Source organism: Xanthomonas sp. D-109, assembly GCF_017746095.1.
GTDB lineage: Bacteria > Pseudomonadota > Gammaproteobacteria > Xanthomonadales > Xanthomonadaceae > Xanthomonas_A > Xanthomonas_A sacchari.
The window spans coordinates 57,672-173,014 of record NZ_JAGHWV010000026.1 but is presented as its reverse complement, the minus strand read 5'-3'; the positions used below and the strand labels follow the sequence as shown (position 1 = coordinate 173,014).

Here is a 115,343-nt window from a genome sequence, read left to right as displayed (position 1 = left end):
AGCCTCAATGGCTGCCAAGGTCTCCTGCGCGCGTTCCAGCGAGGGCTGGCGCATCTGATTGGTGAGTTCCAGCTCCACCGCCAAGTTGCCGGTGGCCACTCCATCCTTCCCAAGCCACTGTCCGGCCTCATTGCGCTGGTAGGTCTGACCATCGTGGCCTTGCACCCGGTCCTGTTTGGCCCGAGCACTTTCTACGGCGGCTGGAACGCCGACCCCGTAGTCCTGCCCGCGCTGAGCGGCATGGCTCTCCAGGTAGGCCTGGGCGATGGCCTCGCGCCCGTTGGAGAGGTTACTTTCGATCCGTGCCAAGGCCTCCTGATTCAAGCGCTGCGTCTGTTCCGCGTTTGCAATCTGCCGCTCGTAGACACCCCGGTCGTTGGCACCGTCCACGCCGGTCTTAATCTGACGCTCCCATTTCTCCGTATCTGGATTGCGATGCCAGTTCTGGTTATCCAAAGCAATCCGATCGCCAGGCTGGGCAGGCAGGTCGAACGGGTCCTGTGGCCGAGGCGCCTTGCCCAAGGCGAATTCGGCAGCCTTGGCATTCGCCATCGCGCCCAGTTCCTGGGATTTGGCGTAGCTGGCGCCGACGGATACTTGGGCAGGGGCTTCGCGCCCATCAGCCGCGCGATCGAACGCGCCTTGGCGTTCCCAATCCCGTCCGTTGAACTGCCAGTCCACGCCAGCCCGATCGGTCTGGTGGAAGATGTCGCGGTTTTCTTTCAGATCCACGGCCTTATCGAAGGCCTTGCTCATCAAGACCGCGTCACCGACCACCAACGCAGCAGGCACAAAGCCACTGCTACTGCCCAGCGCGGCTGCCGTAGACGCGCCGCCGGCCCAGCCGCCTAAGTTGCGAGCAACGGCGTGATTGACTTCGGACTGCGCAGCGGTGAGGTTGCCCTGCTCCATTAGCGTCGCCGCCGTGCGAGCGGTCATCACCGCATCCGCGCCCGTTGCCAAAAGTCCGCCGGCACGGGTGAGCCCACGCGCGGAGGCCTCGCCCATCAGCAGCTGCATGGAGACTTCGCCACGCTGTCCGCGCGGCACGCGGAGACTGTTTGCGGCCTCTTCTCCCAGTGTGTTTTCGACCACTGCCACCCCACCTGGCGACATGGTCAAGCGGCCGTCGTGGTAAGCGTCGGCTATAGCCTGGGATAGACTATTGCGTTGGAAGTCTAGATCGCCGCCCCTTAGCAGCGACCTTCCCGAACTCTGAAAGTGCTGCAAGGTCGAGACAATGCGACCCTCATTATGCGTCACCGGGCTCCATTGGCGCGCATTGGCACTGGCCTTGCCATGCGCATCTAACTGCGTTTGGTTCTGAAAAGCATAACCGTTTGGGTCACGATAGAACGCTTGCGTGATAGCTCGCGTTTGGTCCATCGTTTCCCCTAGCGCATTGTTGGTTCGCAAGTCGCCATTGATGAGCGCCACTTGCACGGTGTCGCTCAATCGCTGCACCTTAAGGGCGACTCGATCTAGGGCATCCGGATCCCCAAGCAATGCTGCCTGCCCATCTTTCGTGGCAGCCATGCGCTGAAGAACATAGTTCACACCTAAATTATATTCCTTGATGGGACCGCCCGAGTGCGGCGTAACACCGATGGCGTGAGCAAGCGCTTTGTCGTTGGGCAAATTGATCAGATTCGTGGGCCAATCCTTATGGAATCGGCCATTGTCCACAAGCACCTTCAACAAAGGATCGCTCTCAAACGACTTCTGGTCGAGGCCATGGTGCTTTTGGAAGAGGGCGGCCATGATCTAGGATTCGTCCTTGTCAATCGTCGGATCAGAGATCCGACGCGTCAATGAAAGAGATGCCGCTGACTTCTGCGTCTTCAGATATGCCAGCGTTGTGAAGTGCCTCTTTGAACTGTCGATCGCAGAACACCGACGGATTGAACGGCAATCGGAACACGTGCGAATCCCCCAGAACTTCATGCCGGAATGCAAGGCTAGCTCCCCCGCCGAAGTAATAGAACTTCCCGCGCACAAACTCCTCATCGACCTCGATCTTCAGTCGCGATGATGCTTCGTCCAAGGCATCCAGTTCTCGAACAACGTCGCATAAGAAGCGACGCGCCCCCTTGATACCATCGGCTAGGCGGTAATCCACTTCAACGAAGGCGAAGGCGTTTGGATCGACCGAGCACATGACATTGTGAAGTCGTTCGGAGACCAACCAATAGCCACCAAACCCTGGCTCCAGATCGCGAGGCTCGGGACCCGCGCTGGGGTCATAAGTCATCTGCGGTTGCTCAAGCAGTGAAGGAAAACCACCTTCTTGCGGACGCAGGATCACGCGGGGTGGCAAATGCAGCCGGCGGAGGTTGTCGAACCTAACCCCGCAAGGCGGCCTATTACTCTCCATGTCGGATATGAACATGTAGAAGGCACCTGGCTGGGGCTGATTGGTCATCGTTGTTTCCATGCGTTGCATCCCGTCCACTTGGGTATGGCCTCCACGTCACCAGGGCCAGAGTCTACCGCTCCGATCGCCGACATGGGCAGACAAAAGGGGGCATGCGCAAGCCCTCTAAGCACGCCCACCTCGACGAAAACTTTCAGCGCTTTGCCGGCTGCCACCCTGCCTGCACCGCCTCCTCAGGGCTACAGAACATGCGCTCGCCACGGCTCAGATCAATGCTGGTGCGCTCGTAGTCCCGTTGGCCAGGCGCGTGGTAGATCTTCTTGCCCTGCCGGGAGATGTTGCCCTTGATGCGGCATCCGCTGGACATGGGTGGCGTGGTCACCTGGGCCTGGCGGGCCGCCTGGTCCCGCTTGCTACGCCGATAGTCGGCAGGCATCTGGAAAGGCCCTTGCCAGAGGTTGCGCCGATGCTGCTTCGCGTTGGCCTCGTCTGCGATGAACGCTGTGGCGTATTGCCGATACGCCACCGCCAAACCCGAGTGCACCATCCAGCGGTTGACCGACTGCCCCTGGACGAAGCACTCCGCGACCACTCGGCCATAGCGATCCGTGTCTTTGGGTTGGCAGCGAACGGTCTTGTCCAGCAGAAAGCCGTCTAGCGAGGCGGCTGACCGGCGACCACAGGGCCAAGAATGCCCATCCTGGGTGCTGCACTGCTGCGCGCTCTCCGGGGCGTCGATGCCCCACAGACGGATGCGCTTTTTCGCTACGGTGAGCGTGTCGCCATCTGTGACGGTCGCGCGCCCAACCAGCTCTGCGGCTCCCACTGACGATGTAGCGAGCACGAAAACCAAAAACACCAAAGCTCTGAACACCTAAACCACTTCCCTTCGAGACTGCCCTGGACTTGGTGCCAGGTTGCAACAGATCGGGCACTTTAGCGGGAAGGGGCCAAGAGAGGGAGGGCTATGCCCACAACATTCAAGTTCACGCCTCTGGTGCGCATCTCAGCGTTGGATTGCAAAGCTGTGGGACACTCAGGCCATCTTCGGAGCCGCCCAGCCATGCAAATCGAACAACGAAACGCTCCCCTGACCTTTTGGATGAGGGTGGAAGCACTTGCAGCACTGATGGCCCTATCACTTGCCGGGTGCGCGGCAGGTGGCCCAGTCGCAAGCCGCCCCATTGAAGGCCCTGTGCGGTTGGGAGAGATAGCGGCGGTTGATGGCCCCAGGGTGCGTCCTGATCGCGTCATCGAAGACAGCCGTTGCCCGGCAGACGTTCAATGCATCCAGGCCGGCCGGCTGGTGGTTAGGGCGACCGTGCTTGGTGGCGGCTGGTCCAAGGAGATGGACCTCACGCTGGGTGCCCCGGTCCCAGTTGCCGATGGGATGTTGACGCTGACCGATGCTACGCCCGTGCCCATCAGTGGGGAGAATGCCGCATCCGCCGCTCGCTTCACCTTCAAATTTCAGGGCGGCCGTTAAGTCTCACCTCGGATACGCGCCCTAGGTGGGCCGAACTCCTCCATTGCTCGGCTGGATTTCGGCAAGCACCTCCATCCCAAGGCCACAGATCAGTTCGCAATCTATGGGGTAGTGCACCTGCCCAGGCGCCGCTAGCATGCAGATGTCATCCACGGCCGCCAAGGAGCTACCTGCCCCACCGCGATCCCATCCACGAACAATACGCTCCGCATGGACCACGCCATCTTCCAAGGATTTGCGTTATGGCCAAAAAAGGCAGTAAGGACGTCTCCTCGCCGGAAAAGACGAAAAAGCAGCCCAAGAAGCAAAACGACACCAAACAGCTGGAGAAAGAACTCGCAGCCCCGTCACCCGGCAGGCTCACAGGCGCTACTACCACGGTTGGCCGGGTCACCCAGGCAGTGCAGGCCGGCGTGGACGTGACCAACTCGGTGGTCGAACTGAAGAACACCGTGATGAACCTGTACAGCGCGTTCGAAGGAGCCGCCGAGTTTTGCGATCGGCACAGGACGCTTGAGCTGCTAGTCGTCAACGGCACCCAACAACGCCTGATCTGGGAAGAGAGCTTCTTCGACTCGGGCACAACGTTCGCCGGCCCGACCCCGATGAATATCATGCCGATCTCAGAACAGTCGCTCACCGGCGCATCGCTCTGGGCTGTCGCAAACAGCAAGAAGTCGATCTTGACGGGCGTGTCGGGCGCGGGCAAGTGGCGCATCGAAGGCAGCGATTTAGCTCTGGCGATCGGCTTCACCAACCCTCAGATAGGTGCAACAAAGAGCGCGATCGGCATCGTCGGACGCAATGCGCCAGTGCGGGTGGCCTACGATGCCTGCGAGGATGCGGACGCCAAGCAATACAGCGCCCTGGGCTACGTAGTGGGGGTATACGCTGACCATGAGAAGGCAGGCGGCCAGCGGCGCTTCGTCTACTGCATTGCCGAGGCTGCCAATGCGCAGCAGTCAAACCTAGGCGAGCGCCTGCAATGCGGCGAAAGCATGCCCCCTGGCGGGTTCTTACTCTCACGCAATGGTCGCTACGTAGCAATCCACGAGATCAATGGAGGGTTGGCCGTCTACGATCTTCATGGACTTCACAAAGCCATCTGGCGCAGCCCTACGGGCCAAACCAAAAACACACGGTGTGCACTGAGCGGAGAGGGGCTTTTTTCGGTCCGTAATGCGGAAGGACGCATCTTATGGGTGGCGCCATGGAATGCTCCCGCCGGCAGCGTGGGAGTGACAGACGAGGGAGCGCTCGTGCTGCGAGACGCCAACCACCAAGCGCTGTGGTCGTCGAGGTGAACGATGGCAACGGCGAAAGCCATCGCCACCTAGAAGCCTCAGACGCACACGCTTCGAGGCAATTCCTAACACTGCAGCCGACCAAGCAAGCAGGAGCACGCGCTTGCTCCATGCCCCAATCAGCCGGCCCTAAAACCCAAAGCGCCAAAGCCTCCCTCCTTTTGCACAAGCTTGTTCGAGGGCGTTTTGCATCGCACCTCACAAAGCGCCAGCATCGCAGATGACTCTCTGATCTAACTCAAAAGCGCACGCTACGAGATGAGTTCATCATCACCAGCTCTGACGCACCGCTTTGCGCAGATCTCTTGCGCTCGTTGCTTTGAAGCTCTCTGTGCTGCTTCGCTGCATCAACTCTTGCAATCGCCTCATCAAGCTTGGCTTCAAGCTCTTCATCTGCGAATAGGTCCCGCACATGATCTAAGTTCACTCGGCGAACCAGCACATCCGCCACTTCATCGTGCCCGTTTCGAAGTGCTGCAACCAAGCCGCCTTCCGGATAGCAGGCCTTGTTCGCGAACTCTAAGATCGACTTGACGATTGATGCATTGCCAGCGCTTGCCGCAGTCAGCATTGCTCTCCGACCAAAGTCGCGTGGTGCACGCCCTGTTCTAACGATTGCCCAAAGTAGTGTCCGAACGAGTTGTTCATGACCTTTCGCAGCGGCAACATTCAGCCCCAACGAGAAGGTGTCTTCGGGGTCAGGAAGGCCAGCTTCGATTAGGAACTCAACGACTTCGGCACGATTGTTCTTCGCCGCCTCCTCAACGCCATATTGCGCGCAAAGAATTTTGGACGAGAACGGCAGCAGATGCTTGACCACATCCAAGTGGCCTTCACTGCAAGCAGCAAGGATCGCGCGGCTGCCGGCTGCTTTGGCATCCGAGCACAACAGCAACTGGAAAACGACATCGGCGTGGCCGTTGAGCGCTGCTACAAACAAGGCTTGGGAGTCTCCTTGCAGCGGATTACAATCTTTGAGCAGGAGCTTGACGCACTCCACGTGGCCGTGTCTTGCCGCCGAGCAGAGTGCTTCGTCATCCTCTGCATCGCAAAACGGGATGAGCGTTCGGACAAGCTCGGTGTTCCCAAATTTGGCGGCGGTCACCAAGGGCTCGCTCTGCCATGAGGGCTTCAATAGCGGCAACAGATGTTCGACGACAGCCTCCTGATCAAGTCCAATCGCCTCCACGATGGACGCGCGAGCAGCTTCATCGACATCGGGTTGCGCTCGACAAAGCTTGGCAGCTTCTGCTGTGCTATTGGACTGGATGGCTTTCTTAATCTTCTGCCTGAATGATCTTTTCATATCTACCCCTGTTGTCAACATAGGGCAGCTAGACATTTCGTCAAGGCACTTTCCCTCCAAAGCCTTGCTAGCGCCAGAGCTTGTCCTACACTGCATGGGTAGCCCGCAGACCTGAGCCCACGGATGAGCCGCCCGCATCTATCTAAATCCATCGACCAGCTCGAAGAGCTTTACGCTGCATCCCTTTCCGACGAGGCCACGCTTACCGAACTCGCGGAGGAACTTGGCTTTCGTCGAACTCCGCGTGCCAAGGAGCTTGCTACTGAGGTGGTCAACGCCTTGGATCGCTACCGGGCACAGGCCCGGGCTGACAACGCGCACAAGCAGGCGCCGCCTGGTCCACCGGGCGCACCAACCGAGCCAACGCGCCCCCGTCCTCGTCCTGAGACGAGCAATACGACGGAACATCCACCTGGGACCACCATCCCCGAGCCTGAATTCAAACCGGTGAACTACATCAATCGCGCTCCGGACATCCTCGATGCTTGGTCAGCTCTGGAAGTGCTCTCACCCACGACCTTCAAGCGCCGAGCAGAGCTTGCGAGCAACATTGCGCAGAATATCGTTTCGATTGGACCAGGGCTGCCTTGGGATGGCGGCTCCGCGCGCTCCAAGCCAAACTTCAAGGTCTACTTTCACATCGTCCTCGGAACGCTTGCCGCTGAACCTGCTTTCGGCAAGCTTCTGACGCGCTTTCAAGACGCACGCCCCAATCCGCCCAACGTCAAGGGCGAAGTCGTTCTGGCGTCGATCCTGGTCGACAAAGACGGACTGCTGGCTGGCGACATGCCAGTGTCCCTCTCGGCTTTTGGCTGGGGGTTACCCGTTGCGCTCGAAGGCTCGTTGCACGATTTGGCTTCCTGGACTAGGGAAGAAGGCCGCCTGATTGAGGGCCTGACCAAACAGCTTCGCCCCGATCCAAGTGGGACAGATACTCCGATTGCTTACGCCACGCTCCAAAAGGCGTTCTCTTGGCTTGTGCAAACCCTAAGACTCCCTGCCGATCTGGTGCAAGGCCCACAATTTGCTGTCGCTGCCTATATGGGCTTCCGAAGCAGCCTTGTTCCGGATCCGCTTCTGCTCAATAGCTTCTTCTTGCGCGACTTAGCCCAAGCTAAGGATCGCGCGATGCGCCAAAAGCTTCCGCCCGCGTTGGCGCGCTTTTTGGGGCAGACCAAGCCATCGGAGCGGCATGATCTTTTGCATGACCCCCATGCGCTTGACCAAGCGTTGTCGCCTGCCATTGCGCCCCTTGGGCGCTGGGTCACTCCACCCAACCAGCGTCCAGCGCTTTTACAGCAGGTGGCGGTGAACCTAGCCTCGCAACTGCCTAAGACGAGCCCGCTGCTTGGCGTCAATGGCCCGCCTGGCACCGGCAAGAGCACGCTACTGCGCGATGTCGTGGCCGATCAGCTGACGCGTCGGGCTGAGGCCATGTGCGCCTTCGATGATCCCAAGAAGGCCTTCAAATCCTCATGGAGCAAACGCATCAAGGGCGAGACCCAAGAACTTTTCGCGCCGGATCCATCGCTTCGTGGCTTTGAAATGGTCGTGGCAAGCTCGAACAACAAGGCGGTCGAGAATGTCAGCGAAGAGATCCCGGCGCTCAAATCGATTGCCTCCGAGAGCACGCTTCGCTACTTCGAGCCGTTAGCAACCCAGATGCTTGGAAAAAACGCCTGGGGCCTTTCCGCAGCTGTCTTAGGCAATGCAACCAATCGCTCGCGCTTTCGGAAAGCGTTTTGGACTGAGTCGCATCTTTCGTTCAAGACCTACCTAGAACGCGTCAGTGGCGTCACGCCACGCCAAGAATCCGACCCCGAAGGTCTGGCTGAGCTTTGCCAAGCCCCCTCAAATCCAGCTGAGGCACTGACGCGTTGGCAGCAAGCGAGGCAGCAGTTCCAGACTTGCTCAGCGCGAGTGCGCGTGCGCCTGACAGAGTTGGAGTCGCTTCGACATGCGCTTGGCGCGCTGCCTTCTCTGCGGGAGCGCGAGCAACACGCCTCGCGGCAAAGGACCGATGCTGAGCGAAGTGCTGCCGTAGCTATGGAGTCTTCGCAGACAGCGCAGTCGGTATCGAGCGATAGTAGGAGACAGCTTGAAAGCAGCCGGGAAGCACTGAGCCAACACGAGCGAGGACGTCCGAGTCTGTTCGCCCTGAAACGCCTGTTTGGTTCAAGCGGCGCTAAACAGTGGGAAGCTGCACATACCCCTCTTGCTCGCGCGCATGATCAAGCACAAGGTGCCTACCGGAAAGCAAAGTCCAAAGAAGATGCGGCGCTCGAAGCATCTGAGCAAGCGCACAAAGCTGCCCGTAATGCCGCCGCATCTCACGCCACAGCAAAGGCGGCACTGGACAAGGCCCTTGCTCAATGCGGAAGCATTCAAGTGGGGGACGGTGCTTGCGTGCTTGATGCGAGCTTCCACCATCTTGAGCACGGCGCGAAGAATTTGGCGTTGCCTTGGCTGGATCGCCAGCTTCAAGCCGAGCGATCCGAGCTGTTTGAAGCCGCAGTGGCTGTCCACCGCTCGTTCATCGATGCGGCAGCCTTGCCGCTCCTTCGCAACTTGAATGGCCTTGTCGGCGGCAACTTCAAGCTAGGCGCTGATCGCAAGCACCTGGCAGCAGATCTTTGGGCAAGCCTATTTCTTGTGGTGCCGGTTATTTCAACTGCCTTCGCGTCAGTCGAGCGTATGTTCAACCAGCTTCCTGACGAGAGCCTAGGTTGGCTGCTCGTCGATGAAGCTGGCCAAGCAACGCCTCAGTCGGTTGTTGGCGCGTTGCTTCGCACCAAGCACGCGCTCATTGTGGGCGACCCATTACAGGTAGAGCCTGTGGTGCCGCTGCCACCCGTGCTCACGCAAGCTGTGATGCGCGAGTTCAAGGTTGACCCGGATCGCTTTGCTGCTCCCAACGCTTCTGCTCAAACGCTTGCTGACGACGGAAGCTTGCATTGCGCGCGCTTTGAAACCACCTCAGGTTCTCGCGCGGTTGGCGCGCCGCTTCTGGTCCACAGGCGCTGCGCCTCGCCGATGTTCGACGTCTCCAACCGAGTTGCTTACAACAACCTGATGGTTCAAGCCAAGGTGCCTGAGACTTCGGTCATCCGGGATGTCTTGGGTCCATCGCGCTGGATTGATGTTCGCGGAAGTGGACGCGATAAGTATTCGCCTGAGGAAGGCGAGCAAGTGGTCGCGCTCCTGCGAGCGTTGCACGCAGCCAGCATCGATCCTGATCTCTATATCGTCACGCCATTTGTCGTGGTGCAGGACGAACTTCGAGATTTAGCCCGTCGCTCGGGCTTGCTCAACGGCTGGGTGGACAACCCTTACGAGTGGACTAAAGAGCGCATTGGCACCGTGCACACAGTCCAAGGCCGGGAAGCGCAAGCCGTGATCTTCGTATTGGGTGCTCCGCAGTCTTCCCAGCACGGTGCGAGAGGATGGGCTGGATCGACGCCAAACCTCCTCAATGTTGCAGTCACGCGCGCCAAGGAGGCGGTGTATGTCATTGGCAATCGATCGCTTTGGTCAGGAGCCGGGCACTTCGCGATGCTGGACCAGATGCTTTGACAAGAACGATCTGCCTCAAGCGAAATTTTGAACGAAGCCTTTCTTTCAGAAACACGCCATGAGCATCTCCAAGAAAAGGTCAGCCAAGCGATCTATGCATTCCGAGCTTACACAACCGACTGGGATCGGATAGTCCGAGCTAAAGTGGCCCTAACAAGAATGGAGGCTCCGCAACATGGTAGTTCTCATCAAGGATCAAACGGATCTAGTCGAGTGGATCAAAGGCCAGGATGCTGACCTTGATCTTGCAGTTGCGTTTTGGGGAAAGAGCGCGTCAACAGTTTTGCAACTGAACAAGCCTGGCCGAATCGTTCGCGTCATCTTGGAGCTAAGCCAGGGAGCTACAAACATCGCAGAAGTCAGGATCCTGATGACGCTGAGCGGCGTCCAGATCAAGACACTGGATCGCCTCCATGCCAAGGTTTACATCGGCACAGATGAGATGGTGATCGGGAGTGCGAATGCATCATCTGGCGGACTTGGTGTCGCCGGATTTGAACACTTGCACTGGAAAGAGCTTGGCTTGCGCACCAGTGACCAAGCATCATTGGCTGAGGCGAAGGCTTGGTTCGAAGTGTTGTGGAGTGACGCCAGGACGATCGAACCGACTGAGCTTGATCGTCTAGAGAAGCTCCAAGAGATCAGAAAGAAGCAAGCCGTTCCGATGGTCTCCAACGGTTCAACGCTGGACGCTTTGAAGAAGCATCCTGAGTTCTTCGCTGATCAAGCGATTTGGGTGACTGTGGTGACCAGCAAGCTGAGCGATGCACAAGAGAAGAAGCGGCAGGAGCGGCAGCTTGAAAATCCTGACATCGAGGTCTACGCGTATGCCCAATGGCGCAAGATGCCTCAGAACGCAACCATCATTAGCTTCACTTGGTATCCGGGGGAGAAGTTCAAAGCCGACAAGCCGCTCATCTATCAAACGCCCGATGGACGTCAACGTGGTGAGATGCAATACATCCAGCCAGGAAAGCTTCCTTGGTTTGAACTCGGCGATCTCAAGCAGTGGGAGAGTGCCGTCATCAAGTTCCGCGATAGCAACCTTGCGAAGTGGAAGCGCGAACATGGCATCTACATGCGGCTAAGAGATTTTAGGGAATACATCCTCTAATCAACCCTCCATCGACCTGAAACGGAGCGGCACACGTGACCGAGTTAAATGATGTTCAGCGCTTCAAGCTTCGTAACCGCGTCCTTCTGGATGTTGAGGCTGAACTCACGGATGACGACAAATATCAGGTGGGTCGCTACAAACTCTATCGCGCCATCAAAAATCATATCCCTAGCCTGCCCTCAGCCCCTTACCATGATCCGCTCCGAGATTTGGCGAGCATCCCAGGGGCTGCCATGGTTTTCAGTGAGTGCTTAGCCCGCGCTCTTCGTGAACTTGCGAACCATATCAACACCTTTGGGTCCATGATCAAAAAGTTGGAGGCTTGGGATCTGCTAATCGAACGCCTTGATGACGAACAGATCTTTTCCCTGTCACTTGAGCACATTGAGCCTTTGGCCAATCTTGCGATATCCGCGCCCCAGTCTCTACGAGGCCAATTGATCTTCGCAGCGGTTGAGTGCGGAGCATTGGCCAACCCATTTGTAGGAAAGGAGCATGGATGGAATGGAAAGAGCAATGTCGACATGCGCGTTGCCAAGAAAGTTGCAGGTCACTGGTCAGCATGGCCCGCACTGGCCGCAGCTCTCTCAGCTCTTCAAGTTGAAGAACTAAACGAAGCCAGTAGTAATTTCAGGAATGACTATCAGCATGGGGCTCCGCGATCATTGATCATCGGGATTACAACGCGCACGACCTGGATAGATCAAGGAGAAGGAAAGCTTGGATGGGGCATAAGCAACGAGGATCCGATCAAGCTTAGAGAGATCATCCCTCATCTTAAGAGTGCGCATTCTAAAGCCCTGAAAGCTTTAGATGCCTTCCACGAACTCTCCAAAGAATGGGCTGCTGCTATGCCGCCCCTTCCCCAATGATGATCAAATTTTGGGACTCACCGTGGCACAGTAGGGGTCAAGGGTCACCATGACGACTACAGCTCACTAATGTTAGGAACCCCATCCTCGTAGTCGCACGCAATGAGCGTGCCGGTTTTATCTTCGATGCGATGGATCTCGGGAGCGCTGAACCACTCTTCGAAATCGAAGTCCCTGTTTGCAATTGTATTGACATCGCATTGAGCAAGCGCATCCTGTGGCGAGCTTGCTTCGACTGTCATGTAGTGGGCGACTTGAACAATCGCATTGATCTCGATGACGTATTTCATGCTGCTCTCCGTGCTTGGCGACCCACCAAGCTTCGGAACGCAATTTATGCATCAGGCCCGGATAGCTACAGGACTAGGTCGTCCCGGATCGCTGAACAGTCATTCATTCATCCGTCGCCGGCAATCCTTGCGGCGAGATGCATCAGGCAGTCAATGCGTCTTAGGGCGACCGACCGCGCGGAGTAGGCCTCGTCTCTTCTTCAAGATCTTGGCGATCCAGCAAGGCCATCTGGGCTGCATGGACCGCCATCAGATGCGAGCGGTAGGCGTTTCGCCAGCGCCTCTTCTCAGGGCTTGATTGCCATGGCAGCTCCAAGGCCTGATCGATGGTCAGGGCCAAGATCGTTGCGCCTTGCTGGAAAGCGTCTTCAATCGCACTCATGTCGAGCCCCGTGATTCCTGCATGCGAGATCACGCTCTTGATCTTGTCGGGCGACTCTCGGATCACGATGAAGGGAATGCCCTTCCCTGTTCTGCCGAACTTGCCCGAAATCGGCTCTTGGATCTGCTCTCGAGCTTTGGTGACCTGGGCATACCACGTCAGCAAGTCCACCTTGGTGATGGATCTTGGTGTGCTTTTGCTCACTGCAAAGGGATTGCCATGCTCTCGTTTGAGCTTGTCGAACTGACGCCTTGGGATGCTAAGGTAAAACTCGGCCATCGGCTGCGTGAAGCGCGTTGTGCTCGGTGAGCGATCAAGTCGCTGCTTCAGGCCATCAAAGTCTCGACTGGCAATGGTAGCTAAACGCTCATGGCGCTTGGCGATAACTTCAAGCGCTGCACGGAGAAATCCCTCTTCGAAGCTTTCCGCCTTGCTGATGTTCGTCATCGCCTCTCCCAGCATTCGCACGCGTGATGGCCACACAAGACATGGCGAATTGATGGCTGCATGTTGACAATTTTCATCTTCGCGAGCTAGTTCACACCTTAGCCAATCGGCGGTTGACCCGCTTAGCGTGCTGTTAGATACATGTCTCAACCGCGTGCCACTCCGTGGCAAAGGGGCGCGGTTGTTGTATCTCCCATCACACCGGCACCGAGCCGGTTTCGGCTGTCTGCTTTACCTCCGTCAATTTGCGCGTTGCTCAACAGGCACGGCCTTGTCCGTGCGTGTTGGGTTCATGCGCCCTGCCCAACCACATGGAGAAGTGCACTATGCGATTCCGGATCTTCCTCGCCGTCTTCTTGTTCACCACTGCCAGCGCTGCAGCGCAGGCCCAGGTTGTCACCCTCAACAAGGGTGGCTTCATCCTGACTTACGACTGCACCGAGCACACGGCCACACGATACGAATACTCGCTCAACGCCGACACCGGGTCAGCCGCGCGTCCGTCTGACTTCAAGCTCGATACGACGCTTCCGAACGGTTGTGGTGGTCAGACGTCGACCAAGTCTTATGCGAGCGTGCGCTCGGGCTACGATCGCGGCCACTTGGTCACGTCCAACCACATGGACTACAACTCGACTTACATCGTGCGCGCCAACCTGATGTCGAACATCGTGCCGCAGGTTTCGGGTTTCAACCAGGGCATTTGGGTGCAGGCGGAGAACGTCGCCGAGTGCTACCGCGACATCAAACCGGTGAAGGTCTACGGCGGCGTGGTCTTTGGCGACACGTCGAACGACTACTTCCTGTCGAGCCATGGCATCCGCACGCCGGAATACTTCTGGAAGACCATCATCACGACCGATCCGAGCACGGGCGCTGAGAAGGCCATCAGCTGGATCATCCCGAACCAGACTGGCCTGGGCAGCCTGGACGACTACATCGTGTCAATCGCTGATCTCGAAGACCTCATTGGCGCGAGCAATGTCGGCATCACTGCATCGTCTGCGGTCAAGAACATGCTGCCGGCGACGACTTGGAAGCTGCCGAGCAATTGCGATCTGAGCTGAGCACACGCCGGCTTCGCAACGCGTTCCCTCGAAGGCCCTGGGTCACCACCTGGGGCTTTCTCTTCACTGGGCAAGGGATAGCTACGAGGGGAGTCCCGCTCAATCGGTAGCATCCGCTCAACTGGTGGCGTCGCCTTGCAGCACAGGCAGCGGCTGGCCTGCAGCAGAACCAATCGGCAGGCGGGATTCGGCCCCAGGGGTCACAACGATGACGGTAATGACATCGTCTTGCAGCGAGTTGATCTGGACAAACTTCAACCCCGCCTTCTCGAACACATAGGCCTTGAACAGCGGCGAGAGACTTACGTTTGGCTTGCCAAGTGGCACGCGCTCTCCCATGCCCTCGATGACATCGGCAGGGTTAAATGTCGGCTCCACCGCCTTGCACAGCGGTGATAGCCCAGCACCGACCATCGCCAGTCCGAGCGCTACTCCGTAATGGACTCTCATCGATCGTTCCTTGAGGTAGGGAGCTAGGTAGACGCTACTGCTGGGCAGAAGGGGCCGCAAGCGCCGCCCGTAGGCACTGAAAAACCGTCTACAAGATTGGACAAATGCACTCTTCAATCGATGGCCTCGGTGCCCTACCGGCCCTCGAAGACCGCGAAAAGCAAGAGTGTCAGCCAGAGCATCCTAGATCGACCGGATGACCAACGGAACCAGCACGGCAAAATCTTCTATGCACCCACAAAAAAGCCCCGATCAACTCGGGGCTTTTCGCCTGCTACCTATCAAGTAGATCAGTCAGGATACTTGGGAAACCTCAATCCTTCTTGGGCGGGCCACCGAAAAATCCCAGTTCGATCCACAACGCCAAGGCGCGCACAGCAATTTCTAGCGAGTGACTGTCTTCATATCTTCCTAGACGCAGCGCCGCCAATGACTGGACCTCAGGCGGCATCATGAATGCCGCTTTCTTCTCGCCTTTAGCTCTCTTCTTGACGACGAAGCTAAACGGCATCAAAGGCCAATATCGAATGGTCGGCCATGTATGAGTCGCATATACCCTAGTGAGGGATGAAGGCTCCATCTGCGCCGAGATCTTGGCACCATCGCTTCCTACCCCAGAGAAATGAAGCAGCCCATCTTTTTCGCCGGCAACAGATAGCCCAACTTTCGCAAAGGCGTCTCTTGCTACCTCGTTGAATATTTGCTTCCGCGCAACGATCGCTTCGCCTCCTTTCAAATCGATGGCCGGTCCACGTGTGACGACGCAGAGATTCTCAACCTCTTGTTCGACGCTTTCTTGATAGGCCGGCAGATGCGCTGAGAGCATCTGTCCGAGTTGCTCAGGAAAGAACCGCACGAGCAAATTGCGCTTTCGCAAGAAATCCAGAATAGGATCATCCAAGATAAGCCCAACAGCCTTATTCACCTCATCCCGAGAGGTGGCACTCCACTCATCAAGTTGGACACCAAGCTCACTCTCCCTTTCCTTAGCGGCAACAAAAAGTTCCGGAGACGACTGATTTTCAACAAATTTATGGTAGCTGTCGGGCCCAAAAATAGTCGTCGCGAGAGCCGTCTCACCTTGGATGCTGGAAAATCCCCGATCGGCGAAAATCTCGTCAATCGGGGCCAGGCCTAGCTTTTCGTTCGAAATTTGCAAAATGAAGATCGCCCTTACTTTTCCGGATACAACCGGTTTTCGAATGTGGGCAAGACATACCAAGGCGAGACGTTTTTCATGTCCCTCAAGGTGCGATCAATCTCTCGACCCACTGGGTAATCCACCAAGTCCGCCCTATAAAAAACCAAGCCCGTGTTACCCGGGTGTGTATCGTGATAGAGCGTTAGTTCATAGACTTGACGCAAAAAGCCCCTGCCAACCTGGACGGTTCCAAGATAATCGCCGTCTTTGAAAAGATTACCAGTTGACTGACCGGCAGTCCAGCCTGTGCACATCTTACTCTTCTCGTCTGTGACAGGCCTGTTCGCAGACTTCAAGTAGCGAGCTATCTGAGGCTTTGCTATCCGGCGGTAAAGCTCTTCGTTATCACGATTTGAGATTGGCTTCAACTCAAAGACAGTCTTGTTGACTGGATCATAAGCGTCAGGGCGACCGCTTTCAAAGGTTCCGAAATACGTGTCGTTGGCTCCGTATCCCATGCCGGTGACTTTTGCGCTGAAATAGTAATGCGCGCCTATGCCCACCATCAGCTTATTCCACCAGCCAGGGACCTCAGCACCCGCAGGCTCCCACTCCAACCCGAGCGGATCGGCAGCCGAAAACGGCTGAGAACCCGCATAGCTGAAAGTAGAAACGCCTCCATTTAATCCTATGGGATCGGATTGAATATAGCGACCACTAACCGGATCATAATCCCGAAATGCGTTCTGGTTAAGGCCGCTGGCGGGGTCATATAGCTGGCCCGGATAGCGCATATCCAGAGAAAATCCAGACCCGTCCATGTCCGGATCTTCGTTTGGAGGACTCGCTCCAAAAGACTCGCCCATCAAATCCCATTTCCACACTGCCTTGTCTTGGGAGGGGTCAATGACGACACGTGGAGTGCCAAGATGATCTGCCTCCACATACTTCAAACGATTGTTTGAACTACTGGCACCTTGCAGCAGGCCAACTGGCTGGTCGTCAAGCCAGATCGCTTGCTGGACGGCTTGCCCGGCACCATCGAAGTCACCCAACCAATGACCCGCAGGGTCGTAAAGCCTGTGAATTGCGCCATTTGCGGTGGTGCGCTTCGCCTGCTGACCATGGCCGTTATAGACGTATGTTCCAAGCACGGCACCGCTGGCTTTGGCTTCGGACATCCGACCAGCGTCGTTGTAGATGAACTCTTTCGAAGCTCCCCCAATCGACGTCGTGTTGCCAGAGCTATCGTAGGAACGCGCCTGCCCAGCGATGCTCGACAGCCGATTGGTGTTTGCCTGATACGAGTAGGCCTGGTTACCGGAGGCTGTTGACAACCCGGAGCGATTTCCAACCGCGTCATAAGAATAGGACTCGATCGAAACCCCAGTCGCGCCGTCTCGGAAGTGCGTGAGTCGTCCTACACCATCGTAGTCCAGCGTAGCGCGCTGCGTCGTTCCAGCAGCATAGCCAAGCCCAACCAAGCGCCCCGATGCGTCATAGCTTAGGCCTACATCAATGCCACCGTTCCCAGCGTCCTTGATCGATTTGGCCCGATAACTGCCATCAAAAGTCCGCGACAAGGTTCTGCCGTTGCCGTAGGACCAAGCGATAGCAGGCCCGAAGGGCGCATAAGTCACCCCCTCAAGCAGCGTCTCCACACCGGTGCTTGGCGTATCGACACGCAGAGCAGAGACACGCCCCTGCGCACCGTAGGCATAGTTGACGATTGAGCCGTCCGGATAGGTTCTTGAAGAAATCCTTCCTGCGGCGTCATAGGTGTCTACAAAACTCAGAAGCGTGCCGTCACTTGCGGTGAAAGACGTCCGCACCAAGTCTCCGAAACTGTTGTAGCAGTATTTCGTCTCGCCACTCTGATCCAGCATGCGAGTCAATCTTCCCACGGCGAATGCCTCCGCCTGAGCACAGCTATTTTGCACCTCGTCATACACATACTGGATTAAGGCGTCGCTACCGGACTTTACTGAGGTCAGACGGTTGAGCGCATCAAAAGTTCGGGTTGTGACCACACCACGCGCGTCCGTCGTCTCAATCCTATTGCCAGCAGCATCTACGCCATGTGTGCTGATCCCCGTGTCCGGGCTCTCAATTCCGACAGAATCGCCAAGCGTATTGAACGAGTAAGTTGTGGTCAGTCCATTGGGATCCTTCACCGAGTCCAGGTTGCCCAACGGATCATAATGGTAGTCAGTTTTCTGATTAAGTCCCGTCGCGTCCCTTACAGCCTGCGTCAGTCGTCCTAACTCATCGTAGTGCCGTTCATCAACGATGTTCAACGCCGACGTGGTCGAGGTCAGGCGGCCCTCGGCGTCATACCCCAACTCGGTCGCGTTGCCATCATGATCGGCCTGGGTCACAGCCTGGCCCAACGAGTTGTAGATCGTGGAATTCTGACGACGCACCACGTTGTTGCTATCGGTTACAGTCTCCTGGATACGATTTCCATCGTTGTCCAATGTGTAGGCAAGCTGTGCCCCGGAATTGTCGGTGACCTTTATCAGGCGCCAAGCGGCATCGTAGTCGAACTTCCTCCAAGTGCCGTCCGGGCTTGTGATTTGCTTAACTTTCCCGGTTGGCCAATACTCATATAGCGTGACCCGATCATACGATGACGGCGCGCCTTGGGCTCGAATGGTGACGGAAGATACATCGCCTCTCGGTGTATACGTAGTAGACGTCACAACCCCGTTTCTATCTTTGGCCGAGGTCAAGCGCCCCATTGGGTCATAGGAAAGCATCTCGGTGCTTTGCCCCAGAGCATTAACCACCTTCCATAGATCGCCCTTGCGATAAGCGCAAGCACCACCGGTTGTGCAAGAAGGATCGTCAGAGGCGTAGTAGAGATACTGCGTGACATCGTTCACGTCGAGGCGCGGACCATCAATTGCCTTGAGCAGCCCTAAAAGCGGACAGTTGCCACCCGCTGCAACATCCGCAGCCTCACAGTAGGAGTAGGTGGTGGTTCTTTCTCCAACCCCGCCTGCACCTATCTGGCTTGCCGCTGCCAGTTGGAGCCTCCCATTTCTGATGAATTCGGTGGACCCACCAGCATCCTGCACGCTTGCCACGCGGTTTGACTGGTCCATGATGCGTTCGACAACGACACGCTCTGATGGTGTTCCCGCCGCTTCGGTTCTGCTTTGCAAACGATAGCTCGTCCCATTTACGGACTCTGACGAATACGCATAGTTGGTCACAATCCCCGATCGACTAGTCGATGAGGATAGGCGCCCTGCGTTCGGGCTATTGGGACCATAATATGAATATGTCCGCGTTCCCGCCGAATCAGCGATCGAGGTTATCTGCCGAGAGCCTCCTACCGTGGTAATTGCATAGGTCTCAACTTCGCCCAACGCATTGGTGACCTGAGCACCACTTGGCGTGTAGGTGATGGAGGTCGCCCCGACACCGCCAGCCAGGTTGCTGCTTATTGCGCGCCCCTTTGCATCGTAGGTGAAGGTGCTTTGTCTTGATCCAGACTCGTCGGTAATTCCAGTCAAATGCCCCCGGAAGCGACTGTCTTCATAATGGTAGATGCGCGAGTTTCCATCGGGGTATATCACCGACTGGAGGATACGATCCGCATAGGCGAAGGACGCTAGGACCACGCCTGAGGATTCGATCGATGTGATCAATGCGCCACTCGAATCGTCGCTATACTTATATTCTATATACCTGCCCTGCCCGGAGTGGACCTTCCAAAGCCTCGAGTATTGGTCATACTCGTAGTTGAGTGTCCGTCCATTTTCTTGGACAAACGACTGCAAGCGTCCACTCTGGTCAAACTGATAAATTCCTGAGGCTCTTCTCAGATCCCAGCCCGTGCTCGACGAGACCAAGACATCTCCGCTTCCGTCAGTGGCAGAGTAGCTTGTGCTGTCTACTGGGGCGAAGGTGGTTGTGTAGCCCGCGCCATTGATCAGGATGGCGCTCGCTGTGGTTACGTTTAGTCTTAATCTATGACTGTCCGACCAACCGTGACCGTAGGCACCAGCCTGGGTTGAATAGCCCGAGTGGTAGGATCGAGTTAGGTCGATCCAGGCCAAACTTGCGTCACTCTCCTGCTCTACTTGCTCTCCTGTCTTGATATCGCAGGGGTCACCAACCTGGGCACTCGGCGCGCCTTCGTCAGCTTGACATTCGGATTTCTGCGTGACGATTGATGCGATAGCCCATTCGTTGACGCAGCCGCCGAACGCGTTCTTCCAGTTGGTAAAATATTGCTGTGGCGGACAGTCGTAATATCTAGTCCGCACGAGCTGCATATGATCTTGACGCAAGTCGCAATCGTCTGAAGAGTAGCGCGTCAGCGTGTAATCCTTGTTCTGCGCTTGACCACCATACGTCCCATCAGAATCGGTCGCATACCAGTCGCTGGTTAACTCGATACTCGGATATGGGCACGTCGGCTCGTTGGAGTATGTTATATCCAGCTGCTCTTGCAGCGCTTCTTGTTCAGTTGGCCAGGAGTTAGCCATCTGATATGCCCACTCTTTATCGTTGGGCTGCTTTATCCCTATCCAATAATTGATCTTAATGAGCCCTTGCCCTATATCCTCAACATCCCTTATCTCTTTAACATAAGAGAATATTCCATCATAAAATGATGCAGGCGCTGGGATAGTCGAGATAGCTGCTTCAGCTTCTTGCTGAGTTTGGTATATGCCAACCTGCTGTCCGTTCAAATCATAAAGAGTGAAAGTCTGATCACTCTCTTGCGCAAGGCCCGTCTGAGCGACAAGCAAAAGCAGTAATGAAATGACAGCCAGTGCCGCATTCTTGATCTTGTTCATCGCAACTCCTTTTTGCGAAGCGCGCCGTTCGATCTATTGAGATCGATAGAACAGCACTCCTAGCAATCCATGCCATTTGGCGGGCTAAACCGCCGACATTGTTAGCACGGCCGCATGCGAGGATCAAGTGACCGCCGTCGCATTATGAGCGCGCTATACAGTCCACTTGCAAAAAAGCCCCGATCAGCTCGGGGCTTTTTTGCCTACTGTTTATTGCAAGATCAGCCCGGATATTTGGGGAATTTTTCGTCCGGGTGGTTCTTTTTCCACTCTTGATAAGCCGAGGTTCCTTCCCAAGCCTTGAACGCCAAGGGCGTGCGTCCGCGACCAGACCAAGTCTCTTGAGTGTGCGGAAGCCAGTATTTTGGAGCCACTTCCTTTTTAGAGGTAGCTGCCTTCTTGGGCCTTGCCGCACCATTGATCACAAAGCCGGCAATTTCGGAGCGCTGCTTGGCATTGAAATACTCAGCAAACTCGCCGAGCAGCTTCACCACTTCGGTGAAAGCCTCGGTAGCCTGATCTTGCCGCAGTTGGGCTTCTTGCTCTTCCAGCTTGCGAAGCTCTTCCTCCAGCTTGGCTTTGGCGGAGGTGATCGATTCCAAAGATTTTTTACTCACAGACGCCCTTTAATAAGATAGAACCAACGGCTTGACATGCTCCGTTATTCGATTAAAAAAAGCAAGCCACCCTCATCGACGACACTAACATGAAAGTTGAAGAATTTTGGAATAAAGCCTTTCTTGCAGCGCTCACCCGCCTACCTGCTGACGATGCAAAGACGGAAGCTGACAAGGCAACCGAGTTATGCATTATGCGGTGGCAGAGAAATACTCAATCCTGGATTCCGTCTCATATTCATCGGTGGCAGAATGTGGAAATATCAGCCATGCCCCCTACAACCCGAGGCGAGGAACGAAAAAGACCATCTAAAATATCGTTTGTGCCCTCAAAAAATTTGCTACTTGCTCTTTTAAAACTTCGAGGCTTGAACTTACGCTCACGACACTTCCGGTAGCTGGATGCAAAACCCACAAATTCTCGTCAGGCTGGAACTTGCTTTCAGCCACTCCTGCAGCGCCCCATGCAATAACCAAAGCTATTTTAACGGGCACTCCTGGGTTCCAATTTCGAACCAAATTACTTCCTGTCGGCCAAGCTGACTTCGGTGTAGAAGCGGCCCAATTTTTTTCGCTCTGCAGTCCATTTTCGCGCACAAATGATTGCAGGCCTTCTGTACCAGAGATAGAACTGCACATACCAGCGAGAGGTGTATTGACGTCTTTGAAGTAACTAAACCATGATAATCTTTCACTATTAAGCGAAAGATCTACAAGCTGCACAATCGCCATGAGCCATCTCCTTAAATGTTAGTTTAGTTATTTATTTACCATGTTCAATTCATTTAAATTAAACACACCCTCAAGATAGCTGGGCAGCGTGATGCCAAGTGTAAATCGACTCAATGTCGCTACACGATCGGGCAAAGTCCGTCGATCGATGTAGAACTTCTCCAACACCCCCTGTCCTCGCGCGTGACCTGTGATTGCCGCAATGGCTGATGCTGATACGCCCGCCTCATCCAAACGCGACGCAATGGTGTGGCGAAAGCCATGAAATCCTTGCCCCTTCGCCGTGATCCCTTGACGTTTAATGTAGACGGAAAACTGTCGACTCAACTGTCGACCAAAGCCCAGTCCGGTGCTGTTGGGCAGATGAGGAAAGATCTGCGTGTGTCCTGCTTGGCGCACCTCATCGATATAGATCAGAAAACCCGCATCGATCACCGGCTTGGCCAACGGCACGAAACGGCGGCTGTTCTTGTTCTTGACGCTTTGGCCCTTTCCACCTTGTCGCACGAAGAACCCTGGCACCCCATCGATCGTGTCGATGTCCTCCACCCGAAGCTGCGCGATCTCATTCACGCGTGCACCTGAGTAAAGCCCGAGCATCGGACCAAACCATCTGTGCGGATACTTTTTAGCCCATGCCGGGAAGGCGACAGGGTCGAAGATGGCCTTCAACTCGGCATCCGTGAAGGGCTCACCTGTGTCATCTGCGTCAGGCGTGGCAATCGCGCGGATGCCTGCCAATGGATTGCTTGGCAAAAGGCCTGCTGACACGAGCGACACGAAGAACACCGACAAGCGCTGACGGTGCTTGGCAACCGTCCAGGCGGCAGGCTCGGGAACTTGATTGGCTTGGGCAAGCGCCACGACCTCCATGACCGCAAGGCCCTTGTAGGGTGCGCGCTTGGTCGCATTCGACGGCCACCACCGCACGACATCAAAGAAGGCGCGCACATGGTCTGCTGTTAGCTCGGACACCGCTATGTCTTGCCCCACGGCGCCCGCGAACAAACGCAGCGAGTGACGGCTTTCAAGCACGGTCTTGCTGTGGAGCTTGGCGCGACCCAAGTCCCCCAAGTGATCGGCAATCGCTTTGGACAACAGCGGGCCAGACGCTTTGGTCTTTCCGGTGCGCCAGCCACTTGGCTTGTTGGTCGCGGCATTTCCGCTGGCTGGCTCACGCAACAACTCAGCGAACAATGCTGCGTCTTCGGGGGTATCGATCTGGGCTCTACCCAAATGCGTGCCATTAGGCAGCGTCACATCGGTCAATGTGAGTTCGCGCAGTCCTTGCTCTCGAATGCGGCGCAGCACTTCGTCCAGATCCACCGGGTTCCCCTGCCTCAATGCTTGGAACGCGTTCGATAGTGCCATCCCCATGTAGGCAGACACCAGACGCGCAGCATCGCCGGGGCGAAGATGGAGAGGACGAACGAGATATCGCGAGCCGACTTGCCCCCGCAAATCAGCAGGAACCAAGAAGCGCACATAAAGGCCTGATGGCCGATGCAGCAAGAAGGGCTTGGGCAAAAACGATACCTCAAACGATACCTTGGGAGGTCGTTCGAGGCGGTCTTCAGTCGGGAGAAATAGTCAGCGCGGTCAAGAACTTAGCGCTAGCATTCGCGAGACTGGAGCGGGCGATGGGAATCGAACCCACGTCAGTAGCTTGGGAAGCTACAGCTCTACCATTGAGCTACGCCCGCGTTGCCGGTGCAGTCTATGCGCTGGGCCGGGGGTTGCGCAAGAAATCGGGGGGATGCGGCTGCAGCGCGCCGTGTTCCCGAAGCGGCCGGCGATCATGCCCCGGCAAATGCGAAAGGGGCTTCAGTCCCGACGGCTCGCACTCCGAGGCGTCGGGGCTGAAGCCCCTCCCACAACAGGCATGGCTGCCCTTGTACGGCACGTCGCTCGCCCTACCCTGCCCGGCGCGTAGCCGGGCAAGGCGGGCGAACTCGGCGTTGCTTAGAAGCTGCCGCCGAAGTTCACGAACAGCGAGGTGTCGTGCGCGCGCGACTGGCCGGTGGTGGCGGCGATGCCGACGTTGCTCTCCAGGCCCCACATCTTGGTCCGCGCGCCCAGCACCACCGAGGCGTAGTTGCGGTCGAAGTTGATGCCCGGCACCGCGTACTCGCCCAGGTCGGACATGGTCTGCAGGTACGCAGTGGCTTCCTGGTTCTTCTTGAACTCGTGGTCGTAGGTGGCCTGCAGGTACGGCTTCACCATGCCGGCGTCGATGCTGGCCTTCCAGCCGATGCGGCCGACCATCGACTCGACGTCGCGGTCGCTGTAGCCCAGCGCGCTGGAGTTCGGGTTGCTCTCGGCGTAGCCGTCGAGCTTGACCTTCTGCCAGATCGCCGCAGCCACCGGGCCGTGCCTGAAGCTGCCTTCGCCGAACTCGTAGCCGCCCTGCAGCGCCGCGGTCAGGTTGCTGCCGTCCGGCGAGCCCTTGTGCTCGATGGTGGCCGGGCCGAGGTTGACCTTGCGGGTGACGTCGTAGCTCAGCCAGGTGTAGCTGACCTGGGCGTTGACCCAGGCATGCTCGCCGTACCAGCCGGCGAAGCCGCCGAGGGTGCTGTCGTCCTGGGTGTAGTCGCCGCCGCGGTTGCCGAAGTCGGCATCGGTGCGACCGAAGCCGCCGAAGCCGCCGAACACCCACTCGCCACGCGACCAGTCCACGCCGAACAGGCCGGCCGGCGCCAGGCCGTCGTACAGGTCGCCGTGCTGGTAGCGCTGCATGTCGCCGCGCAGGTTGCCCCACCAGCGCACGCCGTCCGCTTCCGGGCGGCCATCGACGTGCCAGGCGACCTGGTCGGCGCGCGAGCGGCCGACCATCTGCGCCGAGTGCGTCAGGATCTGCTGGGTACGCGGGCCTTCCAGGATCGACAGCGCGTACTGCGCCAGCAGTTCGTGGGTGCGGCCGGTCGGGTGCACGCCGTCGGCGAACACGTAGGTATCGGCGGCATCGGCGCTGACGTAGCTGGTCGGGTTGCAGGTCAGCGACTGCGCGGTGATCTGCGGCTGGCAGGCGGTGCCGGTGACGTTGGTGAAGCCGTAGGTGCCCGGATTGGCCACCACTTCCTGCAGCAGGTGGAAGGTGTCGACCGGGATCACCCGCAGCCCGGCGCTCTTGAGGCCGGAGAACAGGGCGGTGTTGTACGCGGTGGCCAGGGCGGTGCCCTGCGCCATCGCCGCGGCGCCGCCGGCGCGGAAGCGCGGGGTGATGCCGACGTCGGGCAGGTTGTTGACCATGACATAGCGCGCGCCGGCGTTCTGCAGGCTGGCGACGATGCCGACTTCGGCGGTCACGGCGTTGCCGATGGTGGTCTGCACCGGCGCCCCGCCGGCGATGGCGAACAGGTCGTTGGCGCCGCCCCACACCGAGTACAGCGCATTCGGGTCGGCCTTGCCGCCGTTGGCGGCCAGGTAGTTGCTGGCCTGGGTGGCCAGCGACGGCGCCACGCCCAGCGCGCTGGCGTTGGCCACGCCGACGCGCGCGTTGCCCGCGGCATAGTCGTCGCCGATCTGGCCATTGCCGTTGGCGGCGGCGTTGGTGCCGTAGTACTCGGCCACGTACTGCGCCCAGACGAAGTCCGGGTTGGTGGTGAACTGGCCGGTCACCGCACGCACCGAGGCCGGCAGCAGCGGTCGGTAGTAGCCGGCGTCGGTCAGGCTGTCGCCGAAGAACACGGTGCGGCTGTAGGTGGTGGACTGCGCGAACGCAGGCGCGGCGGCGAGCACGATCGCGGCGGCAAGCAGCGAGCGGAGCGGACGGATAGACGACGTCATGGAAGCCCTCCCGGGCACAGATGGAACACGAGAAATGAAGCCAAACTAGGGAGCGGCCGCACCATACGTCGCCGCATGGCCGACATCATTCCACCTATGCCGGACATGCTCACGTTGCACTGCCGCAAATGACACGACTCGCGCGCCAGTGGCACGCATTGCACAATGATGGCATGAACATCGAATTGAACGGCAGACAATGCACGCTGGCGCCGGCCACCACGGTGGCCGCGCTGCTGCAGGCCGAAGGACTGGGGCAGCGTCGGGTCGCGGTCGAGGTCAACGGCGAGATCGTGCCGCGCGGCGCGCACGCCACGCACGAACTGCACGCCGGCGACCGGGTCGAGATCGTGCACGCGCTCGGCGGGGGCTGAATCGGGCGGCTGCGCGCCGCGGCGCGGGCTCGGCAGGGCCGGTGCGATGGGCGATAATCCGCCGATGAACGCTCCCGCCCCCCACGATGCGCTGGTGATCGCCGGCAAACCCTATCGTTCGCGCCTGCTCACCGGCACCGGCAAGTTCGCCGATCTCGAACAGACCCGCCTGGCCACCGAGGCCGCCGCCGCGCAGATCGTCACCGTGGCGATCCGCCGCAGCAACATCGGCCAGAACCCGGGCGAGCCCAACCTGCTCGACGTGCTGCCGCCGGAGCAGTACACCATCCTGCCCAACACCGCCGGCTGCTACACCGCCGAGGACGCGGTGCGCACCTGCCGGCTGGCGCGCGAACTGCTCGACGGCCACAACCTGACCAAGCTGGAAGTGCTGGGCGACCAGCGCACCCTGTTCCCGGACGTGGTGCAAACGCTCAAGGCCGCGGAAATCCTGGTCGCCGATGGCTTCGAGGTGATGGTCTATACCAGCGACGACCCGATCCTGGCCAAGCGCCTGGAGGAGATCGGCTGCGTGGCGGTGATGCCGCTGGCCGCGCCGATCGGCTCCGGCCTGGGCATCCAGAATCGCTACAACCTGCTGGAGATCATCGACAACGCCAAGGTACCGATCATCGTCGACGCCGGCGTCGGCACCGCCTCGGACGCGGCGATCGCGATGGAACTTGGCTGCGACGGCGTGCTGATGAATACCGCCATCGCCGGCGCGCGCAATCCGGTGCTGATGGCCAGTGCCATGCGCAAGGCGGTGGAGGCCGGCCGCGAGGCGTTCCTGGCCGGGCGCATCCCGCGCAAGCGCTACGCCAGCGCCTCCTCGCCGGTCGACGGGCTGATCGGGTGAGGCTGCAGGCATGACCGATCCGTTCTCCAGCGCCGGCGCCAAGACCCCGCCGAAACCCTTCACCGTCGAGGAAGGCCATCGCCAGGTGCGCAGCTTCGTGCTGCGCCAGGGCCGCTTCACCCCGGCACAGCAGCGCGCGTTCGACGCGCTGTGGCCGCGCTTCGGCCTGGACTACCACGGCCAGCCGCGCGATCTGGACGCCACCTTCGGCCGCAGCGCGCCCAAGGTGCTGGAGATCGGCTTCGGCAACGGCGCCGCGCTGCGCCATGCCGCGCAGCACGACCCCAGCCGCGACTACATCGGCATCGAGGTGCACGCGCCAGGCGTGGGCCGCCTGCTCAACGCCCTGGCCGAGGACAGCGCCGACCACGTGCGCCTGTACCACCACGATGCGGTGGAGGTGCTGCAGCACGAGATCGCCGACGGCAGCCTGGACGAGGTGCGCATCTACTTCCCCGACCCCTGGCACAAGAAGCGCCACAACAAGCGGCGCCTGCTGCAGCCGACCTTCGCCGCGCTGCTGGTGCGCAAGCTGCGCGCCGGCGGCCGCCTGCACTGCGCCACCGACTGGGCCGACTACGCCGAACAGATGTGGGACGTGCTCGACGCCACCCCCGGCCTGGTCAACCGCGCCGGCCCGCGCGGCCACGTGCCGCGCCCGGACTGGCGCCCGCAGACCCACTTCGAGACCCGTGGCCAGAATCTGGGGCATGGGGTGTGGGATTTGTTGTATGACCGGGAATCGGGAACGGGGAATCGGGAATCGGAAGCGGGTTCGCCTGCCGCTCCCCGATAGCGACGACCTGCGACGACCGGCCGCTTCTGCCATTCTCCATTCCCGATTCCCCATTCCCGGCCTCGCATGGATACCGCGCTGACGCTGACCACCGATATGAAGCTCGTGCTCGGGCTGGTCGGCTTCACCATGGCGATGTTCGTGTTCGAGCGGATCCGCGCCGACGTGGTGGCGCTGGTGGTGCTGGTGGTGCTCGGGGTGACCGGCCTGATCGCGCCGGAGGAGCTGTTCAGCGGCTTCTCCGGTAACGCGGTGATGAGCATCATCGCCACCACCATCCTCGGCGCCGGGCTGGAGCGCACCGGCGCGCTGAACCGGCTGGCGTCGTGGCTGCTGCGCCGGGCGCGCGGGGTCGAGGAACGGTTGATGCTGCTGACCACCGCCATCGCCGGGCTCAATTCCTCGTTCATGCAGAACCCCTCGGTGATGGCGCTGTACCTGCCGGTGGCCTCGCGCCTGGCCGGACGCACCGGGCTGACCCTGCAGCGGCTGCTGCTGCCGATCGCCGCGGCCATCGTGATGGGCGGTGCGCTGACCATGGTCGGCAACTCGCCGCTGATCCTGCTCAACGACCTGCTGCAGTCGGCCAACAACAACCTGCCCTCGGGCATGGCCACCATCGAGCCGCTGCGCATGTTCGCGCCGCTGCCGATCGGCGTGGCGCTGCTGGCGGCGTCGCTGATCTATTTCCGCGTGCGTGGCGACAAGGCACTGGCCGAAGAGGAGCGGCTGATCAACGACGGCGTCACCCCGGCGCGCACCGAGAGCTATTTCGCCCGCACCTACGGCATCGAAGGCGACGTGTTCGAGCTGATCGTCAGTGCCGACAGCCCGCTGGTCGGCATGACCCTGGGCGAGGCCGAGACCGTGCACAACGCGCCGCTGCTGCTAGCCCTGAAGACCGGCAACGACACCCGCCTGGCGCCGCCGGTGGACATGCGCATCTGGGTCGGCAGCGTGCTCGGGGTGATGGGCGCGCGCCAGCAGGTCGCCGATTTCGCGCAGAACCAGTTCCTGCGCCTGTCCTCGCGCCTGCGCAACCTCGGCGACCTGTTCAACCCCAGCCGCGCCGGCATCTCCGAGGCGGTGATCCCGCCGACCTCGCGCTTCATCGGCAAGAGCGCGGCCGAGCTGCGCCTGCGCAAGCAGGCCGGGATCAGCCTGCTGGCGATCAACCGCGACAAGCAGGTGATCCGCGAGGACGTGCGCAAGGTAGCGCTGCGCGCCGGCGACATGCTGGTGTTTCACAGCATCTGGCAGGACCTGGCGCAGGCCTCGGAAAGCCGCGATTTCGTGGTGGTCACCGACTACCCCAAGGGCGAGCACCGCCCGCACAAGTTCAAGATCGCGATGACGATCTTCGCCCTGACCATCCTGATCGCGCTGACCTCCAGGCTGCCGGTGGCGCTGACCCTGATGACCGGCGTGGCCGGCATGCTGCTGACCGGCGTGCTGCGCATGGACGAGGCCTACGCGGCGATCAACTGGAAGACCGTGTTCCTGATGGCCGGGCTGATCCCGCTGGGCTGGGCGATGGACAGCAGCGGCGCCGCCGCCTGGGTCGCCGGCCATACCATCGCGCGCTTGCCCGAGGGCATGCCGGTGTGGGCGCTGGAGATCGCCCTGGGCCTGCTGACCACCGCGTTCTCGCTGGTGATCAGCCATGTCGGCGCGACCATCGTGATGGTGCCGATCGCGGTCAACCTGGCGCTTGCGGCCGGCGGCAATCCCACCGCGTTCGCGCTGATCGTGGCGCTGTCGGCATCCAACAACCTGATGACCGCGTCCAATCCGGTGATCTCGATGATCACCGGCCCGGCCAACTACCAGCCGCGCGAACTGTGGCGCGTCGGCGGCCCGCTGTCGCTGGTCTACACCCTGGTGGTGGTGCTGATGGTCAACCTGATGTCGATGGGCTGGTGGCACGCGCTGTAGCCGCGCGCCGCCTCGCAAGCGCGCCTGCTTACGCCCTAGACCAGCACCACCTGCCCTGCCCGCACGTCCACCGGCACCGCGTGCAGGCTCTGGCCGCGGCAGGGGCCGGACACGCACTCACCGCCCTGCAGTTCGAACGCAGCGCCATGCGCGGCGCACACCACATGGCCCTCGCGGCTTTTCAGGAACTGCCCCGGCGCCCAGTCCAGGCGGCGCCCGGCGTGCGGGCATACGTTCAACCACGCGCGCACGGTGTCGCCATCGCGGTACAGCAGCAGCGACTCGGATTCGCCGCCGATCAGCACCTCGGCCTCGGCCAGTTCGCCGGAAACGAGGGCGTGCAGCGACGCCAGCACGGCGGAAGATTCGGTCATGGCTCACAGGCACGCACAGCATTGGGGCCGCAATTCTGGCACGGACGCGCGTGGCCCGCGCCGGCGTGCGACTTCACTCGGCAAGGACATGCAAGCGGTTGAACGCAAAGTGTTAATTTTTCGCTTAACGAAGTTTTCACTCCGTCACATAAAACAGCGTCGATACTGCGCGCCTTCGGTTCAAACTGAAACAGAGTTCTGCCATGCGCGCTCGCCTCTTCAATTTCGACCAATTCCGGCACGTTTTCGCGCCGCGCAAGCCGCGCCATCCGCTGGTGAAGCTGGCCGTGGGCCTGCTCGGCCTGGCGATCCTGGCCGGGCTGGTGTTCGTCAGCGTGTTCGTGGGCGCGGCGATGATCCTGGGCGGCATCGCCATGAAGCTGCTGAGCCAGCGCGGCAAGCGCCCGGCCACCGCGCGCCGGCATGTCGTCGATGGCGAGTACCGGGTGGTGCGCAAGCCGGCCTTGCCGCTTTAGAGCTGGGAATGGGGAATCGGGATTGGGGAATCGCGAGAGCGACATCCGCTTCCCTGTTGGAATCGGGTTGAACCCGACCCGCTAAACTGCGGCATCCCCTCTCGTTGGATGCATGCTCATGAAAGATCTGTTTGCCGCTGCTGAGGCTCCGCGCGTTCCTGTGCGCGGCCAGGGGCTTTTCCCGGTGCATCGCATCTATTGCGTGGGCCGCAACTTCGCCGACCATGCGCGGGAGATGGGCGCCAGTGCGCCGGCGTCGAAGGCCGAGCGCGGCCAGCCGACCTTCTTCATGAAACCGGCCGATGCGCTGGTGATCGGCGACGAGGCCATCCCCTACCCGTCCGCGACCCAGGACCTGCACCACGAGGTGGAACTGGTGGTGGCGCTGGGCCAGGACGCGCCGGCCGGCGTGCTGCCGGTGGAAAGCGCCGAGGCGCTGATCCTGGCCTATGGCGTGGGCCTGGACCTGACCCGACGCGACCTGCAGGCCGCGGCCAAGGCCAAGGGCCTGCCGTGGGATATCGCCAAGGGCTTCGACGCGTCCGCGCCGATCAGCGAGCTGATCCCGGCCGGCGAGGTCGGTGCGCTGGAAGCGCTGAACCTGTCGCTGGAGGTCAACGGCGAAGTCCGTCAGCAGTCGCTGCTGGAGCAGATGATCTGGAACGTGCCGGAGATCCTGCACGAATTGTCCAAGCTGTTCGCGCTGCGCGCTGGCGACCTGGTGTTCATGGGCACGCCGGCCGGCGTGGCCGCGCTGCGTCCGGGCGACCGCTTCAGCGCGCGCCTGGAGAACGTGGCCGAGCGGCATGGGCGCATCGTCGGCTGAGTTGGTCGGCCGAGGACGCGCGCAGTCGCGCGGCGCGGACGCAGGCCTGTGACCCGACGACCACAATCGCTGCGCTAGGCTAGCGCCGCGGCGACAGGCCCGCACTGACAAGAAGAGGAGTTCCGATGAGCATGATCCGCGAATTCAAGGAATTCGCCATGCGCGGCAACGTGCTGGACCTGGCGGTCGGCGTGGTGCTCGGCGCCGCGTTCGGCAAGATCGTCACCGCGCTGGTGGAGAAGATCATCATGCCGCCGATCGGGTTGCTCGTCGGCGGCGTGGACTTCTCGCGCTGGGCGTGGACGCTGAAGGCGGCCACGGTGGACGCGGCGGGCAAGCCGGTGCCGGCGGTGGTGATCGGCATCGGCGATTTCCTCAACACCATCATCCAGTTCGTGATCGTGGCCTTCGCCATCTTCATGCTGGTCAAGGCGATCAACCGCATCGCGCGCAAGGAGCCGCCGGCGCCGAAGGCTCCGACCGAGGAAGTGCTGCTGCTGCGCGAGATCCGCGATTCGCTCAAGCACGAGCCGCGCGCGGAGTAAGCGCGACGGTGCGCGCGGCCTCTTCCATGGAGGCCGCGCCGTGCACGGCGGCGAGGCACTGTTAAGCTCCCTGTTCCTGTGTCCGCGGAGTTTTCCATGCGCCGTCTCGCCGTCGTCATCGCTGCCGTCCTGAGCCTGTCCTCCACCGCCAACGCGGCCGAGGCCACGCGCATTCCAGAGGCGGCGCTGCGCGATGCAGCGACGCTGCGCGAGCGGGCGCTGGCCGACGACACCGGCTGGAAGGTGGTCGAATCGCTGACCACCGAAATCGGTCCGCGCATGGCCGGCAGCGAGGCCGATGCACGCGCGGTGGCCTGGGCCACCGCGAAATTCAAGGCGCTGGGCTTCGACAAGGTCTGGACCGAGCCGGTGACGTTCCCGAAGTGGGAGCGGCGCAGCGAACACGCACAGGTGCTCGGCGCGCACGCGCAACCGCTGACCGTCACCGCGCTGGGCGGCAGCCCCGGCGGCACGGTCGAGGGCGAGGTGGTGCGTTTCGCCGACCTGGCCGCGTTGCAGGCGGCGCCCGCCGACGCGCTGCGCGGCAAGATCGCCTTCGTCGACTACCAGATGCTGCGCACCCGCGACGGCAAGGACTACGGCAATGGCGGCGCGGTGCGCAGCAAGGGGCCGTCCGAAGCGATCCGCAAGGGCGCCGTCGGTTTCGTGATGCGCTCGGCCGGCACCGATTCGCACCGCGTGCCGCATACCGGCATCACCCGCTTCGACGACGGCCTGACGCCGGTGCCGTCGGCGGCGCTGTCGGTGCCCGATGCCAACCAACTGGCGCGCCTGCTCGCGCGCGGCCCGGTGCGCCTGCGCCTGGCGCTGGACTGCGGCTGGGACGGCACCGCCACTTCCTACAACGTGATCGGGCAGATCACCGGGCGCACGCTGCCCAACGAGGTGGTGCTGATCGGCGGGCACCTGGATTCGTGGGACCTGGGCACCGGCGCGATCGACGACGGCGCCGGCGTGGCGATCAGCATGGCCGCCGGGCATTTGATCGGCCAGCTCAAGCAGGCGCCCAAGCGCAGCATCCGCGTGGTCGCCTTCGCCAACGAGGAGCAGGGCCTGTACGGCGGCAAGGCCTACGCGCAGGCGCATGCCAAGGACGTGGCGCGGCACCAGATCGCCGCCGAGAGCGATTTCGGCGCCGGCCGCATCTACGCCTTCAACACCGGCTCCGGCGACGCCGCCGGCTCGCGCGAAGCAACCCGGCAGATCGCCGAGGCGCTGGCACCGCTCGGCATCGCCTACGCGCCGGACGCCGGCGGCCCCGGCCCGGATGTCGGCCCGCTGGCGGCCAAAGGCGGCGCCTGGGCCTGGCTGGCGCAGGACGGCAGCGATTACTTCGATCTGCATCACACCGCCGACGACACCCTGGACAAGATCGACCCGAAGGCGCTGGCGCAGAACGTCGCCGCGTATGCGGTGTTCGCGTATCTGGCGGCGCAGGCCGACGGCGGGTTCGGCAGCCAGGCCAAGACAGTGGAACCGCCCAGGGAGTAAAGTGCACCGGACCTGCGCAGGACGCGCGCAGGGGCTTCCCTTCCGCAGCTGCGCCAGGACCTTTGATGGGCATACGGCAACGTCGCGCGGGCTCAGCGGTGACGTTGCTGGATGTGGCCCGCCATGCGGGCGTGTCGCCGATGACTGCTTCGCGCGTGATCAACCGCCACCCGCGCGTGAGCGCGACCATGCGCGAGCGCGTCGAGGCGTCGATCCAGGCGCTCGGCTACCGCCCCAACCTCGCCGGCCGCTCGCTGCGCACCGCAGGACTGGCCCGCATCGGCGTGCTGTACAGCAACCCCAGCGCGGCCTACCTCAACCAGTTCATGCTCGGCGTGCTCGAACGCAGCAGCCTGGAAGGCTGCCAGGTGCTGGTGGAGAAGAGCGAGGACAGCGACAGCCAGCGCGCCGCCACCGAACGCCTGCTCGATGCCGGCGCCGATGGCCTGATCCTGCCGCCGCCGCTGTGCGATGCGCGGCAGACCATCGCCGAACTGGAAGCGCGCGGCATCCCGCTGGTGGCGGTGGCCACCGGCGCGCCATTGCCCGGGGTCAGCTCGGTGCGCATCGACGACTACGCGGCCGCATGCGCGCTCACCCAGCACCTGCTCGATCTGGGCCACCGCGACATCGGCTTCGTGAGCGGCGATCCCGGCCACACGCCCAGCGCGCTGCGCAGCCGCGGTTTCTTCGACACCATGGCGCGGGCCGGGCTGACGGTGGCGGCGGAACGCGTGGCCGAAGGCCTGTTCACCTACCGCTCCGGCCTGCTCGCGGCCACCGCGCTGCTGCAGGCCGCGCCGCGCCCCAGCGCGATCCTGTGCAGCAACGACGACATGGCCGCCGCGGCGCTGGCGATCGCCCACGGGCTGCGCCTGCGCGTGCCCGAGGATCTGTCGATCGCCGGCTTCGACGACACGCCGGTGGCAACGACGATCTGGCCGGAGCTGACCACCATCCACCAGCCGGTCACGGCGATGGGCGGGGCGGCGGTGACGCTGCTACTCGGCGAGATCCGCCAGCGCCGCGACGGCCTGCCCAGCCGCGGCACCCATCAGGTGCTGGACTACACCCTGGTCACGCGCGCCTCCACCGCACCGCCTGCAGCGGGCTGATCGCCGCGGCGACGCGTGCGCTGCCGCTCAGTCGCGCGCGTGCCGGACCACGTCGACCTGGGCGACGCCCAGCAGGCCGGTCAACGGCACCTCGGCGCGACGTTGCCGCGGGTCGGCCACCAACCCCTGGTTGCGCAGCAGGTCCAGCAACCGTTCCGCCAGTGGCATCACCATGTGCCGCCCCCAGCAGCGCTCGGAGGCATGGCCGAACGGCAGGTAGCCGGGCAACGCATCCGGGTCCAGGCCATCCCAGCGCTCGGGTCGGAACGCCTCCGGTTCGTCCCACAGCGCCGGATCGCGATGGCTGAGCAAGGGCAGTACCAGCACGTCGTCGCCGGCGCCGATGCGCGGATCCAGCGCGCCGTACTCGGGCGAGGCGTTGCGCAGGATGTTCCAGGATGGCGGCAGCAGGCGCAGGGTCTCGTAGAGGATGTTGCGGTTGCAGACATGCGGGTCGAACGGCGACCCCAGCCACAGCGCATTGGCGACCAGCGTGGAAATGGTGAAGCACACCGGCGCGGCGGTGCGCCGGTACAACCCCATCGCATCGCGACGTTCGCGGTAGTTGCCGGCCGCGGACAGCAACGTGGCCAGTGCCGAGGCGTCCGCGCCCGGCGCCAGCGGTGCAAGCGCGCCGGCGGCGATCACTGCCCAGGTCAGGCGCGGCGTCAGTTCCAGGGTGCGGTCCATCAGCAGGCGCAGCCGCCAGGGATCGCCGCCGAGCAGCAGATCGCGCAGATAGACATGGCCGACATGCGGCCAGGGGCCGGACAGATCGAGCGTCGCGGGGACCGGGCGCTTCAGCGCCTCGCGCACGTCGCGGCCGATCGCCTGCATCAGCTTGGCCGCTTCGCTGCGCGCGATCGAGCGGCCGTGCAGCGGTTTGAAGGTCGGGCGTTCGTGTTCGGTCGCGGGCCGGGCCGCGAGCAGGCGGTCGGTCAACGTCGGCCCGGCGACGCCGACCGTGTCGGCATCCAGGCGGAACGCCTCCTGCCCCACATGCGTGCGCAGCAGGTCCTGCAGACGCGGCGCGAAGACCGTGGCGCGCGCGTGGCGATCGACCAGGGTGGCGGACATCGCGAGTCTCCTGAAGGAACGGCGCCCGGCGCAGCGTCGCCGCCGGGCACCGGCCGCACGCGACAGCGCGCGGCAACGCACAGGGCGCTCAGTACCAGATGTACCAGGCGTACGACTTCAGCGGCTTCTTCGACGACAGCAGGTGCTTGATGGAGAACAGCAGCTTCATAGCGACATCTCCGCAGGAGTGACGATGGCCCTTTCGGGAGGGGGAACTGCGCGGTCTCGCTGGCACGCATCGCGCGAAGCGCGATCGCATCGACGAGGCGCGCCTGCACGCTACGCCGCCGACAAGCGCCCCGCAAACCCGAAACCGGCAGATGCGCACACTATTTCGTAGCCAAATGCAGCCGCCCCCTGGCGCCGGCCGCCGGGTTCAGCGCGCAGCGGGTTGGTGCGGATGCCGGCTGCGCCAGGTGCCCAGCAACACCGCGGTGGCGGCGGCGACATTGAGGCTTTCCACCGCGCCGCTGCCCGGGATCGACAGGCGCAGGTCGCAGGCCTGCGCGAAGTCGCGATCCATGCCGTCGCTCTCGGCGCCCATGACGTAGACCAGGCGTTGCGGCAAGGCGCTGGCGAACAGATCGTCGCCGCCGGCCACCAGCGTCGCCGCCAGGGCGAAGCCCGCGCCACGCAACTGCGCCACTGCCTGCGCCGACGGCGGCAGCCGCACCAGCGGCACCGCCTCGGCGCCGCCCTCGGCCACGCGCGCGGCAGCACCGGACAGCGCCAGTGCGGCCTGCTCCGGCAACAGGATCGCGCCCACGCCGAAATGCGCCGCAGAGCGCAGGATCGCGCCGAAGTTGTGCGGATTGCCCACGCCGTCCAGCCACAGCGCCACCACCGGTCCCGGCGCCAGCGTCTGCAGCCAGTCGGCCAAGGCCAGCGGCGCGACGCGCAGCACGTCGGCGACCACGCCTTCGTGGTGGCTGCTGGCGGCGAGCTTGTGCAGGTCGGCGTCGTCCACCACGCGGTAGCCGACCCGATTGGCCACGCACCACTTCAGCAGCGGCTGCAGCGCCGGAATCCGCGCCTCGCTCAGGTACAGCTTGCGGATCGCCTCCGGCCGCCGCGCGTACACCGCGCGCACGGCGTTGAGGCCGTAGAGGCGCAGTTCGTTGCGGTTGGTCGCCGCCGCCGCACCCTCGCCGCCGGCCCCTCTCCCGGGGGGAGAGGGGGGGCTTGCACCGCGTGGGCGGTTGCCCCAGGGCGAGGTCATCGGCGCACGCCCGTGGCGCAGCGGGAACGAAGGGCATGACGCATGGCAATCTCCTGAAAAAAAACGCGGGCCGCTCGTCGGGAACGGCGGGCTGCGGACATTTTCGCTCATCCGCGCGCCGCCGGCTGCCCCCGGCGTGGTCCAGCGCGGCGCCGGCACTTGTCTACATCGCGCGACACGAAGCGCAAACCAGATCGCGGCGGCGACCGAGAAGCAGTTCACCCTCGCACGCACCATGCGGGATTCGCGGCGAGGCATGCGGAAATCCGACAAGCGCGCGCTGCGTGTTGGGTCCATCGTCGCCGCTTCCTCAGCGACCACGCAGGCCTCTATCGAGCACAGCCACGTCCCATCCCACTCGCTTCGCAGACGGGAGGCACGCCGCGACCGTCGGCGCCGCAACGCGCCGCGCCGCCGCATGGCCTCCCGAGAACGCATTCCGCATTCTCACGACAAGGCGAACTCCCATGCACTCCGACTTCCGCGTTTCTTCCTGGACCGCACGCCACCGCGCCTGCACCGCATTGCTGATGCTGCTGGCGCTGTTCGGCCTCAGCGCCGGCGCGCTGGCGCAGACCGCCGCACCCGATGCGCGCCTGGCCCGGGCCGGCGCCCTGCGCGCCGCACACAAACCCGTCGACGTTCCCGACGACTACATCCAGACGCCCTTCGGCTACTTCGCGCCGGCCTGCGTGCGCCAGGTGCATCGCAACGAGCGCGTGCTCGGCGACGGCGGCCTGCAGCGCGCCAGCGGCGTGCGCGAACAGGCGCAGGCCTGCACCCAGGACAACTTCACGCCCAGCGGCATCCGGGTACGGCCTGACGGACGCGGCGTGGATGGCCGACAAGTCCGCGGCAACGCCGCACTGGCAGCCTCCAGCGCACGCCGCGCGGTGCCGCCGCCGATCACCCACGACTGGGTGCAGTCGGCCATCGACGTGACCGGCAACAAGATGGGCCGCATCGTGGCCAGTTGGACGGTGCCGCAGAATCCGACCAACGTGGCGCAGCAGACGGTGTATTTCTTCCCCGGCATGCAGAGCGACGATCCGACCATCCTGCAACCGGTGCTGGGCTACCGCGGCGACAGCAATACCTGGGATCTGAGCAGTTGGAATTGCTGCCAGGACGGCATGGTCTGGTACAGCGACTTCATCCCGGCCAAGGCCGGCGACCGGATCGTCGGCGATACCTATGCCACCTGCAACAACGGCAGGCCCTGCGCGAACTGGAACGTCGATACGCGCAACGTCACCAGCGGCCAGAGCGTGCGACTCAGCACCACCTACGACATCAATTCCCGGACGCACCTGGTGGTGGGCGGCGCGCTGGAAGTGTATGCGGTGGACAGCTGCGACCAGTATCCGCCCGACCGCCGCATCACCTTCGACGCGATCGGCGTCTACGACTACCGCATGCAACGGGTGGCCTCGCCGGCATGGGTGTCCTACAGCGACAGTTCCGGCCTGGACGTGCAGTGCGACTACGCCGTGGACACCACCGCCACCTCGGCGACCATTTCCTACTGACGTCGCATGATCGCCTGAGTCGCGTCGCCGCCCGACGGCGGCGGCGACGCGACTCAGGCGCCGGGCCAGGTGCGCGCGAACAGCCGCAGCGCGCGCCGTTGCCCGTCGCGCACCGACACTTCGGAGCGCACGCCGATCTCGGCGAAACCGTTCTTCTGCAGCACCCGCGCCGAGCCCGGGTTGTCCGGCAGTACCAGCGCCTCGATCCGCTGCAGGCGCAGCACCGGCACCGCCCAGTCCAGGTAGACGGCGACGATGCGGGTCATCCGCCCCTGGCCCCAATGCGCACTGCCGAGCCAGTAGCCGAGTTCCGCGCAGCCGGGCGCCGGCACAGCCGCCGCATGCAGGCCGATCCCACCGCAGGCCTCGCCGCCGATCTCGATCGCCAGCACCGGGTCGCGCAGGTCGATCACCTGCCCGCCCAGGAACGCGGCGCCGTCGGCGCGCGTGTAGGGATGCGGGAAACGCCGGCTGAGCCCGCGCGCCACCTGGGCGTCGTCGGCGTGGCGGACCAATGCGTCCAGGTCGCTGGCGCGCCAGCGACGCAGCGCGATCCCGTCCAGTTGCAGCCGCAGGTCGTGCCAGCGGCCGGCCACGGCGGTCTCGGACATCGGCGGCTCCTGCGGCAACGGAACGCCCAGCATAGCCGCCGGCCGGGCCGTCCGCCGGGTCGCGCAATCGTCTACGGCTGAGGGTTTTACCCGACAGACCAGCGAAAGCCAGCGCCGGTAGACTCCCGCGCCGCACCTCGCCCTTCCGTCCCAAGAGCCGTTCCCGATGCCCTCCGACACCGCCGCCACGGCCCGCATTCCGATCTTCATGTACCACAACGTGGCCGAGGCGCCACGCCATCTGCAGGTGTACCGCAGCCTGTACGTCAGCCCGGGCCGCTTCGCCCGGCAGATGCGCCTGCTGCAGCGGCTGGGCTACCGCGGCGTGTCCATGTCCGACGCCATGCCCTACCTGCGCGGCGAGCGCCAGGGCAAGGTCGCGGTGGTCACCCTGGACGACGGCTACCTGGACAACCTGCACGCGGCGCTGCCGGTGCTGCAGCGGCTGGGCTTCACCGCCACGGTGTACATGGTCAGCGGCTGCATCGGCCGCCACAACGTGTGGGATGCGCAGAAGCTGGGCATCGAGAAGCCGCTGATGAACCTCGCCGAGCTGCGCCAGTGGCGCGACGGCGGCATGGAGATCGGCGCGCACACCCGCTCGCACCCGCACCTGACCGGCTGCAGCGATGCCGCCCTGCGCGAGGAGATCGGCGGCTGCAAGCGCGAACTGGAGGACCTGCTCGGCGAGGCGGTGCCGCAGTTCTGCTACCCGTACGGCGATGTCGACGACCGCGTCGCCGACGTGGTGCGCGAGGCCGGCTACACCGCCGCCACCAGCACCCGCCGCGGCCGCGCCCCGGCCGGCTCGGACCCGATGCGCTACCCGCGCATCCAGGTCGCGCGCCATCACCTGCTGCCGCAGTTCGCGCTGCGCGCCTTCACCGCCTACGAGGACCGGCGCGGATGAAATTCCTGTTCGTAGGCACCAATCCCGAAAACACCGGCGCGGCCACCCATTTCGTGGCGCTGGCGCAGGCGCTGGCCGGCGTCGGCCACCAGGTCGAGGTCATCGCCTGCGAAGGCGGCCTGATCGCCGACGAGTTGCGCCGCAGCGGCATCACCGTGCATGTCGGGCACTTCCGCAACGTGCTGGACCCGGACGGCTACGGGCCGTTGCTGCGGGTGGCGCGGCGCAGCCGGCCGGACTGGCTGGTCGGCAACTTCGGCAAGGAATACTGGCCGCTGCTGCTGGCCGGACGTGCCCTGGGCATCCGCGTGGCGCTGTTCCGGCACCGCACGCCGGCGATGAGCGCGCTGTCCGGCTATGCGATCCCGCGGCTGGCGGCGCGCTTCTTCGCGGTGTCGCACTACGCGCGCCAGGCCTACCTGGAGCGCGGCGTGCCCGAGGCGCTGGTGCAGGTGCTGTACAACCCGGTGACCATGGAACGGCTGCGCCCGGATCCGGAACGTGGCCGTGCCATCCGCGCCGCGCAGGGCTTGCCCGAGGATGCGATCGTGCTTGGCTACAGCGGGCGCATGCATGCCGGCAAGGGCATTTTCCCGTTGCTGGAGGCTGCAGGAGCGGCGATGGCGCAGGAACCGCGCCTGCACTGCCTGTGGCTGGGCGACGGCCCGGACGCGGCGCAACTGCAGGCGCAGGCCGCGGCGCAGCCGCACGGCGAACGCCACCGCTTCGTCGGCTGGGTCAACGACACCACCCCGTACTACAACGCAATGTCGATGCTGGCGTTTCCGTCGCTGGCGCCGGAAACCTTCGGCCGGGTCTCGGTGGAAGCGCAGGCCAGCGCCGTGCCGGTGCTGGCCAGCCACGTCGGCGGCACCGCCGAGACGCTGGACCCCGGCGTCAGCGGCGAACTGCTCACCCCCGGGGACATCGCTAGCTGGCACGACGCGATCCTGCGCCTGTGCGACGGCGAACGGCGCCAGCGCATGGGCCAGGCCGGGCGCGACTTCGTGCAGCGCCATTTCGGCGGCGCGGTGATCGCCGCGCAGTTCGTGCACCTGCTGCAGCAGCCGCGCTGCGCGCCGCGGCCGCTGGCGTCGTCGCGGGTCGATCCGGCCTGAAGCAAGCCGGCCCGAGCGCTCCCGCTCAGGCGTGGCCGCCGACCGAGGGCGTCTGCGCCTCCAGTTGTTGCAGGCGCTGCTGCACCGCATCCGGCGACCGCGTGTACGGCGCCAGCAGCGCGTAGAACGCCGGCACCACGAACAGCGACAGCAGCGTCGACACCGACACGCCGAAGATCACCACGATGCCGATGGTGGCGCGGCTGGCCGACCCGGGGCCGCCGGCGACCACCAGCGGGATCGCGCCGACCACGGTGGCCAGCGAGGTCATCAGGATCGGGCGCAGACGCACCGCCGCCGCTTCGACGATGGCCTCTCGCACGCTGCGCCCGGCGTCGCGCAGCTGGTTGGCGAACTCGACGATCAGGATGCCGTTCTTGGCCGCCAGCCCGACCAGCATGACGATGCCGATCTGGCTGAACAGGTTGAGCGTGCCGCCGCTGATCGCCAGGCCGATCAGCGCGCCGAGCACACCCAGGGGCACGGTCAGCATGATCACCAGCGGGTGGATGAAGCTCTCGAACTGCGCCGCCAGCACCAGGTACACGATCAGCAGCGCCAGGGCGAAGGTCAGCAGCACCGCGCCGCCGGCCTTCTGGTACTCGCGCGATTCGCCCTTCCAGTCGAGCTGCGCGTAGTCGGGCAGTTCCTCGCGCGCCACCTGCTGCGCCCAGGCGATCGCCTCGCCGAGCGGATAGCCCGGGGCCAGGCCGGCGTTGATGGTGATCGCCCGCAGGCGATTGAAGCGATGCAGGTTGCCCGGCTCGGCGACTTCGCGCAGGGTCACCAGGTTCGACAGCGGGATCAGCTGGCCGTTGTCGGCGCGCACCCGGATCGCCGCCAGGTCGTCGGGGTTGGCGCGGCCGTCGCGGCTGGCCTGCAGCATCACGTCGTACTCCTCGCCGTTGTCGACGAAGGTGGTGACCTGGCGCGAGCCCATCAGCGTCTCCAGCGCGCGGCCGATCTCGGTCACCGGCACGCCGAGGTCGGCCGCGCGCTGGCGGTCGATCTCCACGCGCATCTGCGGCCGGGTTTCCTTGTAGTCCGAGTCGGCGCCGACCAGGCCGGGGTTGTCGGCGATGCGCGCGAGCAGGCGGTCGCGCCATTGCGCGATCTCGGCGTAGTCGGGGCCGCCGAGCACGATCTGGAACGGCTGCCCGCGGCTGTTGACCAGGCCGCCACCGACCTGGGTGCGCGCGCGCACGCCGGGCAGCGCGCGCAGTTCGTCCTGCAACTGGGCGGCGACGTCGGCGGTGGCCACGTCGCGCTCGCTCCAGTCGCGCAGGAACACGCTGACCCGGCCGGTGTGCATCTCCTCGCTGGCGCCGAAACTGCCGGGCACGCGCGGATTGGCGCGCGCGATCGGCTGGCCGTCGCCGCGGTGGCGATCGAGGATGGTCTCGACCTGGTGCATCTGCCCCACGGTGTAGTCGAAGCCGGCGCCTTCCGGCGCATCGATCATCACCTGGAACGAGCCGCGGTCCTCGGCCGGGGCCAGTTCCGAGGGAATCACCCGCGCCAGCAGCGCACTGGCCGCCAACGCCGCCAGCAGCAGCGCGCCGAACAGCCAGGCGCGGCCGACGTGGCGCTCGAGCACGCGCCGGTAGCGCGCGCTCAGCCCCTGCAGCCGCGCCTCGACCCAGCCATGTACGCGGTTGGGCTGCTCGCGCGCGTGCGCCTTGAGCAGCTTGGACGACATCATCGGGGTCAGGGTCAGCGCGACGAAGGCGGAGATCGCCACCGCCGCGGCCAGCGCCACCGCCAGTTCGCGGAACAGGCGCCCGGTGTTGCCTTCGAGGAAACCGACCGGCAGGAACACCGCCACCAGCACCGCGGTGGTGGCGATCACCGCGAAGGCGACCTGCGCGGTGCCGCGCCGCGCGGCCACCAGCGCCGGCTCGCCCAGATCGACGCGGCGCTGGATGTTCTCCACCACCACGATCGCATCGTCCACCACCAGGCCGATGCACAGCACCAAGGCGAGCAGGGTCAGCAGGTTGATCGAGAAGCCGAACGCATACAGCGCGATGAACGCGGCCACCAGGCACACCGGCACCGTCACCGCCGGAATCAGCGCCGCGCGCACGCTGCCCAGGAACAGCCAGATCACCACCAGCACCAGCACCACCGCCTCGATCAGGGTGTGGTAGACGCGCTCCACCGAGGCATCGATGAACACGGTGGAATCGAAGGCGACGAAGATCTGCGTGCCCTTGGGCAGGGTCTGCTGGATCTGCTGCGCGGCTGCGCGCGCGGCGCGGGCCACGTCCAGGCTGTTGGCGGTGGAGGTCTTGACGATGCCCAGGCCGACGTTGGGCACGCCGTTGCTGCGGAAGTAGGCGCGGCGCTCGGCCGAGGCCAGTTCCACCTTGGCCACGTCGCCCAGTCGCACCACGTAGCCGTCGCGGCCCTTGCCCAGCGGAATGGCGGCGAAGTCCGCGGGAGTGCGGTAGTTGCGCTCCACGCGCAGGGTGAAGTCGCGATCGGCCGATTCCAGGCGGCCGGCCGGCAGTTCCACGTTCTCGCGGGCCAGGGCGTTCTCGACGTCGGCCACGGTGAGCGCGCGCGCGGCCAACTGGTCGCGGTCCAGCCAGATCCGCATCGCGTAGCGCTGCCGCCCGCCCAGCATCACCTGCGCCACGCCGTCGATGCTGGACAGGCGGTCCACCACGTAGCGTTCGGCGTAATCGGACAGTTGCAGCGCGTCCATCGTGCTGGAGCTCATGTTGAGCCACAGGATGGCGTCGGCATCGGACTCGACCTTGGCGATCTCCGGCGCGTCGGCCTCGTCGGGCAGGCGGTCGAGCACGCGGCTGACCGCGTCGCGCACGTCGTTGGCGGCGGCCTCGATGTCGCGGGTGGCGCGGAACTCCAGGCTGATGTCGGCCACGCCGTTGGAACTGCGCGCCTGGATCGTCTCGATGCCTTCGATGCCGGCCAACGCGTCTTCCAGCACCTGGGTGATGCGGCTTTCCACCACCGCCGCCGAGGCGCCGGGATAGCGCACATCCACCGACACGATCGGCGGATCGATCGCCGGCAGCTCGCGCAGGGTCAGCCGGCTGTACGCCATCACCCCCAGCACCACCAGCAACAGGCTCATCACCGCGGCGAACACCGGCCGGGTGATGGAGACATCGGACAGCTTCATCGCGCCAGGTCCGCCGCGGCGCTGCCGCTGCGCGCGCCACCGCCGTTGCCGCCGGCGGCGGCATCGACCACGGCCACGCCCGGGCGCAGCTTGCCGGTGCCCTCGACCACGATGCGCTGGCCGGGCTGCAGGCCTTCCACGATCTCGACCAGGCCGTCGCGGCGCGTGCCGGTGCGCACGTCGGCGCGGGCCACGGTGGCATCGGCACCGACCCGGTACACGAAGGCATCGCGTCCCACCTGCACCACCGCGATCTCCGGGATCACCAGCGCCTGCCGCGCGGGCCGGTACAGGCGCACGTCCATCAGCATGCCCGGGCGCAGCGCGCGGTCGGCGTTGTCGAACGCGGCGCGCACGGTGACCGCACGGGTGGCGCTGTCCACGCGCGCATCCACCGTGGCGACCTTGCCTTCGAAGGCGCGCCCCGGGTAGGCCACACTGCGGCCGCCGACCACGTCTCCGGGCTTCACCGTCGACAGCGCGGCCTCCGGCACCTGGAAATCCACATAGACCTGGGCCACGTCGTCGAGCGTGGCGATGGTGGCGTCCGGCGTCAGCAGCGCGCCAGGGCTGACCTGACGCAGGCCGAGCACGCCGGCGAACGGCGCGCGCACGCTGCGGTCGCCGATCTCCGCACGCATCTGCAGCACCCGCGCCTGTGCGGCGTCGCGCAGGGCGCGTTGCGTGTCCAGTTGCGCGCGCGACACCAGTTGCCGACCGACCAGCTCGCTCTGCCGCCGGTACAGTTGCTCGGCCTCGGTGTAGGTGGCCTCGGCCTCGCGCAGCGCCGCCTGCTGGCCCTGCCCGCGCAGCGTCACCAGCGGCGCGCCGGCCGCCACTTCCTGGCCGCTCTCGAAATGCACACGCTCGACGATCTCGCTGACCTTGGCGGTCAGCGTCACCGACTCGCGCGCCTTGACCGTGCCCAGCGAGGACAGGCTGTCGTTCCAGTCGCGCAGCTGCACCGTCTGCAGCGTCACCGGAACCGCGGCATTGGCCTTGGCCGGCGCCGCGGGCTTGCCGCACCCGACAAGCGCGATCGACGACAACAGGAGATACACCAGGCGGACGCCGGCGCGTGGTCGGTGCGGCATGGAAATCCCGGACGCGTGGAGTTCGGCCCAGTCTAACGGCCCGGCGTGACCGGCGTTGAGACAGTTCGGGCATGACCGACGACCCTTGCCGGCCCGCCGAGGCGCTGCGCGATGAGACGCAGCGCACGCGTGGCGCGGCCTGCGGCGCTCACTCAATCCTTGGCGGTACGACGCCGGGTGAAGTACGGATAGGCCATCACGAAGGCGAGCGCCGATGCAGTCCCCAGCAGCATGCGCACCGCTTGCCCCAGAGTGTGCGGCACATACAGGGCATGCGCCGAGGCGTCATACCAGATCGCGTGCAGCATCATCAATCCGAACGAGGCCATCGGCAGTCCGAACACCAGCCAGCCGAAAAAACGCAACGCCGGCGACGTACGCCCCTCGGCCAACTTGCCGACGATCTCGGTGCTGGCCAGGTGGTACTGGAACGGATCGGAGGTGGCGTACCTGGGCGGCGGTGGCGGCGCTGGCTCCGGCTGCACCGGCTGATGCGTCACCTGTTCGGCGCACGCCGGCTGGACCAGTTCGGCCACATTGGTTCTGGCCAGCACGTCATGCAGCTTCGGATCCATGTGTTCCCCCTGAACGTTGCCCGGCAGCGTCGTCCGCCACCGGATCCGCCATCCCTGCGCCTGCCGCGCGAGTGCGTGCCGCGTAGCATGCGGGCGGCGCAGGGGCCTGGCAACTGCGATCAATGCGGCGGAAACGCGGCACGCTGCCGCGCCTGCAGCGCACTGCACAGGCGAATGGTTTCGGCGGTCTGCGCCAGGCCGCGGTCGGCGCCGCTGAGCGCCTTCAGGCGCGGGGTGAAGAATGCCTCCAGCCGGTCCGCTTCGGCGGCGTCGCAGCCACCGCTGGCGGCCAGCGCCGGCAGGCGACCGCCGTCGAAGGATCCGGAACGTGCCACGATGCGATCGAAGTTGGCGGTGTACCAGGGCCACATCGAAGCATGCGTGGCCGGCTCGGCATGCGCGCCCATCAGCAGGCTTTTCATCTCGCCGACCTTGATCGCATCGGTCAACGCGAAATCGCGCACCTTCTGCACCTGCTGCGGGTCGCGCACGGCGCCGAGCGCGTCGATCATCGCGTTGCGCTGGGCCGGTTCGCCATGGCCGCGCAGGGCGGCGATCAACGCATCCACGGCCGGCGCACCACGCGTCTGCACCGCCACGGTCAGCGCCGTGCCGAGCAGGTCCGGGTTGGCGGCGGCGAAGTCCAGCGCGCCGCCCTTGCCTGCCAGCACCGCATCGCCCTGGGCCAGCAGCGCCTGCCGCACCGCCGGCACGCCCATGGTCACCCCGAGCAGATCGGCCAGGTGCGAGCGCAGCGCCACGTCGTCGTCGCTGTCGCCGGCACGGCGCTGATCGCCCAGCGCCTGCAGGCGTGCGCCAAACGCGGCCTCGGTCGCCTGGAGCAGCCTGGCGCGCTGCGCGTCGTCGCGCGCCAGCACCCGCCAGATCCAGCCGATGCGGTCGTTCAACGCGGTGGCCACGGCCGTGGCCTTGGCCGGCGCCAGCTGCTGCATGGCCGCGATCACGTCGGCGGTGTCGGCATCGCCGGTGCGGAACGCGCTGTCGATGGCGTCGGCATAGGCCAACTTCTCGGCATCGTCGAGCGCATCGAGATGGCGGCCGAGCGCGGCCAGTTGCGGCCTGGGCAGGGCGAAGCGGTAGTAGCCGGTGCCGCCGGCGTTGGGCATCACCCAACTGTTCGCATCGGCGCCGGCGAGCGCGAGGCGCCCGTCGCTGGAAGACAGCATCTGGCAGGCACGGCGCACGCCCTGGCGCGTGCCGTACTTGACGCACACCGGCACGCCCCAGGTCTGCGCGGCGTTGCCACGCGAACCCAGCGGCAGGAAGCGCTGCTGGTGCAATTGCAGCACCGCACCGCCCGCCTCCGGCTGCACCTGGACCTGCAGCGAGGGCACGCCCGGCTGGTCGAGGAAGCTGCGGAACGCCGCCTTGAAATCCTCATCCTTGCCGGCCGCGGCGGCGATCGCATCGACCAGGTCGTCGGCGGTGGCGTTGCCGAAACGGTGCGCACGGATGTAGGCGCGCATGCCGCTGCGGAAGGTGTCCTCGCCGACGAACTGCTCGAACATGCCCAGCACTGCGGCGCCCTTGCGGTAGGTGATGCTGTCGAAGGCGGTCTCGATGTCGCCGTTGCCGGTGATCGGCTGGCGGATCTTGCGCGCGCTGACCAGGCTGTCGTTGTCCATCGCCTCCTGCGCGGCACTGATGCGGTCCAGGTCGGCGCGGTACTGCGGACGCAGGCGCATGGTGATCTTCTGCTGCATCCAGGTGGCGAAGGCCTCGTTGAGCCACAGGTCGTCCCACCAGGCCATGGTCACCGTATCGCCGGTCCACTGGTGCGCCAGCTCGTGCGCGGTGACGTTGAACGAGCCCTCGACGTTGTGCCGCGGCGAATCGTCGTCCAGCAGCAACAGCCAGTCGCGGAAGGTGACGAAGCCGGGGTTCTCCATCGCCCCGGCGGAGAAGTCCGGCGCGGCCACCAGGTCCAGCTTGTCGAACGGATAGCCGAAGTCGTAATAGTCCTCCAGCGCGGCGATGATCTCCGGCGTCTGCTGCAGCGCGCGCTGGATGCGCGGCCCCTGCCCCTGTGCGGCCACGCCGCGCAGCGGGATGGCCTGCGGGCGCTGCGGCGTGGCCGGCAGCGCCGGCCCGTCGACCACGTCCCACGGCCCGACCGCGTAGGCCACCAGGTAGGTCGGCAGCGGCACGGTCTCGGCGAAGCGCACGGTCTTCCAGCCCTTGCCGGCCGGCTCGGTGGACACGGCGCGGGTATTGGCCAGCGCCTGCTCGCCCTCGGGCACGGTCAGGCGCAGCGCGAACGGCGTCTTCAGCGCCGGCTCGTCGAAGCCGGGGAAGGCGTAGCGCGCGCTGATCGGCTCCATCTGCGTCAAGGCATAGGCATGCCCCTGCGCCTTGACCTGGTAGAGGCCCTGCAACTGCTGGTTGAACGGCGCGCTGTAGACGATGGTCAGGGTCAGTTCCTGCGGCTGCAGCGTGCGCCCGAAGGCGATGCGGGCCACGCCGGCCTGCGCGTCGGCCTGGGCGTAGCGCACCGGGAACGACTCACCATCGGCGGTGCGCAACGTGGCCTTGCTCACCCGCAACTCCTTGCCGTGCAGCCACAGGTGGTCGGACGCGCGCTCCAGGCGCACGCGGACGGTGGCGGTGCCGTCGAAGCTGGTGCGCTCCGGATCGATCTTCAGGTCCAGCGCGTAGTGCTCGGGCACCGCCCACTCCGGCAGACGCCCGCTCGGCACCGCGTCGGTCGCCTGCGCGCAGGCCGCGCCGCAGCACAGCGCGAGGACGGAGAACAGCACGCGACGGGACAGAGCTGGCATGGAGAGGCCTTCGCCGATGAGGAGGGCGACGACTTAAGCACGCGCGGCGGCGGCTGTCACGTGATGACCGGCAGTGATTTAGCCCGCAGGCATTGCGGAGGCTCTTCACGTCCGGCTCCTACATCTCAAGCAACAGCCAGGGCTTTCGCCTTGCGGCGAGTCACTTTTCTTTGCTTGTGCAAAGAAAAGTAACCAAAAGAAAGCACACCCTGCCTTGCGCCCTCCGCGCTGACGCGCTCCGGGTCCGCGTCCATCCCGGGGATTCGCGGAAGGGGCATCCTGCCCCTGCCGCGAACGGCGCACATCCATTTGCGCCGCCCCTGCGGGGTTTTTCCCCGCGATGGCCGCCGCTGCGGAAGGGAACCCGGTCAATCAAAAGCCAGAGCAACATCAACAGCAAAGGCCAATAGCAAAGGCCGAGGCAACCGCGACTGCTGCGCACGCCTGGGGCATTGCCGTGTCCGCCAACAAATGCGCTGCGCGTGGTGGCGCTCATTGCCTGTTGATCCTGATGGACACACAACAACGCCTATTTCCGCAACAGCGAGCGCTATTCGCGTGTGACGGAACATCTCCTACTGAGACTTGCGACACGTTGGCTGGATGCACTGTGGGAGGGACTTCAGTCCCGACGCCTCGAGGTCGGGTGCCTGGCGGGCGCCTTTCGGCGCGACTGCATGACAGTTGGCTCCTACAGTGCGGAGGCATCGGGAAGGTGATCGACCCTCGCAACGCCCCACTCCCGCATCAGTCCTGCAGCCCCAGCGCCGCCAGCACCTGCGCGGCCAGCGCTTCGACGTTGTCGCCATCGGCATGCAGATGCAGTTCCGGGCGCTCCGGCGCCTCGTACGGCGAATCGATGCCGGTGAAGTTGGGAATCAGGCCGGCGCGCGCCTTGGCGTACAGGCCCTTGACGTCGCGCGCCTCGGCCACCGGCAGCGGCACGTCGACGAACACTTCGAGGAATTCGCCCTCGCCGAAGCGCTCGCGCGCCAGTTGCCGCTCGGCGCGGAACGGCGAGATGAAGCTGACCAGTACGATCAGGCCGGCATCGGTCATCAGCCTGGCCACTTCGGCCACGCGGCGGATGTTCTCCACGCGGTCCTCGTCGGTGAAGCCCAGGTCGCGGTTGAGGCCATGACGCACGTTGTCGCCGTCGAGGATGAAGGTGTGGTAGCCCAGCGCATGCAGGCGCTTGTCGACCAGGTTGGCGATGGTCGACTTGCCGGCGCCGGACAGGCCGGTGAACCACAGCACCTTCGGCGTCTGGCCCTTGATCCGCGCGCGCGCGGCCCTGTCCACGTCCAGGTGCTGCCAGTGCACGTTGCCGGCGCGGCGCAGCGCGAAATCCAGGGTGCCGGCGGCGACGGTGGCGTTGCTGTGGCGATCGATCAGGATGAAGCCGCCGAGCGTGCGGTCCTGCGCGTACGGGGCGAAGGCGATCGGCTGGTCCAGCGCCACGTTGCAGTAGCCGACCTCGTTGAGCTCCAGCCGCTTGGCCGCCAAGCGCTCCTGCGTGTTGACGTCGATGCGGTGCTTGATCTCGGTGACGCTGGCGGCCACGGTGCGCGCACCGATCTTCAGCCAGTACGGACGGCCGGGCAGCAGCGCGGCATCGTCCATCCACAGCACGTGCGCGGCGAACTGGTCGGCCACCTCCGGCGGATCGCCGGCAGCGGCGATCACATCGCCGCGGCTGACGTCGATCTCCTCGGTCAGGGTCAGCGTCACCGCCTGCCCGGCCACTGCGCGTGGCACCGGTTCGGCACCGACCAGGACCTGGGCGACCTGCGCGCGCCGCGCCGACGGCAGCACCACCACCGCATCGCCGGGCTGCACCGCGCCGGCCGCCACGGTGCCGGCGAAGCCGCGGAACTGCGCATGCGGGCGGTTGACCCACTGCACCGGCAGACGCAGCCCGCTGTCGGCGGTGCGCGCGTCCAGCTGCACGCCTTCCAGGTGTTCGAGCAGCGCCGGGCCGGCGTACCAGGGCATGCGCGCCGAGCGCTGCGACAGGTTGTCGCCCTCCAGCGCCGACAGCGGAATGCACTGCACGTCGGCGATGCCCAGTTGCGTGGCGAGCGCGCGGTACTCGGCGGCGATCGTCTCGAACGTGTCCTGCGCGAAGTCGACCAGGTCCATCTTGTTGACCGCCAGCACCACGTGGCGGATGCCCAGCAGGGCGACGATGTAGCTGTGCCGGCGAGTCTGGGTCAGCACGCCCTTGGCGGCGTCGACCAGCACCACCGCCACGTCGGCGGTGGACGCGCCGGTGGCCATGTTGCGGGTGTACTGCGCATGCCCGGGGCAGTCGGCGACGATGAACTTGCGTCGGTCGGTATCGAAATAGCGGTAGGCCACGTCGATGGTGATGCCCTGCTCGCGCTCGGCGGCCAGGCCGTCCAGCAGCAACGCATAGTCGATCGCCCCGCCGCGGGTACCGTGGCGCTTGCTGTCGGCACCGAGCGCGGCCAACTGGTCGTCGAACAGCCGCTTGCTGTCGTACAGCAAGCGCCCGATCAAGGTGCTCTTGCCATCGTCGACGCTGCCGCAGGTGATGAAGCGCAGCAGCGGCTTGTGTTCGTGTTGCTGGAGGTAGGCGGCGACGGCGTCGCGGTCGCGGCCGGGAATCGAGAATGGGGAATCGGGAATGGGAACAGCGGTCTCCTGCGACGCGTCAGATGGCGGCGATGCTTGCTTTTGCACTTGCGATTCCCGATTCCCTGTTCCCGATTCCCAGCCCATCAGAAATACCCCTCCACCTTCTTCTGCTCCATCGAGGCGCCCGGGTCCTGGTCGATGATCCGGCCCTGGCGTTCGGAGGTGGTGGCCTGCAGCATCTCGGCGATGATCTTCTCCAGGGTGTCGGCCTGCGACTCGATCGCGCCGGTCAGCGGGTAGCAACCGAGGGTGCGGAAGCGCACGCGGCGCAGTTGCGGGGTTTCGCCGGGACGCAGCGGCAGGCGTGCGTCGTCGACCATGATCAGCGCGCCGTCGCGTTCCACCACCGGACGCTCGGCGGCGAAGTACAGCGGCACCACCGGAATCGCCTCGCGGTAGATGTACAGCCAGATGTCCAGCTCGGTCCAGTTGGACAGCGGGAACACGCGCACGCTCTCGCCGGGATGGATCCGCGGGTTGTACAGATTCCACAGTTCCGGACGCTGCTGCTTGGGATCCCAGCGGTGATGCGCGTTGCGGAACGAGAACACCCGCTCCTTGGCCCGCGCCTTCTCCTCGTCGCGGCGCGCGCCGCCGATGGCGGCGTCGAACTTCCACAGGTCCAGCGCCTGCTTCAGCGCCTGGGTCTTCATCACGTCGGTGTGCACGCTGGCGCCGTGGCTGAACGGGCCGACGTCCTGGGCGACGCCGTCGGGATTGATGTGCACGCGCAGTTCCACGCCGGTCTCGGCGGCGCGGCGGTCGCGGAAGGCGATCATCTCGCGGAACTTCCAGCGCGTGTCCACGTGCAGCAGCGGGATCGGCGGCGGCGCCGGCGCGAACGCCTTGAGCAGCAGATGCAGCAGCACCGAACTGTCCTTGCCGACCGAATACAGCAGCACCGGGTTGCGGAACTCGGCAGCGACCTCGCGCAGGATATGGATGCTCTCGGCCTCGAGGCGGTCGAGGTGGGACAGGGAAAACGCACTCATCGAGACGGCGGCGGCAGGCAGTGGAGGGACGGACCCGAAGCGTAACAGCGGGCGTGACGATCGGGGCGGCAGTGTGCGCGGCGTCTACGGGCAGCAGAAATAAGCCACGGGCATGAGCCGATAACCCCTGTTCCTTTCTGTCGCGCGCAACGAATCCCTAACATCGGTCATCCCTTCCTCATCCCCGGACCGGCCATGACCGCCGCCTCGCCCGCGCTGCCACCCAGCCCCTTGCCCGAGGAGCGCAAGGCGCTGTTGGCGCGGACCGTGGAGGGCCTGGACGCGGCCGGCCTGTGGTGGCTGTCCGGCTACGCCGCCGGCCTGGCCCAGGCGCAGGGGCCGGCGACCCCGGCGCTGGCCGTGGTCGCCGGCGCCGCCGCGGCGCCCTCGCCCACGCCGCAGTTGAGCATCGTCTACGGCAGCCAGACCGGCAACGCACGTCGCGCTGCCGAACAGGTGGCCGCCGAGGCCGAAGCGGCCGGGCTGGCGGTACGCCTGCTGCGCGCCGACGCCTATCCCACCCGCGAGCTGGGCAACGAACGCCTGCTGTACGTGGTCATCAGCACCCAGGGCGAGGGCGACCCGCCGGACGATGCGATCGGCTTCGTCGAGTTCCTGCAGGGCCGGCGCGCGCCGAAGCTGCCGCAGCTGCAGTACGCCGTGCTCGGCCTGGGCGATTCCAGCTACGCCGATTTCTGCGGCATCGCCCGGCGCCTGGACGCGCGCCTGGCCGAACTCGGCGCGCAGCGGCTGCTGCCGCTGGGCGAGGCCGACCTGGAGATCGAGACGGTGGCGGCACCGTGGCGCGCGCAGGCGCTGGCGCAGGCGCGCGACATCCTGGGCCGCACGCCCGCGGCGCCGTCGGCCACGGTGACGCCGCTGCGCGGCGCCGCCGCCGCGACCTGGAGCCGCACGCAACCGTTCGCCGCCGAGGTCCTGGCGAACCAGCCGATCAGCGGCCGCGACTTCAAGGGACCGCGCTACGCCGCGCACGGCCAGGCCGACAAGGACGTGCGCCATCTGGAACTGTCGCTGGCCGGCAGCGGCCTGCACTACGAACCCGGCGACGCCCTGGGCGTGCGCCATCGCAATCCGCCCGCGCTGGTCGAGGCGGTCCTGGCCGCGACGCGCCTGGACGGCGACGTCGCATTCACTGTCGATGGGCAGACACTGCCCCTGCACGAGTGGCTCGCCAGCCATCGCGAACTGACCCGGGCCTCGCGCCCGTTGCTCGCCGCAGTGGCCGAACGGGCCGGCGCCAACGCGCTGGCCGAGCTGCTCGCCCCCACCCAGACCGCCGGCCTGGCGGCGTTGCTCGCCGATCACCAAGTGATCGACGTGCTGCGTCGCTGGCCGGCGGATTGGGACCACGCCGCGCTGCTGCAGGCGCTGCGGCCGATGGTCCCGCGCCTGTACTCGATCGCCTCCAGCCGCAAGCGGGTCGGCGACGAAGCCCACCTCACCGTCGACGTGCTGGCCTACGACGCCCACGGCCATGCGCACGGCGGCGCCGCCAGCGGCTATCTGGCCGCCCTGGCCGAAGGCGACAGCGCCCCGGTCTACATCGAGCCCAACGAACGCTTCCGGGTGCCGGCCGACGACAGCCGCGACATCCTGATGATCGGTCCCGGCACCGGCGTGGCGCCGTTCCGCGGTTTCGTGCAGGAGCGCTCCGAGCGCGGCGCCGGCGGCCGCAACTGGCTGTTCTTCGGCGCCCGCCACTTCAACCGCGACTTCCTCTACCAGGCCGAATGGCAGCAGGCGCTGCGCAGCGGCGAACTGCACCGGCTGGACCTGGCGTTCTCGCGCGACGTGCAGCCGCTGCGCGGCACCGCCGCCCCCTCCAAGGTGTACGTGCAGCAGCGCCTGCGCGAACACGGCCGCGCGGTCTACGACTGGCTGCAGAACGGCGCGCACCTGTACGTATGCGGCGCCATCGCCATGGGCAAGGACGTGCACGCCACCTTGCTGCACATCGTCGCCGAACACGGCGCCCGCAGCCCCGAGGACGCCGCCGCCTACCTCAGCCAACTGCAGCGGGAGGGGCGGTATGCGCGTGATGTCTATTGAGGCGGGGAATCGGGAAACGGGAATCGGGAATGGGCAACAGCCGGCCTCGACAGGCTTTCCGTAATCCGACGCACCCGCTTTTGCCATTCCCCATTCCCCATTCTCGATTCCCTGCCCAATGTCCCACTCCGTCGAAGACATCAAGCACCACAGCCAGCGCTTGCGCGGGTCGCTGCTGCAGAGCCTGGCCGATCCGGTCACCGGGGCGCTGCGCGAGGACGATCAGACCCTGATCAAGTACCACGGCAGCTACCAGCAGGACGACCGCGATCTGCGCGAGGAGCGGCGCCGGCAGAAGCTGGAGCCGGCCTACCAATTCATGATCCGCACCCGCACCCCGGGCGGGGTGGTGGATCCGGCGCAGTGGCTCAAGCTCGACGCCATCGCCACCACCTACGGCAACCACTCGCTGCGCATCACCACGCGCCAGGCGTTCCAGTTCCACGGGGTGATCAAGCGCGAACTGAAGGCGACCATGCAGGCGATCAACGCCGCGCTGATCGACACGCTTGCCGCCTGCGGCGACGTCAATCGCAACGTGCAGGTCGCCGCCAATCCGCTGGCATCGCAGGCGCACGCCACGCTCTACGCCGACGCCGCGCGCGTGTCCGAACACCTGCTGCCCAATACCCGCGCCTACTACGAGATCTGGCTGGACGAGGAGCAGGTCGCCGGCAGCGGCCAGGAGGACGAGCCGATCTACGGCAACGCCTACCTGCCGCGCAAGTTCAAGATCGGTTTCGCGCTGCCGCCGGTCAACGACGTGGACGTGTTCGCCAACGACCTGGGTTTCATCGGCGTGCTCGACGCCGATGGCACGTTGGTCGGCTACAACGTCAGCCTCGGCGGCGGCATGGGCGCCAGCCATGGCGATGCCGAGACCTACCCGCGCGTGGCCAACGTGGTCGGCTTCATCGACCGCGCGCAGTTGCTCGATGTCGCCACCGCGGTGGTGACCACCCAGCGTGACCTGGGCAACCGCACCGTGCGCAAGCGCGCGCGCTTCAAGTACACCATCGACGACCACGGCCTGGACACGGTGGTGGCGGAGATCGAGCGCCGCGCCGGCGTGCGCCTGCAGGCCATGCGCGACTTCGCCTTCGCGCACAACGGCGATCGCGAGGGCTGGCAGGCCGGCGAGGATGGCCGCTGGCACCTGACCCTGTCGCTGCCGGCCGGGCGCATCGCCGACCATGCCGATGGTGCGCAGCACCTCAGCGGCCTGCGCGCGATCGCCGCGCAGCTGCGCGATGCCGGCGACGGCGCGCACTTCCGCATGACCTCGAACCAGAACCTGGTGATCGCCGGCATCCCCGCCGCGCAGCGCGAGGCGATCGACGCGCTGGTGCGCGCGCATGCGCTGGACGCCGGCAACCGCGCGCCCACCGCGCTGGCGCGCGCGGCCATGGCCTGCGTGGCGCTGCCCACCTGCGGCCTGGCGATGGCCGAGGCCGAACGCTACCTGCCGGCCTTCGCCGCGCAGCTGCAGCCGCTGCTGGCCCGCCACGGCCTGGAGGACGCGCCGATCCTGCTGCGCATCTCCGGTTGCCCGAACGGCTGCTCGCGTCCGTACCTGGCCGAGATCGCCCTGGTCGGCAAGGCGCCCGGCCGCTACAACCTGATGCTCGGCGGCGACCACCGCGGCCAGCGCCTCAACACCCTGTACCGCGAGAACATCGCCGAGCCGGAGATCCTCGCTGCGCTGGAGCCGCTGTTCGCGCGCTATGCCAGCGAGCGGGACGCGGACGAGCGCTTCGGCGACTTCCTGCACCGCAGCGGCGTGGTCGCCCTGCCCGCCTACCCCACCCACCGCCACCTGATTCCGTCGGAACTGCACGCATGAGCGCTCTGCCCGCCGCCTCCCAAGACGCCTCCGCCAACGCCCCGGCCGCGCCCCTGGATCTCGATGCCGCCAATGCGCTGCTGGCGACGCTGTCCGCGCCGGAGCGCGTGGCCTGGGCGTTGCAGCACGGCCCGGCCGAGGCGGCGCTGTCGTCCAGCTTCGGCGCGCAATCGGCGGCCACCCTGCACCTGCTGACCCGGCAGCGCCCGGACATCCCGGTGATCCTGATCGACACCGGCTACCTGTTCGCCGAGACCTACCGTTTCGCCGACGCGCTGACCGAGCGACTCAAGCTCAATCTCAAGATCTACCGCCCGCTGGTCAGCCGCGCCTGGATGGAAGCGCGCCACGGCCGCCTGTGGGAACAGGGCATGGTCGGCATCGAGCAGTACAACAATCTGCGCAAGGTCGAGCCGATGCGCCGCGCCCTGGACGAGCTGAAGGTCGGCACCTGGTTCACCGGCCTGCGCCGCAGCCAGTCCGACAGCCGCGCGCAGACCCCGTTCGTGCAGAAGCGCGGCGAACGCTACAAGATCAACCCGATTGCCGACTGGAGCGATCGCGACCTGTGGCAATACATGCAGCAGCACGACCTGCCCTATCACCCGCTGTGGGAACAGGGCTACGTCTCCATCGGCGACTTCCACACCACCCGCCGCTGGGAACCGGGCATGCGCGAGGAAGACACCCGCTTCTTCGGCCTCAAGCGCGAGTGCGGGATCCACGAGGATCTGTAAGGCACCCGGGGCACGCGTTCGGCCTTTCTGTAGCCGCGCCGTACGTTACCGACCGCACCGCGTCATTTTCCGTAGGAGCGGCTTCAGCCGCGACCGGGCAATCCCATGAACGCCCGGTCGCGGCTGAAGCCGCTCCTACACGGGTGCCCTTTGTCTCTGGCGCAAGTGCCGACACCAGCAATGACCGCTGACCCGCCTCTTGTGGGAGGGACTTCAGTCCCGACTGCACAAAATCGGATGCGCCGATGGCATCGCTTGTCGCAGCGGAATCACCGTAGCTTCCGACCTCGACCCGCTAAGCCCCCACCACCGGCTCGCGCCGCAGCACCAGCGCCCAGTCCAGCGCCAGCATCAGCAGCAAGGACAGACCGACCAACGGGAACAGCAGCCCGCCCAGCACCAGCAACGCGACCACGCCGCGCAGCGTGCGCCGGTCCGCCGGCAGCGGCGGCACCCCGAGCCCACCGCGTGGACGCCGCTTCCACCACATCGCCGCCGCGCTGACGCACAACAGCACGATGCCCAGGCACGCGCCGATCAGCACGAGTTGGTTGAGCACTCCGTACTCCTGCCCCAGGTGCACGTTGATGCCCCACTCCAGCGTCTTGGCCAGCGGCCCGTAATCGGCATAGCGCATGTCCAGCAGCGCCTGGCCGCTGTACTGGTCCAGGTGGATCACCCGCTGCTGCGCCAGGTCCGGCGGATACACCGAGGCGGTATAGACCCCGCGTGCGCCGCGCGGCAGCGCGACGCTGTAGCCGGGCGCGATGCCGCGCGCCTGGAACCGCGCCACCGCCGCATCCAGGCCGATCGCGCCGGCCACCGGCGCCGCATCCGCCATGCCGGCCATGCGGCCGTGGTCTCCGTGGCCATCATGCGCGCCGTGCGCCGCATGCGGATCCACAGACGGCGGCAACGACTGCGGCAGGCGCGCCTGCCGCAGCGACCACGCCGGCACCTCGCTGTCGCTCAGCCGCTGCGTCGACATCGGCACATCCACCCGCAACCCGGACGGATAGCCGTAATGGTGGCCATTGGCCAGGCGATTGACCTGCGCGCCCCAGAACCACGACCACGGCATCCCGGTCAGCGCCAGGAACAGCAGCGCCACGCCGACCACGCTGCCGGTGAGCGCGTGCAGATCGCGCCAGAACACGCGCTGCGGCGGCCGTCCGCGCACCGTGGTCACGCCGCCGCGGCGCCCGCGCGGCCACCACAGGTACACGCCGGTCAGTACCAGCAGGATCGCCCAGCCGGCGGCCACCTCGATCAGCGCATTGGCGAACCAGCCGACGTAGTCGAGGCTGTGCAGGCGGCGGATGGTCCAGGCCACGGTGCCATGCTCGGGCAACTGACCCAGCACCCGCGCCCGGTACGGATCCACGTACACCACAGCGTGACGGCCATCGGCGGTGGCGATGGTCACTTCCGCCGAGGCATCGCGCCGCGGCGGCGTGGTGTAGCGCAGCGCCTGGCCGGGTTGCGCCGCCAGCGCCGCGTCCAGCAACCGCTGCGGGCCCAGCGCCTGCGCGTGCGCCGGCACCGGCACGGTCTTCAGCGCGTGGTGGAAGTAGCGGTCGATCGGCTGCTGGTAGACGAAGGCCGCGCCGGTCAGCGCCAGCCAGACCAGCAACGGCAGCACCAGCAGGCCGGCATAGAAATGCCAGCGCCACACCGCACGGTAGAAGCGCGCTGGCGCCGCCTCGGCGGCAAGGGTGCGCGCGGCCATCACCAGCCCAAGCTCAGCGTGGCGTACAGCGCGCGGCCATCGCCAGGCGAGTAGCCGGACGACCCGCTGTCGTACCAGGCGTAGACATAGTGCCGATCGGTCAGGTTCTTCAGTTGCAGCGCGACCTCGCGCTGCGGACGCCAGCGCCAGGTCGCGCCGAGATTGGCCAAGGCGTAGCCACCGTAGCGGCCCAGTGTGTTGGTGCGCTCCACGTAGTAGTCGCCCTGCGCGTTGCCCCAGGCCGACAGCGTCAGCCTTGGCGTGGCCTGCCAGTCGATGCCCGCCGTCGCAAGGTAATGCGGCACGTTCTCGATCTCCTTGCCGCGTGTGTCAGGCGCGCTCGGGTCGGGCGTGACGATCAACGCGCGTTGCCGGGAATAGGCCAGCCACAGCGTCCAGCGCTCGTCCGGACGCAGGTTCAGTTGCGCGTCCCAGCCGCGGCGCAGGGTCTTGCCGACGTTGCCGACCTCGCCGGTGCCGACGCTGCCGTTCACACCGAGGATGGTGGCCACTTCGTCGGAGGCGCGCTGCTCCCAGTAGGCCACGCGCGCGTCCCAGCGCTGCTGCGCGCCGGCGAACTTGAGGCCGCTCTCCCAGCCGTCGTTGTAGGACGGCGCCAGGTTGCGCGCCTGAGTGCGGTAGGCGCCGTTGCCGCTGCCGATCTGGAACGTGCGGCCGATGTTGGCGTACAGGCTCGCCTGCCCAGTGAGCGCGTACACCGCGCTCAACTTGGGTTGGCGGATCGTGCCGTAGGCGTAGGTCGGATAGCGCGCACCGCTGGCGAGGTCGCGGAACTGCCCGCCGACGCGATCCACCCGGTAGCCGGGCACCAGTTGCAGACGCGCGGTCGGACGCAGCACCGCCTGCACGTAGGCGCCTTCGGTGTGCAGATCGAAATCCCAGTCGCGCAGCGGCGCGGTGCGCACGCGCGCCACCGTGCGGTAGCGCTGCGAGATGTTGTCCTGCCACTGCGCGTCGACCCCGCCCTCCAGCGCGAAGGCGTCGGCACGGGCCAGCGCCGGGCGCCAGCTGAGCTCGGCCAGCACGCCGCGCTGGCGCTCGTCGGTATCGCGCTCCTGCTGCGCACCGGCCGCGGTGAAGCGCACCCAGCGCTGATTGTCGTAGCGGTTCCAGTACGCCTTGGCGCTGCCCTGCACGGTCTCGGCCAGGCGCGTGTCCAGATGCAGCGACACCTGTGTGGTGTGGCGCTGGCTGCGGTCGTCGCGTGCGTAGTCGGGGGAACTGCGCGGTGCGCGCTGCGCGGTCGCGTAGTCCAGATATCCCGCCTCCAGCGCCGTGTTGCGGTAGTCGCGCGCGCTGAGTCCGGCACGCCAGCGCCCGTCCGGATCGGTATAGAACCACTTGCCGGAGAACGCATGCTTGCGCGCGTCGGCGTGGTCGCGGTAGCCGTCGCTGTCGCGCCAGGCGGCGAAATAGTTCTGGCTCCAGGCACCGCGCTCGATGCCCTGCGTCGCCTGCACTTCGCGGGTGCCGAAGCTGCCGACGGTGACGCTGGCGCGGCCGTCGTTGCCGCCGCTGCGGGTCAGCACGTCGACGCTGCCGGCGATCGCATTCAGGCCGTAGCGCGGGTCGTTGGTGCCGCGCACGATCTCGATCGCGGCGATGTTCAGCGGGAACACCGCATCCAGGTACGGCATGGCGCCGGCATTGTCGTTGCTGGGCACGCCGTCGATCAGCAGCTTGACCGCATTGACCCGGCCTTCGCCGTTGAAGCCGCGGAAGGAGAAACGCCCGGCGTCGGTGCCCATCTTGAACTGGGTCACCTGCACGCCGGGCGCGCGCATCAGCAGTTCCCAGCTGTAGTCCACGTGCTGGTCCTGCAGCAGGTCGCCGCCGAGGATGTCGACGGAACTGAACACGCTGCGCGCGCTGGAACCGGCGGCGAGCGGCGAGGTGGCCTGGACCTTGCCCAGGGTCAGCACGGAATCGCCGGCGCCTGGCGGCGCATCGGCGGCCAGGGCAGGCAGGGACGCTGCGAGATACACGCAGCAGCATGCCGCCACGGGCGGCATGGCAGGAAAGCGGAACATGGCGAAACTCCATCGGCACGAGGACGCGCCGCAGCGGCGCCGCGGCACGGAAATGGCAACCCGTGGATCAGGAGAACAGCGGTGGCCCGCGAGGCGGATGCGCGCGACGCGCGCTGGCCGTGACGAAAAGGCTACGCAGCGCCGCCACCGGCACCAGCGGGCAACGCCAGGGCAGCAGCGCCAGCAACAGTGCCACCCACGGCAACAGACGTGCGGCGAGCAGGCAGTAATCGCAGGCCGGTGCGTGCGCCAGGCCGGCATCGTCGTGGTGGCCACCATGCGCCGCCGAGACGGCTCCCGCCAGCGCCGCCAGGCGCAGGCCGCCGCTGGTGCACAGCGCCTGGTCCTGCAGCGCGGCCGCTTCGGTCCGTGCCTGGCGCCACTGGCTGATCGGCGGCGCCAGCAGCAACAGGCCGAGCGCCAGCGCGGCGAGCGCGGCCCAACACGACGGCAACTGGCGGAGACGGAACATCGGCGCATTCTAGAGGGTGCGATGGCCATTGAAACGCGTGCGACGCCGTGTGCGGCGAAGTGACGCATGGTGCAGGACCGGCCGCGTCCTGAGTCGGCAGGCCGCAGCCCGCCATCGCGGCCGCTGCCTCGGCCCGACCATGGCCGCAGCGCCGTCGCCTCGCCGCTGCCAGACGCCCGGCTAGGTGGTCCAGCCGTTGCGCGACCGGGCCATGCCGTCTGCGCAAATCGAAGACAGGCCGGCCGTTCCCCATCCCGCGACGATGGCCGCCCTTGCATGCCGCCGCGATTGCGGCACCATCGGCCGCGGCCGCGTGGAGGATCCGCAATGGCCACCCTTGTTCCGTCCCACTCAGCGAGCCGCCCCATGCCCACGATCACGATCTACCATAACCCCGCCTGCGGCACCTCGCGCAACGTGCTGGGGCTGATCCGCAACAGCGGCGTCGAGCCGACCGTGATCGAATACCTGAAGACCCCGCCCGACCGCGCCACCCTGCAGACGCTGGCGGCGGCCAGCGGGCTGCCGCTGCGGGAGCTGATCCGGCAGAAGGGCACGCCCTACGCCGAACTGGGGCTGGACGACCCGACGCTGGACGACGACGCGCTGCTGGAGGCCATGCTGCAGCACCCGATCCTGCTCAACCGGCCGATCGTGGTCAGCCCGCTGGGCACGCGCCTGTGCCGGCCGTCGGAGACGGTGCTGGAGATCCTGCCGTCGCCGCAGCGCGGCGCCTTCGCCAAGGAGGACGGGACGCCGCTGGTCGACGCACAGGGCCGCTGGGTGGGCTGAACCGGGCCATGCCGGATTCGCTAAGCCTGGGTGCAACCCACGCGAGCGCCGTGTGAACGCCGCGTCGGCATAAACCGTGACAGGTACCATAGACTGCGTGCCTTTCCGCCCGAGTCGCGCTGCATGTCCCCTGTTGAACCCGCTGCCGACCCGGTGTACTGCGCCGCCAAGCCGCGCAACGAAGCACTGCGCCTGGACGCGCTGCACAGCTACGCGATCCTGGACACCCCGCGCGAGCCGGCGTTCGACGACATCACCCGGCTGGCCGGCCTGATCTGCCAGGCGCCGATCGCGGTGGTCAACCTGATCGACAGCGAGCGGCAGTGGTTCAAGAGCGAAATCGGGCTGGGCACGCGCGAGACCCCGCTGGCGACCTCGCTGTGCGCGCACGCCCTGCTTGAGGACGACCTGCTGCTGGTGCCGGATACCCGCGAGGACCCGCGCTTCGCCTGCAACCCGCTGGTCACCGGCGACATGCGCCTGCACTTCTACGCCGGCGCGCTGCTGAAGACCTCCGACGGCCTGGCCCTGGGCACGGTCTGCGTGCTGGACCGACGCCCGCGCCAGCTCAGCTACGAGCAGATCGAAGCGCTGCGCGCGCTGGCGCGGCAGGCCATGGGCCAACTGGAACTGCGCAAGGCGCTGCACCTGGCGCAGGAGTCCAACCACTACCGCAGCCGCCTGATGGCCATCGCCGGCCACGATCTGAAGACCCCGCTGCGCACCGCGTCCTACGCGCTGAGCAAGCTGCAGCGCCAGCACGACGCCGCGCAGGATGGTTCGCTGGAGACCGCACGCGCGGCCCTGAACCAGGTCGCCGTGGGTCTGGACCAGCTCGCCACCAACGCCGCCGCCGGCGAGCTGCGACTGCCGGCGCTGCAGACCCTGGCCATGGCCGACGTGCTGGCGCCGATCCTGGCCACCTGGCAGCCGCAGGCCGCGGCCAAGGGCGTGCAGCTGCGCAGCGTGCCGACCTCGCTGCGCGTGCGCAGCAGTGCTGCCCTGCTGTCCACCTTGCTGGGCAACCTGCTGGGCAACGCGGTCAAGTACACCGCGCATGGCAAGGTGCTGATCGGCTGCCGGCGCCGCGGCGACCAGGTGGCGGTGGAGATCATCGACCGCGGCATCGGCATGGACGAAGACGGCCTGCGCACGCTGTTCCAGGCCTTCCGCCAGGCCGACCCGCGCAGCGACGGCCTCGGCCTGGGCCTGTGGATCGTGCGCCGCGCCGCCGAGACCCTGGGCTGCACCGTGGAAGTGCGCAGCCAGCCCGGCCACGGCAGCCGCTTCACCGTGCTGCTGCCGGCGGCCGCGGACGCCTGACGCCTGAGCCACGCTGGCGCAGGTGTACTTACTTGGGCTGGTGCCCGTACCCTCATCCGCCCCTTCGGGGCACCTTCTCCCGAAGGGAGAAGGAAGATGTCAAGCGCAGCCGCGCAGCGTTGAGCAGCCAAGGCTCGGCAGGGACCCGTGAGGGACCAAGGTCTTCCGGCAGCCTGCCGTCGGGACTGAAGTCCCTCCCACAAGGGGCTCTCACACTCAGTGCGAGTGGCCAGGGTGCAGCAGCCGCGGGAATCCAGCTTTTGCGATTCCCCACTCCCGATTCCCCATTCCCGGCTTCACAGTCACTCCTTCAACACCATATCGATGCACAACACCGCCGCCATGATCAGGATCCGCCGCGGATCCTCGGCCGGCACGCTGTCGGCGATCGACAGCATGTAGTTGTCGGCGCTGGTGAACAGCTCCTTGCCCAGCCCGGCCCACTTCTTGGACACCTGCGCCAGTTCGCGCTCGCCCTGCACGAAGCGGAAATCCCAGCTGGTCCACTTGCCACGCAGCGTGCACACCGGCGCGCCCTGGGCATCGAGCACATCGAACTTGCCGCCGATGGAGAAGAACTTCTGGCTGAAGGAACCGACCAGCCGATCGTGCTCGTCCAGCACCTCCACCCTGGACAGGAACAGCGAGAAGCCGCGCTTGACCGTCAGCACCTTCTGCCCTTCGGGAGTCCGCACTTCCACCTGGAACGGGGTCATGCGCTTGTAGTCGGAGAACCGGAAGATCTTGGTGAACAGGCCCAGGTTCGGCTCGCGGCATTCCAGCAGCTTGCGGTTGCTGTGCGGATCGAACACGTCGTAGTTGTTGGCGGCCTTGAACATGCCGACCTGTTCCTTGACGAAGAACAGGTTGTGCTGAAGAACAGGATGCATCGGGCGTCCTTGCGTTGGGAAAGTCGACGCGCCCCGGGCGGGGGCCGCACAGCGGCGGCGCGCTGCCGGCAGGCGCCGGCACGTCCGGGGTCGCGGTCTGCCGGGTGGCAGAAGGGGCCGCATGATAGGGGGCGGCTCGCGCTGCGGCAACGCGCACGGCAGGCAACACGCAGGTACGGGGTCTTCATTCCAGTGCAAGCCGCGATGCCGTTGCCCTTGCTTCTTTTGCCCAGACGTCTGTCCAAAGCCAATCGACGCATCAAGCACGGGGCGCCGCTCTTGCCATTCCCCAGTCCCGATTCCCGATTCCCGGCTTCACCGCCATTCCCCAATCCCGACTCCCCATTCCCGGCTTCACCGCCATTCCCCAATCCCGATTCCCCATTCCCCGCTTCAACTGGTAATGGTCTGGGTCAGATCTTCCCAGCTCGGCGGCGCCGGCCAGTCCGGCTGCTGGTTGCCTTCCATCACCCGGCGCAGGTCGCGGGTGTCGATCTGCGGCGCCAGGACGTGCACCAGTTCCAGCGCGTAGTCGCGCAGCACGCGGTCGCGCGGCAGCACCGCCCAGGCGATGCACTCGGGAATCTCCGGCGGCGCCGGCCACGCGCGCAGGTCGGTGTCGTTGGCGCTCACCGCCATTTCCGCCAGCAACCCCACGCCGAGCCCGGTGCGCACATAGGTCTTGATCAGGTCCGCGTCGAGCGCGGTCAGCGCGATCCGCGGCTCCAGCCCGAGGCGGCCGAAGGCGCGCTGCAACGAAGAGCCGGCACGCGTGGAGGATTCGTAGCTGATCAACGGCTGCGCCGCCAGCGCGGCCATGTCCGGCACCCGCTTGGGTACGTCCAGCGCGTGCCCGCGCGGCACCAGCACCAGCCGCCGCCAGCGGTACAGCGGCACGGCGATGCCGGCGGCCGGCGCAGTGCCGGCGGTGCTGACGATGGCGATGTCGGCATCGCCCTGGCTGAGCAGGTCCAGCGCCGCGCTCTCGGCGGCCTGCTGCAGGTGCACGCTGACCTGCGGATAGGCCTGCTTGATCTGCGCCACCGCCGGCGGCAGCACGAAGCGCGCCTGGGTGTGGGTGGTGGTGAGGGTCAGCTGGCCCTGGCTCTCGCGGCGCTGGTTGGCCGCGTAGGTGCGGATGTTGTTGGCTTCGGCCAGCACCGCACGGGCGCGTTCGATCACCTCGCGCCCGGCCGGGGTCACCGTTTCCAGGCTGCGGCCCTTGCGCACGAACAGCAGGAAGCCCAGTTCGTCCTCCAGTTGCTTGAGCTGCTTGGACAGCCCCGGCTGGGTGGCATGCACGCGCGCCGCCGCCAGGGTGATGTTCAGATCGGCATCGGCAATGGCGACGAGGTAGCGGAGTTGGGTCAGCGTCATCGGGACGAGGGCGAGGCGCCGCCTGGCGGGACGCTCGACTGTAGTGGAATTCGGCCTTTCACCTTATAACCGAAAGCTATCTGCGATGGGCATGAAGTCATTTCCTGGGGCTATGAGCCGGCGCTACGGTCGTCGCTCCCGCCTGCCCCGCGTTGCGAGCCATCCTGTGAGCCCTGCCCCGATTGCCCTGTATCCGGACCTGCACGACCGGGCCGTGCTGGTGATCGGCGGCGGCACGGCCGCCGAACGCCAGGTGCAGGCGCTGCTGGCCGCCGGCGCCCTGCCACGGGTGGCCGCGCCGACCCTGACCCCGGCATTGCAGGCGCTGTCCGCGCAGGGCCGGCTGACCTGGCTGTGCGGCGGCTTCGACAACGCCTGGCTGGAGAGCGTGTGGTTCGTGATCGCCGCCAGCGAGGATCCGGCGAGCAACCGGCAGGCGCTGCAGGCCGCCGCCGCCCGGCGGGTGCTGGCACAAGCCGTGCCGGCAGCGCCGGCATCCGCCGCAGATACCGCCAAAGCCGCCGCACCCCAGGCGCTGCCGCTGCGCCCGGGCAGCGTGACCCTGGTCGGCGCCGGTCCGGGCGATCCCGGCCTGCTCACCGGCAACGCGCTGCATGCCCTGCGCCAGGCCGACGTGGTCCTGCACGACCGCCTGGTCAGCGCCGCGATCCTGCAGCTCATACCGGCGGGTACCGAGCGCATCGCCGTCGGCAAGTCGGCCGATGGCCACAGCGTCGCCCAGGAGCAGATCCACGCCCTGCTGCTGGAACACGCGCGGCGCGGACGCCGGGTGGTGCGGCTGAAGGGCGGCGACCCGTTCGTGTTCGGCCGCGGCGGCGAGGAACTGGAGTACCTGCGGGCGCACGGCGTGGACTACGCGGTGGTGCCCGGCATCACCGCCGCACTGGCCTGCGCCGCCTACGCCGGCATCCCGCTGACCCACCGCGACCATGCGCAATCGCTGCGCCTGGTCACCGCGCACTGCAAGGCCTCGCTGGACACCCTGGACTGGGCCGCGCTGGCGCAGGAGCGGCAGACCCTGGCGGTGTACATGGGCGTGGCCGGCCTGGACACGGTGCGCACGCGCCTGCTCGCCGCCGGTCGCGCCGCCGGCACGCCCTTCGCGCTGGTCGAGAACGGCTCGCGCGCCGAGCAGCGGGTGGTGCGCGGCACCCTCGCCGACCTGCCCGACACTGCCCGCGTGCATGCGGTGCGCGCACCGGCGCTGCTGATCCTGGGCGAAGTGGCCGCGCTGGCCGACACCCTGCACTGGTTCGGCGCCGCGCCGCTGCACTCGCTGCCCTCACCTTCCCCGAAGCAGGCGGCGCCTACCCTGGCCCACGCCGCCTGACCCGCACCCCATTCCCGGAGACCTTGCCCATGGCCATCTACGACAACATCCTCGACACCATCGGCCACACCCCGATCGTCAAGCTGCAGCGCCTGGCGCCGGCGCACGTGGACCTGTACGTCAAGGTCGAGGCATTCAACCCCGGCGGCTCGGTCAAGGACCGCCTGGCGCTGGCGATCGTGCTCGATGCCGAGGCGCGCGGCCTGCTCAAGCCCGGCGACACCATCGTCGAAGCGACCTCCGGCAACACCGGCGTGGCCCTGGCGATGGTGGCCGCCGCGCGCGGCTACAAGTTCGTGGCGACCATGGTGGAGACCTTCTCGATCGAGCGCCGCAAGCTGATGCGCGCCTATGGCGCCAAGGTGATCCTGACCCCGGCCGCCGAGCGCGGCAGCGGCATGGTGCGCAAGGCCGAGGAGCTGGCCAAGCAGCACGGCTGGTTCCTGGCCCGGCAGTTCGCCAACCCGGCCAATCCCGCCTACCACCGCAGCACCACCGCCGCGGAGATCCTGCGCGATTTCGCCGGCCGCCGGCTCGATCACTTCGTCAGCGGCTGGGGCACCGGCGGCACCCTCACCGGCGTCGGCGAAGTGCTGCGGCTGGCTCGCCCGGACGTGCACATCACCGCCACCGAACCGGCCGGCGCGGCCCTGCTGCAGGGCCAGGAGTGGAAGCCGCACAAGATCCAGGGCTGGACCCCGGACTTCGTGCCCGAGGTGCTCAACCGCGAGGTCTACGACGAGGTGCTGAGCGTGGAAGACACCGACGCCATCACGGTGTCGCGCCGCCTCGCCGCCGAGGAAGGCATCTTCACCGGCATTTCCGGCGGCGGCACCGTGGCCACCGCGCTGCGCGTGGCCGAGACCGCGGCGCCGGGCGCGGTGATCCTGGCGATGCTGCCGGACACCGGCGAGCGCTACTTCTCCACGCCGCTGTTCGCCGACATCAACGAAGGCAGCGACGACGACTGGCTGGCCGGCCTGCCGTAAGCGTCATGGCGACGCGGGGATGCAGCCGCGTCGCCATGCCCTTGCGGCACGTCAGCCAGAGGCACGGCAGGGTCGACTTCGGTCACGACGCAGTACGCCATCGGAACGCGCACCGCTTCGTTCGTCGCGGCTGAAGCCGCTCCTACGGAGGCTTGCGGCAAGCTGGCTGAGGCACTGTAGGAGGGATTTCAGTCCCGACGCACTGCGCCATCGGAACGCGCATCGCTTCGCTCGTCGCGGCTGAAGCCGCTCCTACGGAGGCTTGCGGCAAGCTGGCTGGGACATTGTGGGAGGGATTTCAGTCCCGACGCAGTGCACCATCCGAAAGTACACCGCTTCGCTCGTCGCGGCTGAAGCCGCTCCTACAGTGGCTTACGGCAAGCTGGCTACGACACTGTGGGAGGGACTTCAGTCCCGACGCACTGCGCCATCCGAAAGTGCACCGCTTCGCTCGATTGCGATGTCATCGCCCGGCGAGCGCGGATGGCAATGGCAGCGACGCAGCGTCCTGCGCGGACGCACGCTGTGCGCCCAGCACCGACACGCGCTGCAGCAGTTGCGCGACCACCGCGATGGCGATCACCGCCGGCGCCTTGCCGTCGATCCCGGGCAGGCCGATCGGACAGGTCAGCCGTGTCTGCGCAGCCGCGCCCAGGCCGTCGTGGCGCAACCGCGACAGGAACCGCGCGCGCTTGGACGCCGAGCCGATCAGGCCGACGAAGCCGGCACGGCCGGCCAGCGCCGCGGCGGTGAGCCGGTAGTCCAGGGCATGGTCGTGGGTCAGGATCAGCAGCATCGCGTCGGCCGGCGCGTTGCGGGCACGCGCAAGCAATGCGGCTTCATCCAGATGCGCGGCACCATCGGCAGCGGCAGCCAGGTCCGCGCGCGGATCGGCCCAGTCCAGGGCGAACGGCAGTTCGCGCAGCGCACGCGCGATGGCGATGCCGACGTGGCCGGCGCCGAACAGGAGCAGCTGCGTGCGCGGTGGGCCGATCGCCTGCTGCAACAGCGCCCCGGCCGCGGGCGCCGGCGCACGCAGCGATAGCGGCTGTGGCGACGCGTCCTCGACAGCATGTTCGACGCCGCCCGCCTGCAACCGGGTCGACAGCGTGCGCCCCAGCGTCGCCTGCCGCAGCCAGTCGCTGCGCGCCGGATCCAGCCGCTCCAGCAACAGGCGCACGCGCCCGCCGCAGCACTGGCCGAGCAGATCGTCGGCCCGCGCTTGCGCCGCGCATTCCGCGCACTGGCCGCTGCAGGCCGCCGCGCGCGCCGGCGCCGCCGCGCCCAGCGTGTAGTCCTGCACCTGCCAGCTGCCCGGCGGCTGCGCCAGCAGGTCGCGCGCCAGCGCACAGGCACGCCACTCGAGCACGCCGCCGCCGATGGTGCCGATGCTGCCGTCGGCGCTCACCAGCATGCGCGTACCGGCCTCGCGCGGGGTCGAGCCGGCCGTGGCCAGCACCGTGATCAGCGCGGTCGCGCCGCGCGCCAGCGCCGCTTCGGCATGCAGGCTCCAGTCAGCGCGCATCGGCCGCACGCCTCGCGATCGCGGCCAGGATGCGTTCCGGGGTGGCCGGCGCGTCCAATGCGGGCACGCCGTTGCCCGGCGCCGCCGCGGCCACCGCCTGGGTCAGCGCCGAGAACACCGAGATCGCCAGCATCAACGGCGGCTCGCCCACCGCCTTGGAACGGTGGATGGTCGGCTCGTCGTTGCGTCCGGCATCCCACAGGTCGATGCGCATGCGCGCCGGGCGATCGCCCGCGGTGGGAATCTTGTACGTGGACGGTGCATGGGTCAGCAGCCGGCCGTGCGCGTCGTAGACCAGTTCCTCGGTGGTCAGCCAGCCCATGCCCTGGACGAAGCCGCCTTCGACCTGGCCCAGGTCGATCGCCGGGTTGAGCGAGCGGCCGACGTCGTGCAGCACGTCCACCGCCAGCACCTTGTGTTCGCCGGTCAGGGTGTCGATCACCACTTCGCTCAGTGCCGCGCCGTAGGCGAAGTAGTAGAACGGGCGGCCGCGGTGGCTGGCGCGGTCGTAGTGGATCTTCGGCGTGGCGTAGTAGCCGCTGGCCGCCAGCGAGATGCGCGCCATGTGCGCCTGCCGGCACAGCGCGCCGAACTCCAGTTCCAGGTGGCCGGCGACGACCTTGCCGTCGGCGAAGCGCACCTGCGCCGGCGCCACGCCTCCGCGCTCGGCGGCCAGCACGGCCAGGCGCGCGCGGATCTCGCTGGCGGCGTTGTAGGCGGCCATGCCGTTGAGGTCGGTGCCCGAGGACGCCGCGGTGGCCGAGGTGTTGGGCACCTTGTCGGTGCGCGTGGCGGTGATGCGCACGCGCGCGGTGTCGATACCGAACACATCGGCGACGATCTGCGCGACCTTGATCATCAGGCCCTGGCCCATCTCGGTGCCGCCGTGGTTGAGCTGCACCGAGCCGTCGGCATAGACCAGCACCAGTGCGCCGGCCTGGTTGAGATGGGTGGTGGTGAAGCTGATGCCGAACTTCACCGGAGTCAGCGCCAGGCCCTTCTTCAGCACCCGGTGGCGCGCGTTGAACGCCGCCACCGCCGCCTGCCGCGCGGCGTAGCCGGTACGCATGGCCAGTTCCTCGATCAGCGCCGGCGCGACGTTGTCCTGCACGGTCATGCCGTACGGAGTGACGTTGCGGTGCGGCGCCGCGTACAGGTTCGCCCGGCGCACCGCCAGCGCATCGCGGCCCAGCGCCGCGGCGACCGCGTCCAGCACGCGTTCGATCGCCAGCATGCCCTGCGGCCCGCCGAAGCCGCGGAACGCGGTGTTGGACACGGTGTGCGTGCGCAAGCGGTGCGAGACGATCTCCACCACCGGCAGCCAGTAGCAGTTGTCGGCATGGAACATCGCACGGTCGTTGATCGCCAGCGACAGGTCGGTGGTGGCGCCGCAGCGCGAGGCCAGCTCCAGGCGCAGCGCCTGGATACGACCATCGTCGTCGAAGCCGACGTGGTAGTCGACCTGGAAGTCGTGGCGCTTGCCGGTGATGCGCATGTCGTCGTCGCGGTCGTAGCGCAGCTTGGCCGGGCGGCCGGTCAGCGCGGCGACCAGCGCGCAGGCCGCCGCCGGCGCCGCCGCCTGGGTCTCCTTGCCGCCGAACGCGCCGCCCATGCGCCGCACTTCCACGGTCACATCGGCGCTGTCCAGGCCGAGCAGCGCCGCGATCAGGTGCTGCACCTCGCTCGGATGCTGGGTCGAGGACAGCACGTGCAGCTGGCCCTGTTCGCCGGGCAGGGCCACGGCGATCTGTCCTTCCAGGTAGAAATGCTCCTGCCCGCCGATCTCCAGCGCACCGCTGCAGCGTCGCGGTGCCGCCGCCAAGGCGGCATCGATGTCGCCGCCGCGCGCCATACGTTGCGCCGGCTCCAGCACCGCGCCGGCGGCGCGCGCGTCGGCGATGCTCAGCAGCGCCGGCAACGGCGCGTACTCGACCCGCGCCAGGCGTGCCGCGCGCCGCGCCGCGGCATGGCTGTCGGCGGCGACCACGAACAGCGGCTGGCCGTGATAGAACACAGTGTCTTCGGCGAACAGCGGATCGTCGTGCGCGACCGGGGCGACATTGTTCTCGCCGGGAATGTCGGCGGCGGCGAACACCGACACCACGCCGGGTGCTTCGCGCACCGGCGCCAGGTCCAGGCGCAGCAGCCGCGCATGCGGATGTTCGCTCAGGCCGAACGCCAGGTGCAGCAGGCCGGGCGGCTCGGGCAGGTCGTCGATGTAGCGGGCCTGGCCGCTGACATGCGCCGGTGCGCTGTCGTGGTGCAGCGCGCGGTGCACCTGCGACGACGATGCGGGGCCGGCAGCGGTCGGACCGTCAGCCATCGGCCAGCTCCAGCACCGACAGCGGCTCGTGCGGATGCGCGTGGCCGATCCACAACCGCCGCAGCAGGTTGGCTGCGACCGCCAGGCGGTACCCGGCCGAACCGCGCACATCGCTGAGCGGGCGGAAGTCCTGCGCCAGCGCCGCGGCGGCGGCCTCGACCGTGGCCGCACTCCACTGCTGCCCGAGCAGCGCCTGTTCGGCACCGCGCGCGCGTTGCGGCGTGCCGGCCATGCCGCCGAAGCCGATGCGCGCCTGGCGCACCATGCCGTCGTCGATGCGCAACGCGAACGCGCCGCAGACCGCGGAGATGTCGCTGTCGAAGCGCTTGCTCAGTTTGTCCACGCGGTACAGCAGGTCCGCGGGCGGCCGCGACACGTCCACGTGCTCGACGAACTCGCCCGGCTGCAGCGCCTGGCGGCCGTAGGCCAGGAAGAAGTCCTCCAGCGGCAACGTGCGCCGCACATCGCCGCGGCGCAGGGTGACGCTGGCGCCGAGCGCGATCAGCGCCGGCGGCATGTCGCCGATCGGCGAGCCGTTGGCGATGTTGCCGCCGATGGTGCCGGCATTGCGCACCTGGGTCCCGCCGATGCGCCGCAGCAGCTCGCCCAGCGCCGGGTGCAGCGCCGCCAGCGCGGCCTGCGCCTCGCTGTAGCGCACGCAGGCGCCGATGCGCAGCCCGTCCGGCGTGTCCTGCAGCCGGCGCAGCTCGGGGATGTCGCCGATGAACACCACATCGTCGAGCACACGCTGCTGCTTGGTCACCCACAGGCCGACATCGGTCGCGCCGGCGACCAGACGCGCCTCGGGGCGCTGCAGCAGCAAGGCGGCTAGCGCGTCGGCGCTGCGTGGCGCGGTGGCGCGGCGCGCGCGCCCGGTGGTGGTGGCGTGGTGGGTCTGCGCCAGCGCGGCAGTGCGGCGCAGCGCGCGCAGACCGGCCAGGGTGGCCGTATCGTCGCGCGGCACCGGCGGCACCGCCGCGCCGGCGTCCAGGATCGGGCCATAGCCGGTGCAGCGGCAAAGATTGCCGGCAAGCACGTCGGCCAGGGCGGCCTGCGCGGTGCCGAGCGCGCCGATGCTGCGCGCGTACAGCGACATCACGAAGCCGGGCGTGCAGAAGCCGCACTGCGAGCCATGACGCTGCACCAGTTCCTGCTGCACGGCATGCAGCGCGCCGCCGACGGCCAGGCTTTCCACCGTCAGCAGCGCCTTGCCGTCGAGCATCGGCACGAACAGGATGCAGGCATTGAGCGCACGCCAGCGCACCTGCTGGTCGCCCTCGGCGCCATCGCCAGCGGCCAGTTCGCCGACCAGGACCGTGCACGCGCCGCAATCGCCTTCGGCGCAGCCCTCCTTGCTGCCGGTGCGGCCAAGCCGGTAGCGCAACAGGTCGAGCACACTGGCGGTCGGGTCCGCCGCGTCCAGTTCCATCACCTGCCCGTCGAGCAGGAAGCGCACCGTGTCCATCTCAGCTGCCCCGGTAGGTGGAGTAGCCGAACGGCGAGACCAGCAGCGGCACGTGGCAATGCCCCGCCTCGGCCAGGCCGAACGCGATCGGCACCACGTCCAGGAACGGCGGCTCGGGCAAGGCGACGCCGCCGCTGCGGAAGTAGTCGCCCACGGCGAATTCCAGCCGATAGCGTCCCGCTGCCAGAGTCAGCGCGCGCAGCGCCTGACAGCGGCCGTCGGCATCGGTGACGTCCGCATGCAGCAACGTCTCGCCGGCGAACAGGCGCAGCGCCACGCCAGCGGCGGGCAGCCCGCGACTCAGGTCCAGCACATGGGTCGACAGGCTGCTCATCCCACGGATTCCTCCAGGTGCGGCATCGGCCATTGGCCGACGAATTCGGGTTCGGCGTAGTCCATGTACGCGGCAAGCATCGCCTCGCGCTCGTCCAGGAACAGTTGGTCGGCGACCGCCTTCACCAACCGCGGCAACGCGTGCTTCAGCCCGGACAGCGCCGCCGCCGACAGGCCCAGGCTCAGCAGCGCCGAATAGTTGAAGGCGAACAGGCCATGCAGCGCCGCCGCGTGCGCCGGGGTGCTCGGCAGCAACTCGAAGCCGGGGCCCAGGTAGGGATGCGCATCCAGCAGCGGCAGTTCCTGTCCCGGCGGCGGGCGGTAACGGTCGCGCCAGCGCGCGATGCCGTCGGCCACCGCCGCCAGTTCCGGGCGCAGCGCCGGGTCGGTGACCAGGCCGGTGGACAGCACCACGAAGTCGAACGGCAGGCACCCGTGCGGCGTGGTGACCAGGACGCCGTCGGCGGTCTCGGCCACGTCCTGCCACGGGCTGCCCAGGTGCAGGTGGAAATTGGGCCAGGCCGCGGCGCGTTCGAAGGTGTCGTTGGTCGGCGGCTGATTGCGGCGGAAGAAGCTGGCCATCATCGCGTACTTGTCGGCATCGGGCAGTGCGGCAAAGCGCGGAATGATGCCGCTGCGTTCCATGTGCCGGATCGGATTGACCCGCGGCAGCGCGTTGCGGCGCACGAACACGTGCACCTCGCCGACGCCGGCGGCCAGCGCGTGCTGGGCGTTGTCGAAAGCCGAGGCGCCACCGCCGAGGATGCCGATGCGGCGCCCGGCCAGCGCCGCGTAGTCGATCGCCTCGGAGGTGTGCGCGTAGCGCGCGCGGGCCAGCTTGCCGGCCACCAGCGACGGCACGTGCCATTGCCCACCGCCCTGGATGCCGGTGGCCAGCACCACCTTGCGCGCCAGCAGCGTGTCGCCGCCGTCCAGGTGCAGGCGTTGCAGGCGCCGGGTCGGCAGCGGTTCGATGCGCAGCAGCCGCGCCTGGTTGCGCACCGGCAGGCCGAGCACCTCGCGGTACCAGCGCAGGTAGTCCATCCAGTCCGCGCGCGGGATCTTGCCCAGCGCGTCCCAGGCCGCGGCGCCGTGCCGGGCTTCCCAGTAGGCGCGGAAGGTGAGCGAGGGCATGCCGAAGTCCAGCGCGCTCAGTTCCTTGGGCGTGCGCAGGGTGACCATGCGCGCGTAGGTGACCCACGGCCCTTCCTGGCCGGCCGGATTCTCGTCGATCACCAGCAGGTTGGAGATGCGCTCGCGCAGCAGGCCGAAGGCCGCACCCAGCCCGCTCTGGCCGCCGCCGACCACGACCACGTCGTAGACATGCTCGCCGGCGTGCTGCTGCGCGCGGGTCCAGTCGGGCCCGCCGTGGCCGAGCCATTGCAGTTCGCGCGCGACCTGCGCGGACAGCGCCTGCAGCCCGCCTGCCGCGGCGCTCACGACAGCGCCTCCAGGCGCAGCCGCGCGATCTTGCCGATCTCGTCGAGGGCGGTGGCGATCTCCGCCTCGCGCGTATTCGCCAGCCGCGCCTGCATGGCGGCGAGGATGCCGGCCTTGTCGGTCAGGCGCACGCAGACCACGAACGGAAAATCGAAACGCGCGCGGTAGGCGGCATTGAGCGCGTGGAAGCGGGCGAACTCCTCGGCGCTGAGACGGTCCAGCCCGGCCTGCGCCTGCTCTGCAGCCGAGGCGGCGGTCAGTCCGCCGTCGATCGCCGCCTTGCCGGCCAGTTCCGGATGCGCGCGGATCAGCGCCAGTTGCTCCTCGACGCTGGCCGCGTGCAGCACCTGCAGCAGGCCGGCATGCAGATCGGCGAGCGGACGCCGCGCCGCGGCGCGCTGCACCACCCACGGCGAATGCTCGAACAGCGCATGCAGGCGCGCGACGAACGCGGCCTCGGGCAACGCATTCCAGTCGACGTCGCTCATGCGTGGTCCCCCTGCAGCGACACATGCGCCGACACCACCTTCCAGCCGTCGGCGAAGCGCACCCAGCTCTGGCTCTGGCGGCCGCGGCGCGGGCTGCCGTGGCGCTGGAACTCGGCATCGGCGGTGGCGAAGTCGCGCCCGTAGGCGACGATCTGCACGCGCAGCAGCCGCCGTTGCGGCGAGCCGCCGCGGCCGCGCCGGAACGCGCGGATCGCGTCGGCGCCGTACAAGGCCTCGCCGACGCCGTAGCGCACCGTGGTCGGCGCATCGTGGAACAGCCGGTCCAGCGCGGCGACGTCGTCGTCCATCAGCGCGCGCTCGTAGGCGGCGAACGCCGCCTGCACTTCGGCCAGGACCTCAGGCGCGTTGAGGATCATGCCGGGTGCACCTGCTGCCAGTGGCGGGCGATGTCGATGCGCCGCGCGATCCAGGCCTGGCCGCTGGCCAGCACGTGATCGAGGAAGCGGGCCAGCGCCAGGGCGCGCGCCGGGCGCCCGGCGATGCGCGCGTGCAGGCCCACCGACATCATCCGCCCGCCCTCGGCGCACAACTGCTCGAAGCCGTCGCGCAGGTAGCGGAAGAACGGTTCGCCGTCGGCGAAGCCGTTGTAGGCGACGAACTTCATGTCGTTGGCGTCCAGCGTGTACGGCACCACCAGTTGCGCGCGGCCGTGGCGGCGGTCGTAGTACGGCAGGTCGTCGGCGTAGCTGTCGGCGTCGTAGACGAAGCCGCCCTCCTCGGCCACCAGCCGCGCCGTGTTGGGACTGGTGCGCCCCTGGTACCAGCCCAGCGGGCGCGCCCCGGTCACCTGCGTGTGCAAGGCGATCGCCGCGGCGATGTGCGCGCGCTCGGTCGTCTCCGGCACCTGCTGGTAGTCGATCCAGCGCAGACCGTGGCTGGCGATCTCCCAGTCGGCCTCGCGCATCGCCTGCACCGCCTCGGGATTGGCCGCCAAGGCCTGCGCCACGCCGAACACCGTGACCGGCACGCCGCGTGCGGCGAACAGCCGCTGCAGCCGCCAGAAACCGGCGCGGCTGCCGTATTCGTACAGGCTCTCCATCGCCATCGCGCGCGCGCCCGGCTGGCTGTGCGCGCCGACCATCTCCGACAGGAACGCCTCCGAGCCGACATCGCCGTTGAGCACGCAGTTCTCGGCGCCTTCCTCGTAGTTGAGCACGAACTGCAGCGCCACCCGCGCGCCACCGGGCCACTGCGGATCGGGCGGCTGCGCGCCATAGCCGACCAGGTCGCGCGCCGCGTTCATTGCCGCGCTCCGTCGGCGTGCCAGGCGGCCAGCGCCGCTTCCACCGCGGCGCCGGACGCGCCGGCATGGCCTTCGGCGCGCAGCACCGCCTCCAGCGCGCCCAGGGTGATCAGCACCTTGTGCTTCATCGCGTTGTAGCCCATCGCGCCGATCCGCCACAGCTTGCCCTGCAGCGGCCCGAACGCGGTGCCGATCTCGATCTCGAAATCCTCGCGCAGGCGCCGCCGCACCGCCTCGCCGTCGATGCCTGGCGGAATCACCACGCCGGTGACGTTGGCCATGCGGTGGCGGTCGTCGCCGAACACCTGCAGCCCCAGCGCGCGCACGCCGGCGGCGACCGCACGGCCGGCCGCCGCGTGCCGCGCGAAGCGTGCCGGCAGGCCTTCCTGCAGCGCCACGCGCGCGCATTCGCGCGCCGCGTACAGCATGCTGGTGGCCTCGGTATGGTGATTCAGGCGCTTGTCGGACCAGTAGTCCATCACCATCGCCAGGTCGAAGTAGTTCGAGCCGATGCGCACGCCGCGGCCGTTGGCGATGTCGTCGCGGACGATGCCGCGCTCGACGTGGCGGCGCGCGAAGATCGCCTCGGCCGCCTGCGCGGAGACGGTGATCGGCGCCGAGCCGGACGGCCCGCCCAGGCACTTCTGCAGACCGCCGGTGACCACGTCCACGCCCCAGGCGTCGCTGTCGATCGGCATGCCGCCGATGGTCGCGGTGGCATCGACGTAGGACAGCGCGCCGGCGGCACGGCACAGCGCGCCGAGGCCGTCCAGCGGCTGCGCCATCGTGGTCGACGTGTCGCCGTGCACGCAGGCGACCAACTTCGGCGCGAAGCGTTCGATTGCCGCAGCGACCTCCGTCATCGGCACCACCTCGCCCCACGGCGCCTCCACGTTCTCCACCACCGCGCCGATGCGGCCGAGGATCTCGCCCAGCAGCAGGCCGAAGCGGCCGAAGTTCAGCACCAGCACGCGCTCGCCCGGCGCCACCAGCGACACCAGCGCTGCCTCGATGCCGGCGCGCGCGGTGCCGTCGACCAGGAAGGTCCAGTGGTTCTCGGTGCCGAACAGCGGCCGGTACAGCGCCATCACCTGGTTCATGTAACCGGTCATTTCCGGATCGAACTGGCCGAGCAGGTCCGCGGACATCGCGCGCAGCACGCGCGGATGCGCATTGACCGGGCCCGGCCCCATCAGCAGGCGTTGCGGCGGATCGATCTCGCCGAACAGGTCGGCGGGCAGCGGCTCAACGGACAAGGGTGTCTCCCAGGGAATCGAGGAAGTGCAGCATCGCCGCCACCGCCAGGTCGGCGTCGGCGGGATCCACGCGTTCGGCAGGGTGATGGCTGACGCCGCCGGCGCAGCGCAGGAACAGCATCGCGGTCGGGCACAGCGTGGCCATCACCATCGCGTCGTGGCCGGCACCGGACACCAGCCGTCGCGGCGCGATGCCCTGAGCGGCTATCGCCGCTTCCAGCGCCGCGACCAGGCGCGGCGCGCAGGGACTGGCGGGCAGGTCCTGCACGCACTGCAACTCCAACTGCACGCCGCGCGCGGCGGCGATCGCATGCAGGCGCTGCGCGATCGCCTCGGCCGCGGCATCGCGAACAGCATCGGTGCCGGCGCGCACGTCGATCGAGAACTCGACCCGCCCCGGCACCACGTTGACCGCACCCGGCGCCGCCTGCAGGCGCCCGACCGTGGCCACCAAGTCCGCCGGGCCGCTGCGCGCCACCTGCTCCACCGCCAGGACGCACTCGGCGGCGGCGGCCAGCGCATCGGCGCGCAGGTCCATGCGGGTGGTGCCGGCATGGCCGGCGCGGCCCAGCAGCAGCGCACGGTAGCGGCGCTGCGCGGCGATGCCGCTGACCGCCCCCAGCGCCAGCCCCTCGGCCTCCAGCACCGGCCCTTGTTCGATATGCGCTTCCAGATACGCCAGCACCTCCTGCGGCGCGCGCGCCGCCCGCGGCAGCAGCGCGATGTCCAGGCCCCAGGCGGCCAGCGCCTCGGCCAGGGCGATGCCGTCGCCGTCGTGCACCTGCAGGGCCGCCGGATCCAGCGTGCCGGCCACCGCGCGGCTGCTCAGCATCGATGCCGGAAAGCGCGAGCCTTCCTCGTCGCCGAAGGCGATCACCTCGATGGCGAACGGCAGCCGCCGGCCCTGCGCGTGCAGCGCCGCCACGCATTCGATGCCGAGCATGATCCCGAGCGGGCCATCGTAGCGGCCGGCGTCGCGCACGCTGTCCAGGTGGCTGCCGATCAGCAGCGCCGGCGCCTGCGCGACGACGCCTTCGTAGCGGCCGAGCAGATTGCCGGCCGGGTCGATGCGGGTGTGCAGGCCGGCTTCGCCCATCCAAGCCGCCACCACCGCCACGGCGGCGCGATGCGCCGGGCTGAGCCAGCCGCGGAACAGGCCGTGCGCGGTGTCGCTGTAGGGCGCCACGCCGAGCGCGTCGCAGCGCGCGACCGCGCGCAGGCCCGGGCTGGCCATCGGCGGCGTCAAGGCCATGGCCGGTGCAGGCGCCGTGGCGGCGGGAGGGACGTGGCTGGCGAACATGGCACGGTCACGAAGGAAGAAAGAAGCGAGCGCCGGCGGGCACCAACCGCCAGAAATCCATTTAAATTCAATGGATTGGCGGTTAAAAATGACGATTCGCAGCGGTCGTACGAACTATACGAAGCGCCACAAATGCAGGCAAACGCCGTTTTCGCGTGGATGCATTGCAAAAAATGCAACGCGACCAAGATGCCGCTCCCGCGGTGCCATCATTGCCGGCACCGCGGGGTCGGACCTTCACCCCAACCCCTGTCCCGACGGGAGAGGGGCTAGGCGCTTCCCTTCTCCCATCGGGAGAAGGTGCCCCGCAGGGGCGGACGAGGGTACGGGCGCAGCCTCGTGCACCCGGGCTCCGCGACTCGCTTTCGCGCCGGACCCTCACCCCAACCCCTCTCCCGGCGGGAGAGGGGCTGGGCGCCTCCCTTCTCCCATCGGGAGAAGGTGCCCCGAAGGGGCGGATGAGGGTACGGACGCAGCCTCGTGCACCTGACTCCACGAGTCGCTTTCGCGCCAGACCCTCACCCCAACCCCCGCTCCACGCCCCGGCCCGCGCTTGCGGCGCGGGCGCTCCAGGGTGCGCGCGTCAGTGACGCGCAAGACGCACCCTGTCGCCCCGGTGGGAGAGGGGCTCGCTCTTCCTTCTCCCATCGGGAGAAGGTGCCCCGCAGGGGCGGATGAGGGTACGGGCGCAGCCTCGTGCACCCAGGGTGCGCGCGTCAGTGACGCGCAAGACGCACCCTGTCGCCCCGATGGGAGAGGGGCTAGGCGCTACACACCCGTGCGCGGCTCCAGGATCGCTTCCACCCGCGGCGCCAACACCTTGAGCATGGCCTGCGCCGCCCTGGACAGTTGTCGCTGCGGCGCCACGCACAGCGCCAGCGTCATCGGCCTGGCCAGGCCCTCGCGCAAAGGCACGAACGCCAGGCGCCCCTCGGCCAGGTCGGCGAGCACGTCCAGTTGCGACAGCAGGCCCACGCCGACGCCCTGGCGCACCAGCGCGCGCAGCGCGCGCACGTCGTTGCAGCGGATGCAGCGGCGCGTGTCGATGTGCTGGCGCTGGTACACCGCCTTGGCATGCTCGTTGACGATCAGCGGCGCCGCCGGCAGCAGCAGGCGATGCTCGCCGAGCAGGTCGTTCAACTGCAGGCTCGCCCTGCCGCTGAGCGGATGCCCCACCGGCATGCACAGGCCCAGCGGGATCTCGGCGAAGGCGACCACCTCCAGGTCGATGCCGCTGACCGGATCCAGCAACAACCCGACATCCACCTCCGCGGCGACCACCTTGTCGGCGACCTTCTGGTTGTCCTCGGTCTGCAGGTTGAAGGTCAGGCCCGGGTGCGCGTCGATCAGGTGCGCCAGGGCATCGACCACGATGCCCTCGCTCAAGGCATCGATCATCGCGATCTCGACGTGGCCGCGGCGCAGCCCCTTCAGTTCGTCGAACAGTTCCAGCGTGCGCTGGTAGCTCTTCTCCCAGCGCCGCATGTCCACCAGCAGCAATTCGCCGGCGCTGGTCAGGCGCAGGCCGCCCGGCAAGCGCTCGAACAACTGCACGCCTAGTTCCTGCTCGGCCTTGAGGATCTGCCGGTCGATCGCCGACGCCGACACGTGCAGCGCCTCGGAGGCGCGGCGGATGCTGCGCCAGTGCGCCACTTCCATGAAATAACGGGTGAAGCGGGAAAAGGTCAGCATCGCGGCTCGAAGTCCCTGGGTACCCAACACGCGGCGCGAACGCGGCGAGAGCGGCGCGCCAGGGCCATGGTACGGAAGCGCTGCCGCCGGCGTGGCGTGCGCGGCGTTGCACCGCAGACATGGATGGCATGGCGCGCGCCGCGCCTCATTGCGCCTGCGGATCGAAATAGGCCTCCCAGGTCGCCGCCGATCCCGCCCGCGTGGCCGCCTGCCGAAACCGCTGCATCGCCTGCGCGCCGTCGCCGCGGTTGAGCAGCGCCACGCCGAGGTTGAAGTAGGTATGGCGGTCGTCCGACTGCAGCCGCACGGCGCGCTGCAACGCGTCGACCGCCTCGGCGTAGCGTCCGAGGTCGCACTGCACCGCCCCCAGGCCGGTGAGCAGTGCGGCGTCCTCCGGCGCTACCGCCATCGCTGCCAGCAGCAGCGACTCGGCCTGCATCAGCGCCGCCGTCCCGCCCTGCGGATCGGTCATCGCCGCATGCACCAGCGCCCTGGCACGCACCAGGGCGTCGCGGCCGGCGTGCGTGCCGGCATCGGCAGCAGGCAACGCGCCTACCACCCTGCCACCGCCCCATCGCTGCGCGGGTCGCTGGCACCGCTCAAGGTGCCGTCGGCCTCGCGCACCAGCGCGCCGGCGTGGCCCATCACCGCGGTGAACGGCGGCACCAGTTCGACCACGTGCCCGGCCGCGCGCAAGGCCTGCACCACGGCGGGGTCGAAGCGGTCCTCCAGTTTCAGCGTGGTGCTGTCCTCGCCCCAGGTGCGGCCGAGCAGCCAGCGCGGCGCGCTGACCGCCTGCTGCAGCGGCACGCCGAACCGGGCGTAGCGGCTGAACAGCGCCGCCTGGGTCTGCGGCTGGCCTTCGCCGCCCATGGTACCGTAGGCCATCAGCCGGCCGTCGTCGAAGCGTGCCAGCGCCGGATTGAGCGTATGGAAGGGTTTGCGCCCGGGCGCCAGCGCGTTCCAGCCGTCGGCCGCGAGACGGAAGCTGCAGCCGCGGTTCTGCCAGACGATGCCGCTGCGTGGCAGCACCAGCCCGGAACCGAATTCGAAATAGGTGGACTGGATGCAGCTGACCGCACGGCCGGCGCCGTCGATCGCACCGAACCAGACGGTGTCGCCGGCCTGCGACGGCTGCGGCCACGGCAGCGCGCGCGCCGGATCGATGCGCGCGGCCATCGCGTCGAGCGCGCCGGCATCGTCGAGCAGCGCCTGCGCGTCCAGGGTCATCCAGGCCGGGTCGCCGACGTGCGCATCGCGGATCAGGAACGCCTGCTTGGTCGCTTCGACCAGGCCGTGCAGGTGCGCGTAGCCATCGGCCTGGTCCACGGCCAGGCGGTCGAACAGCGCCAGGATCAGCAGCGAGGCCAGGCCCTGGGTCGGCGGCGCGTGGTTGTACAGGCGCGCGCCGGCGACCGCCACCGACAGCGGCACGCTGGCCTCGGCCTGGTGCGCGGCCAGATCGGCGGCGCGCAGCGGGCTGCCCAGCGCCTGCAGGTCGGCGGCGAGGTCGGCGGCCAGCGCGCCGCGGTAGAAATCGTCCAGGCCGGCCGCGGCCAGGCGCTGCAGGGTGGCAGCCAGTTGCGGCTGGCGCAGCAGTTCGCCCTCGCGCAGCGGCCGCCCGGCGGCTTCGAAGATCGCCGCGTAGGCGCCGGGCTGGGCGCGCAGTTCGGCGCCCTTGGCCGCGGCGATGGCGGCGCCGCCGAGGGTGACCGGCACGCCGGCCGCGGCATGCTCGATGGCGTCGTCGAGCAGGCGCGCCAGCGGCAATTTCGCGTCGCTCCGGCGCAAGGCCAGATCCCAGCCGGACACGGTGCCGGCGACGGTGTTGGCCGCGCCCGGACCGCGCCATGGAATCGCCGCCTGCCCGGCATAGTGCTGCAGCGTGGCGCCCTGCGCGGCACGGCCGCAGGCGTCGATCGCATGCACGCGGCCGTCGGGTTCGGCGATCAGCCAGAAGCCGTCGCCGCCGATACCCGTCATGTGCGGATAGACCACCGCCAGGCAGGCCGCGGTCGCCACCGCCGCCTCCACCGCGCTGCCGCCGTCGCGCAGCACGTCGCGCCCGGCCTGCGCAGCGAGATGATGCGGGGCGACCACCATGCCGCGCCGCGACCGCAGGGTGTGCAGCATCAGCGCGGCTCCAGCGACGGCGGGGTCGCGCCGATCAGGCCGGCGCGTTCCAGGTGCGCGGCGAGCGCGAACAGGCGGTCCTCGCGTCCCGGCGCGGCGATCAGTTGCACGCCCAGCGGCAACTGCCCCGGGCGGTACAGCGGCGCGGCCAGCACCGGGCAGCGCGCCAGGCCCAGCGGCTGGGTGAACACGCCGAGATTGGCCCGCGCCGACACCGCCGCCCCGTCGAGTTGGATCGTCTCCTGGTCGATGCGCGGCGCCGCGCACGGCGTGGCCGGCGCCAGCAGCACGTCGACCTCGTCCCACAGGCATTGCATCGCCTCGGCGAACCAGTCGCCGAACCGCTGCGCGTCGGCGATGGCCGCGGCCGGCAGTTGCAGCCCGGCGAGCAGGCGATCGCGCGTGGCCGGATCGAAGCGGTCGCCATGCGCGGCCAGCGCCTGGCGATGGCGATAGCCGCCCTCGGCCGCGGTCATCACGAACGCCGCCGCGCGGGCGCGTTCGGCCTGCGGCAGTTCGCGCCAGGCGTTGCCGCCCAGCGCGTCGTGCAGCGCGGCCAGGCCGGCGTCCAATTCCGGATCGAGATTGCGTCGGAACCAGCCGTCCAGGCGCGCCACGCGCAAGCCGACGGCGTCCCGCGACGGCAGCGGCTGCCCACGCATGGCCTCGTACACCACACGCAGGTCGGCGACCGTGGTCGCGAACGGCCCCACCACGTCGAAGGCCTCGACGAACGGGAACACGCCGTCCATCGCCACGCTGCCATGGCTCGGGCGCAGGCCGTAGATGCCGCACAGCGCCGCCGGCACACGGATCGAGCCGTTGGTGTCCGAGCCCAGCGCAAACGGCACCCAGCGCGCCGCCACCGCCGCCGCCGAGCCGCCGGAGGAACCGCCGGCCAGGCGCTGCGGATCGTGCGGATTGGCGGTGGTGCCGTAGTGCGCGTTGACCGTGGCGAAGCCGTAGGCGAACTCGTCCATGTTGGCGGTGCCGACCAGCACTGCGCCGGCCTCGGTCAGGCGCCGCAGCACCGCCGCATCGCACGTGGCCGGCGCAACGTCGGCGCGCAGCGCGGCGCCGGCGGTGGTCGCCAGGCCGGCGACATCGAACAGGTCCTTGACCACGAACGGCACCCCGGCCAGCGCACCGCCGTCGCCGCCACCGGCCAATGCCGCCTGCACGCGCGCCGCATCGGCCTCGGCGCGCGCCGGCAGCGGCCGCGTCACCGCGCACAACTGCGGATTGCCGCGGTCGATCTGCGCCAGCGCCTGCTGCGCGTGTCGCCGTGCGGCGCTGCCGTCGGCGCGCGTGGCCGCCACCATTGGCGCGACGACCCCACCCTCCTGCGACGCTGGCGGTGGCGGCGGCGCCGCGAAGTCCTGCAGCAGGTGCGCGTAGCCGCGCAGCAGCTCGGCGTTGCGCTGGATACCGGCCTGCCAGGTCGCTGGGATCTGCATGAGCTCGTCTCGATGGAGGGGGAACGGTGCACGCTGTCGATCGCCAGCGTCGCCTGCAACGCGCGGTTCGCGCAACCCGCCCAAGCAGCGGGCATGTCCTCCAGCGACGCGTCCGTCACCCTTCGGCCTGGCGCGGACGGCGCCAGCGTCACGTAGCGCAGCGCCCGACCGGCCCTGGGCCGAAGGCCCGCCCTACGCCGGCAGCGGCGCGCCCAGCGCCGGCGGCTGCGGCGCGGTCAGGCGCTCCACCAGCAACTGCTCGATCGCGTCCACGTCGACCTCGCGCACCACCTGCTGCGCCTGTTCGCCCAGGCCCGGCTGGTAGCCCGGCGCCCACGACAGGATGTCGCCATAGCCGGCGCCGAACTCGGTGTTGGTGTCCACGTACAGGGTCTCGCTGACGGTGGCCAGTTCCGGACGCAGCCATACCGCGGTGGCCAGTTCGTCCCACATCGGGAAGCCGGGCTCGCGCCGGCGCAGCGCATGGCCGATCGGCGTGTCGGCGGCGCTCATCCGCGCCAGCAACTGCGGGGTCAGTTCGGTGGCGGTGGACGGATCCACCGGCACCATCACCATGCGCCGCCACGGCGCACGCATCACGATGCTGGCCGCCTCCGGATCCCAGCGGATGTTGAACTCGCGCCGCGGCGAGTTGACGAACTCGCGGGCGAACTGCGCCGCCGACACGCTGTCGCGGCGCTGCCGCGGATTGAGGCTGCCGCCCATGTACACCAGTTCCTTGGCCAGGCTTGCGAATTCGGGGTCCAGCCGCTGCGCCAGGGCCAGGTTGGTCAACGGCCCGGTGGCGACGATGCTGACCTCGCCGGGGAACTCGCGCACCTTGCGGATCATGAACAGCGCCGCCGGCTCGCTGGCCGCCTGCACCACCGTGGGATTGCCCAGCGGCAGGTCCGGGACCACGTCGTGCGCGTGGTAGCGCGGCGCGCTCTGCACGGTGTCGTGCTCGACCCATTGCCGGGTCCACGCGCCCTTCCACAGCAGCTTGCCGTACAGCGCCTCCCAGCGCTCGGTGGCCAGTTCGCTGTTGAGCAGCGGAAACACCGGACCGGGCAGCACCGGCACCTCGCCGCGCCCGGCGATTTCCAGCAGCCGGCGCGTATGCGCCAGCGCCTCGTCGCGCCAGATGTTGCCGCTGACCACCGAGATGCCGAGCACCTCGACCTCGGGCGATTGCAGCAACAGCAACTGCGCAGGGGTGAAGCCGTCGATGTCGTCCTCGAGGATGACCCGGCGGCGCGGAGCGGTGGCGGTGCTGGCGGAAGCGATTGGCATGAGGCGGGACAGTGGGTGGCGGAAGGGGAACGACCGGCGCGTCGGGCGCGATCGACGTGGAACGCGGCAACACGTCGAAACGCGAGCGCCGGCGACGTGCCGCGCGGGCGCTAGGGTAATCGGGTTTGCGCGCACTGCCACGCACGACGAGGCGCTGCCGGGTCGCGCCCGTGCCCATTCGTGACGCGCTCGCGCGCGTCCGCCGGGGGCAGCCGCGTAAACTTGCGTGGCCGCAACCGAACCAGGGAAGGACTGCATGCACGAACGAACCGACCGCACCGATCCATCGCCCGCGCGCGCGCAGGCGCGCGTGCCGTTGCTGGTCCGCACGACCTCCCCGGCGCATTTCCTGCTGGCGCTGCTGCTCGGCGCCAGCCTGCAGCACGCCCTGCCGCTCCCGCTGCCGCAGGGCGCCGCGCTGGCCTGGCTGCAACTGGGGGGCGGCGTGGTCGCGCTCGCCGGCCTGCTGCTGGCGTGCTGGTGCTTCGTGCTGTTCGCACGCGACCGCACCACCCTGCTGCCCGAGCGCGCGCCCTCGCACCTGGTCTGCCACGGCCCCTACCGGCTGACCCGCAACCCGATGTACGTGAGCCTGACCCTGAGCTACCTCGGCCTGAGCGTGCAGATCGGCTGGCCGTGGTCGGCGCTGTTGCTGCCCTTGCCGTTGCTGGCCTTGCAGTGGGTGGTGATCCCCTACGAGGAAGCGCGCCTGCGCGAGCGCTTCGGCAGCGCCTATGCGCACTATTGCGCGCAGGTCGCGCGCTGGCTGTAGCCACCGGCCTGGCCGGCACGCCTCAGCGTGCCAGCCACCAGGCCGCCGCCGCGGCCAGCAGCAGCGCCAACAACACCCACCGCCAGGCCCCGCCGCGGTCGCCGGCGGCCACGGTCGAGGCGGTGCCCAACGTGGGCGCCGAGCGCAGATGCCGCTGCACCATCTCCAGCGCCTCGCGCAGCGACATGTCCGGATACTGTTCGAACACCAGCTTGGCGGCCTTGCGCCGCTCGCCGCGACGCAGCGCCAGTTCCGCCGCCGGCGGCAGGCGCCGTTCCTCGGTCGGCGTTTGCGCCGGGGCCGACGTTGCCGGTGTCGCGCCCGCTGCGGCAGCGGACGCGTGGCGGTCGAGCAACTCCGTCACCGAGCGCGCCGCGCCGGCCAGCAGCCAGGCATCGACCTGCTCCTTCGCACTGCGCAGGTCCATGCCGCTGTGCGCGCGCAGCAGCTTGATCGCCTTGACGATCTGGCCCTGCGCGAGGGCCTCGGCGACCTGTGGCGGCGGCGGGTTCGGGTTCATGTCGCAGGCGCTGAGATGGGGGCGCGTCAGTCTTGCCGCTGGCCGGTTAAGCGGCCGTGGCAGTGCGCGGCGGCGATGGCGACACCCTCACGCACCCATCATTCGGCTCCCCTAAATATCGGCGTATGAAGATCGAAATCTGGCAAGGCGACATCACCCAGCTCGACGTGGACGCGATCGTCAACGCCGCCAACGAGTCCCTGCTCGGCGGCGGCGGCGTGGACGGCGCCATCCACCGTGCCGCCGGCCCGGAACTGCTGGAAGACTGCCGGCGCCTGCCGGAACTCAAGCCGGGCGTGCGCTGCCCGGTCGGCGAAGTGCGCGCCACCGCGGGCCATCGGCTCAAGGCGCGGCATGTGCTGCATACCGTCGGGCCGGTGTGGCGCGACGGCGCCCACAACGAACCGGCCCTGCTCGCCAACTGCTACTGGCGCACGCTGCGCCTGGCCGAACAGATGGGCCTGCACTCGGTGGCGTTCCCGGCGATCAGCTGCGGCGTCTACGGCTACCCCCTGCACCAGGCCGCACGCATCGCGGTCGCCGAAACCGACGCCTGGCAGCGCGCGCACGCGGTGCCGAAGCGGATCATCCTGGTGGCCTACAACGACGCCACCGCCAAGGCCTATCGGCAGGCGCTGCGCGACGCGCAGTGCGCCACCGCGGCCTGAGCGCCCGTCCGCTGGCAGCACTACGCCCGGCGTGGGCACCTGGCCCACGCCGGGCGTAGGCTGCCCCGGATCCCAGGCATCTGCTCACTGATTGACGTTGCGGCGCGTCGCAGGGTGTCGGTGTTTCCCCGACACCGTGTCGGGGGACGCCGCAAAGAGTGATTGCGCGCTCAGATTTGCTCAGATTGACCCGCGGCGGGAAGGCTACAGTGCGCGAGCCTCAATCCTAACGCCGCCTTAACATCATGACGATCTCCTGCCGCCCGCGCCCAAGCACGCTGGCGAATGCGCTGTTTGCGCTCCCGTGGGCCGCCGGCCTGGCCTTGACCCTGACCTGCGCGACGGCACTTGCCCAGGAGGCCGCCCCGGCCGCCTACACCACCGCCGACGCGGCGGCGCCGATCGCGGTGCAGGCGATCCGGGTGACCGGCGTCGGCGCGCATCCGCGCGAGCGGATCGACCCGGCGCGCCTGCAGGCCCTGGCCGACGCCCGCCTGCACGCGCTCGGCGGCGGCACGCTGCCGGCCCGGCTCAGCTTCGCGCAGTTGCAGCAGATCGCCGACACGCTGACCCAGGCCTATCGCGACGCCGGCTTCCTGGTCGCCCGCGCGTATCTGCCGGTGCAGACCCTGGGGCCGGACCAGGTGGTCGAGATCCGCGTGGTCGAGGGCCGGGTCGGCAAGATCACCGTCGAGGGCGCGCGCCGCTACGACGACCGCCTGATCGCCAGCCCTGCCCTGGCCCTGCAGGGCCAGATCCTGCGCCAGCAGGATCTGCAGTCGGCGCTGCTGTATGCCCGCGACCTGCCGGGCGTTTCCGCCACCTCCGTGCTCAAGCCCGGCGCCAACCCAGGCGAGACCGACGTGGTGATCCAGGCGCGCGAGGAGCGGCCGCTGCAGGTCAGCGTCGGCGCCAGCAACTACGGCACCCCGAGCATCGGCCGCTACCGCGCCCAGGTCGGCGTGGACTGGAACAACCCGCTGGGCCTGGGCGACCACCTGTCCGCCAGCTACGCCTATGCGCTGGATCCGGCCAATACCTGGCAGGGCAGCCTCGCCTACCAGGTGCCGATCGCCGGCGTCGACGGCCTCAGCGCCAGCGCGTCGTACACGCGCAGCGTGGTCAACCTCGACAACGGCGCGTTCGCCGCGCTCGACATCCAGGGCCCGACCCAGCAGAGCGCGCTGGGCCTGGACTGGAAGTTCGTCAATTCCGATGCCTGGCGCGTGCAGAGCTGGCTGCACCTGGTCAAGGAAAGCTCGCGCCTGCAGGGGCTGGGCGTGCTGCTGTCCAAGCAGAAATTCGACGTGGCCGAGCTCGGCACCAGCGTGCGCCACGACGACCGCCGGCTCCACGCCATCGACCTGCTGCAGGTCAGCGTGCGCGGCGCGCTCGACGACGACTCGCCGCAGACCGACTATCTGTACGCCCGCCACGACCGCCACTTCACCGTCGCGCGCCTGAGCTACACCCGGCTGCAGGGGCTGACCGCCACGCAGCGTCTGCAATTGCGCGTCAACGGCCAGTACAGCGACGACACCCTGACCCCGCTGGAACAGTTCTCGCTGGGCGGACCGACCAGTGTGCGCGCCTTCCCGCTCGGCGCCGCGCTCGGCGACCGCGGCTTCGATTCCGGCCTGGAGTACCAGGTGGACGCACCGGGCTTCGCCAGCGCCGCCTCGCCGTTCGGCGGCCGCGCCTGGGGCCAGTTGCTGACCGCCAGCGTGTTCTACGACTACGGCCGGGTCTACCCGAACGGCGCCAACCGCGCGGTGTACGACAGCGTCACCACCTTCGAGGGTGCCGGTGTCGGCCTCAGCTTCCGGCTGCCCGACTGGCACGGGCTCTCGTTCGATCTGGCCGCGGCCAAGCCCACCGGCACCACCAAGCCGGGCGACGGCAAGGATGTGCGCTACTGGGCCCGCTTCGGCCTGACCTTCTGACCTGGGGATCCCCATGAACCGCATCTACCGCCTCGTCTTCAACCGCCACCTCGGCGTGCTCCAGGTCGCCTCCGAAGTCGCCGCCGGCCACGCTGGCGCAACCGGCACCGGCGCGGCGCGCCTGGCCGCGCCGCTGCTGCCCTTCGCCCTGGCTTGTGCGCTGGCCGCGCCCGCCTACGCCAGCGGCGTGCCGTCGCTGTCCAGCGCCACCGGCGCCACCGTGTCGCAGAACGGCGGCACGCTGCAGATCGACCAGAACGCCGCCAAGGCCGTGCTGAACTGGAACAGCTTCAACGTCGGCAAGGACGCCAGCGTGGTGTTCGTGCAGCCGTCCAGCTCGGCGGTGGCGCTCAACCTGATCGACGCCAGCCGCGGCGCCAGCGTCATCGACGGCAGCCTGCGCGCCAACGGCAACGTGTTCCTGATCAACTCCGCCGGCATCCTGTTCGGCAACCACGCGCAGGTGAACGTCGGCGGCCTGGTCGCCAGTTCGCTGGGCCTGGCCGGCGACGATGACCACGGCTACCTGCTCGCGCGCGGCGAGCATGGCGCTGCCAGCGTGGTCAACCAGGGCAGCATCAACGCCGGCAACGGCGGCTCGGTGAACCTGGTCGGCAACCATGTCGACAACCGCGGCAGCATCACCGCCGACGGCGGCGCCATCCGCCTGCTCTCGGCCGACCAGGTCAAGGTGACCATGGACGCGGCCGGCGCGATCGGCATGCAGATGGTCGCGGCCGCGAGCCAGTCGGTGGACGGCGCGGCGGCGGCGGTGAAGAACAGCGGCACCCTGCGCGCCAACGGCGGGCAGATCCTGCTGCAGGCCGGCAGCACCGGGTTGTCGCAGTTGCTGGTCAACAATACCGGCACGCTCGAAGCCACCGGCATCGACACGTCCGGCGGCAGCGTGCGCCTGATCGGCAGCGGCGGCGACGTGGCCAGCAGCGGCCGCATCGATGTCTCCGGCACCCAAGGCGGCAGCGTGCAGTTGCTGACCGATGGCGCGGTGAACGTCGATGGTCGCATCGATGCCCGCGGCAGCGCGGCCGGCGGCAGCATCCGCATCGGCGGCGGCTACCAGGGCGGCGAGCAGTTGCAACACGCCAGCGCGGCCACCGTCGCCAGCGGCGCGACGCTCGACGCCAGCGCGACCGGCCAGGGCAATGGCGGCTCGATCGTGGTCTGGTCCGACGGCCACACCGCGGTGCACGGCGCGCTGCATGCCGACGCGGCCGGCAGCGGCAACGGCGGCCTGCTCGAAACCAGCGGCCACACCGTCGACTTCTCCGGCATCGCCGTCGGCGCCAAGAGCGCCGGCCCCGGCAGCGCCGGCACCTGGCTGGTCGACCCGGAAGACCTGACCGTGGACAGCGCGGCGGCCAGCACCATCAGCGGCGCGTTGAACGGCGGCACCAATGTCACCCTGCTCGCCACCCTGACCAACGCCAGCGGTCCGGGCAACGTGAGCAGCGGCGCCGGCGACATCAACGTCAATGCGGCGATCGGCTGGAGCGGCAACTCCACGCTGACCCTGGACGCGTACCACAGCATCTATCTCAATGCGCCCATCACCGCGACCGGCGCCAACGCCGGCCTGGTGCTGAACTACGCCGGCTATACCGACAACGGCAGCGTCGGTGCAGGCGACTACTACGTCAACACGCCGGTCTCGCTCGGCGGCGCACACGCCAGCCTGGCGATCAACGGCCAGGCGTACACGCTGATCCACTCGCTGGCCGACGCGGCCACGTATTTCAACAGCCCTGGTTCCTACGCGCTGGCCCAGGACATCGACCTGGCCGGCGTCACCCGCAGCAGCGCCCTGGTGTCCTCCTTCCAGAGCAAGCTGGCCGGCCTGGGCCACAGCATCAACAACCTGACGATCTCCGGCGCCAGCGGCTACGTCGGCCTGTTCGGCACCACCAGCAGCAACAGTGTCATCCGCGACCTGCACCTGGGCAACGTCTCCATCTCCGGCGGCTATTACGTCGGCGGCCTGGTCGGCTACGGCCAGGGCGCGATCAAGAACGTCACCGTCGACGGCAGCGTGACCGGGAGCTCCGGCGGCGTCGGCGGACTGGCCGGCTACAACCTGGGCTTGATCGACGGCAGCGCGTTCGCCGGCAGCGTCAACGGGCAAAGCGCCGTCGGCGGCGTGGCAGGCAACAACGTCAGCGGCACGATCCGCAACACCCACAGCACCGGCAGCGTGACCGGCAGTTCCTCCAACACCGGCGGCCTGGTCGGCTACAACGACGGCGGCAGCCTCACCAACACGTATTCCACCAGCAACGTGAGCGGCACCTACTATGTCGGCGGCCTGGTCGGAACCAACCAGAACGCCGGCACGATCAAGAACAGCTATGCCAGCGGCAGCGTCATCGGCACCAACTCCATGGTCGGCGGGCTGGTCGGCATGAACTACCAGAGCAGCATCGCCAATACCTACGCCACCGGCAGCGTCACCGCGCCGACCTCGGTGGGCGGGCTGGTGGGCGTCAACAACCCCGGTGGGCAGAGCGTCACCTCCAGCAGCGTCAACAACAGTTACGCCACTGGCGCGGTCAGCGGCACCAACAATGTCGGTGGGTTGATCGGCTCCAATGCGGGCAGCGTCAGCAATGCGTCGTGGGACGTCGGCAGTACCGGCCAGGCCAATGCCATCAGCGGCGGCGGCGGCAGCGTGACCAACCTGACCAGCTTCGGCAGCGGCAACCGTTACAGCCACAGCACGTACGGCAATCTCGGCACCTGGACGTTGCTGACCGGCACCAGCAACGTCTACGTCGCCAGCGATGGCGTCGGCAACCCGGCCTGGATCATGATCGAGGGGCAGACGCGCCCGTTCCTGGCCAGCGAGTACAGCACCACCATCGGCAACGCACACCAGTTGCAGCTGATGGCGTACAACATGGCGGCCAACTACAGCCTGTCGGCCGACATCGATGCCAGCCAGACCGCCGGCAGCAACGCCAGCGGCATGTGGACCAGCGCCGGCTTCAGCCCGGTCGGCGACAGCAGCTACGCCTTCACCGGCAGCCTCAACGGCGCGAACCGCACGATCTCCGGGCTGACCATCGTCCGCAGCGGCACGTCCTACGTCGGCCTGTTCGGCAATACCGGCGCCGCCAGCCAGATCGGCAATCTCGCCCTGACAGGCGCCACCGTCACCGGCACCGCGTATGTGGGCGGCATCGCCGGCTTCAATGCCGGCACCCTCAGCGGCATCCGCGTCAACGGCAGCATGAGCGGCACCGGCAACTTCATCGGCGGCCTGGCCGGCTACAACAACGCCGGGACGATCGCCGGCATGCAGACCAGCGGCAGCGTGGTCGGCAGCGGCGGCGCCTACAGCGGCAACTACGTCGGCGGGCTGATCGGCAGCAACGCCAACGGCACGATCGGCACCTCGTCCTCGTCGAGCACGGTCTCCGGCGGCAGCAGCGTCGGCGGCCTGGTCGGCAACGACTACCAGGGCAGCTATAACGACGCCTTCGCCACCGGCAACGTCAGCAGCACCAGCACCACGACCGGCAACAACGTGGGCGGCCTGATCGGCAATGCCATCCAGAGCACCCTGCAGAACGTGCACGCCACCGGCACCGTCACCGCGGCCACCTCCAGTGCCGGCGGCCTGGTCGGCATGGCCGGTGCCGGCACCATCCGCAACGCGTATGCCACCGGCAACGTGTCGGGAACCCGCAGCGTCGGCGGCCTGGTCGGACGCAGTTCCGCCGCGATCGACACGGCCTATGCGACCGGCGCGGTGAACGGCACCTCGTCCGAGATCGGCGGCCTGGTCGGCACCCTGGACCACGGCAGCCTCGCGTCGACCCATGCCACCGGCACCGTGTCCGGCGGCAGCTTCGTCGGCGGCCTGGTCGGCTACAGCGACACCGGCAGCGTGGGCGCGTCCTATGCCACCGGCGCCGTGTCCGGCAGCAACTACCTCGGCGGGCTGATGGGTTACAACGACGGCGGCAGCATCGGCAATGCCTACGCCACCGGCAACGTCTCCGGCAGCATGTATGTCGCCGGGCTGGCCGGCTACAACGACAACGGCACCATCGCCAACACCTACGCCAGTGGCGATGCCACCGGCACGGCGTATGTCGGCGGCCTGGTCGGCGTCAACTACAACAACACCGTGCGCAACTCCTACGCCACCGGCAACGTTTCCGGCACTGGCGCGGTCGGCGGCCTGGTCGGCTCCAATTCCAACGGCAGCATCGTCGCCAGCTTCTTCGCCACCGACATCGGCGGCAATCCGCGGAACGTGGGTCTGAACACGGCAGGCAACAGCGTCGGCACCATCGACGCGATCAGCGGCGGCAGGTCCTGGAGCGCGCTGAACACGCTCTCCACCTTCACCGATGCCGGCTGGGCGATCGACGACCGCGGCGGTACCGGCCTGACCTGGCGCCTGTACGAACACATGGGCACGCCGTTGCTGCGCAGCTTCCTGACCCCGCTGACGATCAGCAGCAGCGTCTCCGGCCTCGACAAGACCTACGACGGCAACGGCGTCAGCGGCACGCTCGCGTCCTACACGGTCGGCGGCGCCTTCGACCCCAGCCTGCTGTTCGGATCGTCGCTGCGCTACGCGACCGCCGGCAATGGCGTCGGCAGCTACACCACCGGCAACGGCACGCTCCAGATCGGTGGCCTGGCGTCCTCGCAGCAGGGCTACGACATCGGCTATGTGGTCTCCGGCGGCATCGCCATCACCCCGGCGACGCTGACGGTGACGGCGACTTCGGGCTCCAAGACCTACGGCAACACCGCCAACCTGAGCGGCTACAGCGTCGCGGGCCTGTTCGGCAACGACACGGTGTCCGGCGTCGCGCTGGGCAGCGCGGGTGCGGGCAGCGGCGCGGCAGTGGGCAACTACGCGATCACCGCGTCCGGCGCCAGCGGCGCAGGGCTGTCCAACTACGTCATCACTTACGTCGATGGCAGCCTCCGCGTCGATCCGGCCACCCTGCGCATCGTCGCCAGCGACACCAGCAAGACCTACGGTGGCACCGTCAGTCTGAGCGGCTACAGCGTCGCCGGCCTGCTCAACGGCGACACCGTCTCCGGCGTGGCGCTGGGCAGTGCGGGCGCCGGCGCCGGTGCCGCGGTGGGCAACTACGCCATCGCCGCCTCCGGCGCGACCGGCGCAGGGCTGTCCAACTACGTCATCAGCTACGTCGATGGCAGCCTGCGCGTCGATCCGGCCACCCTGCGCATCGTCGCCAGCGACGCCAGCAAGACCGTCGGCAGTACCGCCACCCTGACCGGCTACCGCGTCTCCGGCCTGCTCAACAGCGACACCGTTTCCGGCGTCGCCCTGAACAGCGACGGCGCCGGCAGCGGCGCGGCGGTCGGCAACTACGCCATCACCGCCTCCGGCGCCACCGGTGCAGGGCTGTCCAACTACGCCATCACCTACGTCGATGGCCTGTTGAACGTGGTCGCCGGCAGCGGCGATGGCGGCGGTAGCGGCATCCAGTTGCCCACCACGACGGTGCAGGCGATCAACACCTCGGTCGCCGCCGCCACCGTGACCAGCGATGCCGGCAGTACGCCGGAGACGAGTCCGCAACAGGCTGACGAAACGGCGCGGGAGCTGGCCGCCGCGGCACGCACCGGCAGCAGCGGTACGGTGACGGCCGCCACCAACTCGATCCTGATCGTCGACGGCGGCATTCGCGCCCCGGCCGTCGCCTGCAGCCCGGGTGCGTCGGACGCCTCCGCAGACAGCTGCATCATCCGGCAGTAACCGGGAACCACCTGACGGCACCGCGTGGCGGTGTCGTCAGGTCAGCGCACTGCCTTCCTCACCGCCCTCGCCGGCCAACGCGCCGCGCCAGGCGCTCCACGACCGAGACCGGGCGCAGCCGCGCCCGATCGCTTTTGCTGTTGGCGCAAACCGCGCATCCACATGCGCGCCCGCATACGATCAGGCATCGCCCGGCGGCGGCAACCGCGGCAACGCGCGCTGTCCATCCGAACGACGCGGCAGCAGCAACACGAAGCAGACCGATTCGTCCGGCGCCTGCGTGACCAGTTGCACCGAGCCGCCAAGCCGCTCGGCGATCCGCCGGACCAGATACAGGCCGAGTCCCGCGCCCGGCGCATCCTGCGCGTTCTCGCCGCGGTAGTACTTCTGGAACAGCCGCGCCTGTTCGGCGGGCGCGATGCCTTCGCCGGGGTTGGCCACCTCCAGCCGCAGGCCTTCGCCAGTGCTGCGCACGCGCACGCGGATGGCCATGTCCCCGGGGCAATGGCGGTCGGCATTGGCGATCAGATTGCGCACTGCCACGCGCAACAGCCCGGCATCGGTGAGCAGGCCGTCGTCGTCGGTGAAGATCTCGCAGACCACGCGCTGCGGCGGAAAATCCCGGCACAACTCCTCCAGCAGCGTGCGCAGCGCACACGGCCGCAGCCGCAGTTCCGATGCCGCCTCGCCCATGCGGTCGTCGGCGAGATACTCGTCCACCAGCGCCAGCAGCCGTTGCGCGGCATCGCGGATGTTGCCGCACCGCGCGCGGTTGCGTTCCGGCGGCGCATCCAGCTTGCGCGCCAGTTGTTGCGCCGAGGTCATGATCACCGCCAGGGGCGTGCGGAACTCGTGCGACACCATCGCCACGAAATCGCGTTGGTCCTGCGCGACCTGGCGTTCGGTCTGCAGCAAGGCGCGCAAGTCGTCCTCCAGCGCCTGCCGCCGGTTGATCTCGTTGCGCAACTCGGCGGTGCGCAGCGTCACTTCGCGCTCCAGCGCCTGGCCGTGCCTGAGCGCCAGCTTCACCGCGGCATCGGCATGCCGCCGTTCGCGCAGCCGGCGCTGCCGCTCGTAACGGCCGATGAGAGCCACGCTCAGCAGCGTCATGTGCAGCATGGTGCCGAACGTGGTGGCGTACTGGGTCCAGGCATTGACCGGGACGAAGCCGAGGTTGCGCAGGAAGCCCAGCATCACCCCGAGGTAGAACGGAAAGAACGCGAGCACGAAGAACCGCGCCGGCCGATAGCGGCGCCACAGCAGGTGCAGCCCCAACCCCGCCAGCAGCAGGATCTCCAGCAGGCCCAGCGTCTGCACCGGTTGCATGCCCCAGGCGTAGTGGCCGGCGAGCACGGCCACCGCGCCGGCAAGCGCGACCGCCCACAGCGCGCGCGTGCCCCAGCGCACCAGTTGCGGATGGAAGGCGCGCAGGTTCAGTTGCCGGCAGGCGACCTGGAATCCCACCGGCAGACTGCAGGCGATGCTGATGCCCAGCAGCGTGTCGCTCCACGCCATCGGCATGCCGGTGACCTGCTGTACCAGGCCGATCGACAGCGCCTCGTTGAGCACGCAGCCGCCGAGATAGGCCACGAACAGGCCACTCATGCGCGCGCGCGTGGCCAGCCAGAACAGCACGTGCAGACACAGCAGCAGCAGGTAGAAGCCGAAATACAGGCCGAACTGCAGTCCTTCGCGCCGCGACTGGTTGTCGAACGGCAGCCGTTGCCACACGTCCAGACGGGTGACCATCGCGTTCTTGCTGCGCAACCGCAGCAGCACCTCGTAATCGCCCGCATGCGTTGGCGCAAACTGGAAGACCGGGCTGCGGTAATCCACCGGCCAGTCGCGTCGCGGCAGGCGCTCGCCGCTCTCCCCGAGCGCGCGCCAGGCGCCGCCGGCGGGGCGCACATAGGCCTGCACATCATCGAGCAAGGCATTGCTCAATCGCAGCATCCAACCGCCCGGCGGTACACTTTCGACATGAACAGGCAGACGCAGCCACACGGCACCGTCGGCGAATCCCGCGTTGAGGCCGGCGGGCAGCCGCGTCCAGCCGCCCGCCGCGGCGGCCTGCGTGGCGTCGAGTCGGCCTTGCGGATCGTCCAGGCGCTGCAGGTATCCGCTCGCATCGTGGTGCGCGGCGGTCAGCGGCAGCGCCGCGGCCGGGGATGGCGCCGGCTCGGCGGCCACGCACACGCCCATTGCCGCCACGAGCCATGCGCTCACCAGCCAGCGCCACCATTGCGCCATCATTCGCCATACCGCACCGTTGCCAGCCGATGACGTTACAGCAAACCGCACTGCGCGAGGACGCGACTCCATGTCCGAAGTGATCCTGCTCGAGGACGAGCCGGTGCTGTGCGAGGAACTCGGCGAGTTCCTGCAGGATCTGGGCTATATCGCCGTCTGCGTGGACAGCATCGCCGGCTTCCGGCAACGATTCGATCCGGCGCGCCACACCATGGCCGTCATCGACGTGGGCCTTCCCGATGGCAGCGGCCTGGAGTTGATCCGCGAGCTGCGCCGCGCCGGTCATCGGCTGGGCATCGTGGTGTTCAGCGCGCGCAATACCGCCAGCGACCGCATCGCCGGGCTGGAGTTCGGCGCGGATCACTACCTGGGCAAGGGCATCGACCTGGACGAGCTGGCCGCGACCCTGGCCGCGCTCGGCCGCCGCCTGGCGCTGCCGCCACCGGCGGCGCGCTGGGTGCTGGAACTGGCCGCCGCCCGCCTGAACGTGCCCAACGCACCGCCGGTGCCGCTGTCGCGCCAGGATCTGCTGGTGCTGGCGTGCCTGATGCGCCATGCCGGCGAGAGCGTGGGCCACCGCGAGATCGCCGATGCGCTGGGGGTGAACTTCCTCGAGTACGACCGGCGGCGCCTGGACACGCAGATGTACCGCTTGCGGCGCCGCGTGGAAGAGATCAGCGGACGCCCGCTACCGGTGAAGACCTTGCGCAACAGCGGCTATCGCTTCCACGCCCCGGCGGCGATCGCACCCTGAGCGGCGCGGTGCGGCGCGGCGTGCATCGCCGACGCGCCCTGCGGCCTGGCCACCGATGCGCAAGCGCCACTGCCGGCTCCCACAAGTCGCCGAGCCCCGAAACGAAAAACGCCGGCGATGCCGGCGTTCTTCGTAGGCGCTACGGGGCGATCAGCCCTGCCACTTGCCCAGCGCGGCCAGGCCGTTTTCCTTGGCGCGCTCGTACACCACCTGCTGCGCCTTGGCGAAATTGCCCTTCATGTCCTGCGCCCACAGCTTCAGCGCGGCCTGCTGCATGGCGCGGCCGTAGGAGAAGCTCAGCGGCCACGGCAGGTTGCCGAGCTGGTTCATCGCGTTGAGGTGCGCGGTGGACTGCTCGTCGGTCTGGCCGCCGGACAGGAACACGATGCCCGGCAGGATCGCCGGCACGGTGCTCTTGAGGCACATCACGGTGGACTCGGCCACTTCCTCGACGCTGGCCTGCTCGTCGCAGTCCTTGCCGGCGATGACCATCGAGGCCTTGAGGATGGTGCCTTCCAGGACCACGTTCTGCTCGTACAGCGCGCCGAACAGCGAACGCAGCGTGGCTTCGGTGACCTCGTAGCAGGTCTCGATGTCGTGGTCGCCGTCCATCAGCACTTCCGGCTCCACCATCGGCACCAGGCCCTGCTCCTGGCACAGCGCCGCGTAGCGGGCCAGCGCATGCGCGTTGGTCTCGATGCACACGCCGGACGGGATGTCCTCGCCGATGGTGATGACCGCACGCCACTTGGCGAAGCGTGCGCCGAGCTTGTAGTACTCCTCCAGGCGCGCGCGCAGGCCGTCGAGGCCTTCGGTGATCAGTTCGCCCGGCATGCCGGCCAGCGGATGCGTGCCCTTGTCGACCTTGATGCCGGGGATGATGCCGTGCTCGGCCATGTACTTGGCGAACGGCACGCCGTCCTTGGTCTTCTGGCGGATGGTCTCGTCGTACAGGATCGCGCCGGAGATGTGGTCGCTCAGCTTCGGCGTGGTCAGCAGCAGCTCGCGGTAGGCACGGCGGTTCTCTTCGACATTCTCGATGCCCACGCCGGCGAAGCGCTTGGCGATGGTGCTGGTGGATTCGTCGATCGCGATGATGCCCTTGCCCGGGGCGACCATTGCCTGTGCGGTTTCGGCAAGCTGTTCGATGCTCATACGGTTCCTGATGGCTGCAACGGGGGAACCCCCAGTATACCGGGCCGGCCTGCATGCATTCCGTTACCGCCGGCATTGCAAGCGGTTACAGGCGTAGACCGCGCAGGTTCCCGGCACTTCAGGCAAGCGCATCCGTCATCGCGTCGCACTGCACATGCGCATCGCCCTGCGCTGTCTTCAGCGGTGCTGCGTCCGCGGACGGCGCCTGCGCGGGCGCGTCCTGCGCGACCGGCAACGCGATGTCGAGCGCATCGAGCAACGGCTGCCAGTCCTCGGCGCAGCGCGCGCGGCGGTGTGCCAGCAACGCGGCATGGCGGCGCAACCCCGGCAACTGCCAGCGCAGTTCGCAACAGACGCGATCGACTTCCTCGGCAGCCTCCGGCGCGGCGATCAGCCACGGCAGTTGCTCGACCATCTTGCCGGCGCCGGAGTCGTGGATGGCCATGATGTAGCCCACGATCAACAGCAGCAGATGCTGCAGGGCCGCGCGCTCGTCCTCGCGCAGGTCGCCGCCGCGCTGCAGGCGCAGGGCTTCGTCGCGCGCCCGCTCCAGGCCGTCGAGCAAGGCCGCCACCCCTTCGCGCAGATGCTGCGGATCGTGCGTCGACGCCGGCTCCGGCGCGCAGTCGCGCAGGCGCTCGCTCAGCAGGTCGACCACCTCGCGCGGGAACTGTCCGGGCACCACGCGCAGCGCGATGCGCATCCGTGCCAGCGCCTGCGCATGGCCCCGCTCGCGTTCGAACAAGCCATCCAGCGCTTCGGCGCAGGAGATCAATCGACCCAGGGGCGAGAGTACCGACGCACCGACCGGGTAGCCGGAACCATCGATGCGCTCGTGATGCTCGCGCGCGGCGGCGGCCTGCTGCGCCGAATACACGCCGGATTCGCCGAGCAGCGCGGCGCTGATCACCGGATGCACGCAGTGCATGCGCCACTGCGCGAAGTCCTGCTGCGCCTCCGGCAATTCCAGCACCGCCGGATCCACGTACATCTCGCCGAGATCGTGCAGCAGGCCGACCTCCGCGGCCTCGCGCATGGCCGCGTCCGAGCGCGACAGCAGCGCCGCCAGCCAGGCCACCAGCATCGCCACCCGCACCGCGTGCGAGAACGCGGCCGGCCGGGTCTGGCCGAGCGTGGTCAGCAAGGTGCCGGGCGCGCCCAGCGTACGGGCGCGGGCCAACGTGGCCATCACCGGCGGCACCTGGTCGCCCAGCAACTGGCGCAGGTGCGGGTGTTCGTCCAGTTCGCGCTGCGCGGCCAGTTGCACCTCACTCGGGCGCAGTTCCTCGCAGAACGCCAGCGAGGATTCGAGCGGACGCAGCAGGCGCCGCGCGATCAGGCGCTCGCGCAGCCCGGCGTTGATGCGCTGCCCCTTGGCGACCAGCAGGATGCCGCGGCGGTCACGGATGTCTTCGGTGACCACCAGCTCGCGCGTGGCCGAGGCCTGGATCAGGTGTTCAAGGCAATGCGTGCCGGGGCGTTCGGGCAGGTCCAGCCCGAGTTCGGCGTGCGCGCTTGGGGACGTCATGGGGGTGTCGCACGATCAGGGAACGGGGGGCGCCGCGCCGTTCCATGCGCGATCGAACAGGTGTCGCCGACGGCGCGGCGGCCGAAGCCGCCGCGCCGCGTCCTTCAGAGTTCGCCCAGGCCGCTGGCGCGGCCGTCCGGGCCGACCTCGAGCAGGCGCAGGGTGTTGGTCGCGCCGTGGGTTTCCATGTGTTCGCCGCTGGTGAACACCACGCGGTCGCCCGGCGCCAGCAGGCCGGCCTCGACCAGCACGCGGATCGCGCCGCGCGCGGCCTCGCGCGGGGTCAGGCCGCGGCTGTCGAAGTTGATCGGGAACACGTCGCGCATCATCGCCATGTGCCGGCGCGCGCCGTCGTGGCGGGTCACCGCGAAGATCGGCGCCTTGGCGCGGAAGCGCGACAGGTAGCGCGGGGTGCCGCCGGATTCGGTCATCGCCACGATCGCGCGCACGCCCACGTGCTGGGACAGGAACATCGTGGCCATGGCGATGGCCTGGTCGGCGCGCTCGAGGTTGCGCGGGGCCATGCCGAAGTCGGTCTCGGTCTCGAACTGGCGCTCGGCGCCCAGGCAGATGCGCGCCATCGCCTCGACCGCGCGGATCGGATAGGCGCCGGCGGCGCTCTCGGCCGACAGCATCACCGCATCGGTGCCGTCGATCACCGAGTTGGCCACGTCCAGCACTTCGGCGCGGGTCGGGATCGGGCTCTCCACCATCGACTGCAGCATCTGCGTGGCGGTGATCACCACTTTGTTCTGCGCCAGCGATTCCTTGATGATCTTCTTCTGCAGGCCCGGCAGCTCGGCGTCGCCGATCTCCACGCCCAGGTCGCCGCGCGCGACCATCACCACGTCGGAGGCCTCGACGATCTCGCTCAGGTTCTCGATCGCCTCGGTGCGCTCGATCTTGGACACCAGCGCCGCGTCGCAACCATGCGCGCGGGCGATGCGCCGCGCCTCGTTCATGTCCTCGGCGTTGCGGCAGAACGACACCGCGATGAAGTCGACGCCGATCTTGGCGACGATGCCGATCAGTTCCTTGTCGCGCTCGGTCAGCGCGCCCAGCGACAGGCCGCCGCCCTGCTTGTTGAGCCCCTTGCGATCGGACAGCACGCCGTCGTTGAGTACGCTGGTGACGATGCGCTCGCCCTGCACTTCGACGACCTTCAACTGCATCAGGCCGTCGTCCAGCAGCAGCACGTCGCCCGGGGCCACGTCCTGCGGCAGGCCCAGGTAGCTGACGCCGACCTGGCTGGCGTCGCCCGGCGCGGCATTGGGGTCGGCGATCAGGTCGAAGCGGTCGCCGAGCTTGAGCGAGACCTTGCCCTGGGCGAAGCGTTCGATGCGGATCTTCGGGCCCGGCAGGTCGGCGAGGATGCCGATCTCGGCACCGACGCGGGCCGCGGCGGCGCGCACTTCGGCGGCGCGCTTGGCCTGGCCTGACGGATCGCCGTGGCTGAAGTTCAACCGCACCACGTTGACGCCGGCGCGGAACAGATCCTCGAGCACGCCCGGCGGGTCGGTGGCAGGACCGAGGGTGGCGAGAATCTTGGTGCGGCGCTGACGTTCGATCATGATGGCATCCTTGGAAAAAGCGCTCAAAGCTAGCACACGCGCCCCTCACACAGCATGGCATTTCGGCATAGACGCACGCGCGGCCTGGCATAGGGAGCGGACAATGCGGGACAGTATGTGGTCATGTCGCGCCAACCGGCGCCGCCCCGCGGGCGCCACAGATGAGATGACATCAGGCAATGCGCCGTGCGTGGCCAAGGCCATGTGCGCCGGACACACCGGCGCACGTGCCCATTCAGGCCATTCAGGCCGCGACCAGCGCCGGCAGTTGCGCCGGCGTCTGCGCCAGCACATCGGCGCCGGCCTGGCGCAGTTCCTCGGCATCGCCGAAGCCCCACAGCACGCCGATGCTGCGCATGCCATGGTGGCGCGCACCGTCGATGTCCATGCGTCGGTCGCCGATCATGCGGCATTGCGCCGGCACGACCGCCAGCCGCCGCAGCGCCTCGGCGATCAGGTCCGGCTTGGCCCGGCGCGCGCCGTCGTCGCTGGCGCCGACGATCTCCTCGAAGCGAGCGCCGAACGGCAACTGCTCGACGATGCGCCGCGCGAAGCGCTCGTTCTTCGAGGTCACCACCGCCAGGCGGTGGCCTGCCGCGGCGATCGCCTCCACCGCCGCGCCGATGTCCGGGAACACCGTGTGCTCGCGCCAGCCGTGGCTGTCGTAGCGGCTGCGGTACAGCGTCAAGGCCTGCTCCACCAGCACCGCATCGCCGCCGAAGTGCTGCTGGAAGCTGTCGCGCAGCGGCGGACCGATCCAGGCGCGCAACTGCGCCGGACTCGGCAGCGGCTGGCCCAGTTCGGCGAAGGCATGGCGCAGGCTGCCGACGATGCCGGCCTCCGAATCGACCAGGGTGCCATCCAGGTCGAAGAACAGGACGTCGGCGGCGCTCACGCGCCGCGCGCCTGCAGCGCGGCCACCGCCGGCAGGGTCTTGCCTTCCAGGAACTCCAGGAACGCGCCGCCGCCGGTGGAGATGTAGCTGACCTGCTCGGCGATGCCGTACTTGTCGACCGCGGCCAGGGTGTCGCCACCGCCGGCGATGGAGAACGCCGACGATGCGGCGATCGCCCGCGCCAGGGTCTCGGTGCCCTTGCCGAAGGCGTCGAACTCGAACACGCCGACCGGGCCGTTCCAGACCACGGTGCCGGCCTTGGCGATCAGCTCGGCGTAGTGCGCGGCGGTCTGCGGGCCGATGTCCAGGATCAGGTCGTCGTCGGCAACGTCGGTGACCGCCTTCACCGTGGCCTCGGCATCGGGCATGAACTGCTTGGCCACCACCACGTCGCTGGGCAGCGGGATCGCCGCGCCGCGCGCATTGGCGTCGGCGACGATCTTGCGCGCGGTGTCCAGCAGGTCAGGCTCGCACAGCGACTTGCCCACCGCGTGCCCGGCGGCGGCGATGAAAGTGTTGGCGATGCCGCCGCCGACGATCAGCTGGTCGACCTTGTCCACCAGGTTGGACAGCAGCTCCAGCTTGGTCGAGACCTTGCTGCCGGCGACGATCGCCAGCAGCGGCTTGGCCGGTTGCTCCAGCGCCTTGGCCAGCGCATCCAGCTCCGCCATCAGCAGCGGGCCGCCGGCGGCGACCGGCGCAAACTTGATCACGCCATGGGTGGAGGCCTGCGCGCGGTGCGCGGTGCCGAAGGCGTCCATCACGAACACGTCGCACAGCGCCGCGTACTTCTTCGCCAGCGCCTCGTCGTCCTTGCCCTCGCCGACGTTCATGCGGCAGTTCTCCAGCAGCACGATCTGCCCCGGCTGCACCTCCACGCCATCGACCCAATCGCGGATCAGCGGCACGTCCACGCCGAGCAGCGCAGCCAGGCGGACGGCCACCGGCTCCAGCGAATCCTCCTGGGTCCACACGCCTTCCTTGGGCCGGCCCAGGTGCGAGGTCACCATCACCGCCGCGCCCTGTTCCAGCGCGTGCTTGAGCGTCGGCACCGAGGCCAGGATGCGCTGCTCGGAGGTGATCAGGCCATTGTCGATCGGCACATTCAGGTCTTGCCGGATCAGCACGCGCTTGCCGGACAGGTCGAGATCGGTCATTCGCAGGATGGACATGTAAGTGCTCGCTTTCGTGGGGTTGCAAAGGGAAAACCGCGCCATCGGTGCAGTGTCGACGTCGGCGACGGAACGCCAGGTGCAGGCGCGCCGGCCGATCGCCGCGCGGCGGCGAAACCCCCATTGTCCGGCGTCGGCCGCACAGCGGCAAATCGGTGCGCTGGCGCACGCACGGCGCAGCGTGCGCGCGATCGCCTTCCCGCGGGTCAGCCCGCGCCGTCGGCGGCGGCGGGTTTGCGCAGCAGGCTCAGCGCGAAACCGACCACCAGCAGCGCGCCGCCGATCAGCAGCGCCCACAGCAGCCAGGTCTTCCAGTCGCGCGGCGGTGGCGGTGCCTGCAACGCCGCGGCGCCCGCCAAGGGTTGCGCTGCGCCGAGGCTGGCGGTGGCCGGCGCCCATTGCGGCCCGCGCTGGGTATGCAAGGCCTGCAATGCGGCGGCCAGCGGCGCCGGCGCACGCTGGGTGCGCGCACTGCCGGCGGCCAGCGCATAGGGCGGCGCGCCCTGCGCCAGGAACACCAGCGTCTCCGGCTGGTAGCCCAGGCGCAGCGCTGGCCGCTGCCGGCCCGGATCCTGCGCGGCGAGCAGCCGCCAGTAGCGGTCGCGCACCGGCGCGGTCAGCGCCTGCGGCGGCGAACGACTGCCGCCGCCGACCTGGTAGGCCAGCCACGGACCGGCGCGATCCTGCCACGGCGCCTCGGCGCTGTCGCGGCTCTGCACGCGCCATTCGATGGCGTTGTTGCCGGGCAAAGCGATGTCGATGCGCGTCACCGGATAGCGCCCCGGCGACACGAACGCATAGCTGTGCTGGGCGGGATCGCTGCTCGCCGCGTCCAGTTGCTGCCAATGCCAGTCGGCGGCGACCGGTGCCGGCGCCAGCTCGGCCTCCACCCCGGTCAGCGGCGGCGCGCCGGCGCCGGCCAGCGGCAGCAGGCGCAGATAGCGCACTTCGCGGCCGATGGGGATGCGCAGCTGCTGCAGGCGATGCCCCTGATTGCTGAGGTCGACCAGGGTCGCCTCGTCCACCACCACCTCCCAGTCGCGCAGATCGTCGCTGCCTTCGACGCGGTAGCGGGCCTGCTGTGGCTGCGCGGCGGCGGCCCATTGCAGCGACAGCGCGCGCAGCGGCGCATGCAGTGCGCTGGCATCGACCAGCCAGCCGGCAGCCGCTGCATCGCTGCCACCACCCGCCACGCGGGTCTGGATGCGGCGCACGCTGCCGTCGCGGTCGCGTTCGGCGATCAGCTCCAGGTCCGCTGCGCGCCCGTCGCGCGAGGCCGGCAACGGAAACCACGGCAACGGCTGCCGGCGCGGCGCGGTCTCGGCCTGCTCGGCGGCGAACAGCGCCGCCGGCAGCGGATCGCCGGCGGCATTGAACACCTCCACGTCGCCCAGCGAGGCGCGCTGCGCACTGCGGTAGACCGCATCGTCGAGTTGCACGCGATAGGCGCCGGCATCGGCGTCCTGCAGGGTCAGCGGCCACTGCTGGGCGTAGTCGTCGCGGTGGCTGGCAGCGAACGCGCACAGCGGCAAGCCGGCCAGCAGCAACGGAAACAGCGCACGTCGGATCATGGGATGGCCTCCTCGGCCGGTTCGGCGGCGCGCGGCGGTGCCGGCGCCAGATAGCCGACCACCGTACACAACAGCCCGTACGCGATGAACGACGCGATGCCGGCGACGTTGCCGAGATTGCCGCGATCCACCAGCAGCAACTTGCCCAGCACCACCGCCATCAACACCGCGCCGGCCAGCCACAGGCCGCGCTGGCCGCGGCGCGAGCCCAGCACCCAGCCGAGCACGCCCAGCACGCTCCAGACCACGGTCAGGCTGGTCTGCGCCACGCCATCGCCGAGCACGCCGGGCCACGGCACCGCCGCCCAATAGTGCACCGCATGCAGGGTGACGCTGGTGATCCACAAGAAGCCGGCAGTGGCCAGCAGATGGGTGCGCCACGGGCGCAGCGGTGCCGGCAGTTCGGGGCTGCGGGTCCAGCGTACGCCCAGGACCAGCAGCGCCAACTGGCTCAGTTCCAGCGGATTGAGCAGCGGCACCCAGGGCAACGGCGCGCTGCTGCCGGGCAGGCCCAGGCTGTACAGCCAGGCCACCGTCAGCAGTCCGAAATAGGTGCTCTGCAGCGTGCTGCGGCACGGTGCGAAGGCCGTTCCCAGCGGCGCCGCCAGCCAGTTCCAGCGCCACAGCGACAACGCCGTCGCCAGCAACCAGGGCGCCAGCAACAGCATCCAGCGCCAGCCGGCGGCGAGGTTGCTGTGCAGCGCGATCCAGGTGCACAGCAGCCCGACCACGGTGGGCCACACCAGCCACCACACGAACTGCGCCGCGCGCGCCACGCCGCCCCCGCTGTCGCGTAGGCACAGCAGGCTGCGCACGCCGAGCACCGCGAACAGCGCCCAGGCCCAGGCGCCATGCCCGGCGAACGGCTGCCCGTGCGCATCGGCCTGCCAGGCCGCCAGCGGCAACGCCAGCGCCAGGCCGCCCAGCGTGGTCGCGGCCAGCGCCGGCGCCGGCCAGCGGCGCTGCGCTTCGGCCGCGAGCCAGCCGCTGACCGCCGCCCAGGCCAGCAACACGTCCGGCCGCGCGTCGGCATCGACGAAGCGCAGGATCTCGGCGACGCCGATCCCGCACCACCAGGCCAGTCCCCACAGGTAGTAGCCCAGCGCCGGCATGGCGGCGCGCGCACGGCGATAGCACCAGGCGCTGGCGAAGCCGGCCAGGGCCAGCAGCAGCGCGCTCATGCAGGTGGCATTGGCCACGGCCTGGCTGTCCTGCACCGCCGCGTCCAGGCCCAGGGTGAAGCCCAACGCGGCCGCCATCTGCAGCCCGGCGCCGCTGAGCTGCGGCAGCCAGCGCCGCTGGCGCAGGCCCAGCCACACCAGCGCCGCGCCCTCCAGCGCGAACACGCTGGCGGTGGCCCGCGCCGACAGCGCCAGCGGCACTGCCAACGTGGCGAAGCCCACCGCCAGCACCGCATACGCCTGCCCCAGCAGGGCGAAGCGCGCGCGCCGGATCAGCGCCGCGGCCAGCAGCGCATAGAGCGCCGCCAGAGCCAACGCGCACAAGGCCAGCGGCAGGCGCTCGCCGCGCAACAGGCCGGCCTGCAGCGAGAACGCGATCAGCGGCGTGCCGAACAGCAGGCTGCCGTCGATCAGCGCGCTGCGCGCTGCCTGCTGCCGCCGCGCGTACAGGATCGGGATCAGCAGGTAGAAGGCGAAGAACAGCAGCAGGAACGGCTCGGTGCTGGCGAACTTCTCCGGCCGGTACTGCAGCACGCCCCACAGCGTGCCGATGCCGAAGGTGAAGCCGAACCCGAGCAGGTTCAGCACCCGCCACGGCCGGTACCAGGCGATCGCGAACACCGCCGCGTTGAGCAGCGCGTAGTAGGAGAACAGCGCCACATGGTTGCCGCTGCCGGTGGACAGCCACAGCGGCGCGAGGAAGCCGGCCAGCGTGCCCAGCACCGCCAGGGTGCGCGATTCCTGCGCCACCGCCAGCACGCACATGCCCGCGACCAGGGCGATGCTCAGCGCCAGCGCCGCCCCGGCCGGGATCAGCCCGGACAGCTTGAACGCGGCGAACACGGTCAGCAGCAACACGCCGATCGCCCCGCCCTGCAGGGCCAGCGCGAAGCTGCGCTTGCGCGTGCGCTGGCGCCAGCCGAAGGCCAGGCCCGCCAGCGACGCGGCGGCGATGCCGGCATAGCGCAGCTGGATCGGCATGCGCAGCCAGCCCTGATCGCCGGCGTACTTGAGCAGCGCGGCGACGCCGGCCAGCAGCACCAGCATGCCGATCTTCACCGGCACGTTGCCCTCGGTGAACCAGCGCTTGACCCCGCTCACCAGCCGCTCGATCGGGTCAGGCCGGTGCGGCGCGGCGATCGCGGCCGCCGCGGCGGCGCGCGCCTGCGCTTGCGCCTGCTGCTGCTCGGCGCGCTCGACCGCGGCGGCCAGCGTCGCGAAATCGTCGGTGTGCTGCGGCATCGGCAAAGGCGGTGGCAGTGGCGGCGGCGCGACCGCGTCCTCCACGACAAGGGGCGGACGTGCGGGCTCGGGCGACGCCGCGATCGGCGCGTCCTCGGCCTGCGTCTCGGCATCGACGGCGGATTCCGTTTCCCCGGCCGCGGCCGCAGGACCGGCCCAGGCCGCCGCAGGCGCCGCCGGGGCGGCCGCCATCCTTGCGACCCGCACCTCCAGCGCGGCGAGCCGCTGGCGCAGGCGCGACTGCCCGACCAAGGCCACGATCAACAGCACCGGCATCGCCAGCACCGCCAACACCACCAGCACGACCAACATCTCCATTCGACTCGCATCTCCACGGCGGTGGCGCGGCGCCTGTGACGCGCACCAGGTGTCCGGCGGCGCCGGACCTGGCGCAGATGGTAGACGAGTTCGGTACCGACATCGGCCCACAGGCGAGGCCGCAGCCCAGGCAGGGCAAGCCTCGGCGTTCCGACGAACGGTCTTCACAGCACCCTCAAGTCGATGAATGGACGGCCGCTACACCCCTTACCGCGTCGTCCGTCTGCTGTTCCCTCCCACCCCACCGGCAGCATGAATGAACCTACCCGCCCACCCCGCAGAAACGGGGATCGATGACCATATCCGCGCCGTCGTCGGCCTCTCCGACCAATTGCTCGGCCAACTGCGCCGCTCCTTGCAGGGCATCGACGCGATCAACCGCACCACTCACATGATCTCGATGAACGCGCGCATCGAATCGGCGCGCATCGGTGCCGCCGGACGCGGCTTCAGTGTCATCGCGCAGGAAATGGACGGGCTGTCGCGGCGCGTGGCCGAGGCCACCCAGGACCTGGACAAAGTCGCCGCGCGCACCAGCGCGGAGATGCGGCAGACGCTGAGCCGGCTGCAGGACGACGTGCGCCGCACCCGGCTCAGCGAACTGGCCCTGAGCAACATCGACCTGATCGACCGCAACCTCTACGAACGCAGTTGCGACGTGCGCTGGTGGGCCACCGACGCCGCGGTCGTGGCGGCAGCGCGCACCGACAGCGACGCCGAGGCGCTGGCCTACGCGTCGCGGCGCATGGGCCAGATCCTGGATTCGTACACGGTCTACTTCGATTTGATCCTGGCCGGCAGCGATGGCCGCATCCGCGCCAACGGGCGGCCGCGGCAGTTCGCCTCGGTCGGCAGCGACGTCTCCGCGCAACCGTGGTTCGAGCAGGCCATGCGCACCCGCAGCGGCGAGGACTTCAGCTTCCAGGGCGTGCACGCCAGTGCGCTGGCCGATGGCGAGCGGGTCCTGGTGTACGCGTGCACGGTCCGCGAGGGCGGACGCATCGATGGCCGCGTGCTGGGCGTGCTGGGCATCGTGTTCCGCTGGGACGCGCTGGCGCAGACGATCGTGCAGCGCACGCCGCTGTCCGAATCCGAGTGGGGCCGCAGCCGGGTCTGCATCGTCGACGCGCAGGGCCAGGTGCTGGCCGACTCGGCCGGGCGCATGCTGCAGGACCGGATCGACTTCGACGGCCGCGACGCCTTGTTCAAGCAACCGCGCGGCGCCGTGCTGATCGACCTGGACGGCCAGCCGCACTGCATCGGGCATGCCGCCTCGCCCGGCTACGAGACCTACCGCACCGGTTGGCACTCGCTGATCCTGCAGGCCCTGTAGCACGCCCACGCCGCACTGGCGCTCCGCGCAAAAAGCGGCAGCGGATCACGGGGCAGCGCGTGCCCCGTCGACCCGCTGCGTGCGCAGCGGCACGCCGCATGGCGCTCGCGATCCCGCCATCGGCCTTGCCGGCAGGGGCGTCGTCGTTGCCTGAATGCCGCTGCGCGCTGTATTGACGACGTCATTTCGCCATGCCTAAGCTCGTTGCGCCGCGCTGAAGCGGTACCGACGCGTCTCGCCGCGACCGGTGCCCTCTGGATTGCAGACGCCACTTCCCAGGTAAACGGACATGACCATGAAACCCTTTCGCACCCTGCTGATCTCGGCCATGCTGGCCGCGTCCTTCGCTGCTCCCGCCCTGGCCGAGAAGGTCGACAATCCGGATCTCTACACCCCCGATGCGGTGAAGAAGAACATCGTGATTGGCAAGACCACCAAGGAGCAGGTGCGCGCGATCTATGGCGAGCCCACCTACGTCTCCAGGACGTCCGGAAAGGAAGGCGGCTACGAGAAGTCGTGGAGCTATCGCCCCAGCGAATCCCACGGCGAGAAGGCGCGCAAGACCGCCACCGGCCTGCTGAAGCGGATGCTGCCCGGTTACTACACCGGCCCGGCGGTCAACGAGGCGCAGGAGCACGGCGTCGGCGCGCGCAACGTCAAGTCCTACGACCTGGAAGTGGAATTCGACGCCAAGGGCGTGGTCACCGATTACCAGCAGAGCGAAAGCAACGTCTCCAAGGACGCGCTGTAACGGCGAGCGGATGGCGGCGGCGCGGATCGCGCCACTTCCATCCCGCTGCATTCGCGCCGCCATCGCGGCGGGCACGTCCCTCGCAGCACAGCCCAAAAAAAAGGAGCGCCGAGGCGCTCCTTTTTGCTTGCATGCGTTCGCGATGGCGTGTGCAGCTTGCCGACGGCGGCGGGCTGCGGCGGTCGCTGCCGCACGAGGCCGCGTCGCCCGCCACCGGCGGACGACGCGCGGCGGCTTACTTCGCCACCACCTTGACCATCTCCAGGCACTTGTTGGAGTAGCCCCACTCGTTGTCGTACCAGGACACCAGCTTGACGAAGGTGCCGTCCAGGGCGATGCCGGCATCGGCGTCGAAGATGGAGGTGCGCGCGTCGCCGCGGAAATCGGTGGCGACCACCTTGTCCTCGGTGTAGCCGAGGATGCCCTTCAGCGCGCCTTCGCTCTGCGCCTTCACCTCGGCACAGATCTCGGCGTAGGTGGCCGGCTTCTCCAGTTCCACGGTCAGGTCGACCACCGACACGTCCGAGGTCGGCACGCGGAAGCTCATGCCGGTGAGCTTCTTGTTCAACTCCGGGATCACCACGCCGACCGCCTTGGCCGCGCCGGTGCTGGACGGAATGATGTTCTCCAGGATGCCGCGGCCGCCGCGCCAATCCTTGTTGCTCGGGCCGTCCACGGTCTTCTGCGTGGCGGTGGCCGCGTGCACGGTGGTCATCAGGCCGCGCTTGATGCCCCACTTGTCGTTGATCACCTTGGCTAGCGGCGCCAGGCAGTTGGTGGTGCAGCTGGCGTTGGAGACGATGGCCTGGCCGGCGTAGGTGCTGTCGTTGACGCCGTACACGAACATCGGCGTGTCGTCCTTCGACGGCGCCGACAGGATCACCTTCTTGGCGCCGGCGTCCAGGTGCTTCTGCGCGGTTTCCTTGGTCAGGAACAGGCCGGTGGACTCGATCACCACGTCCACGCCGACCTCGCCCCACTTCAGCGCCGCCGGATCGCGTTCCTGGGTCAAGCGGATCTTCTTGCCGTTGACCAGCAGATGATTGCCGTCGACCGACACCTCCGCCTGGAAGCGGCCGTGCACGGAGTCGTACTGCAGCATGTAGGCCAGATAGTCCGGCTCCAGCAGGTCGTTGATGGCGACGATCTCGATGTCGCTGCCGAAATTCTGCACCGCCGAGCGCAGCACGTTGCGCCCGATGCGACCGAAACCGTTGATGCCGACCTTGATTGCCATTTCAGTAGCTCCTGCGGCCGCGCCTGGCGCGGCGGATGGAAGGGGATGCGCATTCTAGCAGGCCGGCCGCGCCACGCCGGACACGCCGGTTTGATCAGGATCAAGGCGGCATGGGGCGGCGCGCCGGACACTGCGCCCACACCCAACGGAGACTCCACCATGCGCACCACCTCCCCCCTCCTGCTCACCGGCCTGGCCGCCGCCCTGACCCTGTGCGCCCTGCCGGCGCTGGCGCAGTCGCAAGGCGACTGGACCGTCGGCATCGGCGCCCACCAGGTCGATCCGAAGTCCGACAACGGCACGCTGGCCGGCGGCACCCTGCCGCTGCGCATCGACAGCAACATCCGCCCGACGGTGACCTTCGAGTACTTCGTGCATCAGGACCTGGGCGTGGAAGTGCTGGCGGCGCTGCCGTTCGAGCACGACATCAGCGTCAAGGGCGTGGGCAAGGTCGGCAGCACCAAGCACCTGCCGCCGGTGGTGTCGTTGCAATACCACTTCAACAGCGCCGGCAAGGTCTCGCCGTTCGTCGGCGCCGGTATCAACTACACCACCTTCTTCAGCGAGAAGACCACCGGCGCGCTGGCTGGCAGCAAGCTCAAGCTGGACGACTCCTGGGGCCTGGCCGCGCACGCCGGCGTGGATTTCGCACTCACCGAGAGGTCGGCGCTGCGCGTGGACATGCGCTGGATCGATATCGACAGCAAGGTCAAGGTCAACGGCAGCGACCTGGGCACCGCGCACATCGATCCGCTGGTGTACGGCCTGGCCTACGTGATGAAGTTCTGAGACGGGCGCCGGCGCCACTGCGACCTGCGGCGCCGGCGGCCACACGATCGGCGCCGCGCGTCGCAGCGGCGCCATCCGCGCGGCGGCCCAGGCCGACGCGCATGCCGTGCCAACGGTAGCCCCGGTGCGCAGCGCGTCCGCGGCGCTTCTCTGGCAGACTACGCGCCACACGGATGTGGATCGGCGCCCGCTGGGCCGACACGGGGTTCGCATCCGCCCACTCGTCGTCTACCGGGGTCTCCCATGCCGCCACGCCTGTTCCGTCGCCTCGCCGTCGCCGCCATCGCCAGCATCGCCCTGCCCGCCGCGGCGCAGTCGGCCGGCCACTTCACCACCAGCTACGGCCTGCACGGCATGGTGCCGGGGTCGTCCAACGGCACGCTGCGCGGCAGCGATCAGCGCTTCGACGCCGACGTCGCGCCGGCCGTGTCGTTCACCTACGAATACTTCTTCCGCGGCAACCTGGGCATGGAGATCCAGGGCCTGGTCGGCCAGCAGAAGATCGGCGTGGACCGCGGCGGCGATATCGGCAGCGCCTGGATGCTCTCGCCCACCATCTCGCTGCAGTATCACTTCAACGGCAACGGCGACATCTCCCCGTTCGTCGGCGCCGGCCTCAACTACACCGCCTTCCTCGGCAGCGACGGCAAGGGCGCGTTTTCGTCCAACGACGTGAAGTTCAAGGACACCATTGGTCCGGCGCTGCATGCCGGCGTGGATTTCGCGGTCGGCGAACGCAGCGCGATCCGCTTGGATGCGCGCTGGACAGGCATGCGCAGCGACGTGGAGGTGGACGGCAGCACGCTCGGCAAGGCCAAGCTCGATCCGGTCACCTACGGCGTCGCGTACCTGATGTATTTCTGAGCCTGCTGCCGGGTCGTGTCCTCGGACGCGGCGCGGCGCGGTCGGCGACGCCGTCTGGCACCGGCGTCCGCCGTGCTGAGCGGCAACGCAACAGACCTGACGCGCGTCATGGCCGCGTCGTCGGCGCCGGCTAGAATCGGCGCATGAAAATCTCTCCCTTCGTTTGCACCGCGCTCGCCGCGGCCCTCGCCGCCGCGCCGTCCGCCGCCTTCGCCTGGGGCCCGCTGGGCCACCGCCTGGTCGCCGATCTCGCCGACACCCAGCTCACCCCGCAAGCCCGCGCGCAGGTCCGCACCCTGCTGCAGGGCGAACCCGACCCGACCCTGGCCGGTGTGGCCAACTGGGCGGACCAGCTCCGCGAACACGATCCCGACCTGGGCAAGCGCAGCGCGCGCTGGCATTACGTCAACCTGGCCGAGAACGACTGCCACTACGAGCAGACCCGCGACTGTCCGGACGGCAACTGCGCGGTCGAGGCGCTGCGCCGCCAGGCCGCGATCCTCGCCGACCGCAGCCAGCCGCAGGCCGCGCGTGCGCAGGCGCTGAAGTTCGTCGTGCATTTCGCCGGCGACGTGCAGCAGCCGCTGCATGCCGGCTACGCCCGCGACAAGGGCGCCAACACCGTGCAGATCCAGTTCGAGGGCAAGGGCAGCAATCTGCATTCGCTGTGGGACAGCGGCCTGCTGCGCAGCCGCGGGCTGGACGAACAGGCCTACCTGGCCGAGTTGGAAAAGCAGCCGTTGCCGACGCCCTCGCCGGCGGGCAGCGCGCTGCCGCCGCCGGCCGCGGCGTGGGCCGAGGCCTCCTGCAGGATCATGATGCGTCCGGGTTTCTATCCGCCCGGCGCCACGCTGCCGGCCGATTACGTGACGACCTGGCGCCCGGTCGCCGAAGCGCAGTTGCGCCAGGCCGGTGCCGACCTGGCGGCAACCTTGAACGCGGCGCTGGGCAAGTAAGCGCGGCGCACCGTGCAGGAGCGGCTTGGGCCGCGATGGGCTTTCCTGGGCAAGCCATCGCGGCTGAAGCCGCTCCTACGAGAGCGTTACGCAGAATTCAGCTGTGCCCGCGTCCAGCGCACGATCTCGGCAGTGCCGATGGCGCCGCTGTGGCGGGCGATTTCGCGGCCCTGGCGCAGCAGGAGCAGCGTCGGGATGCTGCGGATGCCGA

At 67.9% G+C, this 115,343-nt stretch carries 89 protein-coding genes, 1 tRNA gene and 1 pseudogene (2 of these 91 cut by a window edge); 35 read left to right on the top strand and 56 right to left on the bottom strand.

Annotated features, from left to right (window positions below; all coding sequences use genetic code 11):
* From J7357_RS19375 to J7357_RS19365, 3 genes are all read right to left on the bottom strand, one after another.
* On the bottom strand, positions 1-1,761 hold the 5' portion of the coding sequence (locus J7357_RS19375) for an XVIPCD domain-containing protein (RefSeq protein ID WP_209248990.1). Its footprint begins 810 nt before the window's first position; 1,761 of the gene's 2,571 nt are visible here — the first part of the coding sequence; its start codon is at positions 1,759-1,761; its stop codon lies off the left edge, out of view.
* A 31-nt stretch (positions 1,762-1,792) separates the two neighbouring features.
* Complete coding sequence (locus J7357_RS19370; RefSeq protein ID WP_209248988.1) at positions 1,793-2,434, bottom strand: DUF1629 domain-containing protein; 642 nt, start codon at positions 2,432-2,434, stop codon at positions 1,793-1,795.
* Between the two features lie 133 nt (positions 2,435-2,567).
* Positions 2,568-3,227, bottom strand: a complete 660-nt coding sequence (locus tag J7357_RS19365) for a thermonuclease family protein (protein ID WP_209249049.1) — start codon at positions 3,225-3,227, stop codon at positions 2,568-2,570.
* A gap of 276 nt (positions 3,228-3,503) precedes the next feature.
* On the opposite strand from J7357_RS19365, the gene J7357_RS19360 reads away from it, so the two are divergent.
* Together J7357_RS19360 and J7357_RS19355 are read left to right on the top strand one after the other, a co-directional pair.
* Positions 3,504-3,860, top strand: a complete 357-nt coding sequence (locus J7357_RS19360; RefSeq protein WP_244667680.1) for a hypothetical protein — start codon at positions 3,504-3,506, stop codon at positions 3,858-3,860.
* A gap of 242 nt (positions 3,861-4,102) precedes the next feature.
* Positions 4,103-5,164 (top strand): hypothetical protein, encoded by a 1,062-nt coding sequence (locus J7357_RS19355; protein WP_209248986.1) that lies wholly within the window; start codon positions 4,103-4,105, stop codon positions 5,162-5,164.
* A gap of 238 nt (positions 5,165-5,402) precedes the next feature.
* Here the strand turns inward: J7357_RS19355 and J7357_RS19350 are convergent, their stop codons facing one another.
* Positions 5,403-6,470 carry an ankyrin repeat domain-containing protein gene (locus J7357_RS19350; protein ID WP_209248984.1) on the bottom strand — a complete coding sequence of 356 codons (1,068 nt, stop codon included), beginning with the start codon at positions 6,468-6,470 and terminating at the stop codon, positions 5,403-5,405.
* Positions 6,471-6,593: 123 nt separating this feature from the next.
* Between J7357_RS19350 and J7357_RS19345 the strand changes: the two genes are divergently transcribed.
* From J7357_RS19345 to J7357_RS19335, 3 genes are all read left to right on the top strand, one after another.
* Positions 6,594-10,043 (top strand): DEAD/DEAH box helicase, encoded by a 3,450-nt coding sequence (locus J7357_RS19345; protein WP_209248982.1) that lies wholly within the window; start codon positions 6,594-6,596, stop codon positions 10,041-10,043.
* 175 nt (positions 10,044-10,218) lie between these two features.
* On the top strand, positions 10,219-11,157 hold the full coding sequence (locus J7357_RS19340) for a phospholipase D family protein (RefSeq protein WP_209248980.1): 939 nt from the start codon (positions 10,219-10,221) through the stop codon (positions 11,155-11,157).
* A 35-nt stretch (positions 11,158-11,192) separates the two neighbouring features.
* A complete protein-coding gene (locus J7357_RS19335; protein WP_209248978.1) occupies positions 11,193-12,032 on the top strand; it encodes a hypothetical protein in 840 nt (279 codons plus the stop codon).
* 56 nt (positions 12,033-12,088) lie between these two features.
* On the opposite strand, the gene J7357_RS19330 is transcribed toward J7357_RS19335, so the two are convergent.
* Both J7357_RS19330 and J7357_RS19325 read right to left on the bottom strand, forming a co-directional pair.
* Positions 12,089-12,322 carry a hypothetical protein gene (locus tag J7357_RS19330; RefSeq protein WP_209248976.1) on the bottom strand — a complete coding sequence of 78 codons (234 nt, stop codon included), beginning with the start codon at positions 12,320-12,322 and terminating at the stop codon, positions 12,089-12,091.
* A gap of 160 nt (positions 12,323-12,482) precedes the next feature.
* Positions 12,483-13,151 carry a hypothetical protein gene (locus J7357_RS19325; RefSeq protein WP_209248974.1) on the bottom strand — a complete coding sequence of 223 codons (669 nt, stop codon included), beginning with the start codon at positions 13,149-13,151 and terminating at the stop codon, positions 12,483-12,485.
* 326 nt (positions 13,152-13,477) lie between these two features.
* Here J7357_RS19325 and J7357_RS19320 point away from each other — a divergent pair, with 326 nt between their 5' ends.
* Positions 13,478-14,218 carry a DNA/RNA non-specific endonuclease gene (locus tag J7357_RS19320; RefSeq protein WP_209248972.1) on the top strand — a complete coding sequence of 247 codons (741 nt, stop codon included), beginning with the start codon at positions 13,478-13,480 and terminating at the stop codon, positions 14,216-14,218.
* A 117-nt stretch (positions 14,219-14,335) separates the two neighbouring features.
* Here J7357_RS19320 and J7357_RS21440 read toward each other — a convergent pair whose 3' ends face one another.
* The 8 genes from J7357_RS21440 to J7357_RS19280 all read right to left on the bottom strand — a co-directional run bounded on the left by J7357_RS21440 (position 14,336) and on the right by J7357_RS19280 (position 25,758).
* The gene (locus tag J7357_RS21440) at positions 14,336-14,668 is read right to left on the bottom strand and encodes a hypothetical protein (protein ID WP_244667668.1); all 333 of its coding nucleotides are present in this window, start codon (positions 14,666-14,668) and stop codon (positions 14,336-14,338) included.
* A gap of 313 nt (positions 14,669-14,981) precedes the next feature.
* The gene (locus J7357_RS19310; protein WP_209248970.1) at positions 14,982-15,890 is read right to left on the bottom strand and encodes a hypothetical protein; all 909 of its coding nucleotides are present in this window, start codon (positions 15,888-15,890) and stop codon (positions 14,982-14,984) included.
* Complete coding sequence (locus J7357_RS19305) at positions 15,842-20,623, bottom strand: RHS repeat-associated core domain-containing protein (RefSeq protein WP_209248968.1); 4,782 nt, start codon at positions 20,621-20,623, stop codon at positions 15,842-15,844. Before J7357_RS19305 ends, J7357_RS19310 begins: the two co-directional genes overlap by 49 nt.
* Before the next feature lie 221 nt (positions 20,624-20,844).
* Positions 20,845-21,240, bottom strand: coding sequence for an H-NS family nucleoid-associated regulatory protein (locus tag J7357_RS19300; RefSeq protein WP_209248966.1), 396 nt, complete (start codon positions 21,238-21,240; stop codon positions 20,845-20,847).
* 309 nt (positions 21,241-21,549) lie between these two features.
* On the bottom strand, positions 21,550-21,972 hold the full coding sequence (locus J7357_RS19295; RefSeq protein ID WP_209248965.1) for a hypothetical protein: 423 nt from the start codon (positions 21,970-21,972) through the stop codon (positions 21,550-21,552).
* A 27-nt stretch (positions 21,973-21,999) separates the two neighbouring features.
* Complete coding sequence (locus J7357_RS19290; protein WP_209249045.1) at positions 22,000-23,349, bottom strand: site-specific integrase; 1,350 nt, start codon at positions 23,347-23,349, stop codon at positions 22,000-22,002.
* 252 nt (positions 23,350-23,601) lie between these two features.
* A tRNA-Gly gene (locus tag J7357_RS19285) sits at positions 23,602-23,675 on the bottom strand.
* Between the two features lie 259 nt (positions 23,676-23,934).
* Positions 23,935-25,758, bottom strand: a complete 1,824-nt coding sequence (locus tag J7357_RS19280) for an autotransporter domain-containing protein (RefSeq protein WP_209248963.1) — start codon at positions 25,756-25,758, stop codon at positions 23,935-23,937.
* A 173-nt stretch (positions 25,759-25,931) separates the two neighbouring features.
* Here J7357_RS19280 and thiS point away from each other — a divergent pair, with 173 nt between their 5' ends.
* From thiS to J7357_RS19260, 4 genes are all read left to right on the top strand, one after another.
* Positions 25,932-26,132: a sulfur carrier protein ThiS gene (gene thiS, locus J7357_RS19275; protein ID WP_010341814.1), complete on the top strand. Its 201-nt coding sequence runs from the start codon at positions 25,932-25,934 to the stop codon at positions 26,130-26,132.
* A gap of 64 nt (positions 26,133-26,196) precedes the next feature.
* Positions 26,197-26,991, top strand: coding sequence for a thiazole synthase (locus tag J7357_RS19270; protein ID WP_017910410.1), 795 nt, complete (start codon positions 26,197-26,199; stop codon positions 26,989-26,991).
* 10 nt (positions 26,992-27,001) lie between these two features.
* Positions 27,002-27,787, top strand: coding sequence for a tRNA (guanosine(46)-N7)-methyltransferase TrmB (gene trmB, locus J7357_RS19265; protein ID WP_209248961.1), 786 nt, complete (start codon positions 27,002-27,004; stop codon positions 27,785-27,787).
* A gap of 66 nt (positions 27,788-27,853) precedes the next feature.
* Positions 27,854-29,722: an SLC13 family permease gene (locus J7357_RS19260; RefSeq protein ID WP_209248959.1), complete on the top strand. Its 1,869-nt coding sequence runs from the start codon at positions 27,854-27,856 to the stop codon at positions 29,720-29,722.
* A gap of 35 nt (positions 29,723-29,757) precedes the next feature.
* Here the strand turns inward: J7357_RS19260 and J7357_RS19255 are convergent, their stop codons facing one another.
* On the bottom strand, positions 29,758-30,096 hold the full coding sequence (locus J7357_RS19255) for a Rieske (2Fe-2S) protein (protein WP_209248957.1): 339 nt from the start codon (positions 30,094-30,096) through the stop codon (positions 29,758-29,760).
* A 203-nt stretch (positions 30,097-30,299) separates the two neighbouring features.
* On the opposite strand from J7357_RS19255, the gene J7357_RS19250 reads away from it, so the two are divergent.
* The 5 genes from J7357_RS19250 to J7357_RS19230 all read left to right on the top strand — a co-directional run bounded on the left by J7357_RS19250 (position 30,300) and on the right by J7357_RS19230 (position 34,570).
* Positions 30,300-30,572 (top strand): hypothetical protein, encoded by a 273-nt coding sequence (locus J7357_RS19250; RefSeq protein ID WP_017910413.1) that lies wholly within the window; start codon positions 30,300-30,302, stop codon positions 30,570-30,572.
* 118 nt (positions 30,573-30,690) lie between these two features.
* Positions 30,691-31,398, top strand: a complete 708-nt coding sequence (locus tag J7357_RS19245; protein WP_209248955.1) for a fumarylacetoacetate hydrolase family protein — start codon at positions 30,691-30,693, stop codon at positions 31,396-31,398.
* A gap of 125 nt (positions 31,399-31,523) precedes the next feature.
* Entirely contained in the window at positions 31,524-31,943 is a 420-nt protein-coding gene (mscL, locus tag J7357_RS19240; RefSeq protein WP_019802352.1) for a large-conductance mechanosensitive channel protein MscL, read from the top strand.
* A gap of 96 nt (positions 31,944-32,039) precedes the next feature.
* Positions 32,040-33,455 carry a M28 family peptidase gene (locus J7357_RS19235; RefSeq protein ID WP_209248953.1) on the top strand — a complete coding sequence of 472 codons (1,416 nt, stop codon included), beginning with the start codon at positions 32,040-32,042 and terminating at the stop codon, positions 33,453-33,455.
* 62 nt (positions 33,456-33,517) lie between these two features.
* The gene (locus J7357_RS19230; protein WP_209248951.1) at positions 33,518-34,570 is read left to right on the top strand and encodes a LacI family DNA-binding transcriptional regulator; all 1,053 of its coding nucleotides are present in this window, start codon (positions 33,518-33,520) and stop codon (positions 34,568-34,570) included.
* Between the two features lie 231 nt (positions 34,571-34,801).
* Here J7357_RS19230 and J7357_RS21545 read toward each other — a convergent pair.
* From J7357_RS21545 to J7357_RS19220, 3 genes and pseudogenes are all read right to left on the bottom strand, one after another.
* Positions 34,802-35,113, bottom strand: a pseudogene (locus J7357_RS21545) (cytochrome P450); the annotation flags it as partial.
* Positions 35,114-35,735: 622 nt separating this feature from the next.
* A complete protein-coding gene (locus tag J7357_RS21435) occupies positions 35,736-35,816 on the bottom strand; it encodes a tryptorubin family RiPP precursor (RefSeq protein ID WP_234006660.1) in 81 nt (26 codons plus the stop codon).
* Between the two features lie 207 nt (positions 35,817-36,023).
* Complete coding sequence (locus J7357_RS19220) at positions 36,024-36,866, bottom strand: TrmH family RNA methyltransferase (RefSeq protein ID WP_209248947.1); 843 nt, start codon at positions 36,864-36,866, stop codon at positions 36,024-36,026.
* 467 nt (positions 36,867-37,333) lie between these two features.
* On the opposite strand from J7357_RS19220, the gene J7357_RS19215 reads away from it, so the two are divergent.
* Positions 37,334-38,395, top strand: a complete 1,062-nt coding sequence (locus J7357_RS19215) for a hypothetical protein (protein WP_209248945.1) — start codon at positions 37,334-37,336, stop codon at positions 38,393-38,395.
* Between the two features lie 53 nt (positions 38,396-38,448).
* Here the strand turns inward: J7357_RS19215 and J7357_RS19210 are convergent, their stop codons facing one another.
* On the bottom strand, positions 38,449-39,006 hold the full coding sequence (locus tag J7357_RS19210) for a GNAT family protein (protein WP_244667666.1): 558 nt from the start codon (positions 39,004-39,006) through the stop codon (positions 38,449-38,451).
* 166 nt (positions 39,007-39,172) lie between these two features.
* Here J7357_RS19210 and J7357_RS19205 point away from each other — a divergent pair, with 166 nt between their 5' ends.
* Together J7357_RS19205 and J7357_RS19200 are read left to right on the top strand one after the other, a co-directional pair.
* Complete coding sequence (locus J7357_RS19205; RefSeq protein ID WP_209248941.1) at positions 39,173-39,916, top strand: polysaccharide deacetylase family protein; 744 nt, start codon at positions 39,173-39,175, stop codon at positions 39,914-39,916.
* On the top strand, positions 39,913-41,034 hold the full coding sequence (locus J7357_RS19200) for a glycosyltransferase family 4 protein (RefSeq protein WP_209248939.1): 1,122 nt from the start codon (positions 39,913-39,915) through the stop codon (positions 41,032-41,034). Before J7357_RS19205 ends, J7357_RS19200 begins: the two co-directional genes overlap by 4 nt.
* A gap of 25 nt (positions 41,035-41,059) precedes the next feature.
* Here J7357_RS19200 and J7357_RS19195 read toward each other — a convergent pair whose 3' ends face one another.
* From J7357_RS19195 to cysD, 6 genes are all read right to left on the bottom strand, one after another.
* Positions 41,060-44,185: an efflux RND transporter permease subunit gene (locus tag J7357_RS19195; RefSeq protein WP_209248937.1), complete on the bottom strand. Its 3,126-nt coding sequence runs from the start codon at positions 44,183-44,185 to the stop codon at positions 41,060-41,062.
* Positions 44,182-45,279 (bottom strand): efflux RND transporter periplasmic adaptor subunit, encoded by a 1,098-nt coding sequence (locus J7357_RS19190; protein ID WP_209248935.1) that lies wholly within the window; start codon positions 45,277-45,279, stop codon positions 44,182-44,184. The genes J7357_RS19195 and J7357_RS19190 overlap by 4 nt, the downstream gene beginning before the upstream one ends.
* Before the next feature lie 152 nt (positions 45,280-45,431).
* Complete coding sequence (locus tag J7357_RS19185) at positions 45,432-45,854, bottom strand: hypothetical protein (RefSeq protein ID WP_209248933.1); 423 nt, start codon at positions 45,852-45,854, stop codon at positions 45,432-45,434.
* Positions 45,855-45,973: 119 nt separating this feature from the next.
* On the bottom strand, positions 45,974-48,652 hold the full coding sequence (locus tag J7357_RS19180; RefSeq protein WP_209248931.1) for a M1 family metallopeptidase: 2,679 nt from the start codon (positions 48,650-48,652) through the stop codon (positions 45,974-45,976).
* Between the two features lie 747 nt (positions 48,653-49,399).
* Complete coding sequence (cysN, locus tag J7357_RS19175; RefSeq protein WP_209248929.1) at positions 49,400-51,397, bottom strand: sulfate adenylyltransferase subunit CysN; 1,998 nt, start codon at positions 51,395-51,397, stop codon at positions 49,400-49,402.
* On the bottom strand, positions 51,397-52,305 hold the full coding sequence (cysD, locus tag J7357_RS19170; RefSeq protein ID WP_019799632.1) for a sulfate adenylyltransferase subunit CysD: 909 nt from the start codon (positions 52,303-52,305) through the stop codon (positions 51,397-51,399). The genes cysN and cysD overlap by 1 nt, the downstream gene beginning before the upstream one ends.
* Positions 52,306-52,500: 195 nt before the next feature.
* Here cysD and J7357_RS19165 point away from each other — a divergent pair, with 195 nt between their 5' ends.
* The 3 genes from J7357_RS19165 to J7357_RS19155 all read left to right on the top strand — a co-directional run bounded on the left by J7357_RS19165 (position 52,501) and on the right by J7357_RS19155 (position 56,955).
* Positions 52,501-54,375, top strand: a complete 1,875-nt coding sequence (locus J7357_RS19165) for an assimilatory sulfite reductase (NADPH) flavoprotein subunit (protein ID WP_209248927.1) — start codon at positions 52,501-52,503, stop codon at positions 54,373-54,375.
* A gap of 118 nt (positions 54,376-54,493) precedes the next feature.
* Entirely contained in the window at positions 54,494-56,218 is a 1,725-nt protein-coding gene (gene cysI, locus J7357_RS19160) for an assimilatory sulfite reductase (NADPH) hemoprotein subunit (protein WP_209248924.1), read from the top strand.
* On the top strand, positions 56,215-56,955 hold the full coding sequence (locus J7357_RS19155) for a phosphoadenylyl-sulfate reductase (protein WP_209248922.1): 741 nt from the start codon (positions 56,215-56,217) through the stop codon (positions 56,953-56,955). The genes cysI and J7357_RS19155 overlap by 4 nt, the downstream gene beginning before the upstream one ends.
* Before the next feature lie 295 nt (positions 56,956-57,250).
* Here the strand turns inward: J7357_RS19155 and J7357_RS19150 are convergent, their stop codons facing one another.
* The 3 genes from J7357_RS19150 to J7357_RS19140 all read right to left on the bottom strand — a co-directional run bounded on the left by J7357_RS19150 (position 57,251) and on the right by J7357_RS19140 (position 61,207).
* Positions 57,251-58,684: a PepSY domain-containing protein gene (locus J7357_RS19150; RefSeq protein ID WP_209248920.1), complete on the bottom strand. Its 1,434-nt coding sequence runs from the start codon at positions 58,682-58,684 to the stop codon at positions 57,251-57,253.
* Complete coding sequence (locus tag J7357_RS19145) at positions 58,684-60,735, bottom strand: TonB-dependent receptor (RefSeq protein ID WP_244667665.1); 2,052 nt, start codon at positions 60,733-60,735, stop codon at positions 58,684-58,686. The genes J7357_RS19150 and J7357_RS19145 overlap by 1 nt, the downstream gene beginning before the upstream one ends.
* Positions 60,736-60,802: 67 nt before the next feature.
* Positions 60,803-61,207 (bottom strand): DUF2946 family protein, encoded by a 405-nt coding sequence (locus J7357_RS19140; protein WP_209248918.1) that lies wholly within the window; start codon positions 61,205-61,207, stop codon positions 60,803-60,805.
* A gap of 366 nt (positions 61,208-61,573) precedes the next feature.
* On the opposite strand from J7357_RS19140, the gene arsC reads away from it, so the two are divergent.
* Both arsC and J7357_RS19130 read left to right on the top strand, forming a co-directional pair.
* Entirely contained in the window at positions 61,574-61,999 is a 426-nt protein-coding gene (gene arsC, locus J7357_RS19135) for an arsenate reductase (glutaredoxin) (protein ID WP_010342781.1), read from the top strand.
* A 123-nt stretch (positions 62,000-62,122) separates the two neighbouring features.
* A complete protein-coding gene (locus J7357_RS19130) occupies positions 62,123-63,322 on the top strand; it encodes a GAF domain-containing sensor histidine kinase (protein WP_209248916.1) in 1,200 nt (399 codons plus the stop codon).
* Between the two features lie 302 nt (positions 63,323-63,624).
* On the opposite strand, the gene J7357_RS19125 is transcribed toward J7357_RS19130, so the two are convergent.
* Together J7357_RS19125 and J7357_RS19120 are read right to left on the bottom strand one after the other, a co-directional pair.
* Entirely contained in the window at positions 63,625-64,212 is a 588-nt protein-coding gene (locus J7357_RS19125; RefSeq protein ID WP_010342779.1) for a phospholipid scramblase-related protein, read from the bottom strand.
* Positions 64,213-64,605: 393 nt separating this feature from the next.
* Positions 64,606-65,589 (bottom strand): LysR family transcriptional regulator, encoded by a 984-nt coding sequence (locus J7357_RS19120; RefSeq protein ID WP_209030980.1) that lies wholly within the window; start codon positions 65,587-65,589, stop codon positions 64,606-64,608.
* Between the two features lie 166 nt (positions 65,590-65,755).
* Between J7357_RS19120 and cobA the strand changes: the two genes are divergently transcribed.
* On the top strand, positions 65,756-66,940 hold the full coding sequence (cobA, locus tag J7357_RS19115) for a uroporphyrinogen-III C-methyltransferase (protein WP_209248914.1): 1,185 nt from the start codon (positions 65,756-65,758) through the stop codon (positions 66,938-66,940).
* Between the two features lie 29 nt (positions 66,941-66,969).
* Entirely contained in the window at positions 66,970-67,929 is a 960-nt protein-coding gene (cysK, locus tag J7357_RS19110; RefSeq protein ID WP_010342775.1) for a cysteine synthase A, read from the top strand.
* Between the two features lie 463 nt (positions 67,930-68,392).
* On the opposite strand, the gene xdhC is transcribed toward cysK, so the two are convergent.
* From xdhC to J7357_RS19035, 15 genes are all read right to left on the bottom strand, one after another.
* Complete coding sequence (gene xdhC / locus J7357_RS19105) at positions 68,393-69,454, bottom strand: xanthine dehydrogenase accessory protein XdhC (RefSeq protein WP_209248912.1); 1,062 nt, start codon at positions 69,452-69,454, stop codon at positions 68,393-68,395.
* Positions 69,444-71,777 (bottom strand): xanthine dehydrogenase molybdopterin binding subunit, encoded by a 2,334-nt coding sequence (gene xdhB / locus J7357_RS19100; protein ID WP_209248910.1) that lies wholly within the window; start codon positions 71,775-71,777, stop codon positions 69,444-69,446. The genes xdhC and xdhB overlap by 11 nt, the downstream gene beginning before the upstream one ends.
* The gene (gene xdhA / locus J7357_RS19095; protein ID WP_209248908.1) at positions 71,770-73,242 is read right to left on the bottom strand and encodes a xanthine dehydrogenase small subunit; all 1,473 of its coding nucleotides are present in this window, start codon (positions 73,240-73,242) and stop codon (positions 71,770-71,772) included. Before xdhA ends, xdhB begins: the two co-directional genes overlap by 8 nt.
* A 1-nt stretch (position 73,243) precedes the next feature.
* Complete coding sequence (gene uraH / locus J7357_RS19090; RefSeq protein ID WP_209248906.1) at positions 73,244-73,609, bottom strand: hydroxyisourate hydrolase; 366 nt, start codon at positions 73,607-73,609, stop codon at positions 73,244-73,246.
* Entirely contained in the window at positions 73,573-74,994 is a 1,422-nt protein-coding gene (locus J7357_RS19085) for an FAD/NAD(P)-binding protein (protein ID WP_209249041.1), read from the bottom strand. Before J7357_RS19085 ends, uraH begins: the two co-directional genes overlap by 37 nt.
* A 17-nt stretch (positions 74,995-75,011) precedes the next feature.
* Positions 75,012-75,503 carry a 2-oxo-4-hydroxy-4-carboxy-5-ureidoimidazoline decarboxylase gene (uraD, locus tag J7357_RS19080; protein ID WP_209248903.1) on the bottom strand — a complete coding sequence of 164 codons (492 nt, stop codon included), beginning with the start codon at positions 75,501-75,503 and terminating at the stop codon, positions 75,012-75,014.
* Positions 75,500-75,880, bottom strand: coding sequence for an oxalurate catabolism protein HpxZ (gene hpxZ / locus J7357_RS19075; protein ID WP_010341517.1), 381 nt, complete (start codon positions 75,878-75,880; stop codon positions 75,500-75,502). The genes uraD and hpxZ overlap by 4 nt, the downstream gene beginning before the upstream one ends.
* Positions 75,877-76,767 (bottom strand): allantoinase PuuE, encoded by an 891-nt coding sequence (gene puuE, locus J7357_RS19070; RefSeq protein ID WP_209248901.1) that lies wholly within the window; start codon positions 76,765-76,767, stop codon positions 75,877-75,879. Before puuE ends, hpxZ begins: the two co-directional genes overlap by 4 nt.
* Positions 76,764-77,960, bottom strand: a complete 1,197-nt coding sequence (locus J7357_RS19065; RefSeq protein ID WP_244667679.1) for an alanine--glyoxylate aminotransferase family protein — start codon at positions 77,958-77,960, stop codon at positions 76,764-76,766. Before J7357_RS19065 ends, puuE begins: the two co-directional genes overlap by 4 nt.
* 52 nt (positions 77,961-78,012) lie before the next feature.
* Positions 78,013-79,275, bottom strand: coding sequence for an allantoate amidohydrolase (locus J7357_RS19060; RefSeq protein WP_244667663.1), 1,263 nt, complete (start codon positions 79,273-79,275; stop codon positions 78,013-78,015).
* 816 nt (positions 79,276-80,091) lie between these two features.
* The gene (locus J7357_RS19055) at positions 80,092-81,015 is read right to left on the bottom strand and encodes a LysR family transcriptional regulator (RefSeq protein WP_209248897.1); all 924 of its coding nucleotides are present in this window, start codon (positions 81,013-81,015) and stop codon (positions 80,092-80,094) included.
* 145 nt (positions 81,016-81,160) lie between these two features.
* Positions 81,161-81,562: a tetratricopeptide repeat protein gene (locus J7357_RS19050; protein WP_244667662.1), complete on the bottom strand. Its 402-nt coding sequence runs from the start codon at positions 81,560-81,562 to the stop codon at positions 81,161-81,163.
* Positions 81,563-81,567: 5 nt separating this feature from the next.
* Complete coding sequence (locus J7357_RS19045; protein WP_209248895.1) at positions 81,568-83,148, bottom strand: gamma-glutamyltransferase; 1,581 nt, start codon at positions 83,146-83,148, stop codon at positions 81,568-81,570.
* Entirely contained in the window at positions 83,148-84,605 is a 1,458-nt protein-coding gene (locus J7357_RS19040; RefSeq protein WP_209248894.1) for an AtzE family amidohydrolase, read from the bottom strand. The genes J7357_RS19045 and J7357_RS19040 overlap by 1 nt, the downstream gene beginning before the upstream one ends.
* Positions 84,606-84,797: 192 nt before the next feature.
* Positions 84,798-85,898 (bottom strand): nucleoside hydrolase, encoded by a 1,101-nt coding sequence (locus J7357_RS19035; protein WP_209248892.1) that lies wholly within the window; start codon positions 85,896-85,898, stop codon positions 84,798-84,800.
* Between the two features lie 256 nt (positions 85,899-86,154).
* Between J7357_RS19035 and J7357_RS19030 the strand changes: the two genes are divergently transcribed.
* Complete coding sequence (locus J7357_RS19030) at positions 86,155-86,670, top strand: isoprenylcysteine carboxylmethyltransferase family protein (RefSeq protein ID WP_209248890.1); 516 nt, start codon at positions 86,155-86,157, stop codon at positions 86,668-86,670.
* Between the two features lie 22 nt (positions 86,671-86,692).
* Here the strand turns inward: J7357_RS19030 and J7357_RS19025 are convergent, their stop codons facing one another.
* Entirely contained in the window at positions 86,693-87,190 is a 498-nt protein-coding gene (locus tag J7357_RS19025; RefSeq protein WP_209248888.1) for a hypothetical protein, read from the bottom strand.
* A 125-nt stretch (positions 87,191-87,315) separates the two neighbouring features.
* Here J7357_RS19025 and J7357_RS19020 point away from each other — a divergent pair, with 125 nt between their 5' ends.
* The 3 genes from J7357_RS19020 to J7357_RS19010 all read left to right on the top strand — a co-directional run bounded on the left by J7357_RS19020 (position 87,316) and on the right by J7357_RS19010 (position 95,565).
* On the top strand, positions 87,316-87,858 hold the full coding sequence (locus J7357_RS19020) for an O-acetyl-ADP-ribose deacetylase (RefSeq protein WP_209248886.1): 543 nt from the start codon (positions 87,316-87,318) through the stop codon (positions 87,856-87,858).
* Positions 87,859-88,103: 245 nt separating this feature from the next.
* Positions 88,104-89,801 carry a ShlB/FhaC/HecB family hemolysin secretion/activation protein gene (locus tag J7357_RS19015; protein ID WP_209248884.1) on the top strand — a complete coding sequence of 566 codons (1,698 nt, stop codon included), beginning with the start codon at positions 88,104-88,106 and terminating at the stop codon, positions 89,799-89,801.
* 13 nt (positions 89,802-89,814) lie between these two features.
* Positions 89,815-95,565 carry a GLUG motif-containing protein gene (locus J7357_RS19010; RefSeq protein WP_209248882.1) on the top strand — a complete coding sequence of 1,917 codons (5,751 nt, stop codon included), beginning with the start codon at positions 89,815-89,817 and terminating at the stop codon, positions 95,563-95,565.
* Between the two features lie 180 nt (positions 95,566-95,745).
* Here J7357_RS19010 and J7357_RS19005 read toward each other — a convergent pair whose 3' ends face one another.
* Positions 95,746-97,791 (bottom strand): sensor histidine kinase, encoded by a 2,046-nt coding sequence (locus J7357_RS19005; protein WP_343237437.1) that lies wholly within the window; start codon positions 97,789-97,791, stop codon positions 95,746-95,748.
* A gap of 94 nt (positions 97,792-97,885) precedes the next feature.
* Here J7357_RS19005 and J7357_RS19000 point away from each other — a divergent pair, with 94 nt between their 5' ends.
* The gene (locus J7357_RS19000) at positions 97,886-98,569 is read left to right on the top strand and encodes a response regulator transcription factor (protein ID WP_041500428.1); all 684 of its coding nucleotides are present in this window, start codon (positions 97,886-97,888) and stop codon (positions 98,567-98,569) included.
* Between the two features lie 150 nt (positions 98,570-98,719).
* On the opposite strand, the gene J7357_RS18995 is transcribed toward J7357_RS19000, so the two are convergent.
* From J7357_RS18995 to J7357_RS18965, 7 genes are all read right to left on the bottom strand, one after another.
* On the bottom strand, positions 98,720-99,724 hold the full coding sequence (locus tag J7357_RS18995) for a class I fructose-bisphosphate aldolase (RefSeq protein WP_010341500.1): 1,005 nt from the start codon (positions 99,722-99,724) through the stop codon (positions 98,720-98,722).
* 118 nt (positions 99,725-99,842) lie between these two features.
* Positions 99,843-101,252, bottom strand: a complete 1,410-nt coding sequence (locus J7357_RS18990; RefSeq protein ID WP_209248878.1) for an HD domain-containing phosphohydrolase — start codon at positions 101,250-101,252, stop codon at positions 99,843-99,845.
* A gap of 104 nt (positions 101,253-101,356) precedes the next feature.
* The gene (gene pyk / locus J7357_RS18985) at positions 101,357-102,823 is read right to left on the bottom strand and encodes a pyruvate kinase (RefSeq protein WP_010341498.1); all 1,467 of its coding nucleotides are present in this window, start codon (positions 102,821-102,823) and stop codon (positions 101,357-101,359) included.
* A gap of 244 nt (positions 102,824-103,067) precedes the next feature.
* The gene (locus J7357_RS18980) at positions 103,068-103,718 is read right to left on the bottom strand and encodes an HAD-IA family hydrolase (RefSeq protein ID WP_209248876.1); all 651 of its coding nucleotides are present in this window, start codon (positions 103,716-103,718) and stop codon (positions 103,068-103,070) included.
* Positions 103,715-104,890 (bottom strand): phosphoglycerate kinase, encoded by a 1,176-nt coding sequence (locus tag J7357_RS18975; protein ID WP_209248874.1) that lies wholly within the window; start codon positions 104,888-104,890, stop codon positions 103,715-103,717. Before J7357_RS18975 ends, J7357_RS18980 begins: the two co-directional genes overlap by 4 nt.
* 206 nt (positions 104,891-105,096) lie before the next feature.
* The gene (locus J7357_RS18970) at positions 105,097-106,461 is read right to left on the bottom strand and encodes a DUF3999 domain-containing protein (protein WP_209248872.1); all 1,365 of its coding nucleotides are present in this window, start codon (positions 106,459-106,461) and stop codon (positions 105,097-105,099) included.
* Entirely contained in the window at positions 106,458-109,202 is a 2,745-nt protein-coding gene (locus tag J7357_RS18965) for a DUF2339 domain-containing protein (protein ID WP_209248870.1), read from the bottom strand. Before J7357_RS18965 ends, J7357_RS18970 begins: the two co-directional genes overlap by 4 nt.
* Positions 109,203-109,458: 256 nt before the next feature.
* Between J7357_RS18965 and J7357_RS18960 the strand changes: the two genes are divergently transcribed.
* Together J7357_RS18960 and J7357_RS18955 are read left to right on the top strand one after the other, a co-directional pair.
* Positions 109,459-110,535, top strand: a complete 1,077-nt coding sequence (locus tag J7357_RS18960; RefSeq protein ID WP_209248868.1) for a methyl-accepting chemotaxis protein — start codon at positions 109,459-109,461, stop codon at positions 110,533-110,535.
* Positions 110,536-110,830: 295 nt separating this feature from the next.
* Positions 110,831-111,286: a hypothetical protein gene (locus J7357_RS18955; protein ID WP_244667661.1), complete on the top strand. Its 456-nt coding sequence runs from the start codon at positions 110,831-110,833 to the stop codon at positions 111,284-111,286.
* A gap of 235 nt (positions 111,287-111,521) precedes the next feature.
* On the opposite strand, the gene gap is transcribed toward J7357_RS18955, so the two are convergent.
* Positions 111,522-112,523 carry a type I glyceraldehyde-3-phosphate dehydrogenase gene (gene gap, locus J7357_RS18950; RefSeq protein ID WP_017911669.1) on the bottom strand — a complete coding sequence of 334 codons (1,002 nt, stop codon included), beginning with the start codon at positions 112,521-112,523 and terminating at the stop codon, positions 111,522-111,524.
* Between the two features lie 159 nt (positions 112,524-112,682).
* Between gap and J7357_RS18945 the strand changes: the two genes are divergently transcribed.
* The 3 genes from J7357_RS18945 to J7357_RS18935 all read left to right on the top strand — a co-directional run bounded on the left by J7357_RS18945 (position 112,683) and on the right by J7357_RS18935 (position 115,132).
* Positions 112,683-113,312 carry an OmpW family outer membrane protein gene (locus tag J7357_RS18945; protein ID WP_209248864.1) on the top strand — a complete coding sequence of 210 codons (630 nt, stop codon included), beginning with the start codon at positions 112,683-112,685 and terminating at the stop codon, positions 113,310-113,312.
* A gap of 243 nt (positions 113,313-113,555) precedes the next feature.
* Positions 113,556-114,176 carry an OmpW family outer membrane protein gene (locus tag J7357_RS18940; protein ID WP_209248862.1) on the top strand — a complete coding sequence of 207 codons (621 nt, stop codon included), beginning with the start codon at positions 113,556-113,558 and terminating at the stop codon, positions 114,174-114,176.
* 143 nt (positions 114,177-114,319) lie between these two features.
* A complete protein-coding gene (locus J7357_RS18935; RefSeq protein WP_209248860.1) occupies positions 114,320-115,132 on the top strand; it encodes a S1/P1 nuclease in 813 nt (270 codons plus the stop codon).
* An 86-nt stretch (positions 115,133-115,218) separates the two neighbouring features.
* Here J7357_RS18935 and trxC read toward each other — a convergent pair whose 3' ends face one another.
* Positions 115,219-115,343 carry the 3' portion of a thioredoxin TrxC gene (gene trxC, locus J7357_RS18930; protein ID WP_209248858.1) on the bottom strand. It continues 319 nt past the right edge of the window, so the window shows 125 of its 444 coding nt (coding positions 320-444); its start codon lies off the right edge, out of view — the gene reads right to left on this strand; its stop codon occupies positions 115,219-115,221.

Coding starts and splice junctions, on each gene's coding strand:
- J7357_RS19150 (WP_209248920.1), bottom strand. CDS start 58,684: ATGGCCGCGCGCACCCTTGCCGCCGAGGCGGCGCCAGCGCGCTTCTAC.
- J7357_RS19035 (WP_209248892.1), bottom strand. CDS start 85,898: ATGCCAATCGCTTCCGCCAGCACCGCCACCGCTCCGCGCCGCCGGGTC.
- J7357_RS19325 (WP_209248974.1), bottom strand. CDS start 13,151: ATGACGAACATCAGCAAGGCGGAAAGCTTCGAAGAGGGATTTCTCCGT.
- J7357_RS19055 (WP_209248897.1), bottom strand. CDS start 81,015: ATGCTGACCTTTTCCCGCTTCACCCGTTATTTCATGGAAGTGGCGCAC.
- J7357_RS19290 (WP_209249045.1), bottom strand. CDS start 23,349: ATGGGGATGGCACTATCGAACGCGTTCCAAGCATTGAGGCAGGGGAAC.
- mscL (WP_019802352.1), top strand. CDS start 31,524: ATGAGCATGATCCGCGAATTCAAGGAATTCGCCATGCGCGGCAACGTG.
- J7357_RS19060 (WP_244667663.1), bottom strand. CDS start 79,275: ATGGCCTTGACGCCGCCGATGGCCAGCCCGGGCCTGCGCGCGGTCGCG.
- J7357_RS19025 (WP_209248888.1), bottom strand. CDS start 87,190: ATGAACCCGAACCCGCCGCCGCCACAGGTCGCCGAGGCCCTCGCGCAG.
- J7357_RS19195 (WP_209248937.1), bottom strand. CDS start 44,185: ATGAAGCTGTCCGATGTCTCCATCACCCGGCCGGTGTTCGCCGCGGTG.
- J7357_RS19145 (WP_244667665.1), bottom strand. CDS start 60,735: ATGTTCCGCTTTCCTGCCATGCCGCCCGTGGCGGCATGCTGCTGCGTG.
- J7357_RS19120 (WP_209030980.1), bottom strand. CDS start 65,589: ATGACGCTGACCCAACTCCGCTACCTCGTCGCCATTGCCGATGCCGAT.
- J7357_RS19040 (WP_209248894.1), bottom strand. CDS start 84,605: ATGCAGATCCCAGCGACCTGGCAGGCCGGTATCCAGCGCAACGCCGAG.
- J7357_RS19220 (WP_209248947.1), bottom strand. CDS start 36,866: ATGACCTCGCCCTGGGGCAACCGCCCACGCGGTGCAAGCCCCCCCTCT.
- J7357_RS19330 (WP_209248976.1), bottom strand. CDS start 12,322: ATGAAATACGTCATCGAGATCAATGCGATTGTTCAAGTCGCCCACTAC.
- J7357_RS19360 (WP_244667680.1), top strand. CDS start 3,504: ATGGCCCTATCACTTGCCGGGTGCGCGGCAGGTGGCCCAGTCGCAAGC.
- J7357_RS18990 (WP_209248878.1), bottom strand. CDS start 101,252: ATGACGTCCCCAAGCGCGCACGCCGAACTCGGGCTGGACCTGCCCGAA.
- J7357_RS19245 (WP_209248955.1), top strand. CDS start 30,691: ATGAAAGATCTGTTTGCCGCTGCTGAGGCTCCGCGCGTTCCTGTGCGC.
- pyk (WP_010341498.1), bottom strand. CDS start 102,823: ATGATCGAACGTCAGCGCCGCACCAAGATTCTCGCCACCCTCGGTCCT.
- puuE (WP_209248901.1), bottom strand. CDS start 76,767: ATGAACGCGGCGCGCGACCTGGTCGGCTATGGCGCGCAGCCGCCCGAT.
- J7357_RS19045 (WP_209248895.1), bottom strand. CDS start 83,148: ATGCTGCACACCCTGCGGTCGCGGCGCGGCATGGTGGTCGCCCCGCAT.
- J7357_RS18970 (WP_209248872.1), bottom strand. CDS start 106,461: ATGATCCGACGTGCGCTGTTTCCGTTGCTGCTGGCCGGCTTGCCGCTG.
- J7357_RS18995 (WP_010341500.1), bottom strand. CDS start 99,724: ATGAGCATCGAACAGCTTGCCGAAACCGCACAGGCAATGGTCGCCCCG.
- J7357_RS19190 (WP_209248935.1), bottom strand. CDS start 45,279: ATGCCGCACCGACCACGCGCCGGCGTCCGCCTGGTGTATCTCCTGTTG.
- J7357_RS19155 (WP_209248922.1), top strand. CDS start 56,215: ATGAGCGCTCTGCCCGCCGCCTCCCAAGACGCCTCCGCCAACGCCCCG.
- J7357_RS19260 (WP_209248959.1), top strand. CDS start 27,854: ATGGATACCGCGCTGACGCTGACCACCGATATGAAGCTCGTGCTCGGG.
- J7357_RS19320 (WP_209248972.1), top strand. CDS start 13,478: ATGCGATTCCGGATCTTCCTCGCCGTCTTCTTGTTCACCACTGCCAGC.
- cysD (WP_019799632.1), bottom strand. CDS start 52,305: ATGAGTGCGTTTTCCCTGTCCCACCTCGACCGCCTCGAGGCCGAGAGC.
- J7357_RS19205 (WP_209248941.1), top strand. CDS start 39,173: ATGCCCTCCGACACCGCCGCCACGGCCCGCATTCCGATCTTCATGTAC.
- cysI (WP_209248924.1), top strand. CDS start 54,494: ATGTCCCACTCCGTCGAAGACATCAAGCACCACAGCCAGCGCTTGCGC.
- J7357_RS19235 (WP_209248953.1), top strand. CDS start 32,040: ATGCGCCGTCTCGCCGTCGTCATCGCTGCCGTCCTGAGCCTGTCCTCC.
- xdhB (WP_209248910.1), bottom strand. CDS start 71,777: ATGGCTGACGGTCCGACCGCTGCCGGCCCCGCATCGTCGTCGCAGGTG.
- J7357_RS19250 (WP_017910413.1), top strand. CDS start 30,300: ATGCGCGCTCGCCTCTTCAATTTCGACCAATTCCGGCACGTTTTCGCG.
- gap (WP_017911669.1), bottom strand. CDS start 112,523: ATGGCAATCAAGGTCGGCATCAACGGTTTCGGTCGCATCGGGCGCAAC.
- J7357_RS18940 (WP_209248862.1), top strand. CDS start 113,556: ATGCCGCCACGCCTGTTCCGTCGCCTCGCCGTCGCCGCCATCGCCAGC.
- J7357_RS19370 (WP_209248988.1), bottom strand. CDS start 2,434: ATGGAAACAACGATGACCAATCAGCCCCAGCCAGGTGCCTTCTACATG.
- J7357_RS19355 (WP_209248986.1), top strand. CDS start 4,103: ATGGCCAAAAAAGGCAGTAAGGACGTCTCCTCGCCGGAAAAGACGAAA.
- cysN (WP_209248929.1), bottom strand. CDS start 51,397: ATGGGCTGGGAATCGGGAACAGGGAATCGGGAATCGCAAGTGCAAAAG.
- thiS (WP_010341814.1), top strand. CDS start 25,932: ATGAACATCGAATTGAACGGCAGACAATGCACGCTGGCGCCGGCCACC.
- J7357_RS18960 (WP_209248868.1), top strand. CDS start 109,459: ATGAACCTACCCGCCCACCCCGCAGAAACGGGGATCGATGACCATATC.
- J7357_RS19140 (WP_209248918.1), bottom strand. CDS start 61,207: ATGTTCCGTCTCCGCCAGTTGCCGTCGTGTTGGGCCGCGCTCGCCGCG.
- J7357_RS19165 (WP_209248927.1), top strand. CDS start 52,501: ATGACCGCCGCCTCGCCCGCGCTGCCACCCAGCCCCTTGCCCGAGGAG.
- J7357_RS18975 (WP_209248874.1), bottom strand. CDS start 104,890: ATGTCCATCCTGCGAATGACCGATCTCGACCTGTCCGGCAAGCGCGTG.
- J7357_RS19280 (WP_209248963.1), bottom strand. CDS start 25,758: ATGACGTCGTCTATCCGTCCGCTCCGCTCGCTGCTTGCCGCCGCGATC.
- J7357_RS19210 (WP_244667666.1), bottom strand. CDS start 39,006: ATGTCCGAGACCGCCGTGGCCGGCCGCTGGCACGACCTGCGGCTGCAA.
- xdhA (WP_209248908.1), bottom strand. CDS start 73,242: ATGGACACGGTGCGCTTCCTGCTCGACGGGCAGGTGATGGAACTGGAC.
- J7357_RS19305 (WP_209248968.1), bottom strand. CDS start 20,623: ATGAACAAGATCAAGAATGCGGCACTGGCTGTCATTTCATTACTGCTT.
- J7357_RS19125 (WP_010342779.1), bottom strand. CDS start 64,212: ATGCATCCTGTTCTTCAGCACAACCTGTTCTTCGTCAAGGAACAGGTC.
- J7357_RS19000 (WP_041500428.1), top strand. CDS start 97,886: ATGTCCGAAGTGATCCTGCTCGAGGACGAGCCGGTGCTGTGCGAGGAA.
- cysK (WP_010342775.1), top strand. CDS start 66,970: ATGGCCATCTACGACAACATCCTCGACACCATCGGCCACACCCCGATC.
- J7357_RS19345 (WP_209248982.1), top strand. CDS start 6,594: ATGAGCCGCCCGCATCTATCTAAATCCATCGACCAGCTCGAAGAGCTT.
- J7357_RS19065 (WP_244667679.1), bottom strand. CDS start 77,960: ATGGGGCCGGGCCCGGTCAATGCGCATCCGCGCGTGCTGCGCGCGATG.
- J7357_RS19130 (WP_209248916.1), top strand. CDS start 62,123: ATGTCCCCTGTTGAACCCGCTGCCGACCCGGTGTACTGCGCCGCCAAG.
- J7357_RS19020 (WP_209248886.1), top strand. CDS start 87,316: ATGAAGATCGAAATCTGGCAAGGCGACATCACCCAGCTCGACGTGGAC.
- J7357_RS18945 (WP_209248864.1), top strand. CDS start 112,683: ATGCGCACCACCTCCCCCCTCCTGCTCACCGGCCTGGCCGCCGCCCTG.
- J7357_RS19340 (WP_209248980.1), top strand. CDS start 10,219: ATGGTAGTTCTCATCAAGGATCAAACGGATCTAGTCGAGTGGATCAAA.
- uraH (WP_209248906.1), bottom strand. CDS start 73,609: ATGGCCGATGCCGCACCTGGAGGAATCCGTGGGATGAGCAGCCTGTCG.
- J7357_RS19015 (WP_209248884.1), top strand. CDS start 88,104: ATGACGATCTCCTGCCGCCCGCGCCCAAGCACGCTGGCGAATGCGCTG.
- J7357_RS19030 (WP_209248890.1), top strand. CDS start 86,155: ATGCACGAACGAACCGACCGCACCGATCCATCGCCCGCGCGCGCGCAG.
- J7357_RS19270 (WP_017910410.1), top strand. CDS start 26,197: ATGAACGCTCCCGCCCCCCACGATGCGCTGGTGATCGCCGGCAAACCC.
- hpxZ (WP_010341517.1), bottom strand. CDS start 75,880: ATGATCCTCAACGCGCCTGAGGTCCTGGCCGAAGTGCAGGCGGCGTTC.
- uraD (WP_209248903.1), bottom strand. CDS start 75,503: ATGAGCGACGTCGACTGGAATGCGTTGCCCGAGGCCGCGTTCGTCGCG.
- J7357_RS19010 (WP_209248882.1), top strand. CDS start 89,815: ATGAACCGCATCTACCGCCTCGTCTTCAACCGCCACCTCGGCGTGCTC.
- J7357_RS19350 (WP_209248984.1), bottom strand. CDS start 6,470: ATGAAAAGATCATTCAGGCAGAAGATTAAGAAAGCCATCCAGTCCAAT.
- xdhC (WP_209248912.1), bottom strand. CDS start 69,454: ATGCGCGCTGACTGGAGCCTGCATGCCGAAGCGGCGCTGGCGCGCGGC.
- J7357_RS18965 (WP_209248870.1), bottom strand. CDS start 109,202: ATGGAGATGTTGGTCGTGCTGGTGGTGTTGGCGGTGCTGGCGATGCCG.
- J7357_RS19185 (WP_209248933.1), bottom strand. CDS start 45,854: ATGGATCCGAAGCTGCATGACGTGCTGGCCAGAACCAATGTGGCCGAA.
- J7357_RS18955 (WP_244667661.1), top strand. CDS start 110,831: ATGAAACCCTTTCGCACCCTGCTGATCTCGGCCATGCTGGCCGCGTCC.
- trmB (WP_209248961.1), top strand. CDS start 27,002: ATGACCGATCCGTTCTCCAGCGCCGGCGCCAAGACCCCGCCGAAACCC.
- J7357_RS21440 (WP_244667668.1), bottom strand. CDS start 14,668: ATGAGAGTCCATTACGGAGTAGCGCTCGGACTGGCGATGGTCGGTGCT.
- J7357_RS19180 (WP_209248931.1), bottom strand. CDS start 48,652: ATGCCAGCTCTGTCCCGTCGCGTGCTGTTCTCCGTCCTCGCGCTGTGC.
- J7357_RS21435 (WP_234006660.1), bottom strand. CDS start 35,816: ATGAAGCTGCTGTTCTCCATCAAGCACCTGCTGTCGTCGAAGAAGCCG.
- J7357_RS18935 (WP_209248860.1), top strand. CDS start 114,320: ATGAAAATCTCTCCCTTCGTTTGCACCGCGCTCGCCGCGGCCCTCGCC.
- J7357_RS19200 (WP_209248939.1), top strand. CDS start 39,913: ATGAAATTCCTGTTCGTAGGCACCAATCCCGAAAACACCGGCGCGGCC.
- arsC (WP_010342781.1), top strand. CDS start 61,574: ATGCCCACGATCACGATCTACCATAACCCCGCCTGCGGCACCTCGCGC.
- J7357_RS19255 (WP_209248957.1), bottom strand. CDS start 30,096: ATGACCGAATCTTCCGCCGTGCTGGCGTCGCTGCACGCCCTCGTTTCC.
- J7357_RS19215 (WP_209248945.1), top strand. CDS start 37,334: ATGCACTCCGACTTCCGCGTTTCTTCCTGGACCGCACGCCACCGCGCC.
- J7357_RS19295 (WP_209248965.1), bottom strand. CDS start 21,972: ATGGCGATTGTGCAGCTTGTAGATCTTTCGCTTAATAGTGAAAGATTA.